The sequence below is a fragment of the Nocardia asteroides genome, from assembly GCF_900637185.1.
GTDB lineage: Bacteria > Actinomycetota > Actinomycetes > Mycobacteriales > Mycobacteriaceae > Nocardia > Nocardia asteroides.
In genome coordinates this window covers 1,835,854-1,948,413 of sequence record NZ_LR134352.1, presented here as the reverse complement: position 1 = coordinate 1,948,413, position 112,560 = coordinate 1,835,854, and the positions used below count along the sequence as shown (strand labels likewise).

Genomic DNA, 112,560 nt, shown 5'->3' with positions numbered 1-112,560 from the left:
GCTAGCTCAGCGCGGGGGTCGCGCGGGGAAAACTTCTTTCTGTTCCCCCACCGAATTCCACCGAACTTTTCCGTGAGCCGTACCAATGAGCAGAAGGTGAGCAGCGATGACCGACACGGTGACCGAGCACTTCTCCGAGCAGCTGACGCTGCGGGCCACGGCCCTGCTGCGCGGCCTGGGCGCCGCCGTGCCCGAGCCCGGTGACCTGCTCGCCCGCACCCCCATCTCGGGCAGCGTGCTGCTGCCCCTGGCCGCCGACACCCCCGCCGAGGTCGACGCCGCGATCGGCCGGGCCGCCGCCGCGTTCCGATCCTGGCGCGCGGTGCCGGCCCCGGTCCGGGCCGCGGTCGTGCGCAAGCTCGCCGAACTGCTGGTCGCGCATCAGGCCGAGCTGGCCGAGCTGGTCACGCTGGAGGCGGGCAAGATCGGCGCGGAGGCACTGGGCGAGGTCCAGGAGATGATCGACGTCTGCGAGTTCGCGATCGGCCTGTCGCGCCAGCTCTACGGCGCCACCATGCCTTCCGAGCGGCCCGGCCATCGGTTGATGGAGACCTGGCACCCGCTCGGCGTGGTCGGGGTGATCTCGGCGTTCAACTTCCCGGTGGCGGTGTGGGCGTGGAACACCGCCATCGCGCTCGTCTGCGGCGACACCGTGGTGTGGAAGCCCTCGGAAACCACTCCGCTGACGGCTCTGGCCTGTCACACCCTGCTGCGGCGCGCGGCCGTCGAGGTCGGCGCCGATCCCGAAGTGCACCAGCTGATCCAGGGTGGCGCCACGATCGGCGAGACGCTCGTCGAAGACCCCCGCGTCGCCCTGCTCAGCGCGACCGGCTCGGTGCGCATGGGCGCCATCGTCGCCCCGCGGGTGGCGGCCAGGTTCGGCCGCTGCCTGCTGGAGCTGGGCGGCAACAATGCCGCGATCGTGGCGCCGAGCGCGGATCTGGAGCTGGCGGTGCGCGGCATCGTGTTCGCGGCGGCGGGTACCGCGGGTCAGCGCTGCACCTCGCTGCGCAGGCTCATCGCGCACCGCTCGATCGCCGATCAGCTGGTCGAGCGGCTGGCGGCGGCGTACGGCCAACTGCGCGTGGGCAATCCACTCGACGACGGGGTCCTCGTCGGACCGCTGATCGACGAGCGCGCCTACACCTCGATGCAGAAGGCGCTCCAGCAGGCGCAGGCCGCGGGCGGCGAGATCGTCTGCGGCGGTGAGCGCGTCGAGCTGGTCGGGCCCGACGCCTACTACGTGCGGCCCGCGATCGTGCGGATGCCCGCGCAGACCGACCTGGTGCGGGAGGAGACCTTCGCGCCGATCCTCTACGTGCTCACCTACGACGAGATCGGTACCGCCGTCGACCTCAACAACGCTGTGCCGCAAGGCCTCTCCTCGGCGATCTTCACCCTCGACCAGCGCGAGGCCGAGCTGTTCCTGGCCGGCTCGGACTGCGGTATCGCCAATGTGAACATCGGCACCTCGGGCGCGGAGATCGGCGGCGCGTTCGGCGGCGAGAAGCAGACCGGCGGCGGCCGCGAATCCGGCTCCGACTCCTGGAAGGCCTACATGCGCCGGGCCACCAACACGGTCAACTACTCGACCGAGCTGCCGCTGGCTCAGGGGATACATTTCGGCTGATCGGAAACCGATTTCGTCATTCGCACCGCGCCGTGTACAGTGGTATTTACGACGCGGGATGGAGCAGCTCGGTAGCTCGCTGGGCTCATAACCCAGAGGTCGCAGGTTCAAATCCTGTTCCCGCTACTAGGCGAAAGCCCCGGAGTTTCGACTCCGGGGCTTTCGTCGTTCCTAGGGTCGCCCGAGGCGCAGCGTCCAGTTCCCGCGATAGTGCAGCCGGGTGACACTCGCCGGGGGAACATCGATGCGCCAGAACGACTTCGGCGGCGCGTCGAGCACCACCAGCAGCACCGCGCGGATCACCGCCGGATGCGTCACGGCCACCGTGTCGCGGCCCGCCGAGGCGATCTCGGCCAGCCAGAACCGCACCCGGGCCACCAGGTCGGTCACCGATTCGCCACCGTGCCCCCGGAATTCGGGATCGGTGAGCCAGGCCAGGAGCTGATCCTGGGCCAGGCCGCTCATTTCGGTGCCCCGCCATGCGCCCGCGTCGAGGTCGCGTAGCCGGGCATCGCGCTCGCCGACCAGTCCGAGTGTGTCGGCGGTCTCCCTGGCCCGGCGTTCCGGCCCGGTCAATACCTGCGCGTCGAGCAGCGTCGAGCATGCCCGCACCGCGGGCAGGCCCGACTCGTCCAACGCCTCGTCGACCGGGAACCGCGCCTTACGTACCGCCTCCGTCAAGCCATGGCCGACGAGGTCGACTCTGAGCACCGTTTGCACGAGTGCCCAGAGTAGCGCCGGTCACAATCGCGCCGTCACCACCCCGGCGACCAGCGGCGTCGCGCACCGTCCTTGTCGGAGGGCCGGTGCACACTGAAGGGCATGGATCGGTTCTCCCCCGCCACCGCGCAGTGGTTCGACGGCGCCTTCCCCGGCCCCACGTCGGCCCAGCTCGGCGCGTGGGACGCCATCTCCGCCGGGCAGCACACGCTGGTGGTGGCACCGACCGGGTCCGGCAAGACGCTGTCGGCGTTCCTGTGGGCGATCGACCAGCTGGCCACCAGGCCGCCCGCCGAGCCGGACGAGCAGCGCGGTACCTCGGTGCTCTACGTCTCGCCGCTCAAGGCGCTGGCCGTGGACGTGGAGCGCAATCTGCGGGCGCCGCTGGTGGGCGTCACGCAGACGGCCAAGCGGCTGGGGCTGGACCCGCCCGCGATCACGGTGGGGGTGCGGTCCGGTGACACCACGCCCGCGCAGCGCCGGGCGATGCAGCGCACGCCGCCCGACATCCTGATCACCACCCCGGAGTCGCTGTTCCTGGTACTCACCTCCGCGGCCAGGGAGACCCTGGCGCAGGTCGGGACGGTCATCGTCGACGAGGTGCACGCCATCGCCGGTGGCAAGCGCGGCGCGCATCTGGCGCTGTCGCTGGCCCGGCTGGACCAGCTCACCGAGCGGCCTGCGCAGCGGATCGGCCTGTCGGCCACGGTGCGCCCGCCCGAGGAGGTCGGCCGGTTCCTGGTGGGGTCGGCGCCGATCACCATCGTGCGCCCGCCCGCGCCCAAGACCTTCGACCTGTCGGTCCGCGTCCCGGTCGCCGACATGACCGATCCCGGCGACTCCGACCAGCCGGGTTCCATCTGGCCGCACGTCGACGAGGCCATCGTCGACCTGGTCCTCGAACACCGGTCCTCCATCGTGTTCGCCAATTCGCGCCGCCTCGCCGAACGGCTCACCGCCCGGCTCAACGAGGCCTACGCCGCCCGCCTGGGCGAACCGGTGGACACCGAGCACGCGCCACCCGCCCAGCTCGGGCCGTCCACCGAGGTGATCCACGGCGCCGATCAGCTGCTGGCGCGGGCCCATCACGGCTCGGTCAGCAAGGAGCAGCGCGCGCTCATCGAGGACGACCTCAAGAGCGGGCGGTTGCGCTGCGTGGTGGCCACCAGCAGTCTCGAGCTCGGCATCGACATGGGCGCGGTGGACCTGGTGGTGCAGGTGGAGGCGCCGCCGTCGGTGGCGGGCGGGTTGCAGCGGGTGGGCCGGGCCGGGCATCAGGTCGGTGAGGTGTCGCGGGGCGTGCTGTTCCCCAAGCACCGCACCGATGTGGTGCACTGCACCGTCGCCGCCCAGCGCATGCTGGCGGGCGAGATCGAAGCGCTGCAGATCCCCGCGCATCCGCTCGACATCCTGGCCCAGCAGACCGTGGCCGCCTGCGCGCTGGAACCGATCGATGTGGACACCTGGTTCGACATCGTCCGCGCCACCGGCAGTTACGCCAACCTGCCGCGCTCGGCCTACGAGTCCGTGCTCGACCTGCTGGCCGGCCGCTACCCCTCCGACGAGTTCGCGGAGCTGCGCCCGCGGGTGGTGTGGGACCGCGACGCGGGCACCCTCACCGGCCGTCCCGGCGCGCAACGGCTGGCCGTCACCTCCGGCGGCGCCATCCCCGACCGCGGCATGTTCGCGGTGTTCATGGTGGGCGAGAAGGCGTCCCGGGTGGGCGAACTCGACGAGGAGATGGTCTACGAGTCCCGCGTCGGCGATGTGTTCGCCCTCGGCGCCACCAGCTGGCGGATCGAGGAGATCACCTTCGACCGGGTCCTGGTCTCCCCCGCGTTCGGCCTGCCGGGCCGGCTCCCGTTCTGGCACGGCGACAGCCTGGGCCGCCCCGCCGAATTGGGTGCCGCGCTGGGCGAATTCGTGCGCGACGCGGGCCAGGTGAGCGCCGACGAACTCGGCCGCATCGTCGCCGGAATGGGCACGGTGCCCGACGCGGACACCCCGGCGACCGGCACCGCGGCCGAGGGTGGGTCCCGGCCCGGCCACGCCGGTTCGGCTGCCCGCGCGACGTCACGCCGGGCCGAGGCGAGTCCCGAATTGAGCAAGCCGGGGGCCCGCCTCGACCACCTGGTACGCACGGCCGGGCTGGATCAGAACGCCGCGGCGAATCTGGTCGGCCTGCTGGAGGAACAGCGTGGCGCCACCGGGCAGCTGCCGACCGATCGCACGATGATCGTCGAACGGTTCCGCGACGAGCTCGGCGACTGGCGGCTGGTCCTGCACTCCCCCTACGGCACCCCCGTGCACGCGCCGTGGGCACTCGCCGTCGGCGCCCGCCTCCAGGAGCGGTTCGGGATCGACGCCGCGCCCACCGCCTCCGACGACGGCATAGTGGTGCGCCTGCCCGACACCACCGACGACCCGCCCGGCGCCGAACTGTTCGTCTTCGAACCCGACGAGATCGACGACATCGTCACCGAACAGGTCGGCGGGTCGGCGCTGTTCGCGTCCCGGTTCCGGGAGTGCGCGGCCAGGGCACTGCTGCTGCCGCGCCGCGACCCCGGCAAGCGGGCCCCGCTGTGGCAGCAGCGGCAGCGCTCGGCCCAATTGCTCGATGTGGCACGCAAGTTCCCGGATTTCCCGATCCTGCTGGAGACGGTCCGCGAGTGCCTGCGCGACGTCTACGACCTGCCCTCGCTGCGCGATCTGCTCACCCGGGTCGCCCGGCGCGAGGTGCGGCTGGTCGACGTGGAGACCGCGAGCCCGTCCCCGTTCGCCAATGCCCTGCTGTTCTCCTACATCGGCCAGTTCCTCTACGACGGCGACAGCCCCCTCGCCGAACGCCGGGCCGCCGCCCTGGCACTGGATTCGAGCCTGCTCGCCGAACTGCTCGGCCGCGTCGAACTGCGCGAACTCCTCGACCCCGCGGTCATCGCGCTCACCGAACGCGAACTCCAGCGCCTCACTCCCGAACGCTGGGCCCGCGACGCCGAGGGCTTGGCCGACCTGCTGCGCCTGCTCGGCCCCCTCACCCCGGCCGAGGCCGCCGCCCGCTGTGTGCGACGCGACGGCACCGGTCCTCACGAGGCCGGGCAGCCGCATCAGAGCACAGCGGGCGGCGCGCACCCGCCGGCGGCCGACAGCGCGGCGCACACCACCGACGAGGCGACCGACTCCCCGCACGAATCCGGCGGTGATCAACCGGCCGGCGAAGCGTCCGTCCCGGACGACGACCTCCTCGCGGTCTCCGATGCCCCCGTGTGGTTCACGCAACTACGCGATTCCCATCGCGCACTGGAGGTTTCGTTCGCGGGCCGGACCTGGTGGGTGGCGGTCGAGGATGCCGCCCGCCTGCGGGACGCGCTCGGGGTCCCGCTGCCGATCGGTGTGCCCGCGGCCTTCATCGAGCCCGTACCGGATCCGCTCGGTGATCTCGTCGGCCGCTATGCCCGCACCCACGCACCGTTCAGCACCGCCGACGTCGCCGCGCGCTTCGGCCTCGGCCCGGCCGTGGCCGCCACCGCCCTGCACCGGTTGCTCGCCGAGAAGCGGGTGGTGGAAGGCGAATTCACGCCCGCGACGGCGGGGACGGAGTGGTGCGACGCCCAGGTGCTGCGCCGGCTGCGGCGTCGCTCGCTGGCGGCCGCCCGGCACGAGGTGGAGCCGGTGTCCACCGCCGCGCTGGGCCGTTTCCTGCCCGCCTGGCAGCACGTCGGCTCCGGCGAACTGCGCGGCATCGACGGCGTCGCCACCGTGGTGGAACAGCTGGCGGGCGTTCCGATTCCGGCCTCGGCCTGGGAATCGCTGATCCTGCCGATGCGCGTGCGCGACTATTCCCCGGCCATGCTCGACGAGCTGATGGCCACCGGCGAGGTGATCTGGTCCGGCCACGGCGCCATCACCGCCCGCGACGGCTGGATCGCCCTGCACCTGGCCGACCAGGCCCCCTTCACCCTGCCGCCGCCCGACGAGATCGATACCACCGAAGTCCAGCTCGGCTTGCTTGCCGCCCTCGGCGCCGACCTCGAACCGTGGCCTCCGGCTCGCGCCCCTGGGGCCCGGCCGGTCGAGCTCGACACCGAGTCAGCGCCGACCGGGAACGGCGCCGATCCGGCTGACGTGCGCCGCGACCTGGCTCCTCGCGCGTCCGCTCCATCATCAGACGACGGCGACCCGAGCCCCGGCGACAACGCTCCGGCGATCCGGCTGCCGGCTTCCCTGCACGGCGGCGGCGCGTTCTTCTTCCGCCAGCTCTCCGATGCCACCGGCCTGCTGGACGACAAGGCCGTCGGCGACGCGCTCTGGCAGCTGGTCTGGGCGGGCTACGTCTCCGGCGACACCTTCGCCCCCGTCCGCGCGCTGCTGTCCGGCACCGCCCGCAGCACCACCGCGCACCGCACACCCCGCCGGGCACCGCGTGGTCGCGCCTACCTGCCGCGCCCGTCCATGCCCACCCGCAGCGGCCCGCCCACGCTGGCCGGGCGCTGGTCCATCCTGCCGGAACGGGTGCAGGACAACACCTTGCGCGCGCACGCCACCGCCGATCAGCTGCTCGAACGCTACGGCGTGCTGACCCGCGGCGCGGTGCAGAACGAGGGGGTGCCGGGCGGTTTCGCGCTGATGTACCGGGTGCTCACCGAGTTCGAGGATCGTGGCCGGTGCCGGCGCGGCTACTTCGTCGACACGCTCGGCGGCGCCCAGTTCTCCACCACCGACACCGTCGACCGGCTGCGCTCCTTCGACACCGAACGCGGCACCGACAAGCCCGGTGTCGCGCTGGCCCTGGCCGCCTGTGACCCGGCCAATCCGTACGGCGCGGCACTGCCATGGCCCAAGGGTGACGCCGAGGGCGGGCACCGGCCCGGCCGCAAGGCGGGCGCGCTGGTGGTATTGGTCGGCGGCGACCTGGTGCTCTATGTCGAACGCGGCGGCAAGACCCTGCTCAGCTTCACCGAGGACCCGGGGCTGCGCAGGCTGGCCGCGAGCGCCCTGGCCGGCCTGGTCACCGACCGCAGGGTCGACGGCCTGGTGGTCGACAAGATCAACGGGGAGACCGTGCACGGCAACACCTTCGCCGACCTGCTGGTCGAGGCGGGTTTCTCGATGACGCCGCGCGGGTTGCGGCTGCGCAGGCAGGTGTAGCCGGATGCCCGAGGGCGACACCGTCTTCCGCGCGGCCGAACGGCTGCGCACCGCGCTGGTCGGCAAGACGCTGACCCGCAGCGACTTCCGGGTGCCCCGCTTCGCCACGGTCGATCTGGTCGGCGAGCTGGTCACCGAGGTCGGCAGCTACGGCAAGCACCTGTTCATCCGCACCGACCGGGTGAGCATCCACACCCATCTCAAGATGGAAGGCGTGTGGCGGGTCTATCACTGCGGTCAGCGCTGGACGAAGCCGCGGGTCACCGCCCGGCTGGTGCTGGCCAACGACGAGGTGGAAGCCGTCGGATTCTCCCTGGGCAAGGTCCAGGTGCTGCCGCGCGCCGAGGAGCACACCGTCATCGACCATCTCGGCCCCGACCTGCTCGGCCCGAACTGGGACGCCGCCGAGGCATTGCGCAGGCTCCGGCAGTATCCACGCCGGGCCATCGGCCCCGCCCTGCTCGACCAGCGCAACCTGGCGGGCATCGGCAACATCTACCGCAGCGAGATCTGTTTCCTGCGCCGGGTCCACCCGGCCACGCCGGTCGGCGAGATCACCGATCTGCCTGCCCTGGTCGACGAATCCCACCGGGTCCTCGGCAAGGCCGCGCATCAGCCGCCGTGGCGTGCGCTGGTGTACGGCCGGACCCGGCAGCCCTGTCAGCGCTGCGGTACGGCGATCGTCTCGCGCCTGCTCGGCGAGGACGACCCCGCCGATCGGGTCACCCAGCGCGAACGCGGCATCTACTTCTGTCCCCGATGCCAACCCGCACCGAATAACTAGACCGGTCGTCATACTCGAGCTACGCTGAGTTCGTGACCCCACGCACGGACTCCCGGCAGCGGTTCCTCGACGCGGCCGCCGACCTGTTCCACACCCAGGGCTATCACGCCACCGGCGTCAACCAACTGGTCAGCGCGGGCGGCGCGCCCAAGGGCTCGTTCTACTTCCACTTCCCCGGCGGCAAGGAACAACTCGCCGCCGAGGCCGTCGTCCAGTCGGCCGAGGCGTTGCGCGCGCTGCTCACGGCCGCGCTCACGGCGGGCGACATCGACGGCGTGTTCGCCGCGCTTTCGGCGATGCTCACCGACTCCGATTTCCAGCGCGGCTGCCCCCTGGCCACCATCGCGCTCGACGCGGGCGACAGTGAACCGATCCGCGCCGCCTGCGTCACCGGCTTCGACTCCTGGCACGACGCCATCGCGGAGTTCCTGCGCGCCAAGGGCATCGCCGACGACCGCGCCGACCAGCTCGCCACCGTCGCCCTGGCCATGCTCGAGGGCGGGCTGCTGCTCGCTCGCACCCACCGCGACCTCACCCCCTTGCGCACGGTCGCCGACCATCTGCGCGCCACCCTCGAACAGGAGTTGTCCTGATGCGTATCCACCACCTCGACGGCGGCACCATGCGCCCCTTCGGCGGCCGTCTCATGGACGGCATCGGCGGCATCACCCGCCGTGCCGAAATGGTCTGCCACTGTGTGCTGATCGAACTCGACGACCGCCTCGTCCTGATCGAGACCGGGATCGGTGAGGGCGCCGTCAGGCAGCCCGAGGTCTGGCTCGGCCGCCGCTTCATCCGGATGACCCGGCCCGTGCTCGACCTGGCGCACACCATCGCCCCCCGGATCGAGGCGCTGGGCTACCGCCGCGACGACGTCACCGACATCGTCCTCACCCACCTGGATCTCGACCACGCCGGCGGCCTCGCCGATTTCCCGCGCGCCACCGTGCACGTCTACGGCGAGGAACTGCGCGCCCTCGACGGCGATTTCGGGCTGCGCGAGAAGTTCCGTTACCGCGCGGCGCAATTCGCGCACGGGCCGCGCTGGGAGAGCTACGACGAATTCGGCGAGCCATGGTTCGGATTCGACGCGGTGCGCCAATTGCGCGGTCTCCCACCGGAACTGTTGCTCGTTCCGCTGGCCGGGCACACCCGGGGCCACGCCGGAATCGCGATCGACACTGGCGCGGGCTGGAAGTTCGCGGTGGGTGACGCCTACTTCCACCCCGGCCAGCTCGACCTGGAGCACCCGCACCAGCCGCCCGGCGCCGCCCTGTTCGAACGGCTCGTGCAGACCGTCGGCCCGGCCCGGATCGACAACCAGGAGCGGCTGCGCGAGCTGCTGCGCGGCCACGGCGCCGAGGTCGAGGTGTTCAGTGCGCACAGTGCCGTGGAACTGCGCGCACTGCAGGGCACGACGGTCTGACTCAGCGGTCCTGCGGCACCGGTTCCAGCAGCTGCGGGCGCGGTTCCGGCGCCGCGGCCCGCAGCGCGTCGGCCGAGATGTCGTCGGGCTGGGTCTGCGACTCGATCTCGGCGCGCACCCGCGCCTGATAGGTGGTGACCTCCCGGTCGATCTCGTCGGCGTCCCAGCCGAGCACCGGCGCGACGAGATGGGCGACCTGTTCGGCGCAGTGCGCGCCGCGATCGGGGTATTCGATCGAGATGCGGGTGCGCCGGGCCAGGATGTCGTCCAGGTGCAGCGCGCCTTCCACCGCCGCCGCGTACACCGCCTCCACCTGCAGATAGGCGGGCGCGTCGGTGATCGGTTGCAGCAGTTCGGGTTTGCCCAGCGCCAGCGACAGCACCTCGTCGACCACCGAGCCGTAGCGGTCGAGCAGGTGGGTCATCCGGTACGGGTGCACACCGTGGTGTTCGGCCAGCTGCACGGTCTGGTTCACCAGCGCGAAGTAGCCGTCGGCGCCGAGCAGGGCCACCTTCTCGGTGATCGACGGCGACACCCGGGCCGGAATATCCTGTGCCGCTTCGTCCATCGCGTCCGCGGCCATCACCCGGTAGGTGGTGTACTTGCCGCCCGCGATGCTCACCAGGCCCGGCGCCACCCTGGCCACCGCGTGCTCGCGGGACAGCTTGGAGGTCTCGTCGCTCTCCCCGGCCAGCAGCGGGCGCAGGCCCGCGTAGACGCCGTCGATGTCGGCGTGGGTCAGCGGGGTGACCAGCACGTCGTTCACCCGGTCGAGCAGATAGTCGATATCGGCCTTGGTGGCGGCGGGATGGGCCAGGTCGAGGTTCCAGTCGGTGTCGGTGGTGCCGATGATCCAGTGCGCGCCCCACGGGATGACGAACAGCACCGAGGTGGCGGTGCGCAGGATGATCGCCGCGTCGCTCACGATGCGGTCGCGCGGCACCACGATGTGCACACCCTTGGACGCGCGCACGTGGAACCGGCCGCGCTGCCGCGACAGGCCCTGCACCTCGTCGGTCCACACCCCGGTCGCGTTGATCACCACGTTCGCCCGCGCCTCGGCGGTACGGCCGTCCTCGGTGTCGCGCAGTTTCACCCCCACCACCCGGTCGGCCTCGCGCAGGAAGCCGACGACCTGGGTGGAGGTGCGGATGACCGCGCCGTAGTGGGCGGCGGTGCGGGCCACCGTCATGGTGTGGCGGGCGTCGTCGACGACGGTGTCGTAATAGGTGACACCGCCGATCAGCGAATCCCGGCGTAGACCGGGCGCTAGCCGCATCGCCCCGTGGCGGGTCAGATGATGCTGTCCCGGAACGGATTTCGCGCCGCCCATGGTGTCGTAGAGGGTCAGCCCGGCCGCCACGTACGGCCGCTCCCACACCCGATGGGTCAGCGGGTACAGGAAGCGCAGCGGCTTCACCAGGTGCGGCGCCAGCGTCGACAGCGCCAGCTCGCGTTCCCGCAGCGCCTCCCGGACCAGGCCGAACTCGAGTTGTTCGAGATAGCGCAGCCCGCCGTGGAACATCTTCGACGACCGGCTCGACGTGCCGGAGGCCAGATCGCGGGCCTCGACCAGCGCCACCGACAGACCCCGGGTGGCCGCGTCGAGCGCGATCCCCGCTCCCACCACGCCACCGCCGACGACCAGTACGTCGAACTGGTCCTTGCCGAGCCGCTCCCAGGCGGTGCGCCGCTGGTCGGGCCCGAGCCGGCCGGGACCGAGCCGATTGCCCGCGACCAGCTCGCCGGGGTGCAGGAACGGAGATTCGGGTGTCTGCGACATGCTCGACTCCTCGCCGCCGACCACGGAGGCCGGTCCTCACCGACAGTGGGTCGGCACCGGTGGCGGTTCCGGCGCCGCTGCGTACCTCCCCAACGTAGTGCCCCCACGCCTCGCGTGCGGTATTCGGCGGGGCGCGCCTCCCGGCTTTCGGTAGCCTGCACCAATGCGTCGCTATGTGGCCGCCATCGACCAGGGCACGACTTCGAGTCGGTGCATCGTCTTCGACCGGCAGGGCCGGATCGTCGGGACCGCGCAGCGGGAGCACCGCCAGATCTTCCCGAAACCGGGCTGGGTCGAGCACGATCCGGCGGAGGTCTGGCGCAATACCGAGTGGGTGCTCGGCGCGGCGCTGGGCAACAGCGGCTGCTCGGCGGGCGAGCTCGCCGCCATCGGCATCACCAACCAACGCGAGACCACCGTCGTCTGGGATCGGCACACCGGGCAGCCGGTGTACAACGCCATCGTCTGGCAGGACACCCGCACCGACCGGCTGTGCGCCGAACTGGCGGGCGAGGCCGGTCCGCAGCGCTATGCCGAGCGCACCGGGCTGCCGCTGTCGACCTACTTCGCCGGGCCGAAGCTGCGCTGGATCCTCGACAATGTCGAGGGGGTGCGCGCCCGTGCCGAGGCGGGCGACCTGTGTTTCGGCACCATGGACAGCTGGGTGCTGTGGAAGCTCACCGGCGAGCACCTCACCGACGTCACCAATGCGTCGCGCACGATGCTGATGGATCTGCGCACGCTGCAATGGGATTCGCAGATCTGCGCGGAGTTCGGCATTCCGGTGTCGCTGCTGCCGCGCATCCGCAGCTCCTCGGAGGTGTACGCGGAGATCACCTCGGGCCCGTTCGCGGGCGCGCCGGTGGCCGGCATCCTCGGCGACCAGCAGGCCGCCACCTTCGGGCAGGCTTGCCTGTCGCCGGGCGAGGCCAAGAACACCTATGGCACCGGCAATTTCATGCTTCTCAACACCGGCACGACGCCGGTGATCAGCAAGCACGGGCTGCTCACCACCGCCTGCTACCAGCTGGGTGATCAGCCCGCGGTCTACGCGCTGGAAGGGTCGATCGCCGTCACCGGCTCGCTGGTGCAGTGGCTGCGCGACAATCTCGGCATCATCTCCTCGGCCGAGGAGGTGGAGCCGCTGGCCCGCAGCGTCGAGGACAACGGCGGCGCGTACTTCGTGCCCGCCTTCTCCGGCCTGTTCGCGCCGCGCTGGCGGCCCGACGCGCGCGGCGTCATCGCGGGCCTGACCCGCTTCGTCACCAAGGCCCACCTGGCCAGGGCCGCACTGGAATCCACCGCCTTCCAGACCCGCGAGGTGGTCGACGCCATGCGCGCCGACGCGGCCGCCCAGCAGCTCGACCTGGAACTGACCACCCTCAAGGTCGACGGCGGCATGACCGGCAACGACCTGCTCATGCAGTTCCAGTCCGACATCCTCGACGTCCCCGTTGTCCGCCCGGTCGTCCGCGAGACCACCGCCCTCGGCGCCGCCTACGCGGCGGGCCTGGCCGTCGGCTACTGGTCCGGCCTCGACGACCTCCGCGCCAACTGGACCGCCGACCACACCTGGACCCCCACCATGCCCGACGACGAACGCACCCTCCGCTACGCCGAATGGAACAAGGCCGTCGAACGCACCTACAACTGGGCCTGACGCGCTACCTCAGCCGAGGGCTGCCGCCCTTGCCAGGCGGGTGACGGCTTCGGTGAGGGTGGGTTCGTCGGAGGTGGTGAAGCACAGGCGCAGGGAGTTGCGGTAGGCGTCGGAGACGGCGAAGGCGGCGCCGGGGACGTAGGCGACGCCGGCTTCCAGGGCCGCGGGGAGCAGGGTGGTGGTGTCGGTGCCGTCGGTGAAGTCGGCCCAGACGAACATGCCGCCGGTGGCGTCGGTGCAGTGGACGCGGTCGCCGAAGGTGGCGCGGACGGCGCCGACCAGGGCGCGGGCCCTGGCACCGTAGGCGGCGCGAACCGAATCCACATGGGCGGCAAGCCAGTCCGTGTCGGTGAGCAGTTCGGTGGCGATCTGGTGGGTGAGCGCGGAACCGCACAGATCGGCGCCCTGCTTGAGCAGTTCGACCGCGCGACAGACCCGGTCGGGCGCGACCATCCAGCCCACCCGCAGGGCCGGGGCCAGGATCTTGGAGACACTGGAGAGCCGGATCACCTGGGCGGAGTAGGCCGCGACGGGCGCCGGGGCGGGCTGATCGAACCAGAGCTCGCCGTACGGGTCGTCCTCGATGACCCAGAACCCGTACGCCTCGGCCAGTTCCGCGAGCCGCCTGCGCCGTTCGGGCACGAGCGTCACGCCGCCCGGGTTGTGAAAATTCGACACGGTGTGCACGACGGCAGGCCGCTCACCGGCGGCCAGCAGCTCCTCCAGCACGTCCAGCCGCAGACCGTCGCGATCCAGCGGCACGGCCACGATTCGCGCGCCCGCGGCCCGGAACACTTGCAGCGCACCGACATACGCGGGATCCTCCACGATCACCAGCGCACCGGGATCGAGCAGCACCTCGGCCAGCAACGACAGCGCCTGCTGCGAACCGTGCGTGACGAACACCTCGTCCACCGGCACGGTCCGGCCGATCCGCGCGGACTCCCTGGCGGCGACGACCTCACGCAGCGCGGGCCACCCCGGCGACTCGGTGTACTGGAGCACCCCGGAGCTCGCCAGCGCGGTCGCCGAGGCGGCGGCGATCCGCTCGCGCGGCATGAGCGCCGCGTCGGGCAGGCCGCCGGCGAGGCTGATCACCTCGGCGCGCGCGGTGAGCTTGAGCAGGTCCCGGATCGCCGAGCTCTGCAGACCGGCGAGCTTGCCCGCGAGGGCGGGCGTGATCAGCGACATGGGAACCTCCGGGGGACGCCAAGGGAAGCAATCATCCTACGATTGCATACGTCCCGCCAGAATGTGAAATTCCAGTCTCAGATAATGAGACCCTTATCGTGCCGTGATCGACTTGACCTGCCACTTCCCATCGGTGTTGGTGGTGACGATCTCCTGCTTGTAGACAATCGCCGAACCGTCCGGGTGCCACTGACGCAGCTCGACGTCGTACCGGCCGGTGGCGGTCTCGCGCATCTTCACGCAGTGCGTGGCGCCGACCGGGATCTGGTCGTCGATCGCCTTCTGGATGATGTCGGCCGGGGAGATGTTCTCCGCGTCCGGCGCCACGTAGTCGCGCACCTTCACCCCGGAACGCTGCACGTAGAAGGCGTACTGGAAGCCCAGGATCGCCCTGGCGCCGGTGGTGGTGTCACCGGGGCCGTTGCCGACGGTGACCGCCTGCTCAGCCACCGGCTTGCAGTCGGTGGCCGACACGACCGAGGGCGTCGGCGGCGCCGTCGCCGTCCGATCGTCCCCGCCACCGCGCTTGACCAGCGCGATCGTCAGCACCAGCGCCACCACCAGCAGGACCGCGGCCGCGACGCCGCCGATGATCCAGGGCAGGCGCTTGTCCGGCTCCTTCGGCGCGCCCGCGGGCGCGACGGGAGTCTTGGGCGCGAGCCTGCGGGCGATCGGGTCGTCGGCCCAGGACAGGCTCTCGTCGGTGGGCGGCTTCGGCACGGCGCCGCCCTCGTCGGGGCTGTTCCACCAGGCCTTGTCGTCGGGTTCCTCACCGATCGAGGCGCGCACGGTCTCGGGCGCGGGCATCCGGACGGTCGGCGGGGCGGGCGGGGCGGGCACGTCGGCCGGGGCTTCGGCGCGCGGTGCGGGCTTGCCGCGCCGGATCACCTCGGTGCGCTCGCTGCCGGAGTTCACCGGCACCGAATCGCCGAACGGCGAGCCCTCCCGGCGCGGCGGCTGACCGCCGGTGAACCGGACGGTCTGATCCTCGGCGGGCGGCGGCGTGGTCACGGCGTCACCGAAGACCGAGGTGGGTGCGGACCGGCCGGACACCGGCGGACGCGGCGGCATGGTGGGCGGACCCGGCGGTGGCGGGACGGGCGGCTGACCCGCGACCGGCGCACCGAACGGACTGGGCGCGGGCGCCGCCGACGGCGGACCGGCGGGCCGCCAGCCGACCTCGGGTAGCGAACCCGGCGGGGCGGGCGGCGGCGTCGCATCGAGCGGCGCACCGAAACCGGCGGCCGCGTCGTCGACGGGCGGCCCGAAATCGCCTACGGGAGGACCGAATTCGGCGGCGGGTCGCTGCCTGCCGCGTTCGTTCTCGTCACCGTCGGTGGCCAAATCCCATCCTTTCCCCAGGACACACGTGTGGGGCGGTCGTCATCCGACCGCCCCACACGACGTACTGCGTGTCAGTACTGGAGCGAGCCACCCCACTGAGTGGTGACACCTGCGACGTTCACCGTCTGAAGCAGCTCCCCCGGCACCGGCAGTGTAGCCTTCGCCGCCGCTTCGAGCGCGGCGGTACCGCCCGGCTGCGCCTTGATCCAGTTCTCGACCGCCGCCTTGGCCAGGTTGGCCTGGGTGGTGTCGAGCACGGTCACGGTGGTGTTGTCGGCCCGGCCGTCGCCACCGTTGTAGGTGGTGACCTTCACCGAGTTCTCGCCGATGTACTCGACCGAGACGCCCGCGTCACCGTAGCCGGTGGGCGTGCGGTAGCCGACGGTGCCGACGTAGCCGGAAGCGTTGTTGTAGTGGTGGGTGTTCACGACACCCGGCAGCACGCCGCCGCCGTCGACCGAGACACCGATCTCCTGGTGCGGGCCTTCCATCTCGACGACCGGCGCCGCGGGCGCGTCGTCGAAGTGCGGCGCCTGCCAGGTCGGGGTCTCGACGAGCTTGTCGGAACCCTCTTCCTCGGTGCCCGCGCCCTGCTCGGACGGCACGGCCGGCTGGGTCTGCGCGGGCTGGCCCTGCGACTGCTGACCCGGCTGACCCGGCGTGGTGCCCTGCTGACCGGGGGAGGTGCCCTCCTGGCCCGGCGTGGTCTCCTGCCGCGGAGTGGTGCCCTGCTGCCCCGGGTGCACGGCGGGCTGCGCCTGGCTGCCCTGACCGGGCACCGGCAGCGGCGCCACACGCGGGGTGGTGACACCCGGCTGGCTCGGCGTCGGCTTGACCGGAGTGCTCTGGCCCGGCTGACCCGGCGCGGGCGTGGTGACGCCCGGCTGGGCCGGGGTGGTCTCACCGGACTTGTTCTCGCCCGGCTTCACGTTCTCCGGCGTCTCCGGCTGCGTCTGCTCGGGGGTGCCGGTCTCCGGCGTCTCGCCCGAGGGCTGCTCGGTGCCCGGCTGCGCAGGCGCCGGGGTGGCGGGCGTGGTCGGCTGGTCGCTGGGGACCGCGCCGGCCGGCGCCGCGAGGAGAGTCGCCACGGCTGCCGCAGCGGCCAGGGGCAACGACGTGCTGGCCATCGCTCGCTGCGCCCGACTCGGCTTACGATGCTTCACTTTTCGCCAATCCCTTTCCCGGAGGGAATCCCCCACTGCTCCACCACGCGATAACAGATTGATCGCGCCTCGGCCGTGAGTCAACCACATGAGCGCGGGACAGGCAACGCAGCAGTAGGTTTCGCGACACCGCCGTCCGGCCTGGCAAAACACCCATCGGGAAACGACGACGATCGTTGCCGAACAAGACAATTCAAACCCGGATCGGCAGTGATCCGTCTCACACGCACTCAGTCCAGGTCGTCGTGGCGCATCAGCAAACGCCCGGCTTCGGTGACCGAACCGGTCAGCGACGGGTACACCGAGAACGTCTGCGCGAGATCGGTGACGGTGAGGTTGTTCTGCACCGCCAGCGCGATCGGCAGGATCAGCTCCGAGGCGATCGGCGCCACCACCACCCCACCGATCACCACACCGGTGGCCGGGCGGCAGAAGATCTTGACGAAGCCACGCCGCAGCCCCGACATCTTCGCGCGCGGGTTGGTGTTCAGCGGCAGCATCACCGTGCGCGCGGGCACCTCGCCGTTGTCGATGGCGGTCTGGCTGACGCCCACGGTCGCGATCTCGGGGCGGGTGAACACCGCCGAGGCCACCGTCTTGAGCCGGATCGGGCTCACGCCCTCGCCCAGCGCGTGATACATCGCGATGCGGCCCTGCATCGCGGCCACCGAGGCCAGCGGCAGCAGCCCGGTGCAGTCGCCCGCGGCGTAGATGCCGGGCACCGAGGTGCGCGAAACCCGGTCGACGCGAAGGTAACCGCCGCGATCGAGCTCGATACCGACCTTGTCCAGGCCCAGGTGCTGGGTGTTCGGGGTGGAACCGACGGTCATCAGGGCATGCGAGCCGGTGACGGTGCGGCCGTCGGACAGCTTCACCACGATGCCGTCGGCGGTGCGCTCCACCGCGTCGGCGCGCGCGTGCTTGACCAGCTCGACGCCGCGCTCGGCCAGCGCCTCCTCCAGCACCAGCGCCGCGTCGGCGTCCTCGCCCGGCAGCACCCGGTCGCGGCTGGAAACCAGCTTCACCCGCACACCCATCTCGGTGTAGGCGGAGACGAACTCGGCACCGGTCACACCGGAACCGACCACCACCAGCGTCTCGGGCAGTTCCTGCAGGTCGTAGAGCTGACGCCAGTTCAGGACGCGCTCACCGTCGGGCTCGGCGCCGGGCAGCACCCGCGGGCTGGCGCCGGTCGCGATCAGCACGACCTCGGCCTCGAACTCCTCGGTGCTGCCGTCGTCCAGGCTCGCCGACACCCGGTGTGCCAAACCGGCGGCGGGACCGACCAATTCACCCCGGCCCGACAGCAGCCGCACCCCGGCGGCCTGCAGCTTCGCCCGGATGTCGGAGGACTGCGCCAGCGCCAGCGCCTTGACGCGGCCGTTCACCTCGGGCAGATGCACCTGCGCCTGACTGGCGTCGAGGGTGATCCCCAGGTCGCGGGCGCGGCGCAGGTCGGTGCGCAGCCCGGTGGAGGCGATGAAGGTCTTCGACGGCACGCAATCCCACAGCACGCACGCGCCACCGATGCCGTCGGCATCGACCAGGGTCACCGAGGCCCCGTGCTGGGCGGCCACCAGCGCCGCCTCGTATCCCGCCGGTCCGCCACCGATGATCGCAATCCGTGCCACAGCCACGCTCCCTGTATTCGCCTGGTCGGGCGCGTCCCTTGTGAGGACTCGCCCGTACTGTGCCCCCATCCTTTCAGGTCTTCCGTGACGGTCCCGGGTCGGATCGGTGAACATGTTCGCGCGTGTCGGACCACGCCACGACTGTGACCGTGAGCCGATCTGGGTGGGAGACAGGAATTCCGCTGCTGTTATTGGCTACAGTTCCTCAGGTGCCGATCTATGCCGCTTACGGGTCCAACATGGACTCGACGCAGATGCTGGAACGCTGCCCGCATTCGCCCATGTCCGGGACCGGGTGGCTGGAAGGTTGGCGCCTGACCTTCGCCGGTGACGACATCGGCTGGGAAGGGCCGTTGGCCACGGTCGTCGAGGATCCGGGTTCCCGGGTGTTCGTCGTCCTCTACGACGTCTCCCCCGAGGACGAGGACCGCCTCGACCGCTGGGAGGGCTCGGACTTCGGCATCCACAAGAAGATCAGGATCCGGGTCACCGGCACCCAGGGCGAGTCCCGGCTGGCGTGGCTGTACGTACTCGACGCCTACGAGGGCGGGCTGCCCTCGGCGCGGTACATCGGAGTCATCGCGGACGCGGCCGAGAAGGCCGGGGCGCCTGAGGATTACGTCCACGCCCTGCGCACCCGCAACAGCAAGAACGTAGGCCCCGGCGCTTGACCGCCTCTCCGCGAATTCTGGCCGGACTCGCCGGCCGCTGACTTCTCGTCGGCGGCCGGCGGTCGTGGAGGGGGTGGAGTCAGCCCGTGCCCGGTGAGTTACCCATGTGCTTCCGTGCTGCTCAGGCCTGGAGGACGATGTTCGTGAGGGTTCGCACGCCTACCGCCAGGGCTCGTTCGTCGATGTCGAACGTGGGCTGGTGCAGGTCCAATTGGTCGCCGGTGCCGGACCAGACGCCGAGGCGGGCCATGGCGCCGGGGACCTCCTCCAGGTACCAGGAGAAGTCCTCGCCGCCGCCGGACTGCGGGGTGTCGGCCAGGGCGTCGGGACCCATCGCCAGGATCGCGTTCTCGAACATCAGGGCCGAGGTCGCGTCGTTGACCACCGGGGGCACGCCGCGCTTGTAGTTGAGCTGGTAGCGCACGCCGGTGGGGGCGAGCAGGCTGTCGACGATCTCGCGGACCAGCGGCTCCAGCAGCAGCCAGGTGGCGTGGTCGCCGGTGCGGACGGTGCCGGTGAGCATGCCGGTCTGCGGGATCGCGTTGGGCGCTTTGCCCGCGCTGACCGCGCCCCACACCATCACGGTGCTGGTACGCGGGTCGACCCGGCGGCTCAGCAGACCGGGCAGGCCGGTGATCACGGTGCCGATCGCGTAGACCAGATCGCTGGTCAGGTGCGGCCGGGAGGTGTGCCCGCCGGGCGAGTCGAGCACCAGCTCGACGGTGTCGGCCGCCGAGGTGATCGCGCCGGTCCGCAGCCCGACCTTGCCCACCTCTAGCCGCGGATCGCAGTGCAGCGCGAAGATCCGGTCCACCCCCTGCATCGCACCCGCGGCGACGACGTCGAGCGCACCGCCCGGCATCACCTCCTCGGCGGGCTGGAACACCAGCCGCACGCCGACCGGCAGCGCGTCCTGCGCCTCGGCCAGCGCCAGCGCGGTGCCCAGCAGCACGGTGGTGTGCGCGTCGTGCCCGCACGCGTGCGACACGCCGGGCACGGTGGAGGCGAAGCTCAGGCCGGTGAACTCCTGCATCGGCAGGGCGTCCATGTCGGCCCGCAGCGCGATCCGCTGGGTGTCGGTGGGGCCGAGGTCGCAGATCAGGCCGGTGCCGCCGGGCAGCACCTCCCAGCTCAGTCCCGCCTTGGTGAGCCAGCCCGACACGAACTCGGTGGTCGCGAACTCCGCGCGCGACAATTCGGGGTTGGCGTGGATGTGCCTGCGCCATTGCACGAGGTCGGCGGTGTGTTCGGCCAGCCACGCGTCGACGATTTCCGGTCCTGGCATCGTGGTTCGTCCGGTGTCCGGCATGGTCGGACACACCGCGTTCTCACGCATCATCGAGTGGGAATCCACACCCACCGATAGCGCCTCGGCGCCTGCGCGCGCGGTGCCCGAATAGCCGGAAATGCTCACCGAATGTCCTCCTGTCGTTCGACCAGCCGTTGCAACAACCTGTCTCTGTGTACTTCATCGCGTGCCGTCGCGACAGCGGTACGCGCCAGTGCGCGGGCGCCGTCGAGTACCGCACGATCGGCCGAGGCGTTCACCGCGGCGGCGGCGAAGTCCGGCTGATGGGTCACCGCGCCACCGGCGTCGATGCCGATCACCGGGTGGATACCGGGGATCACGTTGGTGACGTTGCCCATGTCGGTGCTCCCGAGCGGACGCAGCACCTCGAGCTCGGGTGCGATCGGCACCCGGCCCAATCCGGTGATCTGCGCGCGGTAGACGGCCGAGAGAACCGGATCGGGAGTGAGCTCGGTATAGGTGGGCGCGAGCGTCCGTATGTCGTGAGTGCAGCCGGTTGCCAGGGCGCCCGCCTCGAAACACGCCTTCGCTCGTCGCATCAGGTCGTCGAGTGACGCGGAATCAGCCGCGCGGAGGTAGTACAGCAACTCCGCTCGTCCGGGCACGATGTTGGGGGCTACGCCACCGTCAGCGACTATACCGTGCAGCTGCTGGCCAGGACGCAGATGCTGACGCAGCAAGCCGACGGCAACCTGGGTGACGGTCACCGCGTCGCCCGCGTTGCGGCCCAGCTCCGGCGCCGCGCTGGCGTGCGCCTCGCGGCCGTGGAAGACGACGGACAGGTCGGCCAGCGCCAGCGAGCGCGCGCCGACGATGTCGGCCGGGCCGGGGTGGACCATCATCGCCATCGCGATGTCGTCGAAGGCGCCCGCCTCGAGCATCAGCACCTTGCCGCCGCCGCTCTCCTCGGCGGGCGTGCCGAGCACGACGACCGTCAGCCCCAGCTGATCGGCCACCTCGGCCAGCCCGATCGCGGCGCCGACCGCGGACGCGGCGATGATGTTGTGCCCGCAGGCGTGGCCGATCTCGGGCAGCGCGTCGTATTCGGCGCAGATCCCGACCGTGAGCGGGCCGCTGCCGTAGACGGCGCGAAACGCCGTCGGCAGGCCGGCGACTCCGGTGGTGACGGCGAATCCGCGCGCGCCGAGCGAGGCCAGGATCTTCGCGACGCTGCGCGTCTCGGCGAAGGCGAGTTCGGGTTCGGCGTGGATCGCGTGCGAGAGCCCGATCAGTTCATCCGCCGCCGCGGCGATCGCGGCATCGGATGCGGTGGCCGAGAGTTCGCCGGTGCGCGCGGGTGCCATACCCCCAGTCTCGCATCAGGGGACGTCAGCGGCGCACCGGCGAGCGGCTCAGTTGCCGAACGGCAGGTTCTCGGGGGTGACCGGAGTGGCCAGCGCGGCGAGGGTCTCGGCGTGCAGCGCGGTCTTGATGATGGGGGTGATCGGCTTGCGCAGGCTGGTCAGCGCGGCGGCGCGCTCGATCGCGGCGGCCAGCACCTGCTCGGCGTCGGCCTTGGCGTCGACGATGCCCGCGGCGATCGCCTCGTCGGCGGCGAAGCGGTGGCCGGTGGTCATGGCCCGCACGCACACCTGGTTGCTCAGCCTGCCCTTCAGCAGGCCGTTCATGCCCACGGTGAACGGCATGCCCAGGTGCACCTCGGGCAGCGACCAGAAGCCGCGGTCGCCACGCATCACCCGGAAGTCGTGCGAGGTGGCCAGCATCGCGCCCGCGCCGAAGGCGTGGCCGTTGATCGCGGCGACGGTCGGCATCGGGAAGGTCAGCAGCCGGGTGTAGAGGCTGTGCACGCGGTCGAGGTAGCCGTGGATCTTGTCCAGGTTGCCGAACACCCAGTCGGTGTCGAGGCCGTTGCTGTAGTACTTGCCGGTCGCCACGGTGACCAGCGCGGCAGCGCCCTCGGACGCCTCGACCTCGTCGAGGGCGGCGTGGAAGGCGTCGATCCAGCCCGGCGAGAAACGGTTCTCGTTGTCGGTCTCGCCCTCGTTTCCGAGGTAGAGGACGAACACATCACCGGAGCGCTCCAAATACGGCATGACGGGAAGCATAAAACGCAGCTCGGCAGGCACCTACTGGCGGGTAGGCGGCATCGGCGCCACCCCGGGCCGCGCGGAGGGGCGGTCGGCGCCCGCGCCGCCTAGAATCACCGCATGCTTGCCGAACAGGCCGCTCTGGCGATCGCCGAACGTACGGGAGTGCCGCGTCATCGCGTGGCCGTGGTGCTGGGATCGGGGTGGCAGCAGGCAGCAGCCGAGATCGGCGCGCCGCACGCCTCCATCGCCATGCCGGAGTTACCCGGTTTCGGCATGCCCAGCGCGCAGGGCCACGGCGGCATGGTGCACTCGGTGTCGGTGAACGACACCGACGTGCTGCTGCTGATGGGCCGCCAGCACCTGTACGAGGGCTACACCCCGCAGCAGGTGGTGCACCCGGTGACCGCGGCCGTCGCGGCGGGCGCCGAGATCGTGCTGCTCACCAACGCCGCGGGCGGTATCCGGCCGGGGCTGCGGGTGGGCGAGCCGGTGCTCATCGCCGACCACCTCAATCTCACCGCGCGCACCCCGCTGGAAGGTGCCCGGTTCGTCGACCTGGTCGACGCCTGGGATCCCGAACTGCGCACCCTGGCCAGGGAGATCGACCCCAGCCTGACCGAGGGCGTGTACGCGGGCCTCACCGGTCCGCAATACGAGACGCCCGCCGAGATCCGCATGCTGGCCACCGTCGGCGCCGACCTGGTCGGCATGTCGACGGTGCTCGAGGCGATCGAGGCGCGCTCGCGCGGCGCCAGGGTGCTCGGCATCTCGCTGGTCACCAATCTGGCGGCCGGTGTCACCGGGCAGCATCTGTCGCACGCCGAGGTGCTGGCCGAGGGCCAGGCCGCGGCGCCCCGGCTGGGCAAGCTGCTGCGCGGGATCCTGGAGCGCGTGTAGATGCTGCGCTTCGGGACCGCGGGTCTGCGTGGGCCGCTGCGCGACGGCCCCGACGGGATGAATGTGACCACGGTGTCGCGGGCGAGCGCGGGTGTCGCGGCCTGGCTGCGGGAACGCTGCCTGGGCGGTGGCGCCGTGGTGGTCGGGCGCGACGCCAGGCACGGGTCGGCGGATTTCGCGACCGCCACCGCCGAGATCTTCACGGCGGCCGGCTTTCCGGTGACGCTGCTGCCCGAACCGGTCCCGACGCCGGTGGTGGCGTTCGCGGTCCGTCAGCTGGGCGCGGTGGCCGGTGTGCAGATCACCGCCTCGCACAATCCGCCCGCCGACAACGGCTACAAGGTCTATCTCGACGGCGGCTCCCAGCTCATCGCGCCCGCCGACACCGAGATCGAGCGGTGCATCGACGCGGTCGCCGAACCGGTCGCGCGCGAACCTGTGTCCCCCTCCGGCGCGGACCTGGTCGACCGCTATCTCGCCCGGGTCGCCGAACTGCCCGGTCTGCTGGGCGGGCCGGGCGAGCGGGCCGCGGTGCGGATCGCGCTGACGCCCCTGCACGGCGTCGGCGGCGACCTCGCCGTGCGCGCGCTGGCCGCGGCCGGATTCACCGATGTACACGTGGTCGCCGAGCAGTTCGCGCCCGACCCCGACTTCCCCACCGTCGCCTTCCCCAACCCCGAGGAGCCGGGCGCGGCCGACCTGCTGCTGGCGCTGGCCGACCGGGTGGACGCCGACCTGGCGATCGCGCTCGACCCCGATGCCGACCGCTGCGCTCTCGGCGTCCCCAGCCCCGACGGCTGGCGGATGCTGCGCGGCGACGAGACCGGCGTCCTGCTGGCCGACTACGTCCTGCGCACGGCCGCCGCGGATCCGCTGGTGGCGACCACCATCGTCTCCTCCCGGCTGTTGTCGAAGCTGGCGCCCGCGCGCTCGGCCCGCTACGCCGAAACCCTCACCGGCTTCAAGTGGCTGGCCAGGGCGGGCGAGGGCCTGGTGTACGCCTACGAGGAGGCCATCGGCCACTGCGTCGACCCGGCCACGGTGCGCGACAAGGACGGCATCTCCGCCGCTGTCTCGGCCGCCGATCTCGTCGCCCTGCTGAAGGCGGGTGGCCGCACCCTTCAGGACGAATTGGACTCCTACGCGGTCGAATTCGGCCTGCACGCGGGCGGCCAGGTCTCCCTGCGCCTGCCCGACCAAGCTGCCGCGGGCGCGCTCTCCGCCGCCCTGCGCGCTCACCCGCCCAGCGAGATCGCGGGCACACCGGTGAAATTCACCGACCAGGCCCAGGTCCGCGGCCGGATGCGCACCGATGCCCTGATCTTCGACGCCGACGATTTCCGCATCGTCGTCCGGCCGTCGGGCACCGAGCCGAAACTCAAGTGCTACCTGGAGGTGTTCGCCCCGGCCCCCGACACCGACGCGCTGCCCCGGGCGCGGGCAGCCGCCACCGGCCGCCTCGGCGAACTGGCCACCTGGTGCCGCTCGATCGCCACGGCGACCAGCTGACCGCACAGCGCGGCCCCCACGTCCACGTCGACGGCTGATCGCCGGCGATCAGCGCGGAGGCGGCGCCCCGTACCGGGTGGCGTCTCCCGTATCGAAAACCCCACGGTCGGCGGACCGCAACTCCGCGATCGGCAACGGCGACGTCTCGCGATGACCACCCTCGATCGAACAGAGCCCGAACGGTCCCGACGCCGAGAGCAGAACGTGGACATGCGGATCCGCGTGATCGAGGAACCACACGCTGATCCCGGCACCCCCGCTGAGCCGCAGGTCCTCCCATGCCCGCCACAGGGCGTCGAGCCGGACCACCGCGCCGGGATGGCGCCACCATTCCCGGCACCAGTACACCTGTTCGCCCGGCCGGTATCCCACGGCGTCGCCGACCAGCCGGACGAAGTAGCCGGCGACCCATTCCGACACATCGGTGTACGTCGGTCTGTCCCCGCCGCTGTCCACACTCCCCATCTCGGCAGGATGACACAGATCCGCCTGTCGGCGGGCGGATTCAGCGTGGGCCGAACTGCCGGTCGCCCGCGTCGCCGAGACCCGGGACGATGTAGGCGTTCTCGTTGAGTTTCTCGTCGACGGCCGCGGTCACCAGGCGGACGGGGTAGCCCGTGGCGGCCAGCGCGGCAACGCCTTCGGGGGCGGCGACCACACACACGGCGGTGATGTCGGTGGCGCCACGGGCCACCAGCAGGTCGAGGGTGTGGCGCATGGAGCCGCCGGTGGCCAGCATCGGGTCGAGCACGAAGACGGGCAGGTCGGTCAGGTCGGCGGGCAGCGATTCCAGGTAGGGCACGGGCTGGTGGGTCTGCTCGTCGCGGGCGATGCCGACGAAGCCGACCCTGGCCTGCGGGACGAGATCGGCGGCGGCGTAGACCATGCCGAGCCCGGCGCGCAGCACCGGAACCAGCAGCGGCGGCGCGGCCAGGCGCACGCCCTGGGTCGCCGCGACCGGCGTGTCGATCGGCTCCCGCACGACGGGCGCGTCGCGCAGCGCCTCGTACATGAGAATGCCGGTGAGGTCGCGTAATGCGGTGCGGAAGGCGGCGTTGTCGGTACGGGCGTCCCGCATCGTGCTCAGCAGGGTCGCCGCCAGCGGATGGTCGACGGTGTCGGTGCGCATGAAAAAACGATAGGGTCGCCACACGCTCCGGGTACGGCCGCCGGGGAAATTCGCGGTCGAGGGGAACCGATCGGCGGCCCGATGCGTCGAAGCAAGTGAGTGACGTACTCTGCCCGGGAACTCGAGGATTGGGGGAAGTTCGATGACGAAGATGTCGGCGAATGCCGAAGGCATCCTGGCGTACAGCGCCACCGCCGAGGTCATGGCCACCGACCTGGCGACGGCGGCCGCCGGATCGATAGCGTCCGACCCCACCCTCCTCGGCCCGATCATGGGCCTCATCGGCGGCGATTTCGTCACCGCCTACGCGGCGGCGCACGCGGGCCACGTGGCCGCGATCGGCCAGCTCTCCGCGGTCATGGCCAGCATGGGCGTGGCCACCGCGGGCGCGGCCACCACCCTCGTCGACACCGACGAGGCCATCGCGGCCCCGCTGCGGTCGACCGAGAACGACCTCGGAGCCCAGGCATGATCGACCTCAGTGGCCTGGCCCAGCCGCTGCTCGACCTGCTGTCCAGCTTCGGCAGCGGCGTGCTCGGCACCGACGGCGCGTCCGACGGCCTGCGCTCCACCTCGCTCAACCTGGACCAGATCTACGAGCTGGGCCGCACCGGCATCAACAACGTCAACACCGCGTGGGACGGCATGGCGGTCGACGCCGCCACCGCCAAGGCGCTGCGTGTGCAGAACTCCTCGGCCACGCTGTCCGACACCGGCAACGAGATGGCGACGGTCCTGGACCAGGCCGCGGCCTACGTCGAGACCGGGCAGAAGGACCTCGACACCATCGTCAACTCCTTCCTCACCGACGTCTCGGCACTCAGCCCCACCCTGGCCACCCCGGTCGGGCTCGCGGCCGTGGTGAGTTCGGCGATCGAGCACATCGGGCAGGGCCTCGGCGTGGTCAGCCGGGTGCAGGACGAGCTCGGCACCCAGACCGCGGCGATCCAGGAACTCACCCCGGCGCCGTCGAGCACCTCGCTGGCCAACACCACCTCGGGCGTCAGCACCCTGGCCTCGTCGGCCTCCAGCCTGCTGTCCACCGCGTCGGGCACCGGCGGCACCCTGCTCAGCGCGGTGTCGTCCGGGCTGTCGAGCGCGCTGAGCAACTCGTCGAGCAGCTCCAAGTCCACCACCACGGGTACGACCAACAACGGCAGCAAGACCTCGACGGGGTCGTCGTCCGGGTCGTCCACCGGGTCGGACGGCACCGGCGTCAAGATCACCCTGCCCGACGGCAGCACCGTCGAGGCGCCCAACGAGGAAGCGGCCACGGCGGTCCGGTCGGCGATCAGCGCGGTCGGCACCCCGTACGTGTGGGGCGGCAACTCCCCCGGCTCCGGCATCGACTGCAGTGGTCTCACCCAGTACGCCTACCGTGAGGCCGGGGTCGAGCTGCCCCGGCTCGCGCAGGAACAGCACATCGGACACCCCCAGGTGTCCCCCGGTGACCTGAAGCCGGGCGATCTGGCGGTGTGGGACGGCCACGTCGCCATGGTCGTCGGCAACGGGCAGCTCGTCGAGGCGGGCGATCCGGTCTCGATCAGTTCCATCCGAACGGAGAACAGTGGCATGGAGTTCTACGGCTTCTACAGGCCTACCGCATGACCGGCACGCCGATCCCCGAGGTTCCCAATGTGGAGTCCGCGGTCAGCACCAACCGGTCCGGCACCATCTCGGTCCGCGCGACCAGCATGGGCCTGCCGATCGCGATCAAGTTCGAACGCAGCGAATACCAGTACGGCGCGCAGGCGCTCGCCGATGAGATCCTGCGCCTGACCAGGCGCTCGACCATCGCCGCCGCGGCCCGCCTGCGCGAGATCTACAGCGAGCAGGCCAATATCCCCGATCAGCTGCTCGACAAGATGAACCTGCCGACCCGGCGTCAGGCGGTCGACGAGCTCGACCGGATCGACGACGCCGACACCGGCCAGACGAGTTGGATGAGGCCACTGTGAGCGCGGAAATGGACGCCCTGGTCGCCGGGGTCACCGGCAAGCTCGAGGCGCTGGAGGCGGCGCTGTACGGGTTGAAGCAGGTCAACGGACGTTTCACCACCGAGGACGGCCTGGTCACCGCCGAGGTGAACAGCGACGGCGCCCTGGTCGCGCTGTCGCTGGACGAGGGCATCACCGCGCTGGCGCCCACCGAGGCCGCCCAGCTGATCCTGACCGCCTGCAAACAGGCCACCGAGACCGCGGGCGCGGCACGTTCCAACATCATTGCGACACTGAACGAATCGCTCACCGGGTCGGCACCGGGGTCCCCGGAGCAATTAGCACCCGGGCCGGATAGTGCCCGGCGCTGAAGCTCGATAGGCTTCGCGTCATGGCTTCTGGAGACATCGTCCCGATCGAGCTCGGTCTGACCGATGGCGATCTCGTCACCCTGTGGGCACCGCGCTGGCGCGACGGTGACGACGAGTGGGAGGCGTTCCTCGGTCACGAGGACGACCTCTACGGATTCGAGTCCGTCGCGGAGCTGGCAGCGTTCATCCGCACCAACTCCGACAACGATCTCGTCGACCACCCGGCCTGGCAGATCATCGCCGGGCTCTCGGCCGCCGAGCTGGAGCCGGAGGAGAACTTCACCTTCGATCTGGTCGCGGTGCCCGAACTGGCCGCGGGCGATCCGGACGTGGACGTCGTCGGCGAGCTCGAGGACACCCTGGCGATGGTGCGCAACATCGGCGAGGTGTGCGAGCTCGACGTCGTGACCAAGTTCTTCGGGAACAACCCGATCCTCGGCGCGCTGGCCAGCGGGGCGAACACCTTCGTCGGCCGCGACGGCGAGGAGCTGTGGGATCAGGTCGGCGCGGCCATCGTCAAGGGCTGGGACGACGTGCTCGACGCGATCGACAGCGTGGTCAGCACGCCCGAGGTGGACGCGGCCGCGGTCGCCGTCGCCGAGGCCGAGCTGCTGGCCGCCGAGGAGAACGAGGTCGACGCCGACGACGCCGCGGACGAGGACGAGGAGTTCGAGGCCGTCGATCTCGACGCCGAGGACGAGGAAGAAGACGAGGACGAGTCGTTCTGGCACGAGGTCGGCATCGACCCGGTCAAGATCGTCACCTCCGACGGCGAGCACTACACGCTGCGCTGCTACCTCGACGACGAGCCGATCTTCCTCGGCAACGGCCGCACCATCACCGTGTTCGGTTCCGAGCGCGCGCTGGCCCGCTACCTGGCCGACGATCACGAGCACGAGCTGGCCCGCGTCTCCACCTTCGCCGAGGTGCAGACCGCCGCGGTGGACGGTTCGCTCGAGGTCGAGGTGACCGACGAGAACGTCTACGTGCTCACCGGCCTGGTCGACGATCTGGCCGAGGGCCCGGAGGCGATCGACATCGAACAGCTCGACCTGGCCGTCGAACTGTTCAGCGACGCGGCCGACTACGCCGACGACGACAGCGTGGAACAGGCACTGGCGCCGTCGAATCCGCTCGGCTGGTACGTCTCCTATCTGCTTAACCCGGACCCGAACCGGATGGCGCCCAACCCGCCGTTCACTGCGGAGGCCCAGCAGTTCCGCGAGCTGCAGCGCGCCTTCGAGGCGCGGCTCACCCAGGAATAACGCGAACCGAACAGGGGCGGTGCCGATCCGGCGCCGCCCCTGTTCGCGTCTCAACCCAGCAGTACCGCGTAACCCGGCTTGATCACCTCGTCGATGATGCGCAGACGATCGGGGAACGGGATGAACGCCGATTTCATGGCGTTGATCGTGAAGCGTTCCAGGTCGCTCCAGCCGTAGCCGAAGGTATCGACCAGCTTGAGCATCTCCTCGCTCATGCTGGTGTCGCTCATCAGCCGGTTGTCGGTGTTCACCGTGACCCGGAAGCGCAGGCGGGCGAGCAGGTCGAAGGGATGCTTGTCGAGCGAGGGCACCGCGCCGGTCTGCACGTTCGAGGAGGGACACAGTTCCAGCGGCACCCGCATGTCGCGCACATAGTTGGCGACCAGTCCGAGCTGGGCGTCCTCGATGTCGCCGGGCACCGTGATGTCGTCGGTGATGCGCACGCCGTGGCCGAGCCGGTCGCAGCCGCAGAACGCCAGCGCCTCGTGGATCGAGGGCAGGCCGAAGGCCTCGCCTGCGTGAATCGTGAAGTGCGCGTGGTTGGCTCGCAGATATTCGAAGGCGTCGAGGTGGCGGGTGGGCGGGAAGCCGGCCTCGGCGCCGGCGATGTCGAATCCGCCGACTCCGCGATCACGGAACCGCACGGTCAGTTCCGCGATCTCGCGCGATCTGGCCGCGTGCCGCATGGCGGTGAGCAGGCAGGTCACCCGGATGGGGTTGCCCTGTTCGGCCGCGACGGCCTCGCCCTCACGGAACCCGGCGATGGTGTGCTCGACCACCTCGTCGAGGGTCAGGCCCTTCTCCAGGTGCTGTTCGGGCGCGAACCGCACCTCGGCGTAGACCACGCCGTCGGCGGCGAGGTCGATCGCGCATTCGCGGGCGACGCGGCGCAGCCCCTCCGGGGTCTGCATCACCGCGACCGTGTGGGCGAAGGTTTCCAGGTACCGCTCCAGCGATCCGCTGTCGGCGGCGTCACGGAACCACGCGCCCAGCGTCTCGGCATCGTGGGCGGGTAGTTCGTCGTAGCCGCAGTCGGCGGCGAGTTCCAGCACCGTCGCGGGCCGCAGACCACCGTCGAGGTGATCGTGCAGCAATGCCTTCGGTGCGCGTCGGATCGAAGCGAGGTCTAGGGGCGCCGGTCCAGTCATGTTTAGACGGTAGCGGTGCGCGCCGGTCCCGGCAGCGAACTCGCCCCGTGGCAACCGTCTCGTTGATTATCCGACCGTCGACGGACTATTGCGGGCCACCCGCCGTGCACCCACCGCCACGAACAGCTCAGGCGGCCGGCTGTTGCGGCTCGGCGGGCCATGCGGGCTCGGGCACCGGCGGCTTCGCGAGCAGCCAGCGTTTCGTCCCCGGCAGGGCGACCGCGATCAGCGTGGCGGTGAACAGCGCGACCAGCGCCAGCCCGACCAGCAGGGCCTCCCCGCTGAACAGGAAGGCCGCCACCATGCCCATCGGCGCGGCGAGGATCACCAGGCCGCGCCCGCGCCGGTTCCGCGCGCGCAGCAAGGCCAGACCGACGAGGTGCAGTCCGCCGATCACCCCGGAAATCGTGGCCATGATCAGCAGGAATGCGGCAGTGACCACGCGGAAGTCGACTTTGTCCGGATCCGGCTCCGCGGTCAGCTGGACGACGGCCTCGTAGACCATGAGTCCGACGATCGCGACGACGACCAGACCACTGACGCCCGCGAGTACCTGAGCGACGGCAGCCGTCCGCCGATCGCGCGCACTGCATTCGGCCATGAACTCCCCCACGGAACTGTCGACGGATCTTTCGCAGGGTAACCGGAAACGGCGTACTCAGCCGATCCGGTCGAGGAACAGTTCGCCGGGTTTGTATTCGGAGGTCGATTCGATGGTGACCGCGGCGGTGAGGGCGGACGCGGCGGCGGCGAAGGCATTCGGGGTGTCGGTGTGCAGGGTGAACAGCGGTTGACCCGCGGTCACCGAATCACCCGGTTTGGCGTGCATCTCGACGCCGGCGCCCGGCTGGACCCGTTCGCCCTGCCGGGCCCGGCCCGCGCCGAGCCGCCAGGCGGCCATGCCGACGTCCATGGCGTCGAGCCGGGTGAGGATGCCGGTGGCTTCGGCGCGGACGGTTTCGGTGTGCCGGGCCGTCGGCAGCGGGGCGTCGGGGTCACCGCCCTGGGCCTGGATCATCGCGCGCCAGTGGTCCATGGCGCGGCCGTCGGCCAGGGCGTCGGCGGGGTCCACGTCCAGCCCCGCCTGGGCGACCATCTCGCGGGCCAGGGTCAGGGTCAGTTCGATGACGTCGGCCGGGCCGCCGCCCGCCAGGACCTCGACCGACTCGGCGACCTCGAGCGCGTTGCCCGCGGTGCGGCCCAGCGGGGTGTCCATGGCGGTGAGCAGCGCGACCGTGCGCACCCCGGCGTCGCGGCCGAGTTCGACCATCGCGGTCGCCAGTTCCCGCGCCCCGTCGAGGGTCTTGAGGAAGGCGCCCGACCCGACCTTCACATCCAGGACCAGCGCCGCGGTGCCCTCGGCGATCTTCTTGCTCATGATCGAGCTGGCGATGAGCGGGATCGATTCGACCGTGCCGGTGACATCGCGCAGCGCGTAGAGCCGCTTGTCGGCCGGGGCCAGGTCGGCGCCGGCCGCGCACACCACCGCGCCGATGGCCGGGTCGGCCAGGATCTCGCGCATCCGGGGCACGGTGACGTCGGCCTGCCAGCCCGGGATCGATTCGAGTTTGTCCAGCGTGCCGCCGGTGTGACCGAGCCCGCGGCCCGACAGCTGCGGCACCGCGGCACCGCAGGCGGCGACCAGCGGCGCGAGCGGAAGGGTGATCTTGTCCCCGACGCCGCCGGTGGAGTGCTTGTCGACGGTGGGGCGGGGCAGGTCGGTGAAGTCCATCCGGCTACCGGAGCCGATCATCGCCGCGGTCCAGCGCGCGGTCTCGCGCCGGGTCATCCCCCGCCACAGAATGGCCATGGCCAGCGCCGACATCTGCTCGTCGGCGACGATCCCCCGGGTGAACGCGTCCACCACCCAGTCGATCTGCGCGTCGGACAGTTCCCCGCCGTCGCGCTTGACCCTGATGACCGATACCGCGCTGTGGCTGTCACCGCCGCTCCGCGACTTCGAGCCGGACTTCAGCGCGGACGGACTCCCGTCGGCGGCCGGCGGCAGGTGGGTGGAGAGTTCGTTCGTCCCCGACGAGTTACCCATGTGCCCACTAAATCAGTGGTTACCGGCCTTTGCCAGTCCGACCGGCCGCCAGGTCGTCCGGACCGAACGCGTCCGGAAGCAGCTCGCGCAACGGCTTGGGCCCCGCCGCGTGGTCGACGAGCAGCGCGCCCCCACCGTGCTCGAACAGCAGCTGTCGGCAGCGCCCGCACGGCATCAGGATTTCGCCCCGGGAATCGGTCACCGAAACGGCGACGAGACGACCCCCACCCGTCACAAATAAGTTACCGACGAGTACACATTCGGCACACAGGGTTAGTCCATATGAGACATTTTCCACATTGCAACCGCTCACAATTCGGCCGTCCGCCGTGAGAGCAGCCGCGCCCACCGGGAAACCCGAGTACGGGGCATACGCCTCACCCATAGCGTGAATTGCCTTGTCATGCAAGGTATTCCAGTCGATTTCGGGCACCGTGAACCTCCAGCCGATCCCGCCGAACGCGTCGGCGAACGGGCCTTCGCACCAGTATCCGGCAAGGAGAAAGGTAAACCTAACTCGGCCGATTCGCACGCAACGCACGGCACGCCGAATTAGTTCCGCGAAACAGAGAGGATTAGAGTCAGCCGAAGATCGGTTCAGGTTCCCGGCGGCGGGCCAGCGCTCGAGAACACAGCGCAGCCACCTGGGCATTTGCCTCTCCACGCAGCCGGCGTCGGATCTGTGACCGGGTCCATCAACGACGTTGGAGGCACCGCACTCTATGACCACGATAGAAGCTCCGGCTCCGGCCCAGCCGAAGCGGAAGACGCTGTACCGCGGCGACCCTGGCATGTGGTCCTGGGCGCTGCACCGGATCACCGGTGTCACGCTCTTCTTCTTCCTCTTCGTCCACGTGCTGGACACGGCACTGGTCCGGGTGAACCCGGATACCTATGACCGGATCATCGAGACGTACAAGAACCCGCTGGTCGCGCTCATGGAGATGGGCCTGGTCGTCGCGGTGCTGTACCACGCGCTCAACGGCGTCCGCGTGATCCTGGTCGACTTCTGGTCGCAGGGTCCGCGCTTCCAGAAGCAGATGCTGTGGATCGTGCTGACCATCTGGGTCCTGGTCTCGGCCGCCGGCATCGGCCGCCAGTTCTTCTACCTGCTGACGGAGCACTGATATGTCTGCACCTGTCCTCGGCAAGTCCTACGATCGCCCGGCCAGCCTCGACGCGCCCCGCTCGCCGCGGGCCCGCTCGAACAACAACTTCGAGAAGTACGCGTGGCTGTTCATGCGCTTCTCCGGCCTGCTGCTGATCGTCCTCGTGCTCGGCCACATGTTCATCATGCTGATGATCGACGGCGGCGTGAAGCGCCTGAACTTCGGCTTCGTGGCCGGTCGCTGGGCCAGCCCGTTCTGGCAGATCTGGGACCTGACCATGCTGTGGCTGGCTCAGCTGCACGGCGGCAACGGTCTGCGCACCGTCATCGATGACTACTCCCGCAAGGACTCCACCCGGTTCTGGCTCAAGACCATTCTCGCGGTCTCGATGATCCTGGTCGTGGGCGTCGGCACGTACGTCATCTTCACCTTCGACCCCACCATCACAGGTTAGGAACAGGCCACCTCGCATGAGTGAATCCCGTCCGATTCAGGAGCATCGCTACGACGTCGTCATCGTCGGCGCCGGTGGCGCGGGTATGCGCGCGGCGATCGAGGCCGGCCCCCGCGCCCGTACCGCGGTCCTGACCAAGCTGTACCCGACCCGTAGCCACACCGGCGCGGCCCAGGGCGGCATGTGCGCCGCGCTGGCCAACGTCGAAGAAGACAACTGGGAATGGCACACCTTCGACACCGTCAAGGGTGGTGACTACCTGGTCGACCAGGACGCCGCGGAGATCATGGCCAAGGAGGCCATCGACGCGGTGATGGACCTGGAGAAGATGGGCCTGCCGTTCAACCGCACGCCCGAGGGCAAGATCGACCAGCGTCGTTTCGGTGGCCACACCCGTGACCACGGCAAGGCGCCCGTGCGTCGCGCGTGTTATGCCGCCGACCGCACCGGTCACATGATCCTGCAGACGCTGTACCAGAACTGCGTCAAGCACGACGTGGAGTTCTACAACGAGTTCTACGTGCTCGACCTGGTGATGACCGACACCGAGCGCGGCCCCGTCGCCACCGGCGTCGTCGCCTACGAGCTGTCCACCGGTGAGATCCACGTCTTCCACGCGAAGTCGATCGTGTTCGCCACCGGCGGCTCGGGCCGCATGTACAAGACCACCTCGAACGCGCACACGCTGACCGGTGACGGCATGGCGATCGTGTTCCGCAAGGGCCTGCCGCTCGAGGACATGGAGTTCCACCAGTTCCACCCGACAGGCCTCGCGGGCCTGGGCATCCTCATCTCCGAGGCGGTCCGTGGTGAGGGTGGCATCCTGCGCAACGCCTCCGGCGAGCGCTTCATGGAGCGCTACGCCCCCACCATCAAGGACCTCGCGCCGCGCGACATCGTCGCCCGCTCGATGGTGCTCGAGGTGGCCGAGGGCCGCGGCGCCGGTCCGAACAAGGACTACGTCTACATCGACGTGACCCACCTCGGCGAGGACGTCCTGGAGGAGAAGCTCCCCGACATCACCGAGTTCGCGCGCACCTACCTGGGCGTCGACCCGGTCAAGGAGCTCGTGCCGGTCATGCCGACCTGCCACTACGTGATGGGCGGTATCCCCACCCGCATCCGTGGCGAGGTGCTGCGCAACAACACCGACGTGGTCCCCGGCCTGTACGCCGCCGGTGAGTGCGCCTGCGTGTCCGTGCACGGCGCGAACCGCCTCGGCACCAACTCGCTGCTCGACATCAACGTCTTCGGCCGGCGCGCCGGTATCGCCGCCGCGGAGTACGCCCAGCGCACCGAGTTCGTCGAGATGCCGGAGGACCCGGCCAAGATGGTGCAGGACTGGCTGGCGCTGATCCTGTCCGACCACGGCGACGAGCGCGTGGCCGACATCCGCACCGAGCTGCAGGCCACGATGGATGCCAACGCGGGCGTGTTCCGCACCGAGGAGACCCTCAAGAAGGTCCTCACCGACATCCACACGCTCAAGGAGCGCTACACCCGGATCACGGTGCAGGACAAGGGCAAGCGCTACAACAGCGACCTGCTCGAGGCCGTCGAGCTGGGCTTCCTGCTGGAGCTGGCCGAGGTCACCGTCGTCGGCGCGCTCAACCGCAAGGAATCGCGCGGCGGCCACGCGCGCGAGGACTACCCGGACCGCGACGACGTCAACTTCATGCGGCACACGATGGCCTACAAGGAGGGTCCGGAGCTCATCTCCGAGATCCGCCTCGACTTCAAGCCGGTGGTGCAGACCCGCTACGAGCCGATGGAGCGTAAGTACTGATGACTGCTGTAGCCGAACCCACCACGCAGAAGCCGGCGCCCGTTCCCGAGGGCTCGGTCATGGTCACCGTCAAGGTGGCCCGGTTCAGCACCGAGAACGACAAGGGCGCGCACTGGGATTCGTTCCAGGTGCCGGTCCTGCCGACCGACCGTTTCCTCAACGTGCTGATCTACATCAAGTCCTACCTGGACGGCACCCTCACTTTCCGGCGCTCCTGCGCCCACGGGGTGTGCGGTTCGGACGCGATGCGGATCAACGGCGTGAACCGGCTGGCCTGCAAGGTGCTGATGAAGGACCTGCTGCCCAAGGGCGACAAGACCCTCACCATGACCGTCGAGCCCATCCGCGGCCTGCCCGTGGAGAAGGACCTCGTGGTCGACATGGAGCCGTTCTTCGACGCGTTCCGTGCCGTCAAGCCGTACCTGATGACCTCGGGTAACGAGCCCACCCGCGAGCGCATCCAGAGCCAGCACGACCGTGCCCGGTTCGACGACACCACCAAGTGCATCCTGTGCGCCTGCTGCACCACCTCCTGCCCCGTGTACTGGAGCGACGGCAGCTACTTCGGCCCGGCCGCGATCGTGAACGCCCACCGCTTCATCTTCGACAGCCGTGACGAAGGCGCCCGCGAGCGCCTCGACATCCTCAACGACGTCGAGGGCGTGTGGCGCTGCCGCACCACCTTCAACTGCACCGACGCGTGCCCCCGTGGCATCGAGGTCACCAAGGCCATCCAGGAAGTCAAGCGGGCCCTGCTCTTCACCCGCTGACCTCCCCCGGTCTCCGAAGGCCGCCGCCATCGACAGATGGCGGCGGCCTTCGCCGTTCGCGACCATCGACAGGACCGATCCGATCGCGATGCGGTCTCGAATACTCCACGAGTATTGCTGCTGATATTGCGGGGGAAATATCGTGAGACATATGAAGACCATGATCGACCTGGACGACGAAGCCCTGGCCTTGGCCGCCAAGGAACTGGGGACGACCACCAAGAAGGACACGGTCAACGCGGCGTTGAAGTTCGTCGCCGAGCGCCGTCGCCGCATCGAACAGGTCCTCGACGACCCGTACGGCTTCGGTGTCGGCCCCGATATCGACGACCCCGAGGTGATGCGCCGGGCCCGGCGTTGATCGAGGCCACTCCGCTGCGACTGCATCTGGTCGACACCTCAGCAGCCGCCAGGATCCGGCACGAGTCCGTCCGTACCGTCCTCGCCGGACTCATCGCGGACCGCGCGGCCGCCACGTGTGTCACCATCGACCTCGAAGCGGGCTACTCGGGCCGCAACCTGGCCGATGTCCAGAACATCGCACAGCGCCGCCGCGCCCTGTACCACGACCTGCCGATGAACGACTCGATCGCCCAACGCGCCAGGGAAGTTCAGCTCCTCATGGCCAAGAAGGGACTGCACCGCAGTGCCGGTCTCGTCGACCTGCTCACCGCGGCGGTCGCCGAGTACCACGACGCGGTCGTCGTCCACTACGACCGCGATTTCGAACACATCGCCGCCGTCACCCGCCAGCCGCACGTCTGGGTCGTCCCGGCAGGCAGCATCAGCTGATCGTGTCCGCTAGCGGTAGGGGGCTGCCGCGGACAGGACGGCGGAGCGGTAGGAGGGGCCGAAGAGGATGGCGTGGATCAGGAGGATGGGGAGGGTGTGCAGGGGGATGCGGGTCTCCCAGTCCGGGGACAGAGGGTGAATTTCGTTGTAGGCGGCGATGATTCGGGGGTAGTGGGGGGCGGCGCCGAAGAGGGTGAGGGTGGCGAGGTCGGTTTCGGGATGGCCGCCGTGGGCGGCGGGGTCGATGAGGTAGGGGGTGTCGGCGGGGCCCCAGAGGATGTTGCCGGGCCAGAGGTCGCCGTGGATGCGAGCCGGAGGTTCGGTGGGGGCTTCGATGTGGATGGACTCGACGACGGTGGCGTCGGCGGGCTCGAGGGCGCCCGCGTCGACGGCGAGTTTCAGGAAGGGCAGGATGCGGCGTTCCCGGAACCAGGCCGGCCAGTCGTCGCCGGGGGTGTTGTCCATCGGGATGCTGCCGAAATAGCCGTCGGCGGGGCCGCCGAAGGAGGGGGCGCCCGCCTGGTGGGTGCGGGCCAGGTCACGGCCGAAGCGTTCGGCGGCGGCCAGGGTGGGGGTGGCGTGCTCGACCCATTCCAGCAGCACCAGGTCGTCGGTCGCGGCGTACACCTCGGGCACCGCGACCCCGCCCGCCTCGCGTAACCAGCGCAGCCCGGCGGCCTCCGCGGCGAAGAAGCCGGGCGGGGCAGCGACGGGACCGTCCGTGGGCGCCGCCGCGACACCACCCGGCCAGGTCTTCAGGAACAGCTGCGCGCCGTCGTCGAGCCCGATCCGTTCGGTCACCGCGATGGACCCGCCACCGACGGGGGTGGTGCGCAGGCGCTGATGCGCCAGGAAGGTCGGCAGCAGGTGCGGGTTGTCCCGCAGAAACGGCAGGTCCACGGCCGCCATTGTGCCCAGCCGCACCCGTCGACGCGGGGAATCGGTCGACCTCGTTTATAAACAGGTATTACTAAACACTGTTCATAAAGGGTCGAAACGTGGTTTCATCGTCACGGACGTGTTCCACATCACGTCTACCGGACCGGAGGAGACAGCCGTGACCAGCACCAACATCCCCGCGGGATTCGATTTCACCGATCCCGACCTGCTCGCAGCCCGCTTGCCGATCGAGGAGTTCGCCGAGCTGCGGCGCACCGCCCCGGTCTGGTGGTGCGCGCAGCCGGACCGCGCCAGCGGGTTCGACGACGGCGGCTACTGGGTGGTGTCCAAGCTGGCCGACATCAAGGAGATCTCCAAGAACCCCGACGACTTCTCCTCGCACGAGAACACCGCGATCATCCGGTTCAACGAGGAGACCACCCGCGAACAGATCGACATGCTCGGCAACATGCTGATGCTGAATCTGGATCCGCCGCAGCACACCAAGATCCGCCGCATCGTGTCCAAGGGCTTCACCCCGCGCGCGGTGGAGAACCTGCGGGCCGCGCTGACCGAGCGCGCCGAGCGCATCGTGCACGAGGCCAAGAAGTCCGGGCGCGGTGACTTCGTCGAACAGGTGGCCGTGGAACTGCCGCTGCAGGCGATCGCCGAACTGCTCGGCGTCCCGCAGGAGGACCGCCGCAAGATCTTCGACTGGACCAACCAGATGATCTCCTACGACGACCCGGAGTTCGAGGGCAACCATCACGTGGCCACCGCCGAGGTGATGGGCTACGCCTGGAACATGGCCGAGCAGCGGCGGGGTTGTCCGGCCGCCGACATCGTCACCCAGCTGGTCAACGCCGACGTCGACGGTGAGCATCTCGGCTCGGACGAATTCGCGTTCTTCGTCATCCTGCTCGCCGTCGCGGGCAACGAGACCACCCGCAACTCGATCACCCACGGCATGAAGGCCTTCGTCGACAACCCGGAGCAGTGGGAGCTGTACAAGGAGCAGCGCCCGCGCACCGCGCCCGACGAGATCGTGCGCTGGGCGACCCCGGTGACCGCCTTCCAGCGCACCGCCACCCGCGACCTGGAACTCGGCGGGCAGCAGATCAAGCGGGGGCAGCGCATCGGCCTGTTCTACAGCTCGGCCAACTTCGACGAGGAGGCCTTCACCAACCCGTTCGAGTTCGACGTGCTGCGCAACCCCAACCCGCACGTCGGCTTCGGCGGCACCGGCACGCACTACTGTGTCGGCGCCAATCTGGCCCGCCTGGAGATCGACCTGATGTTCAATGCCATTGCCGACGCGATGCCGAATCTGCGCCAGGTCGCCGACCCGGTGCGGCTGCGCAGTGGCTGGCTCAACGGCATCAAGCGCTGGGAGGTCGAATACGCTTGAACCGAACCATGATCGAGGGGGTGGCCGGGTGACGGGCAAGGCACGTGGCCGGGCGCCGGTGGTGACCGACACCGACATCCGGCGGGTCGCCAGGGCACTGCTGGCGGCGCAGGGGCCCGACGCGGTGACCCTGCGCGCCATCGCCAGGGAGCTCGGCGTCACCGCGCCCGCGCTGTACCGGCACTACGCCTCCCGCGACGAGCTGATCGAGCGGCTGCGCACGCAGTTCTGCACCGATCTGGCCGGGTTCCTCTCGGCCGAGATCGCGGTGCTGCCCGACGACGGCGCCGTCCAGTTCCTCGCCATCTGCCGTGGCTTTCGGCGGTGGGCGCTGGCCAATCCCCGGGAATACACCCTGGTGTTCGCCTCGCCCACCTCCGGTCCGGAGATGATGCGCCGCTTCGGCGAACCGTTCGGGCGGATCTTCCTGGCCGCGGCGGGCAGGCTGCTGGCCAATTTCGAGATCGCCACCCCGCCCGGCGAGACCATCCCGGCGGCGCTGCGCGACGACCTGATCGGCTTCCAGACCGAGCTGCTGGCCATGCTGTCCGAGTCCGGGCAGAAGTTCCCCGCCGAGAAGCTCGACCTGGGCGTCACGTATCTGATGGTGCAGATCTGGGCGCGGCTGTTCGGCCATGTCACCCTCGAGGTCTTCGGCAACTACCCGATCCCGCTGGCCGATCCCGAGGTGATGTTCGACGCCATGCTCGCGGATCTGGCCCGCACCACCGGGTTCGCCCGCTGAGTCACCGCTGCGCCGCGAACGCGGTGATCGCCGTGGCCAGCGCGGCGGCATGGGTGAGCGCCAGCCCGTGGTCGGCCCCGTCGACCAGCACCGATTCGGCGCGCGGGAACCATTGGGTGATCCGTGCGTGCACCTCGGCAAACCACGGACCACTCGCCGTCCCGCCGAGGTAGAGCACCGGCGCCCGGACCCGGGCCGCCTCAGCGGCGGTGAAGGTCCAGTTCAGCAGCGCGGGCAGATCGGTGGCGAAGAAGGTGCCAGCGTCGGCCGTCGCCTGCGCCCTGGCTCCCGGCAGCTGCCGGTCGAGGATGTCGCGCCAGTCGGGCCCGCTGACGATCCCCATCAGGTGCGCGAGGGCGACCGCGCCGCCCGCCACCCGGTACTCCCGCTGGAGTTCGCCAGTGACGGCGCGGAATTCGGCGACGTGCACCGGCGGCGGCTCGATCAGGATCAGCGAGCGGACCAGCTCCGGCGCGTCGGCGGCGAGCTGTACGGCGACGGCCCCGCTGTAGGAGAGCCCGAGCACGTGCGCGGAGTCGACCGCGAGCGCGCCGAGCAACGCCGCGCAGTCGCGCGCGTCCCGGACGATCGAGCCGGGCCCGGTGACCGGGTCGCTGCCCGCGTAGCCGCGCCGGTGGTAACGGACAGTGGTGAAGTCGCGGCTCAACGCGGTCGCCAGTGGCGCACATTCCTCGGCGAGCAGCCCGGTCTGGATCAGGACGAGCGGCGCCCCGGCCCCCTCGACGATCACTTCCAGGCTGGTATCGCCCGCGACCACCCGGCGGGCTCCGCCGGAACGACCGGACCTGACAGCCACCCCACGCAGTCTATCCCTCGACTCTGTCGGTGCGGTGGGCCAAGATCGAGGCCGTAACCGATCGGGATGGGGAGTGGGTATGGAGCGCGAGCAGTTCGTGCAGACCGTGATGACGAGTGTGCGGGCGCACGGGGTCGACGACGCCGAATACTCCGCCGACGAGTTCAGCGTGCATCACAGTGACGGCCGGGTCATGTACCTGGACAACATCTTTCGCGAGTGCCAACAGCTGGACGCGGAGGCCCGCGCGGAACGCATCAGCGATTTCGTCCTCGCGATGACCAGTTCGGACGAGGTGCCCGCGGACTGGGACTCGGTCCGTCCGCTGCTGCGCTCGGTGCTGCGGCCGGTGACGCTGGGCCAGGACGGCCCGCGCCCGCTGCGCCGGGCCGCGTTCCCGTTCGTCGACGAGGTGGTGGTCGTCGACCTGCCGCGCACGCGGACGTTCGTCTCGGCCACGGCGGCCGCCGACTGGGGGGTGAGCACCGAGCAGGTGTTCGCCGCCGCCCGCGCGAACCTGACCGCGCTGGCCCGGCCCGGCTCCCCCGACGACCTGCAGATCGTGCGCTTCGTCGACAGCGGCGACTCCTACTGCGCCTCCTGGCTGCTGGTCCCCGGCTGGCTGGCGGGCTACGCGGGCGGGGCGTTCCGGCCGGTCGCCTTCATCGCCGAGAACGATTCGCTGCTCGTCGTCCCGGACGATCCGGAACTGCTGGTCGGCGTGTTCGAGATGGTCGAACAGCAGTACCGCGACGCCGCCCGCCCGGTGTCGCCGCAGGGCTACACCGTCGACGAGAACGGCTCCGTCGTCCCGTTCGACGAGGCGGGCGCGCACCCGTCGCTACCGCTCGCGCTGCGCGCCCGCGCCGGCCTGGCGGCCACCGAGTACAGCCTCCAGACCGATTACCTGAACACCACTTTCGAGGATTTCCTCGAGCTGCCCGAGCTCGACATCGAGCCCGCCTACGCGGCCACGGTCAACTACGAGGAGTCCACCGACGGCGCGTTCACCTCGGTGGTGTGGGGCGAGGGCGTCGAATACCTGCTCCCCGAGACCGATGTCGTGCGGTTCCTGCGCCGCGACGCGAACGACGAGGTCGAACTGGTCTGCACGGTCCCGTTCCCCACCGTCGTCGAGATCCTCGGCCTGACCCCGCTGCCCACGATCGAGCCCACCCGCTTCGAGGCGCGGCGCTGGCCCGACGACGCGGCCATGGCCCGGCTGCGCGCGGCCGACATCGAGGGCTAGCCGAGCAGATGCGCGAGCACGCGATGCGCTCGCTCGCGCATCTGCTCGGCCGTCTGATCGGGATTGTCCAGCCACCACGACACGACCGCGCTGACGCTGTTCATCCAGACCCGGGTCAGCACCTCGAGGTCGCGCGGATCGGTCGGCGAGCCGCCGGCGAACGCCGAGGACACCCCGGCGGCGGCCTGCTCGGCGATGAGCCTGCGATACCGGCGGGCGACGGTGGCGGCCGCCGTGCCCGCGGGCACGCTGCGGTCGTAGAGCACGTTCCAGTCGTGCGGGCGAGGTTCGAGCGCGGTGAACACGGCGTCGAGCACCGCGCCCGCCGCGGTGCGGACACTCGGGCCCGGTGTGGTCATCGCCGCGGCGATGCCGCTGGTCAAGGCGGCGCCCGCGCGCTCGACGCACGCCGCGCACAGTCCGTCTTTCGTGGCGAAGTATTGATGGACAAGCGGTTTGGACACTCCGGCGCGCCTGGCGACATCGACGACAAGGACCGAGGCGTAGCCACGGGTGCCGAACTCGACCGCCGCGGCGTCGAGAATCTGCGCTTCCCGCTCACCCCGCGGCATTCCCTTGCTGCCCGACCTGCCCGCCATCGCCTCACCTCACTCGCGGCGGGCCGTCCGCCCGCCTGATCCGGATCGACGGTAGCGGTCGGCCCCTGCGGCGTCGCCGACACCCTGCCGGGGTGATCCAGCACACACTTGCGGATATGACCTCAGAGTCATATCTTTCTGATACTTCTAGTTACGCATACATCGGTGTTTGCGAAAGGAATCTCGATGAGTGTCACAGACGTCCTGCTGCATGCCGCCCAGCGCGGCGCTTCCGGCTCCTACGCCCTGCGCGGAACACCCTTCGATCCGGCGACGCCCTTCCATCCACCGCGCGGCCGCTACGCCACGGTGCACTACGGCCTGATGCTGCCGAACCTGCCCGCGCCACTGAACTTCATCGACGTGATCACCGTCATCGGACAGCCCCGGATCGCTCTGTGGCGCAACGATCACCTCATCGAGACGACCGCCGCCGACACCGCCAATCTGCTCGTCGGCGCCGGTGTGCAGTTCCCCGGCCAGTTCCGCGGTTACCAGGTGAGCCGCGATCTGGAGCTGGCCCCCGACGGCAGCGTCGTCCGCTTCGGCGACGAGTTCCAGCTCGAAGGCCACTACCCGCACTTCACCGTCGCCTACCGCAACCCCGAGTTCGAGCTCGACCTGCGGGTGCGCGCCACCGACAAGGTCTCCCACTTCGCCAAGCTGCGCGGCGGGCTCTACGACCACTGGTCGCTGCTGTGCCGGTACGAGGGCACCGTCACCTACTACGGCAAGACGACCGAGATCGCCGGGCTCAACACCCTCGAGTACGCGCGCGGCGCCGACGTGGCACTGCCGTTCAGCTACTTCACGTACCACATCCTCAATATCGACGAGGTGACCCAGGTACTGATGACCGAGGTGCTCGGCCCACTCGGCGTCCCGGTGCAGCGCTCGGTGTACGTCCGCTCGCTCGACGACCACGGCGGGACCTACGAGAACGACTTCCGGTACGAGGTCCACCGGGTGGAGCCCACCCCGCGGCGCACCCCCAACGACCTGTCGATGAGCCTGGCCACGGACTTCTCCTGGCGCGTCGACGACGAGCACGGCGCCGAGCTCATCCACATCGACGGCACGACCAACGACGACTACGTGTACGGCATGGCAGGCGGTTACGTCGGCAGCTACCGCTACACCGGCCGGTTCCGCGGCAGGCCGGTGGACGGCACCGGCTACATCGAGTGCATCGGCGATCGCTGACCCGCGTCAGGTGAGCGGCGGTGCGGTCGCCCAGGTCTCGCCGGCGACCACGATGTGGTCGAGGTAGCGCAGGCCGACCGTGTCCGCCGCGCCCGCGAGCAGCGAGCTGGCCCTGCGGTCGTCGTCGCTCGGCGCGGGATCACCGGAGGGATGGTTGTGGACCACGGCGAACGCGCGGCCGTCGTGGCGCAGCACGGTATTGAGAATCTCCCGGACCGGGACGGCGACGCGGTCGATGGCGCCCTCGGCGACGAAGGCGCGATGACGCAGGCGATGCCTGGCGTCGCAGATCAACACGAGCAGGCGCTCGACCCTGGCGCCCGCGAACAGCGGGACCGCCACACTCGCGATGTCGGCGGGCGCGGTGAGCTGCGGCGCCGCCGCCGTCGTCCGTGTTCTGCTGCCCAGGTGAAAGGCGGCGATCACCGTCGCCGCCTTGGCGGGCCCGATCCCCGCCCTGCGCGCGAGTTCCTCCGGCCGCGCGCCCGCCAGCTCGGCCAATCCGGTGTATTCGCCGAGCAATTCGGCCGCGAGCTCGAGCGCGGACCGGCCCCTGGTGCCCTGCCCGAGCAGCAGCGCGAGCAGCTCGACATCGCTGAGCGCCTGCGGCCCGTGCAGCAGCAACCGCTCGCGTGGCCGCTGGGCGACGGGCAGATTCGTGATCGGTACCGACATCGTTCCCCCTGCTGATCGGTGACGGCACCGATCATCCCAGCGGGCACCGACAGCTTCGGCGGGCCGAGCTAACCTTCGGCCACCGGCGTCGCACTGAAGATCGAATCGGCCATCAGCCGTTCGAGATTACGGAGCTGGCGCTCGTGCACCACGATGCGGCGCAGCGCCTCGTTGACGGTCGCGTTGCTGTCGGCCGTGCCCATGATGTCGGCGGCGGCGTCGAGCAGGTGCTGATCGAGATCTATCCGCAGGGATCGCAATCGTCCTCCTTCGTCTGATCGCAATCTTGCGTTACCGGGTCGGCGCGCGTCCGCCGATTCACCGCGTCGTTACCGAATGCCCGCGTTCGCAAGTCCGCACAGCTACCCGGCGGAGCCGCGAGGATCGGTATTCAGCAAGCACACAGAAAACGCTGATGATGGCCGGAATGGGACCGCGCGCACACCGAGTACTAGACAGTTTGCACAGTTGTGCGCGTCGTGGTTGTCGGCCCGCGGGCGCGGTGCTTGCCTTGAGGCATGTTCGACGAGGCACAGCTGTACTCGCCGGTGACGCGCGAGCGCGACGGCGACGTCACCGTGCATCTGAGCGCCGAACACCCCGGTGTCGACGACGCCGACTACAGGACGCGGCGCAACGCCATCGCCGCGCTCGCCCTCGACTACCGGCCCGGCGGCGCGGTACCTCGGATCGACTACACCGACGACGAGCAACGGGTGTGGCGGATCGCCTCGGCCGAACTGGCCCGCAAGCACGAGATCTACGCGTGCACGGAGGTCAGGGCGGCCGCGGAGGCACTCGCCCTCCCCCGCGATCACATCCCCCAGCTCGACGAGGTGTCGCGACTGCTCGGCCCGCTCACCGGATTCAGCTATGTACCTGCGGCGGGACTGGTCCCGCTGCGTGAGTTCTTCGGCTCGTTCGCCGACCGGATCTTCCACTCCACCCAGTACATCCGGCATCACTCGGCGCCGCTGTACACCCCGGAGCCCGACGCCATCCACGAGATCATCGGCCACGCCAATCAGATCGCGAGTCCGCGCTTCGCCGCCCTCTACGAGACCGTCGGCCAAGCGGTCACCAGGTTGCAGACCGACACCGCGCTGAAATTCCTCGCCGATGTGTTCTGGTTCTCGCTCGAATTCGGCGTCGTCCGCGAGGACGGCGAGATCCGCTGTTACGGAGCCGGACTGCTGTCCTCCTACGGCGAGATCGACGAATTCCGCCACGCCCGGCTACGCCCGCTCGACGTGGCGGCGATGGGCACCATCTCCTACGACATCACCCATTACCAGCCGGAATTGTTCTGCGCGGATTCGGTGGATCAGCTCGTGGACGTGCTCGGCGAATTCTTCGCGACCATGGACGACGAGACACCGGCCAGGCTTGGGCATCACCACAACGCGGTGCCGTAGCGACATCCGAAATCGTTGTCACAGAACACAGTTCGATCAATCACCATTTCTCACCTGGTGAGACGCGACAGGCGTGCGCGTATCCGAACTGTTACTTTCGACCGGTTCTACGAGCTTTTCGAAAGGGTCGGGTAGACCGAAAATGACTGTCGACGTTACGGATACGCAAGCCGATCAGAACCCCGAACCGGAGACCCCGCTGTGGCTGCAGGGTCGTGAGGCGGTGATCGCCGCCGCGGCACCGACCGAATGGCGCGGCAACGTCCCCGATTACGAGTTGAGTCACGAGGTGATCCCGCGCGAGCGCTCCACCGAGCACGCCCCAGGTTCGCTCGAGGCGATCGTCGAGGATCTGGTGAAGGTCTTCGAGATGGAGGTATCGCACAAGGGCGACCCGGCCACCTGGCTGTCGGTGGTCGCCGAGCAGTACCGCGGCCGGGTCAACGGCGGCGAGTGGCAGGACGCCGAGGAATTCGCCCGGATCGGCAGTTACAACATCCTGATCGGCGACAACCCCTACTACGAGGCGGCGAACGAGACCTTCGAGTCCTCACACAAGGTCTTCCACACCGCGTTTCCCGGCGGCTTCTTCTGGGAGGTCATCGAGGTGCTGTCGGGCCCGCCGACGGTGAGTTTCCGCTGGCGGCACTGGGGCCGCTACGAGGGCGAATACAAGGGCCACCAGCCCACCGGCGAGCAGATCGAGATGTTCGGCGTGACCATCGCCCGGGTCAGCGAGGATCTGCGCATCCTCGAGCTCGAGCACTTCTACGACAACAACAAGCTGCTCGGCCCGCTCGCGCACGGCTGCCCCGTGCAGCACGGCGCCGCGGAATAGGTCAGCTCCGGTCGCTGCCGTCCGGCGCGTCCTGCGCGCCGAACGGCAGCCCGGCCTGCAGGAATCGCAGGGCGTGACCGACATTGTCGGCATTGATCGGGGTGGCGGTGACGATGGCGAGCATGGTGCCGATCATGGCGCCCGCCGCCACCCGCACCTCGAAGTCGTCGGCGGGCCTGCCGGTGTACTCGGCCAGCAGTTGCGCCGCCAGTTCGATGCTGCGCTGGAATTCCAGGCCGATCGCCGGGCGCAGTTCGGGCACGTGATAGAGCAGGGCGTGCCGCTCCTGCTCGAAGGCCATGTCGGCGGGCGACATGGTCGCGAACACGGCCTCGGTGGCCTTGCGGAAGGCGGTCAGCGGATGCTGGCCGCGTGGCTGCGCCGCCAGCGCCTCGATCATCGGCGCGTCCTGGTCGTCGGCGACGACCAGCTGTTCCTTGGTGGGGAAATAGCGGAAGAAGGTGCTGGGCGAGACCTCGGCGGCCGCCGCGATCTGTTCCACGGTGGTCTCGGTGTAGCCCTGTTCCCGGAACAGCCGGAACGCCTCGACCCTGATGGTCCGGCGGGTCCGCTCCTTCTTCCGCTCGCGCAGCGACATCTCAACCGACATGTATCGATTCTGCCGTATCCGCCGCCGCCCGCGGTGCCGCCGCGGGCCCGCGCAGCCACAGCGCGGCCACCACGCCCGCGAGCAGGCACAGTGCGGCACAGACCGCGAGCATGGTGTCCATGCCGGTGACGAAGGCCTGCTGTACCTGCGCCAGCATGGCCGCGTCGCCGGTCTCGCGCGCGACGGCGACACCCGCGTTGACCCCGTCGGAGATCGGCTCGCGGTTCAGCTCGCCGAGGTCGGCCCGGTACGCGGTGGCCAGGACGGTGCCGAGCACCGCCACGCCGATGGTGCCGCCCGCCTGCCGGAGTGCCTGCAGCAGTGCCGAACCCGAGCCGGACCTGGCCGCGGTGAGTTCGCCCATCGCCAGTCCCATCGCCGCGGGCATGACCAGTCCCATCCCGGCGCCGAGCACCGTCGTCCACAGGGCGGTGAGGCCGTAACCGCTGTCGACCCTGGTCAGCGCGCCCAGCCCGATCCCGCCCGCCAGGACGAGGAAGCCGGCGGCGAGCACCACCCGCACGCCGAGCCGGGGCAGCAGCGGGTCGACCAGCCTGCTGCCGACGACCAGCCCGCCGATCATCGGCAGCAACCGGACCCCGCTGCCGAGCGCGTCGACCCCGAGTACGGCCTGGAAGTACTGCGGCACCGTGAAGAACATGCCGAACATGGCGAAGATCACCAGGATGGAAAACGCCGTGCCCCAGCGGAATCCGGGCGTGGCGAACAGGCCGAGGTCGATCAGCGGCGACGCGGCGCGACGCTGCCACCACAGGAATCCGGCCAGCAGCGCCACGCCGCCCGCCACCGCGAGCCAGCCGATGACATCGGCCCAGTCGTGTTCGCCGATCCGGATGAATCCGTAGGTCAGCCCGAGCATGCCCGCGGCCGAGAGCACCGCGCCGGGCAGGTCGATCCGGAAGCCGGTGTCGCCGCGTGATTCCGGGACCAGCGTGGCCACCGCCAGCGCGCCGACGACCACCAGCGGCACATTGATCAGGAACACCGAACCCCACCAGAAGTGCTGGAGCAGCCACCCGCCGAGGATGGGGCCCAGCGGCAGGCCGACGGCGGTGGAGGTGACCCAGATCGTCAGCGCGCGCTGTCGTTGGGCCGGCTCGGGGAACAGCACCGGCAGCACCGCCATGGACAGCGGCATCAGCGCGGCGGCGGCCACGCCGAGTGCCACCCGCGCCGCGATGAGCTGACCGGCCGACCCGGCGAAGGCGCAGGCCAGCGAGGCCAGCCCGAACAGCACGAGCGCGCCGAGCAGCATCTTCTTACGCCCGTAGCGGTCGCCGAGCGCGCCCGCGGGCAGCATCAGCGCCGCGAGGGCCAGCGTGTAGGCGCTGCTGAACCATTGCAGCGCAGCGGTATTCGCGTCGAGGTCGACGGCGAGGGTGGGAATGGCCACCGTCAGCACGGTGACGTCGAGCCCGATGGTGAGCATCGCCAGGGCCAGTGCGCCGAGCGCGAGCCAAGGGCGGGTGGCTTCGGTCCGCATATCTCCTCCACTATGAGAGTTTGTACTTTTTGATAGTAACTCTCATTTGATAGATTATGTCAATATAGGCACCTGGCCGGTGCGCCGACGGTCCGCGGGCTCGCTAGGCTCGGGGGCGATGAAGACCCGTGAACTCGGCGTGCGCGCCGCCGCCACCCTCGGCGCCGCCGCGCTCGCCGCCGCCGTGGCCTACGCCCCCACCGCCACCGCGGCGCCGACCGACACCTCGAGCGGATCGAGCACCACCACCACACCCCCGTTCACCACGCCGAACACCGACGGCTGCCCGCAGCGCACCCAGCCGCCCGCCCCGATCGACACCTCCGAGGTGCCCGCCCCGGGCGAGCCGACTCCGAGCGCGATCCCGGTGCCGGATCCGCCGATCGGCGGCGACCGGATGAGCGAATGCGGCGTCGTCCTGCCCAAGGGCGCGCCGCCGCTGCCCGCCGACATCTCGGCCACCGCGTGGATGGTCTCCGACCTCGACACCGGCCGCGTCCTGGCCGCCAAGGACCCGCACGGGCGCTACCGGCCCGCCAGCACCATCAAGGTCGCGCTCGCGATCGTCGCGCTGCGCACCCTCGACCTGGACGCGGTCGTCACCGGCACCCAGGCCGACGCCGACGTCGACGGCACCAGGGTCGGGATCGGACCGGGCGGCCGCTACACCAATCGCCAGCTCATGCAGGCCCTGATCATGTGCTCGGGCAACGACGCCGCGCACGCGATCGCGGCCCAGCTCGGCGGCGACAAGGCCACCGTGGCCAAGATGAACGACGTGGCGAAGTCGTTGCGCGCGTTGGACACTCGCGCCGCCACCCCGTCCGGCCTGGACGGGCCCGGCATGAGCACCTCGGCCTACGACCTGTCGGTGCTGTTCCGCGAGGCGATGAACATCCCACTGTTCGCCGAACTGATCCACACCGAACAGGTGGACTTCCCCGGCTACCCCGCCGATCCGAAGATCCCCGACGACAAGGACCACCCCGGCTTCCCGATCGCCAACGACAACCAGCTGCTCTACAACTACGACGGCGCGATCGGCGGCAAGACCGGCTTCACCGACGACGCGCGGCAGACCTTCGTCGCGGCCGCCGAACGCGACGGGCACCGGCTCGTCGTCACCCTGCTCAAGGCCGACGTGCGCCCGATCCGGCCGTGGGAGCAGGCGGCTCGGCTGCTCGACTACGGATTCGCCCTCGACAACGACGCCAGGATCGGCAAACTGCCCGAATCCGGTAGCGAGGCAGTGCATCCCACGGTGCCGCTGGCCACGCCACCGCCGCGCGCCGACGGCACCCAGGCCCAGCCGCAACAGCAGCCGCACCACGCGGCGCGGGTGGCCACTCTGATCGGCGCGCCACTGGCCGTGATGGCGCTGGTGCTGTGGATCCGGCGGGCCTACCGGCGCGGGCGCTGAGTCAGCGTCGCCTGCCGAACAGCACCAGGGCCAGCGCGGCCACCGCGCCCGCGCCGAAGTAGGCGGCGCCCGCGCCGGTGGTCATGCCGTGCTCGACCACCCGCGGCTGGATGACCACCGCGCCCGGCGGCGCGATCTCGGCGCCCCGGTCGTTCTCCGGCGCGGTCGCCGCCCAGGCGGTGGCGAACAGCAGGATCCGGTAGGTCATGTAGGTGAATACCATCAGACCGATGATCGAGCCGAAGGTGGCCCCCGCCGGGCTGCGCAGCACCATCTGCAGGTAGATCGCGCCGATGAACTTGAAGATCTCGAAGGCGATCGCCGCCAGCGCCGCCGCCCGCGCCGCGCTGCGCAGCGACACCTTCTCGCGCGGCAGCCGGGCGATCATCCACGCGAACACCGCCCACGACGCGAGCAGACCGAGCGCGATCGACAGCACCGCGAGCACCACCGTCGCACCGGGCAGATGATCGGCGCCGATCGCCTCGAGCAGCCCGCTGCCGATCCCGCTCGACGCCACCGCCGACAGGCCCAGTGACACCACGAAGGCGAGACCGAGGCCGACCAGCGCGCCCACATCCGACAGTTTGCTTCGCCACCAGGGACTTTCGGGACTCTGGCTCTCCCACTGCTCGGTCAGCGCCGCCCGCAGGTTCGCGATCCAGCCGAGCCCGGTGTAGAGACCGACCAGCAGACCGAGCACACCGACCGTGCCGCGCGAGCGGATCGCCTGGTCGATCAGATCGTTGATCTGCGTGCCGAACTCGCCGGGAATGTTCTTCACGACGCTTTCCTGGAGCTCGGTCAGCAGCTCCGGGTGGCCGGCCAGGATGAAGCCCGCCACCGAGAACGCCACCATCAGCAGCGGAAACAGCGACAGCACGGTGAAATACGTGATGCCTGCTGCGAAATAGTCACCGCGCTGGCGCTGGAACCGCATGCCCGCCCGGATCAGGTGATCCAGCCAGGGCCTGCGGTCGACCTCGTTCTCCAGCTTGGCCTTGATGTCGTCGACGAGCTGCATGGACCCTCCGTCAGCGGGCCAGGAAGCCCACCCGGTCGTATACCTGCGCCAGTGTGTTGCCTGCGATCTCGCGCGCCCGTTCGGCACCCGAGGCCAGAATTCGGTCCAGTTCGGCCTGATCCGACAGGTACTCCTGAACCTTCTGCTGCACCGGGGTGACGAATTCGACCAGCGCGTCGGCCACGTCGGCTTTCAGATCACCGTAACCCTTACCCGCGAAATTCTCCTCGAGGGTGACGATCGGAGTTTCGGTGAGCGCGCTCAGGATCACCAGCAGATTGCTCACGCCCGCCTTGTGCTCCGGGTCGTAGCGGATCTCGCGCTCGGTGTCGGTGACGGCCGAGCGGACCTTCTTCGCGGTGACCTTCGGGTCGTCGAGCAGGTTGATCAGGCCCGCGTCGGTGGCCGCCGACTTGCTCATCTTGGCGGTCGGATCCTGCAGGTCGAAGATCTTCGCGGTGCCCTTGACGATGTGCGGCTCCGGCACGACGAAGGTCTTCTTGAAGCGGGTGTTGAAGCGCTGGGCCAGGTTTCGGGTCAGCTCCAGGTGCTGGCGCTGATCCTCGCCCACCGGCACCTGGTGCGGGCGGTAGAGCAGGATGTCGGCGGCCATCAGGACCGGGTAGGTGAACAGGCCGACGGTCGCGTTCTCCGCGCCCTGCTTGACCGACTTGTCCTTGAACTGGGTCATCCGGCTGGCCTCGCCGAAACCGGTGATGCAGCTGAGAACCCAGGACAGCTCGGCGTGCTCGGGGACCTGGCTCTGCACGAACAGGGTCGACTTCTTCGGGTCGATGCCGAGCGCGAGCAGCTGCGCCGCCGCGGCCTTGGTGCGCGCCCGCAGCGCCTTGGGGTCCTGGCTGACGGTGATCGCGTGCATGTCCGGGATGAAGTACAGCGCGTCGTAGTCGTCCTGCATGGTCACCCAGTACTGCAGCGCACCCAGGTAGTTGCCGAGGTGGAAGGAGTCGCTGGTGGGCTGGATGCCCGACAGCACCCGCTGCTTACGTTCGGCCGTCGCGGCCGGGGCAGGACTGGACATACCCCGATCTTTCCATGACGCTCAAGCGGAATTTCGCTGCACCCAGTTGCGCGGATCGACGCCGGGCATGCTCGGCTTGCCCGCCCGCACCATCTGCTGTTCGCGGCGGGCGAGCAGCTGGTAGGAGGGGGTGCTCGGCCCGGCGAGCGCGCCGGCCAGCACCCGGGGCGCCAGCGGCGGAGCGACGTGCGCGGTGCGCAGGCTGCGGCACAGCGTGCCATAGGCCAGCTGATCGGCGATCCCCCACTCGATGCCGTACATGTCCCGGATCCGGGGCGGCAGACTGCCCTGCACCAGCAGGTACAACGCTGACCCGACCTGCTCGGCGGGCGGGCGCAGGCGATAGGCCTTGCGGTGCCCGGCCAGGTACGAACCGACCAGGTCGGCTTCCTCGGTGAGGAACAGCTCGGCCGAGCGCAGATAGTCGTCGAAGTACCGGCGGAAGGCCGGGTAGTCGGCGGGCGCGGCCGCGCGCGGCATGCCGAACAGCTCGCCCCAGCGCACGTAGTCCTGGTAGAGGTCCTCGCGTTCGGTGGCGGTGAGTTCGCGTACCAGCCGGTCGTACATCGCCTCGGCGGAGTCGAAGGTGAAAGCCATCGTCATGAACATCAGATGCGGATCGTGCGCCGCGTAGGCGGTGCCCGCCGGGTAGTGCTCGCCCGCGTCCTCGGGCAGGGTGCCGACCACTTGCTCGTGCTTGCGCCGGGTGAAGGACAGGGCACGATCGGCCTCGGCCTTGCTCCCGAGGAAGACCGCCTCGAACAGGGCGCCGGTGATGGCCAGCCGGGTGTAGGGCGTGGCGCGGTGCGCGGTGTGCTCGCTGGTGCCGACGAACAGCAGGGGGTGCACCGCGCCGATGACCAGTGCCCGCACGCCGTAGGTCAGCCCTACCGCTCGCTTGCTCATCACCCGTCGGATCATCGAATCGTCGGCGAAATATCCGGGTTCGCCCTGCCGTGCGGCCATGCTGCGCCTCCTCGTCGAGTGCATCTGGCAATAGAATCCACCAGAATTGGTAATCTGGCAAGAGCTTCTACCAGAAAGCCTCCCCCCGACGGCAGGACGCAGAATGGGAGCCGTGGCAGCACAACGCACCTATGGTGGCGTCTCGGCCGAACAACGACAGGCCCAACGCCGGACCGCCCTCCTCGACGCGGCGCTCGACATCGTCGCCGAAGAGGGCCAGGCCAAGCTCACCGTCGCAGGCCTCTGCGCCCGCGCCGGACTCAACGAGCGCTACTACTACGAGAATTTCGAGCACCGCGACGGGGTACTGGAGGCGCTGCTCGACCGGATCGCCGAGGAGCTGACCGGCGCGATCGTCTCGGCGCTGACCACCGCCGATCCCGACAGCCGGTCACAGTCACGCGCCGCGATCGACGCGGGCATCTCGGTGCTCATCGACGATCCGCGCAAGGCCAAGGCCGCGCTGATCGCGGGGATGGCGACCCCGGAACTCCGCGCCCGCACGGCCCGCACGGTCCGGGCGTTCTCCCGGCTGGTGGCCGCGGAGGGCAGCGGTTTCTACGGGGTCGAGGTGCCGCAGAAACTCGTCGACTTCCGCGCGATCTATCTCATCGGCGGGCTCACCCAGACCCTCACGACCTGGCTCGCCGGCGACCTCGACCTCACCCGCGCGGAACTGATCGACCAGGTCACCGACGTGTTCGTCCTCCTCGGCGACGACCTGGCCGAACGACACCGCTGACAGCCCCGCCCGCCGGCGGTTCAGCCGATGAGCGGCACCGCGTCGAAAGCGTCCGGCTCCCCCTGGAGCACGACGCGGAAGACGACGTCGCGGCGCGACCAGTAGGCGGCGCAGTCGCGCATGGCGCTGTCGAACCAGGCGCGCTCGGCGGGGTCCTCGGCGAGCAGGTCGCCGGCGGTGCGCACCACCACGACGTAGCCGGGCGCGTCACCGACGAAATCGTCGAGGTCGCGCAGGCATTCGTCGAAGGCGTCCTTGTTGGCGCCGAAGTAGTACGGGAACTGGAAGGCGGCGGCGAACTCGTCGAACAGTTCGGCGACCGTGCGCATCTTGGCGCCGCGCAGTTCCCGCACCTGGTAGTCGGCGGGCGCGTCGTAGCGAACGCCGCTGAACGCCGAAGCGTCGACCGCCAGCGCGCCGAGCACCGGGCGCGGTCCGGCCGGCGCCGCGGCGGCGGGACGAGCAAGGAACTGCGACAGCGTCATCCGCGGGGTCATCAGCGCATCCTCGTGAAGGTCTCGTAGTGGTCGCCGGTGTACCAGGCGGTGCCGTCACTCCCGGTGACGATGCGTTCGGCATCGCGACCCCGGTTGCGCTGCTTGGGATTGACGTCCCACTCCTGGTAGGTCACCGCCTTGCCCGCCGAATCCTTCGGCGGCAGTTTGGTCCCCCGGTTCATCCACTGCTCACCCCCCTTGGTCCCCGGCGCGTTCGCCGAATCCGGCCACCGCCCCGCATCGATCTCGACGAGCGTGACATACGCCCGATCCGGCACCCCGGCGGCCTTGGTGACCGGCGACGCACTGGAGTTCCCGGCCGGCGGCCCCGGTTTCGGCGCGGTTTTACCGGTGGTGACCCCCGCGACCGGCGCCGTGGTCGTGGTCGCGGTGGTGTTGTCGGAACCGCGCCCACCGAGCAGGGTGAACCCCACCGCCAGCACGATGAGAACGAGACCACCGAGCAGGCCGAGCGTCTTAGCTGACAGTTTCATCGGGATGCGGCGCCGCTACCACGTCATCGATCCGCAACAGCGCCATCTCCTTTCACTAGCGATCCATGCACGGCGGGTCAGCCGGAGTTCGGCTGCCACGCCCCCTGACCTGCGGCAATGGAATGCCACTCCGCCATAAGCTACGGCAACGACGCATCAGGGTAGTCGACCTGGGCATCCGATCCGCGGCTACGGAGAGGTCGATCCTGTCCATCGGCGGGCCACACGACCACCGCCACCAGGACGACAGTCGGCACCGCGAAAGCGAGCAGAATCCCGGCGGACATCAGCAGTCCGCCCTCGAACCGACCACCGGAGGTGCGACTCTTTCGCTCGCTTCGGCAGCGGTCAACCAATCGGCGAGTTGATCCAAGCTCCCGCAACAGACCACTCGCCAGGCCGACGCGAGCGCATATCCCTCAGGTGCCGGACGCACAGTCATCGACCGGAGGGCGGCGCGCGCCGTGAGCGCTGTCAACCGTTGCCGGATCACGTCGTTCACCACCTCCGCCTCCGCCCCGTCGCTGTCTGGTTCCAGGTGTCCAGTGCGGCCAACAGCCGCCGAATGACCTCCGGCGGCGCGTACTCGATCGGTTCGTCGGGAGGCTCTACCGCCTCCGGTATCCGTCGTGACAGTTGCACGGTTCCCCTCCAGTGCTGGCCGGGCTCCACCCGACCGGCCGTGACCGGGCGGGCGGCCCGTTAGGTGTCGCGCTCTCTGCGCTCCGCTGTCAATCGTTCAACTCGGCGGGGTTTTCAGGCAGTGGCACACCCAGTGCCATGGGGTGGCATTCGTAGTGGCACACAAGCGAACCTGTACGTACCGGGGCATCATGGCTACATGCACACGGGCAAGCTCATCCGCGATCTGCGGCAGGCGCGCGGGTGGTCGCAAGGTCGCCTTGCACACGAGCTCGGGAACCACTCGGGGCAGCCGATCACGCGGGAATACATCTCGCGGCGGTGGGAGTCGTGTAAGTCGGTGCCGTCGCCGTTCTGGCTCAGGCACCTGGCCGCCGTCTTAGATGTGCCTCTCGCTGTGATGGAGTCCGATACCGTGCAACGCCGCCAATTTCTATCCACGATGGCCGCTACCGCGGTTGCCCCCGTGGTTGCGTCCGATCTACTTGCTCAGGGGTTTTCAGCACGACTGAGGGGTAAAGGGCCGTCCGTGGAACAGTGGGCACACACGCTCACTGGATACGGGTCCGACTACATGACATCCGGAGCCGCTGAGATTCAGAAACGGATAGCGATCGACCTGGCAGTGATCCAACAACAATGCGATACCCCGCAGATGTGGACTCATGCCGCCCGATTGATGACCTTGTACGCCAAAACCTTCCCGGGTTCGGACGGTTCGAAAGCTGTTACTTGGTACCGGATGGCGGCTGAGTCCGCCGACCGTTCCGGCGACGTGCAGATCCGGGTCTGGGTGCGTGGCCGGGCCGCCATCGCACTCGGTTACGAAGGCGCCTCGCTGCCGGTGGCAACGATGTTCGCCGACCAGGCACTGGCCATCGACGACCGGCCGTCACTCGGCCGCCTGAACGCCATGTACGGCAAAGCGCATGCCGCTGCGATCACCGGAGACACGGACACGGCACGGGCCCTCGACACTGAGGGCCGCAGAGTCTTCGACCAGGCCGGGTCGGCGGACAACGAAGCGTCCGACTATGCGGTGCCGTACTGGCGTCTGGGGGTGTTTCGGTCCCTGCTCCGGGCCCGGCTCGGTGACGAGTCCGAAGCAATCAACGCTCAGGACGAAGCACGCCGGTACCTACCGCCGACACTGCCCAGATTCGCCACCCATCTCGAGATGCATCGGGGACTGATGCTGGTCCGCGCCGGAGACCGTGAAGGCGGTACGGCCTATGCCCGTGCAGCACTCGACGCACTACCGCCGGAGAAGCACTCTCTGACTCTGCGGATGCTCATGGATGAGATAGAGCGCTAGCTAGTCGACCGACCGAGGGTTGAGCCGCGCCGTGTCCTATCGGTATTGGACCGTCACCGGGGCGTGGTCGGACCAGCGCTGGTCGTAGGCGGGGGCGCGTTCGACGACGGCTTGTTTGGCGCGGGTGGGGAGGTCGCCGAGGGCGAGCTGGTAGTCGATGCGCCAGCCGGAGTCGTTGTCGAAGGCGCGGCCGCGGTAGGACCACCAGCTGTAGGGGCCCGCGATGTCGGGGTGCAGGGCGCGGACCACGTCGACGTAGCCCGCGGCCAGCAGGTCGGCGATCCAGGCGCGTTCCTCGGGCAGGAAGCCGGCCGACTTCTGATTGCCCTTCCAGTTCTTGAGATCCACCTCGGCCGGGGCGATGTTCCAGTCGCCGCTGACCACGAAATCGCCGGTGCGTGATTTCAGGTAGGCGCCGAACTCGGCCATGAACCGGTACTTCTCGTCCTGCTTGGGCGTGTTCTCCTCGCCGGAGTGCACATACACGCTGGCCACGGTCACGTCGCCGAAGTCGGCCTCGATGTAGCGGCCGGACTCGGCGAACTCGGTGCTGCCGAACCCGATCCGCACCGCGTCGGGCGCGCGCCGCGACAGGATGCCGACCCCGGCCCTGCCCTTGGACTCCGGTTCGGCGTGCGAGAGCACCCACCCGGCGTCGAGCGCGGGCGCCAGCGCGGCGGCGACCTGGGCGTCGGTCGCCCTGGTCTCCTGCAGGCACACGATGTCGGCCTCGGTGGCGGCCAACCAGGGCACCATGCCCTTGGTCGCCGCGGCACGCACGCCGTTGACGTTCACTGTTGAGAGGATGAGAGCCACGGTACGACCGTACAATGGCTGGTCAGGAATGCTCCCCCGGACACCGTCGTCCAGGAAGGGGTGATTGACGATGACGTCACGCACCGCCAAGTCCACTGCCCGGCCCGCGCCCGTCGCGGCCCTGCATCTCGGGTCCGGCGACCCGGTGTTGCTCTTGCACGGGTTCATGTTGTCGCCGCACTGCTGGGAGCAGGTGGCCCGGCGCATGTCGGCGCACTGCGAGGTGTACGCGCCCGCCTTCGCGGGTCACTGGGGTGGGCCGAAGGTCGAGGGCTGGCTGCTGGATGTGTACGCGCTGGCCGACCAGATCGAGGATCAGCTCGACGAGCTGGGCTGGCGCACCTGCCATATCGCGGGCAACTCCCTCGGCGGCTGGGTAGGGCTGGAACTGGCCCGGCGCGGACGCGCGCGCACGCTCACCACGGTGGCCGCGGCGGGCGGCTGGGCCTCGCCCTCGCTGAGCCAGTTCCGGATCGGGCTGAAGTTCGCGTCGATGATCCCGTTCGTCGAGATCGGCAAGGCCCTGGGCGGGCTGGCGATCAACAACCCGGTGGTCCAGCAGTTGATCGCGTTCCTGCTGTGCAAGCACACCGGCTCCGTCGCGCGCCGCGATCTGGCGACCGTCATCACGGCGGCGCTGCACTGCGACGCGATGATCCCGCTGCTGCTCGGCAGTCTGCGCTCGCCGGGCATGGACGATCTGCACGAACTGTCCACCCCGGTGCGGATGCTGCTGGCCGAATACGACCGGATCATCCCCAACCACGTCTACGCCACCCGCTACCTCCGGGAGTTACCCGAATCCGCGGACCGGATCCTGGTCCACGGCGTCGGGCACGTGCCGATGCTGGAGGCGCCGGACCGGGTCGCGACCCTCATCGCCGAGCACATCTACGCCAGTCGCGACCATCTGCGCGCGGTCTGACATACGAAAACCCGGCCGCGCGAACAGTATTCGCGCGACCGGGTACCGCGAGTGGCTACTTGCCGAGTAGTCCCTTGGCGATGTGGGTCACCTGGATCTCGTTGCTGCCCGCGTAGATCATCAGCGACTTCGCGTCGCGCGCGAGCTGTTCCACCCGGTATTCGCTCATGTAGCCGTTGCCGCCGAACAGCTGCACCGCCTCCATCGCCACCTCGGTGGCCGCCTCCGAGCAGTACAGTTTCATCGCCGAGGCTTCGGCCAGGCTCGGCGGTTTACCCGCCTTGGCGCGTTCGAGCACGTTGAACACCATGTTCTGCACGTTGATCCGGGCGATCTCCATCTTGGCCAGCTTCAGCTGGATCAGCTGGAACCGCCCGATCTCCTGACCCCACAGCGTGCGGTTGCGCGCGTAGTCGACGCAGAGCCGATGGCATTCCTCGATGATGCCCAGCGCCATGAAACCGACGCCGATCCGTTCGGCGGTGAAACTGGCTCTGGCGCTTTCGCGTCCGTCACCGCCCTTGTGCTCCTCGGTCTCGCCGAGCAGCCGGTCGCGGCTCAGCCGCACATTGTCGAAGAACAGTTCGCCGGTGGGTGAGGAGTGCAGGCCCATCTTCTTGAACGGCTTGCCCTGGGTGAGCCCTTCCATACCCTTGTCGAGCACGAAGGTGAGCACCTTGCGGTCGCGCTTGTCGCCACCGTCGCCCTCGTCGAGCTTGGCGTAGACGATCATCACGTCGGCGCACGGGCCGTTGGTGATGAAGGTCTTCTGGCCGTTGAGGATGTAGTCCTCGCCGTCGCGTTCCACGCGGGTCTTCATGCCGCCGAACGCGTCCGAGCCCGAGTCGGGTTCGGTGATCGCCCAGGACGCCACCTTGCGCAGGGTGACGATGTCGGCCAGCCAGCGCTGCTTCTGGGCGAGCGTGCCCCGCGACATGATGGTGGTGGCGCCCAGCCCGATGCTGACGCCCAGCGCCGACACCAGACCCATACAGACCCCGGACAATTCGCTGATCAGCACCGCCATCATCGACTGCTGACCGCCGAACGGCGAACCACCACCGCCGGACTTCTCGCCGCCCGCGGCCTCCTTGGCGAGCATCTTCGTGACGGCGTCCTCGCCCATCGCGTCGATCCCGAACTGGCTGAACAGTTTCCGCAGGATCGGGTAGGGCAGCATCTCGCCGCTGTCGAGGGCGTCCAGGTGGGGGCGCACCTCCTTGTCGATGAATGTCCGCACGGCGTCGCGGATCATCAGATCGGTCTCGGACCATTCGATCATCGTCGTCTCCCCCGCTCAGGGCAGCCGCGCGGCGATGTCGTCGATCGCCCACGGCCCTTCGGTCTCGATGGTCTTCACATCGTGCCAGCCGGCCAGCTCGGAGATGGCCCCGCCTTGCACGGCGAACACCTTGCCGGTGATCGGGCACTTGTCCGAGGACAGGTAGGCCACCAGCGGGGAGATGTTGGCCGGGCTGAACGCGTCGAACGCGCCGGATTCCGCAGCCGCGGCGGCCTCGGCGGCGAACATCTCGCCCATGCCCGGGGTGGCCAGGGTGAGCCGGGTCCGCGCGATCGGCGCGATGGCGTTGACCCGCACGCCGTAGCGGCCCAGTTCCTCGGCGGCGACCTGGGTGAGCGCGGCGATGCCCGCCTTGGCGGCGCCGTAGTTGGCCTGGCCCGCGTTGGGCAGGGTGACGCCCGAGGCCGACGCGGTGTTCACGACCGCCGCGTTGGGCTGGTTGCCCGCCTTGCTCTGCGCCTTCCAGTAGGCGGCGGCGTGATGCAAGACCGCCGCGTGCCCCTTGAGATGCACCGCGATGACGGCGTCCCACTGGGCTTCGTCCATCGCGGCGACGAACACGTCACGCAGGATGCCCGCGTTGTTGACCACGATGTCGAGGCCGCCGAGCTCGCCGACGGCCTGGGCGATCAGGTTCTGCGCGCCGTCCCAGGTCGCGATGTTGTCGGTGTTGGCGACCGCGACGCCGCCCGCCGCGACGATCTCGTCGACGACCTGCTGCGCGGGCCCGGTGTCGGCGCCCTCGCCGGCATTGCTGCCGCCCAGGTCGTTGACCACGACCTTCGCGCCTTCACGGGCGAACAGCAGCGCGTGCTCGCGGCCGATGCCGCGTCCGGCGCCGGTGATCACGGCGACCTTGCCTGCCAGGGAACTCATGGATGACTCCTGTGGGTGATGAGGGGTTCAGTCGGCGATCTCGGCCAGGCCGTCGCTGAGCACGACGTCGGCGCCGCGCACCGTCTCGAAGGCGTAGGTGGTGACGCCGTCGGCACTGCCGACGGTCCAGATCCGGGTCCGCAGGTCGTCGCCGGGGAACACGAGCTTGGCGAAGCGCACCGCGAAACGGCGCAGCCGGTGCACATCCGAGCCCGCGGTCGCGGTGAGCACACCCCAGGAGGCCATCGCCATGGTGCACAGCCCGTGCGCGATGATCCCGGGCAGGCCCGCGTCCTTGGCCACCTGTTCGTCGAGGTGCAGTGGCACCGGATCGCCGGAGGCAGGCGAGTACCGGAAGGTCTGGTCGTCGTCGACGTGATGGTCGACCACCGCGAACGGGGCACCGGCCCGCAGACTCTCGTCGAACCGGTGCGCGGGCGCCTGCTCGCCCACCGACTTGCCCGCGTCGATATTGCGGAAGAAGGCAGTCAGGTACTGCTCGTTCACGAGTTCGCCTGCCGCGTCGCGGCATTCGACCAGGATGGTGATGGTGGTCCCGGTGGACTTGCTGGTGTAGCCCACGGCCTTGGCCCGCGAGACCAGCTCCTCACCGGGCCGGATCGGCCGATGGAAGTGGAAGTCCTGCTCGCCGTGGACCACCCGGCCGAAGATGTCCATCGGGGCCACCTCGATGACGGGCATCATCATGGCCTCGAACACCGGGACGATGGCGAACACCGGCGGCGCGACCAGCCCGTCGCGATGGGCCGCGATCGGATCGTTGGTCGCGGCGGCGTATTCGGCGATCCGCTCCGCGGTGACCGCGAATTCCTCGGCGTCGCTCCACTTCTCCAGGCCGGTGTCGTCGAAGTCGACGGCCCGGCCCGCTGCCTGTGCGGTCATCGCCCCGTCCTAGGCCGAGGCCAGCGCGTCGAGCTGGTCGAGGGACTTGTCCAGCTGGGTGCGGCCGTCCTTCTCCACCGCCTTGCCCAGCGCGCCCTTGATCAGCGCGCCCTCGAAGTCGCCGGAGACCACGACGGTGCTGCCGGTGCCCGCGGGCTGGATGTCGAAGGTGAATTCGGTGCGCACACCGGCCATTCCGGCACCGGTGAGGGTGAGCCGATGCGGCACCTCGACTGCCTTCACCGTCCATTCCATCTTGTTGGCCATGCCGAGCATGACGATCTTGGCGACCAGCTGCGCGCCCTCGGCGAGCACGGCGGGCGGCTCCTCCATGAACCGCTCGTGGATGGTGAACCACTTGTCCCAGGTCTGCGGATCCGACACCACCGCCCACAGCGCTTCCGGCGTGGCGGTGACGGTCTTGGTGGCTTCGATGTGTCCCATGGCGATACTCCTCGTGCTGGTCAGCGCACCGCGCGCTGGTAGGCGGTGACCACGGCGGCGCCGCCGAGGCCGATGTTGTGCTGGAGCGCGGCGGTGACGCCGTCGACCTGGCGCTTGTCCGCGGTGCCGCGCAGCTGCCAGGTGAGCTCGGAGCACTGGGCCAGGCCGGTCGCGCCCAGCGGATGCCCCTTGGAGATGAGACCGCCGGACGGATTGACCACCCACTTGCCGCCGTAGGTGGTCTGGCCCGCGTCGATCAGCTTCCCTGCCTCGCCCTCGCCGCACAGGCCCAGCGCCTCGTAGAGCAGCAGTTCGTTGGCGGAGAAGCAGTCGTGCAGCTCGATCACCTGGAAGTCCTCGGCGCCCAGCCCGGCCTGCTCGTAGACCTGTTGCGCGGCACGGACATTCATGTCGTAGCCGATGAGGTTCTTGGCGGTGCCGTCGAAGGTGGAGGCGAAATCGGTGGTCATCGCCTGGCCGACGATCTCGACCGCCCGCTCGGACAGATCGTGCCGGTCGACGAAGGCCTCGCTCGCCAGGATCGCCGCGCCCGAACCGTCGGAGGTCGGCGAGCACTGCAGCTTGGTGAGCGGGTCGTAGATCATCCGCGCGCCCAGGATGTCGTCGAGCGAATACTCGTCCTGGAACTGCGAATACGGGTTGTTCACCGAGTGCTTGTGGTTCTTGTACCCGATCTTGGCGAAGTGCTCGGCGGTGGTGCCGTACTGCTTCATGTGCTCGCGCCCGGCCGCGCCGAACATCCACGGCGCCACCGGGAACAGCACCTCGGAGATCTCGGCCAGTGCCAGCACGTGTTTGGCCATCGGCTGCTCGCGGTCGTCCCAGGTGGACCCGAGCGAGCCGGGCTGCATCTTCTCGAAACCGAGCGCCAGCGTGCACTCGGCCAGGCCGCCGCGGATCGCCTGCGCCGCGAGGTAGAGCGCGGTGGATCCGGTGGAGCAGTTGTTGTTCACGTTGACCACGGGGATGCCGGTCATGCCGAGCTCGTAGACCGCCCGCTGACCCGAGGTCGACTCGCCGTAGACGTAACCGACGTAGGCCTGTTCGACCTCGCGGTAGTCGATGCCGGCATCGGCCAGCGCCTTGGTACCCGACTCGCGGGCCATGTCCGGATAGTCCCAGGCCCGGGTGGTCCCGTCGGCCTCGTCGACCTGCCTGCGGCCCGGTTTCTCGAACTTCGTCATCCCGACGCCGACCACGTAGACCTTGTTCGCCATCGAACTCCCTCTCTCCCGCGTGGCACAAACATACAGCGCTGCATGTATCTCTACAAGCGTTTTCGTGAGCCCGGTCACCTTCGCGGCGCGTAACAGCGGCGTAACGGTTCGGCAAATTGCCGTCTACATCCGTCGACGACGGTCGGTGAGCCGCCCGATTCCGGACGGTGTGCGGATGAGGAGGCAGGAATGGCCGGAGCAGAGACCGCCGCCAAAGAAACACTCGAGGACTACACGCTGCGTTTCGCCCCGCGGAGCTATCGAAAATGGAGCCCCGCGGTAGTCGGCATCTCCGCTCTGGGCGGTATCGCCTACCTCGCCGACTTCGCCATCGGCGCGAATATCGGCATCGCGCACGGCACCGGAAACGCCCTGATCGGGATCGGTATCTTCGCCGTCGTCGTGATGCTCACCGGATTCCCGCTGGCCTATTACGCGGCCCGCTACAACATCGATCTGGATTTGATCACGCGCGGTAGCGGATTCGGTTACTACGGCTCGGTGATCACCAATATCGTGTTCGCGTCGTTCACCTTCATCTTCTTCGCGCTGGAAGGTTCGATCATGGCGCAGGGCCTGCAATTGGGCCTCGGAATTCCGCTGTGGCTGGGTTATCTCGCCTCGACGGTGATCATCTTCCCGCTGGTCATCTACGGCATGAGCACCCTGGCCAAGCTGCAGGTGTGGACCACGCCGCTGTGGCTGCTGCTGATGGTCGCGCCGTTCGGGTTCCTGCTGCTGCGCCACCCCGACTCGGTGGGCTCGTTCTTCGCCTACGGCGGCGAGAACGGCGGCGGCGTGAGCCTGTCGGGCGCGCTGCTGGCCGCCGGTGTGTGCCTGTCGCTGATCGCCCAGATCGCCGAGCAGATCGACTACCTGCGCTTCATGCCGCCGCGCACGCCGGAGAACCGGGCCAAGTGGTGGGGCTGGATGCTGCTGGCCGGGCCCGGCTGGGTGCTCTTCGGCGCCGCCAAGCAGGTCGTCGGCCTGTTCCTCGCGGTCTACCTGATCGCCAATCTGCCTGCCGCCCAGGGCATCGCGAATCAGCCGGTGCACCAGTTCCTGGAGATCTACCGCGACATGGTGCCGGGCTGGCTGGCCATGACCCTGGCCGTGGTGCTGGTGGTCATCAGCCAGATCAAGATCAATGTCACCAACGCGTACTCCGGCTCGCTGGCCTGGACCAACTCCTACACCCGGGTCACCAAGACCTACCCCGGCCGGCTGGTGTTCCTGGTGGTGAATCTGGGGGTGGCGCTGGTGCTGATGGAAGCGAACATGTTCGACTTCCTCAACAACATCCTGGGCTTCTACGCCAACTGCGGTATCGCCTGGATCGTCACCGTGGCCACCGACATCGCGGTGAACAAGTACCTGCTGAAGATCTCGCCGAAGGTGCCGGAGTTCCGGCGCGGCATGCTCTACGACTTCAATCCGGTGGGCCTGGTCGGCTTCGGGCTGTCGGCGGTGCTGTCGATCATGACCTTCTTCGGCCTCTTCGGCGACCTGCTGAAGCCGTACTCACCGCTGGTCGCGGTCCTGGTCGCCTTCGTCGCCACCCCGCTCACCGCGATCGCCACCAAGGGCAGGTACTACCTGCGCCGCGCCGACGACGGCATCGAACTGCCGATGTTCGACGAGCACGGCAACCCGTCGGGCGACCTGCTCCCCTGCCACGTGACCGGCCTGGAGTTCGAGCGCCCGGACATGATCGCCTCGGCGATCCCCGGCCCCGAGGGCGAAATCCAGTACATCAGCTCCCTGGCCCTGTCCACCGACAAGGACGGCAGGCACCTCCTCCCCCGCCAGCACTGACTCCGAGATACCGAAAGGCCGTGCCGGGTGAAGTTGCCCGGCACGGCCTTTCGGGTGGTCAGAGGAGTTTGCGGACCACAGGTAGGGGGAGGGTGCGCAGGGCGTAGGCGAGGGGGATCCAGGGCCAGTCGGGAACGTAGGCCTTGGCGCGGCGCTTCTCGATGGCGGCGACCATGGCGCGGACGCCGGTTTCGGTGTCGACCATGAATTTGGGCTCGTGTTTGATGCGGTCGTTCATCTCCGAGCGGATGTAGCCGGGATAGATCACCGAGACGTCGACACCGGGGACGGCTTCGGCGCGCAGGCCCTCGGCGAGCGCGGCGACGCCTGCCTTGGTGGCGGCGTAGGTGGTGAGGGTCTTGGGCATGCCGCGCAGGCCGGAGATCGAGGAGATCATCACCAGGTGGCCGCGGCCCTGCGCACGGAAGATCCGCATGGCGGCCTCGGTCTGGGCCAGGGCGGCCAGGAAGTTCACCACCGCGGTCTCACGGTTGGCGGCGTGCTTGCCGGTGCCCAGCGGCGCGCCCTTGCCCAGGCCGGCGTTCACCACGACGCGGTCGAGCCCGCCGAACTCGGCGGCGAATTCGTCGAAGACGGTGAACACGGCGTCGTCGTCGGTGACGTCGAGCTGCTTCACCGAGACGACCCGGTCGGGATGAGCGGCGAGGATCTCGGCGCGCACCTCGTCGAGCCGTTCGGTGCGCCGGGCGCACAGGCCGAGGTCGTAGCCGAGAGCGGCGAACTGGCGGGCCATCTCGGCGCCGAGGCCGGAGCTGGCGCCGGTGATCACGATGGTGCCCCGGCTCATGACGCTGCCGCCGGGCGGGACTCGATGTGCGTTTCCATGGGCTCACGCTAGCGATCCGGCCCCCGCGACGGAACCGGTCGACGCGATGCCGGCCTCGGGGTCAGCGCGGACCGGTCACCATCACCGCGGCCGCCGCCGCGCGCAGGTCCACCATGGCCCGCCGCCAACGCCGATGGGCCCGCTCGGCGTCGGGGACGACGAAGTTGGCGACGAGGATGCCGCGCAGCGCGTCCATCGCGGTGTAGGTGAAGTCGCGGGCGCCTTTGCGGTGCAGATCGTCCGGGATCAGGTCGGCCACCGCCCGCAGCACCGCCGTATTGACCAGCGGTTCCACCTCTTCCATGGCCGCGGCCAGCACCGGATCGGTCCGGCCCGCCACCCACAGTTCCACCGTCGCGACGAACAGCGGGCCCTGGTGCAGGTCCCAGAGGAACTCGAGCGCGGTGCCGACCGGGTCGCCGCCGACCCGGACCTGGGTCATCTCGCTCATCGCCGCCGCGACCCGGCGCTCGGCCAGATGGTTGATGGCGGCGACGACCAGGTCGTGCTTCGAGCCGAAATGGTGCACCTGGGCGCCGCGGGTCACGCCGGCGCGTTCGGCGACCCGCGGTGTGGTGGTGCCGGTGTAGCCGTATTCGACGAGGCAGTCGATGGTCGCGTCGAGCAGGCGGGTGCGCATCTCGCTGCTGCGCTGTTCCTGCGTCCGCCGCGGCGGCTTGTCGGCTGCGGTGCTGGTCATCGACCGATCCTACCGCTTACATACAGGTCTGTTTGTAAGCGGTAGGCCGGGCGTCAGCGCGCGGCGACCAGGCGGGCGGTGTTGGCCGACTCGTCGTCGCCCGCCTCGTTGGCCGCCAGTTCGGCGTGCACACGGTCGTAGTAGCGGTTGATCTCGGCCTCGGTGGTCTCGGCGTCCCAGCCGAGCAGCGGCGCGATCAGGCGGGCGATCTCCGGCGCCGCGGCGAGGCCGCGATCGGGTACCTCGATGGAGATCCGCGTGCGCCGGGTGAGCAGGTCGTCCAGGTGCAGCGCGCCCTCGTGGGTGACCGCGTAGACGGCCTCGGCGGCGAGGTAGTCGGGGGCGCCCGGCAGCGGCGCGCGCAGCGCGGGGTCGGCCGCGACGAGGTCGAAGATGTCGGCGGCCAGGGCGCCGTAGCGACCGAGCAGGTGCTCGACGACCTCCACCGGCAGCCCGGCCGTGGCCGCCAGTTCGGCTGTCCCGGCGAGCATCTCGCGGTAGCCCTCCGCGCCGGCTATGGGCAGTGTCGCGGTCGCCGAGGCGGGGATGTCGCCCCCGAGCCGGGTGGTGACGGCGTCGACCACGTCGGCGGCCATCACCCGGTAGGTGGTGTACTTGCCGCCCGCGATGACGAACAGCCCGGGCACCGGTTCGGCCACGGCGTGCTCGCGGGAGAGCTTGGCGGTCTCCTTGGTCGCCCCGGTCATCAGCGGACGCAGGCCCGCGTAGGTGCCGACGATGTCGGCCCTGGTCAGCGGCTCGCGCAGCAGCCCGTTGACGTGGTCGAGGATGTACCGCACGTCGGCGGCGGTGGCGGTGGGGTGGTTCTTGTCCAGCGACCAGGCGGTGTCGGTGGTGCCGATGATCCAGTGCTCGGCCCACGGGATCACGAACAGCACCGACTTCTCGGTGCGCATGATCAGGCCGGTGTGCAGGTCGAGCCGGTCGCGCGGCACGAGAATGTGCACGCCCTTGGACATCTGCACGTGGAACGGGAAGTCGACGCCGGTCATCTTGATCATGTCGTCGGTCCACACGCCGGTGGCGCTGATCACGCTGCGGGCCCGGATGGTGTGCGTCGCACCGGTTTCCAGGTCGACCACGTGCGCGCCGACGACCCGCTCGCCGTCGCGGACCAGGCCGGTGACCTTGGTCCGGGTCAGCACGGTGGCGCCCTGATCGGCGGCGGTCCTGGCGATCATCATGGTGTGCCTGGCGTCGTCGACCTGGGCGTCGTAGTAGCGGATGGCGCCGGTCATCGCGTCCTCGCGCAGCGCGGGCGCGAGTTCCAGTGCGCCGGAACGGGTCAGGTGCTTGTGCATCGGAACCGCGCGGGCGCCGCCCAGGGTGTCGTAGAGCGCCACCCCGGCGCCGATGTAGGCGCGCTCCCAGACCCGGTGCTGCAACGGGAACAGGAACGGCACCGGATGCACCAGGTGCGGGGCCAGCGTGTTCAGCAGCAGCCCACGCTCTTTCAGCGCCTCGCGGACCAGCGCGAAGTCCAGCTGCTCCAGGTAGCGCAGGCCACCGTGGATGAGCTTGGACGACCGGCTCGACGTGCCCGCCGCGAAATCGCGGGCCTCGACGAGGGTCACCGACAGCCCACGCGACGCGGCGTCGAGCGCGGCGCCCGCGCCGGTGACACCGCCGCCGATCACCAGCACATCGATCTCGCGGTCGTCGAGCGCCGCGATCGCCGCGGCGCGGTAGGTGGAGTCCAGGGGTACGGACACGGCTTACTCCTTGGTGGGGTGATCGGTCATCAGTCGAGGTCGGCCCAGTCGAGGGTGCGTTCGACGGCCTTGAGCCAGCGGCCGTAACCGCGGGCGCGCTGCTCGTCGGACCAGGTGGGGAACCAGCGGACGTCTTCGTGCCAGTTCGCGAGCAGTTCGTCGGTGGAGGTCCAGACGCCGACCGCGAGACCGGCGGCGTAGGCGGCGCCCAGCGCGGTGGTCTCGGCGACGACCGGGCGCGAGACCGGGACGCCGAGCAGGTCGGCCTGGATCTGCATGGCCAGCTTGTTCATGGTGACGCCGCCGTCGACCCGCAGCGTCGCCAGCCGCACACCGGAGTCGCGCTGCATGGCCTCGACCACGTCGCGGGTCTGGTAGGCGATGGATTCCAGCGTGGCCCTGGCCAGGTGGGCGTTGGTGCTGTAGCGCGACAGGCCGACCACCGCACCGCGCGCGTCGGGTCGCCAGTACGGCGCGAACAGCCCGGAGAACGCCGGCACGAAATACACGCCGCCGGAATCGGCGACCTGCTCGGCCAGATCCTCGACCTGCGCGGCGCCCGCGATGATGCCGAGCTGATCGCGCAGCCACTGCACCGCCGAGCCGGTGACCGCGATCGAACCCTCCAGCGCGTACACCGGTTTCGCGTCGCCGAACTGGTAGGCCACGGTGGTGATCAGGCCGTGCGCCGAGCGCACGATGTCGGTGCCGGTGTTGAGCATCAGGAAATTGCCGGTGCCGTAGGTGTTCTTGGCCTCGCCCGGCTGGAAGCAGACCTGCCCGACGCTCGCGGCCTGCTGGTCGCCGAGCACGCCGGCGATCGGGACCGCGCCCTTGAACGGACCGGTGGGGTCGGTGGTGCCGAAGCCCGCCGGGTTCGACGACGCGGCGATGGCGGGGAGCATGGCGCGCGGGATGTCGAACAGGCGCAGCAGCTCGTCGTCCCAGCTCAGCGTCGCCAGGTCCATGAGCATGGTGCGCGAGGCATTGGTGGGGTCGGTGACGTGCACGCCGCCGCGGCTGCCGCCGGTGAGGTTCCAGATCAGCCAGGTGTCGAGCGTGCCGAACAGGGCGTCGCCGCGTTCGGCGTCGGCGCGCACGCCCTCGACATTGTCGAGGATCCAGCGCAGTTTGCCGCCCGAGAAGTACGGCGCGGGCGGCAGACCCGTGCGCTCGCGGACCAGCTCGCTGTGCCCGGCGGCGTCGAGGGCGGCGATGATGCGGTCGGTGCGGGTGTCCTGCCAGACGATCGCGTTGTAGTACGGGCGGCCGGTGCGGCGGTTCCAGACCACGGTGGTCTCGCGCTGGTTGGTGACGCCGATGGCGGCCAGGTCGGCGGCGGTGAGATCGGCGGTGCCGAGCGCGGTCTTGACCACGGTGCGGGTGCGTTCCCAGATCTCGTCCGGATTGTGTTCCACCCAGCCCGGCCGCGGCATGATCTGCTCGTGTTCGAGCTGATGCCGGGCGACGACGGCGCCGTTCCGGTCGAAGACCATGAAGCGCGTCGAGGTCGTGCCCTGATCGATCGCGCCCACATACCGCGTCATCGCGTTGTCCTTCCCGGACTCGGCGTCGAATCCGTCTGCCCGGCCACCTCGGCCGCTGTCCACGCTAGGAATCGCGGGGGCCGGCGACCACGGGTGCCGTTCGACAATGTCGAACGGTCGGCCTGATAGGTTGCGACTGTGCCAGGGCCGATCCAGTCGATCGAACGTGCCGCGGCGGTGCTGCGGCTGCTCGCGCGCGGGTCGGGGCGGATGGGTGTCGGCGAGATCGCGGCGGCCCTCGACCTCGCCAAACCCACCGCGCACGGGATCCTGCGCACCCTGCAGGGCGTCGGCTTCGTCGACCAGGACGCGGCGGGCAGATACCTGCTCGGTCCGGCGCTCGGCGAACTCGGCGCCGACCATCTCGACGTCAACGAACTGCGCTCCCGCGCGATCCACCGGGCCGACGCGCTGGCCGCCCGCACCGGGGAATCGGTGCGGATCGCGGTCGCGCGGGAGGGCGGAGTCACGGTGATCCACCACGTCTTCCGGCCCGACAACAGCGAGCAGGCGCTGGCCGTCGGCGAGCTGCTGCCCGCGCACGCCACCGCGCTGGGCAAGGTGCTGCTGGCCTACGACGCGGCCACCGAAACCGCCGCGCCGCAGGCGTTCACGCGACGCACGGTCGTCGACCCGGCGGCGCTGCGCCGGATGGTCACGGAGGTGCGCCGGGCCGGCTGGGCGGGCGAGGTCGAGGAATTCCGGTCCGGCGAGGCGGGAATCGCCGCGCCGATCCGGGCGCGCGGTGGACTGGTGGTCGCCGCCCTCGGCATCACCGGCCGGACCGACCGGCTCTGCGACGCGCACGGCAGGCCGCGGTCGGCGATGATCGAGCAGGTGCAGGCGGCCGCGCTGGCGATCCATCGCGATCTCGGCGCACCGCGATGACCGGGACCTGGAGGCGACGTTGACCCCGCGCTATGTGCTCGCCCTCGACCAGGGCACCACCTCGACCCGCTGCATCGTCTTCGACCGGCACGCCCGGCTGGCCGGCCTCGCCCAGCGCGCCCACCGGCAGCGCTATCCCCGGTCGGGATGGGTGGAGCAGGACGCGGCCGAGATCTGGCGCACGGTCGAACGGCTCGTGCCCGCCGCGCTGCGCGACGCGGGCATCACCGTCGAGCAGGTGGCCGCGATCGGGATCGCCAATCAGCGCGAGACCACCGTGGTGTGGGATCGCGACACCGGGGTGCCGGTGCGGCCCGCCATCGTCTGGCAGGACATCCGCACCGAGGAGCTGGTCGAGCGGTTGCGGAAACTGCCCGGCGCGCACCGCATCACGGAACTGAGCGGCTTGCCGCTGGCCACCTACTTCGCCGCGCCCCGGCTGCGCTGGCTGCTCGACCACGTCGACGGGCTGCGCGCGCGGGCCGAGCGCGGTGAGGTGCTGTTCGGGACGATGGAGTCCTGGCTGATCTGGAATCTCACCGGCGCGCACGTCACCGACGTCACCAACGCGGGCCGCACGCTGCTGATGAACCTGGCGACCCGGCAGTGGGACGAGGAACTGCTGCGGTTCTTCGACATCCCGCGCGCGATGCTGCCCCGGATCGAGCCGTCGACCGGCGATTTCGGCACCGCCCGCACCGTCGCGCCCGGCGTGCGGATCGGCGCGGCACTGGGCGATCAGCACGCGGCGCTGTTCGGCCAGACCTGCTTCGCGCCCGGCGAGACCGAATGCACCTACGGCACCGGCGGATTCCTGATGATGAACACCGGCGCCGAACTGATCCGCTCCCGGCACGGACTGCTCACCACCATCGGCTACCAGGTCGGTCCCGATCCGGTGTACGCGCTGGAGGGGCCGATCGCGGTGACCGGCTCACTGGTGCAGTGGCTGCGCGACATCGTCGGCCTGATCGCCACCGCGCCCGAGATCGAAACCCTCGCGAGCACCGTCGACGACAACGGCGGCTGCTACCTGGTCCCCGCCTTCTCCGGGCTGTACGCGCCGCACTGGCGCAGCGACGCGCGCGGGCTGCTGATCGGCCTGACCTCCTATGTCACCAAGGGGCATCTGGCGCGCGCGGTCCTGGAAGCGACCGCCTGGCAGACCAGGGACGTGGTCGAGGCGATGAACGCCGACGCCGGACTGCACGCCCGCTCGCTGCGGGTGGCGGGTGGGATGGCGGCCAACAATCTGCTCATGCAGGTCATCGCCGATGTGCTGGGCATTCCGGTCATGCGGCCGCTGGTCACCGAGACCGTGTCGCTCGGCGCGGCCTACGCGGCCGGGCTCTCGGTCGGGTACTGGCCCGATCTGCAAGGGCTGCGGCGTAATTGGCGCGTCGCCGCTCAGTGGGTGCCGCGGGCCGATCGAGCGGTGCGCGACGAGGAGTACGAGCAGTGGCAGCGCGCGGTACAGCTCAGCATCGGGTGGGCGCGGCCCGAACGCTAGGCCGCTATCCGAACCGATCGTTCACGAATGACGAACGCTCAGCCCAGGATCGAGGTGGCCACCCGGGCGGCGTCCCGCAGGCGGGTGGCGGAATTGGGCGCGCGTTCGAGGACCCAGACACCCTGGAGGAAGACCAGCAGGAAGCGGGCCATGGCGCGGGTGTCCGCGTCGGCGGCCAGCTCGCCCTGTGCGCGGGCACGCGACAGCGCGGAGAACAGGGCGGTTTCCGTTCTTGCCCAACTGGATTCGACCAAGCGCGCGACATCGGGATCGCGGGCGGCGAGCTCGACCGCGGCGGTCGTCACCAGGCAGCCGAGGAAGCGATCTTCGAGGCAGGAATCGTGCACGAACCGGTCGATCAGCCCTTTGATCGCGGGCAACGCCGGCCCCGGACGGGCCAGTTGCGTGGTGACGCGCTCGTCGACGATCTCCAGGTGACGTTGCAGGGCCTTGAGGAAGAGTTCGTGCTTGCTGCCGAACGTCGCGTAGATGCAGCCCCTGGCTATTCCGAGATGCTCGATCAGATCCGCGATCGAGGTGGTCTCGTAACCGCGCTGCCAGAACAGCTCCAGGGCGCGGTCGAGCACGACATCGGGATCGAATTCCTTGGTGCGCGCCACTTTCCGAGCATACCAAGGCTATTGCGACCGATCGGTCAAGTATGGAACACTGCGACGCGCCATCCCCAAATCACTGAATTGAACAGAGGATTCATCATGGCGTTCACCAAACTGCTCGCCGCGGGCATCACCGCACTGGCCATCGGCGCCCTCACCGCGGGCCCCGCGGCCGCCACCCCCACCCCCGCCCCGTCGGTCTCCCCCACCGCGGACGCGCCGTCCACCGGCAGCTCCCTGATCGACGGCGTCGGCTCCCTCCTGCGCCAGCTCCAGTGCGGCTCCGCCTACTCCTGCAACCCACCCGCCTGATCCGAACCCAGCCCCGAGCTGATCAGTGAGCGGGATCGCGCGCCTCGATAGGCCACAGCGATCCCGCCACCCCCTCGGCGGCGTCAGACGAAAAGCTCGCCCGCCGAGTTGGCGGTCACCGCCTGCACCAACCAGGCGTTGAGCTGATCGAGATCGGCGCACTCGGCAAGGGTGGCGCGCTGCGCTACGGACAGTTCGAGGCCACGGGCGGTCAGCACGGTGAGAACGGCATGCGCGGCTTCCTCCGCACGCCCTTCCTCCCGCCCTTCTTCGCGGCCTTCTTCCCGCCCCTTCGCCACGTACTTGGTGGCGATGCGGCCACGGTATTCGGGAGTGCTCTTCACAAGTTCCTCCAGACGTCGGCTCGCCGCGAGGGTCAACTCGTCGTCGACCAGATCCAGGTACATTTTCACACGCTCATCGTCGATTTTCATCAGCCCGGCGAGGAAGGCCGAGAGAACCGCGTCCATGTGCGGGCCCGCGCCGTGGGCGATCGCCGACAGGGTGGCGCGTTCCGGGCTACGCCGAGCCTCGTCGGGGTCGGTCACGAGGGGGAATCGGTCCGGGCCGAGGACACGGGGATGGATCACGGAACCGTCGGGGTCGAGTTCGATCGGGTCCGACGCCCACTTCGCGACGTGGCGACTCGGTGTCACCACCAGCAGCACGGCCGGGCAGCGCAGACGCGATCGCAGGGTGGTCACGTAGACGGGCCATTTCCATCGGCGATCATCCTTGCAGCTCAGTTGTACCTCGACGCATACACCGAGGACCGGCCGGTTTCGGTCGTCGCTGGTGCTGAGCGCGAAGTCACCGCGGTATTCCTTGGGCCCTATGTCGGTGAAATCGCAGGGTTCGGCGCGCATCTCGGCATGATCGGGTAGCACGATTCCGAACTGTTCGGCCAGTAGCGACAGAGCGAGGGTGGGGTCGGTTCGGAAGAGATCAAGCAAACCTTCGTGTAGGTAGCTCGGCATGCCGGGGAACGTATTGCGAGGGCCTAGCGGGCCCCCAATTTGTGCCGGTGTGTCCGATGAAACGCGGGGCGTGGGCGGCGTGCCGTGCGCACTCGCCGGGGTGGCGAGTGCGCACGGGCGTCACGGTAGGGCGGCTAGGGCTTCTACCTCGAAGAGCATGTCGGGGAGGGCTAGGGCGGATACGCCGAGGAGGGTTTGGGTGGGTGGGGTGGGGCCCCAGATTTCGGTGATCTTGGCGCCGAGGATGGCGAGTTTTTCCAGGTCGTGGGCGACGATGAAGGTGCGGAGCTGGGCTACGTCGCGGTAGTCGGCGCCGGCGGAGCGCAGGGCGATGCCGAGGTTGGTGAAGGCGCGGTCCACCTGGGTGGCGAAGTCGGGGGTGGTGGTGTGGCCTTCGGCGTCGGAGTCGTATTGGCCCGCGATGAGGACGAGCTCGCCGGTGACGCGGGCGACGTGGCTGTAGCCGAAACCGGTGGGGTCGTGCAGCTCGGGCGGGTTGCTGATCACTACTGACATGGAATCTCTCCTGGTGCCGGAATGCGTGCACTGAGGAGACGACGCGGGGACGCGGGGTGTGACATCGCGATGCGGCTCGACGCCCGGTGGATGTCATCGGGAACTCTCATCGAAACGCCGAGCGGCCCGAGGTCCACGAGTCGGTCAACTGGTGGTGGCGACGGCTTCACCGCGACGCGCCACCCACACCGTGACGGCGAAAAGCAGCAGCCCGAGCACGGCCAGGAGTGCGCCGACCGCGGCGGGCGCGGTGTAGCCGAAGCCCGCGGCGATGACGAGTCCTCCGAGCCAGGCACCCGCCGCGTTGGCGATATTGAGCGCGGCGTGGTTGAGGGCGGCGGCCAGAGTCTGGGCGTCGGCGGCCACGTCCATCAGGCGGGTCTGCAGGCCGGGTGCCAGCGCCGCGCCGGACGCGCCGACCAGGAAGGCGCCGATCGCCGCGGTGATCGGATTGTGGGCGGCCAGGACGAAACCGGCCAGGATGACCACCATCGCGATCATCCCGGCGAAGATCGACCGGTCGACCCCGCGATCGGCCATGATCCCGCCGAGGATATTGCCCGCGATCATGCCCAGGCCGAACAGCGCGAGCACGATCGGGACCGCGCCGATCGACATGCCAGCCACATCGGTCATGGTGGTGGTGATGTAGGTGTACACCGCGAACATGCCGCCGAAGCCGATCGCGCCGACGGCCAGCGTGAGCAGCACCTGCGGGCGCCGCAGGGCACCCAGTTCGGTCATCGGGTTGGTGATCTTCATCCCGGTCAGGCCGGGCACGAACCGCCACAGCGCGGCCACCGTCGCCACCCCGATCACGGCGACCACCACGTAGGCGTCCCGCCAGCCCAGATGCTGGCCGAGCCAGGTGGCGCCGGGCACCCCGATCACATTCGCCACGCTCAGCCCCAGCATCACGGCGGCCACGGCTTTGGCGCGCTGCCCGACGGGCGCGAGGGTGGCCGCGGCCAGCGACGCGACACCGAAGTAGGCGCCGTGCGGCAGGCCGGAGACGAACCGGGCCAGCACCAACGTGCCGAACGTGGGCGCGAGCACGGTCGCGGCATTGCCGACGGTGAACGCGGCCATCAGCGCGATGAGCAGCTTCTTGCGCGGCACCCGCGCGCACAGCGCGGCGATCAGCGGCGCGCCGACGACGACACCCAGCGCGTACGCCGACACCGCGTGCCCGGCGGTCGGCTCGGAGATGCCGAAGGCCGCCGCGATGTCGGGCAGCAGACCCATGGTCACGAACTCGGTGGTGCCGATGCCGAACCCGCCCAGCGCCAGCGCCAGCATCGCGGGGACGTGCCAGCCGGTGCGTGGCGTCTCGACGCGGTCGGTGCTGGGGAGGGCAGAAGTCACGTCTCCATGCAACGGCCCGGCGCACCGGTTCGCTACCGGAGACGGGGGTGAAGTACCCCACGTCACATCCCGGACCACCCGGTCCGTATGTGACCAGGTTCGCGCCTGGTCGCGCGAAAACTAGAACACGTTCTAGTAGTGTTCGGCTATGGAAACGGAACAACTCACCGGATTGGATGCCAGCTTCCTCTATCTCGAGACCGGAACCCAGCATTTGCACGTGTGTGCCCTGCTGATCCTGGACCCGGGAGACGGGGACTATTCGTTCGACGGGCTCAAGGCCGAACTCGGCCGCCGCCTGCCCCTCATCCCGCACATGCGCCGCCGGGTGCACGAGGTGCCGTTCAACCTCGACCACCCCGTCTGGGTCGACGACCCGGACTTCGACCTCGACTACCACATCCGCCGGGTCGGCCTGCCCGAGCCGGGCGGGCAGACCGCGCTGGCCGAGCTCATCGGCGAGATCGCGAGCCGCCCGATGGACAGGGCCAGACCGCTGTGGGAGATGTCGGTGGTGGAGGGCTACGAGGGCGGGAAAGTGGCGGTGATCTGCAAGTATCACCACGCCGCCGTGGACGGCATCACCGGCACGAACATGATGATGCACCTGTGCGATCTGGAACCGGGCCGGACCAGGCCCGAGCCCGAGCCCTGGCAGCCCGCGCCCCAGCCGGGCGACCTCGAACTGGCCGCGCGCGCACTGCTGCGCCTGCCGGTCAAGGTGGGCTTCGTCGGGATGGTGCCCAAGACGCTCGGCATGGTCGCGGGGTTCGCGCAGCGCAGGCGGCAGCAGCAGGCGGGCATGGCCCTGCCGTTCTCGGCGCCGCGCACGCCGTTCAACCGCGCCATCAGCGGGCATCGCGCCGTCGCCTTCACCAAGGCCGATCTGGGCGCGATCAAGGAGATCAAGGCGGCCTTCGGGGTGAAGGTCAACGACGTGGTGCTCACCGTGGTGGGCGGCGTGCTGCGCCGGTACCTGGAGACCCACGACGACCTGCCCGAACGCACCCTGATCGCCTCGGTTCCGGTCTCGGTGCACGAGTCCACCCGGCACACCGCGGGCATCAACAAGGTCTCGACGCTGTTCTGCCGGCTCGGCACCGACGTCGCCGATCCGGTGCGGCGGCTGCGCCAGCTGGCCGAGGCGAACCGGGAGGCCAAGGCCGAGCACGATCTGATCGGCGCCGACTTCCTGCAGGACTGGTCGCAGTACGCGCCGCCGAACACCTTCCGGCTGGCCTCGCGGGTCTACTCGTCGCTGAAGCTGGCCGAGCGGCATCCGGTGGTGCACAACCTGGTGGTCTCGAATGTGCCGGGACCGCCGATGCCGCTGTACTTCCTCGGGGTGCGGGTGGACGGGATGTATCCGTTCGGGCCGGTGTTCCACGGCGCGGGGCTCACCGCAACCGTGCTGTCCAATTGCGGCGACCTGGACTTCGGGTTCATCGCCTGCCGGGAACTGGTGCCCGATATCGGTGAGCTGGCCGCCGCGGTGCCCGCCGTCGTCGACGATCTGCTGAACGCGGCCCGCGCCCTGGGCTGAGTTCGGTCTCGAATGCCCTGTTCGCCACCGTCGCCGAACGGGGTCTGTCCCTCACAGCCGCCGCGCCACCGCCGCGCACGCCGCGTCGAGTACCGGAACGAACCGGTCGGCCGCGAACGCGCAGGCCGCATGGCCAGCGGCGACGGGATGAATGCTCGCCTCCGGGATCGCGGCCGCCAATTCGATCTGGCGGTGCACCGGGATGGCCTTGTCCTTCGTGGTGACGACCACCGCGGTGGGCATCCGCAGCCGCGGCAGCCACGCGGTCGCGTCGAACTTCCCGAGTGCCACCAGCACCTGCGTCAGCGCCCAGCCGCTGGTACTGCGGAACTCGCTCATCGCCCACTTGCGCAGCTGCCCGGGAACCAGCGCCGCGGGCAGTTCCGGCCTGCGATCGGCCCAGCGGCCCGCCCGCTCGTACGGGTAGGTGCCCAGCGTGCCCGTCAGCGCCGCGAACCCGCGATGGAACGCGCGTTCGCGCCATTTCTCCTGGAACTTGTACGGCGTCGCGCACAGCACGAGGCCGGCCACCCGGTCCGGATGCCGATGGGCCGCGAGCAGCGCGACCACCCCGCCCAGCGAATAGCCGACGCAGACGAAGCGGTCCAGGTCCAGCGCGTCGGCCACCGCCACCACGTCGTCGGCGCAGTCGTCGAGCCGGAAGCGTGACGAGCGGATCCCCCGCCCGTGCCAGCGCTGATCGAACAGCACCACCCGGTAGTGCTCGGCGAGCGTGGCCAGCGCCGGGAACCAGTTGAGCATCGCCGTGGTGGCGGTGCCGTGCAGCAGGATCAGCGTCGGCGCGTCCGGCGGGCCGGGAATGTCGACGACATAGGTGCGGCCCCGCCCCGGCAGCTCCAGCAGCCTGCCCTCGGGCAGCTCGTCGATCGCGGGGACCACGAACGGACCGGTCCGCACGGATCGCGGCGTTCCCATCACGGACCTCCATCGGCACCTCGCGAGCCCATTTCTAGAACTCGTTCTAGTCCGATGATGCCACACGGCCCAGGACGCGAAACGGCCCGGCGGGTTACCCACGTTCTCGTGCGAACAGGGGCGACCGACCGGGCCGGACGAACTCTCCGCCATTCCGCCGGCCGGCGACGCGGGTCGCGCGTCGCCCTGGCCCGGCCGGAATCACGGAGCGGGAACTGCTACCTCAGGGCACGGGACAGGTTGACGTCCAGCGCGCCGAGGAACTCCTCGGTGCTCAGGTAGCCCTGGTCGCCGCCGACGAGCAGCGCCAGGTCCTTGGTCATCTGACCGCCTTCGACGGTCTTGATGACGACATCCTCGAGCGCCTGCGCGAAGCCGATCACCTCGGGGGTGTTGTCCAGCTTGCCGCGGTGCTCGAGACCACGGGTCCAGGCGAAGATCGACGCGATCGGGTTGGTCGAGGTCGGCTTGCCCTGCTGGTGCTGGCGGTAGTGCCGGGTGACGGTGCCGTGCGCGGCCTCGGCCTCACAGGTCTTGCCGTCCGGGGTGAGCAGCACCGAGGTCATCAGGCCCAGCGAGCCGAAGCCCTGCGCCACGGTGTCGGACTGCACGTCGCCGTCGTAGTTCTTGCACGCCCAGACGTAGCCGCCCTCCCACTTCATGGAGGAGGCGACCATGTCGTCGATCAGGCGGTGCTCGTAGGTCAGGCCCGCCGCGTCGAACTCGGCCTTGAACTCGGCGTCGAAGACTTCCTGGAAGGTGTCCTTGAACATGCCGTCGTAGGCCTTGAGGATGGTGTTCTTCGTGGAGAGGTACACCGGGTAGTTCTGCTGCAGGCCGTAGTTGAACGAGGCCCGCGCGAAGTCCTCGATGGACTTCTTGAAGTTGTACATGCCCATGACGACGCCGCCGTCTTCCGGCATCTTCACGACCTCGTGCACGATCGGCTCGCTGCCGTCCTCCGGCGTGAAGGTCAGCGTGACGGTGCCCGCCTCGTAGACCTTGAAGTCGGTGGCGCGGTACTGGTCGCCGAACGCGTGACGGCCGATGATGATCGGCTTGGTCCAGCCGGGCACCAGGCGGGGCACGTTGGAGATGATGATCGGCGCGCGGAAGATGGTGCCACCCAGGATGTTCCGGATGGTGCCGTTGGGCGAGCGCCACATCTTCTTGAGCCCGAACTCCTTCACCCGCGCTTCGTCCGGGGTGATGGTGGCGCACTTGACGCCGACGCCGTGCTTCTTGATGGCATTGGCCGCGTCGACGGTGACCTGGTCGTCTGTCTTGTCGCGGTACTCGATGCCGAGGTCGTAGTACTCGAGGTTCACGTCGAGATACGGGTGGATCAGCTTGTCCTTGATGAACTGCCAGATGATCCGGGTCATCTCGTCGCCGTCGAGTTCTACGACGGTACCTTCAACCTTGATCTTGGACATGGATCTTCGTGTCCTCCTAGGATGGTGCCCTCATTGCACGGCCAGGCGAACACGCTTGTGAGCGGACCCCAGCTGTTCCAACAGACAACGTATATGCCCCGCGTTGTCTGCGGGACGTGTGGTGCAAACAAGACGAGCGTACTGCTGCCCCCTACCTCACCGCGATGGGAGGGCCCGCTGTGCGGGACTTCACCCACCAGCGGACGGCAAACGGGTCGCAAGTGACGGGGCGCACTGTCGGGTCATGACCGACATACGCTCGACTCCCAACCTACTAGGGATGCGCCTCGCCCATCGCGCAATGCTGGCCGATACCGCCAGGTTGGGCGTGGTCGCCGGCGAGCTCGCCGCCGCCGGGGCAGCGTGCCCGCCCCGCCGGGCCCGTGCGCTCACCGAGTACCTGGGCCTGCTGTGCGACTCCATCCACCATCACCACCGCGTCGAGGACGAGGTGCTCTGGCCCACGCTGACCGCCGCGGCGGGCGACGCGGTCGAGCTCAGGGAGCTCACCGACGACCACGCCCAGCTCGACCCGGCGCTGGCCGAGATCCGGACCCTCTGCGCCGACCTGGTCGCCCGGCGCCCGGGGGCCGCCGCCACTCTGGCCGAGCGGTTGACCCGGCTGCACACCGTGCTCGACGAGCACATCGCCGACGAGGAGCGGACGGTCTTCCCGATCGTGACCGAGTACCTGACCATCGAGCAGTGGGAGACGGTCGAGGCGGCGGCCCGAGGCGGCGCGGTGCTGAGTTTCGAGCTGCCACGCATGCTCGCGGTCGGCACCCAGACCGAACTCGCCGAGCTCATGGCCGAGGGCGGACTGCCGTTGCGGGTGATGCGGACGGTGTTCGGTTTCGGATACCGCCGTCGGGAGCGGGTGCTGGCGGGGCGGTGAGCCGGTGGTCGGCGGCCGGGCTAAGCGGTCGGCGACGGCCCGCCGGTAGCGGTCGGCGACGGGCCGCCCATGGCAGTTGGTGACGGGCCGCCGATGGCGTCGAGCGCGGCCAGTTCGGTCGCGATGGCGGCGAGGACGTCCTCGGCCGCGGCGCGGTGCGCGGTCGCGGCGGCGTGGTCGCCCAGCCGGTCGGCCAGTTCGGCGAGGACGGTGTCGACCGGGCCGAAGGCGACCGACCCGGAGTCCATCCCCGCGATCGTGCCCGCTCTCGGCAGCAGGTCCCGATAGAGCCGCCGGGCCGCCTCGTCCGTGCCGATCCGGGCGACCACCCTGGCCTCGAACGCCGACATCGCGCACCAGTAGTAGTCGCGCGGGACCGGGGTGCCCGCGCCGAGCAGCGCGGCGGCCCGCTCGGTGTCTCCGGCGTCGAGCAGGGCCAGCATGTACGCGGGCCTGAGCGCGTGCGGTGCGGCCGCGTTCAGCGCGGCGTAACCGTCGAGGCCGGGCGCGAGGTCGCCGAGCGCCCACCCGGTCATCATCTCGGCCAGCAGGACCAGTTCGGCGCCGTTGGCGTGACCCGCCGCGACCATCTTCGCGCTGAGGTCGGCATCGATGGCCCGCGCGGTCGCGAAGTCACCGCGCAGGACGGCGAGCACCGCCAGATGCGCGGTGGAGACGACCAGCAGCGGGCCGAGCTGGCCGCCCTCGGCGCAGTCGAGCGCCTTGGCGATCTCGGCCCGCGCGGCGACGAGCCGGCCCGCACCCGAGGCAACCAGGAAGCGCAGGAAATGCGCGACGGCCTGGTACTCCGGCAGGCCCGCCGCGGTCGACACGCGCAGCAGTTCGTCGGCCAGCTCGCCGCGCTCCGGCCACAGGTCGGGACCGAGCGCGACGAACGCTCTGGCATTGAGTGCGGCGCACAGCAATTCGGGGTCACCTAGCTCGCGCGCCGCACGCAAGGCCTCGGCGGAGCAGGCGAAGGCGTGCGGATTGTCGAAGCCGACGACCTCGAAGGCGGTGGCGACGAGCAGCCGGATCCGCGGGTCCGGCGCTGTCGTGCGCGTCGACGCGGCGGCCAGCTCGGCCCACAGGCCGGGGTCGGGAAGGCCGCGTTCGCGGCTGGTCCAGATCGTCGGGGCGCGCCAGCAGGTGAGGACCTCGACGACAGGATCGGTGGTGATGGTCTGGGCATCGTCACCGCGCGCGGTGGCGGCGCGCTGGTCGGTGCCTGGCATGAGGGTGCGGGCTGTCGCCAGGGCTTCGGCGCGCAGGATGCGGGCCTGTTCGTCGTTGCCGCCGTAGGCGAGGGCATTGACCAGCGCGCAGGTCGTCGACAGGGCAGCCAGGCGGTCCGCACGCGGCGCCGTGGCGTCGAGGTGTCCCGCGCGCGTGTGCAATTCGAGGGCCGAGCGCCACAGCGGCTCGGCGTCCTGGTGAGCGCGGCGGGCGGTGCGCCTGCGGGCGGCGGCGAGGACGTAGCGCAGCGCGCGGGTGGCGTTCGCGGCGCCCGCGCCGGCGATGGCGTGGTGGGCCATGGCGTCGAGGTCGACCGTGGCGGTGTCGGATTCGAGGTCGGCCTGGCTGACGCCGGTGCGGCGTTCGAGCAGTTCCAGGGCCGACCAGTGCAGGCGGGCGCGGCGCAGCGCGGGGATGTCGCCGTAGACGGCGTCGCGGATCAGGGCGTGGGCGAAGGTGACGCGGTCGGTGCCCGCGATGCGGACGAGTCCGGCGACGGTGACCGTGTCGACCAAGTCGATCAGGGTGTCCTCCGGCTCAGCGGTCAGCTCGAGCAGGGTGTCGAAGTCGATGTCGTCGCCCCAGACGGCGGCCAGGCGCAGGGCGCGGGCTGCGCCGGCGGGCAGCCGGGCGATCCGCCGGCTGAGCACGTCGCGGACGCCGTCCGGCACGGCGTGTAGATCGCCCACCGCCGCGGCGAGTTTGGCGACCTCGCGGACGAACAGAGGATTACCGCCGGTCCGCGCGCGCAGCCGTTCGGCGGTGTCGTCGTCGACGGTCCGCAGGCCGGCCGCGGCCGCGACGGCACGCACCGCGGCGGTATCGAGGCCGCCCAGTTCCAGGCGACGACCCGTCACCGCCGCCAGCGCCGCCGCCGAGGCGCGCACGCCCGCGTCGGCCTCGGACCCGCGCGCGGTGACCAGGACCAGGACCGGGCGACTCGCCAGCCACGCCACCAGCTGCCGCAGGATCTGCAAGGTCGCGCTGTCGGCGCGGTGCACGTCCTCGAGGATCACCAGCACCGGGCCGTCGGCGAGCCGCCGCTCACACGCCAGCGCCACAGCCCGCGCGATCCCGAACGGACCCGCGTCCCGCTCCCCCGGCGGCACCTCCGCGCCGAGCCCGTCGAGCAGATGCATCCAGGCCCACGCCGCGGGCGCGCCGTCGACCTCCGGGCACGCGGCCCCGACGACGGTCCACCCGTCCCCGGCCAGCGCCCGGGCCAGCGCGTCGCCCTGGGTCGTCTTTCCCGCGCCCGCTTCCCCCTCCAGCCACACGACCCTGGCCTGCCCGCGCGCCACCACCTCGGCCGCCTCGGCGAGCAACGCCCGCCGTTCGGCGTCGTAGCCGACCGCCCCCGTGCTGAACCGCGTCCGTGCGCCGGGACGATCCGAACCGCCACCGGCCGGCGCCGGATCCGCCCGCTCGCCCCCAGCCGCGTCCGCACTCGCGCCACCGGCGCCCGCAACGCCTGCGCCCGCCGGCGTCTTCGGTGCCGCCTCCCCCAGACCCCACGTCGGCCGTCCTCCACGGGCATCAGTGATCGGCCCGGCCGACGCCGAGATATCGGCCGACGGCATCGCACCCACGCCGGCGGTCGGCCGTGGATCAGCGTCGGCACCTCGCGCGGATTCCGCCGAACCGGCCGACGAGCTACCCCCGCCACCGGCAGGCCGCGCGGCTTCCGCACCTCGCGCGGATTCTGCCGAACCGGCCGCCGAACTACCCCCGCCACCGGCAGGCCGCGCGGCTTCCGCACCTCGCGCGGATTCTGCCGAACCGGCCGCCGAACTACCCCCGCCACCGGCAGGCCGCGCGGCTTCCGCACCTCGCGCGGATTCCGCCGAACCGGCCGCCGAACTACCCCCGCCACCGGCAGGGCGCGCGGCTTCCGCACCTCGCGCGGATTCCGCCGAACCGGCCGCCGAGCTACGCCCGCCACCGGCAGGCCACGCGGCTTCCGTCGGACGGTCGTCGGCGCGCCGACCGGGATCTTCCGTTCCGTCGGCCGACCGGGAGACGGTGGCGAACCGATGCGCTTGCGGGGCAAGGTCACTCGATCGTGCGGTAGCGGTTCCGGATCCGGGGACGTCGGCATCGCGCGTCGGGGGCCGAGGGTGAACGGGCTGTGCGAGTTCGGCGGACGGATTCGCCGGGGCGGGGCCGCCCGGTCGGGACGGGCCGGGCAGGGGCTGATGGTCCAGTTCCGGGGCGTGGGTCAGGATCGCGGTTTCCAGCGTGGCGAGGGCAGGTCCTGGCAGGACGCCGAATTCGGTGTCGAGATAGGTGCGGACCCGGCGCAGGGTGGCGAGCGCGTCGAGTTGGCGGCCGAGGCGATAGAGGGTGAGCGCCAGCAGGCGGGCGGCGTTCTCGCGGTCGGGATGATCGGTGACGTGCGGCTGCAGCAGCGCCATGGCCTCGTCGGGGTGGCCGAGAACCAGCGCTGCCTCGGCCCGGCGTTCGACGGCGACGCGGCGGAGTTCGTGCAGGCGGGCGGCTTCCGGGGTGACCCAGTGCGCGGTCGCGAACGGCGCGTACGGCTCGCCGTGCCAGCACGACAGCGCGTCGCCCAGCACGCCGTAGCGCTCGGCCGGATCGGTGCGATCCGCGTCGGCGAGCAGGCGTTCGAAATGCCAGGCGTCGACGGCGGATCGGTCGAGGCGCAGGGCGTACCCCGGCGCCTCGGAGATCAGCACGGTGGCGGGGGCGCGGGGCGGGCGATCGGGTTCGAGGGCGCGGCGCAGGTAGGAGATGTGGGCCTGGAGGGCGCCGAGGGCCTTCGGCGGCGGGTCGCCCGCCCACAGGTCGTCGATCAGGCGATCGGTCGACACCACCTCGCCGCCCGCGAGGACCAGGCGGGCCAGCAGCGCGCGCTGACGCGGTCCACCCAGATCGGCGGGCCGCTCACCCACCTCGACCCGCAACGGGCCGAGTACCTCGATGCGTACGGCGGGCGTGCCGCCGTACGGTCCTTCGTGTTCGATGCGGTCAATTTACCTGGCGATACGCACCCCCGCGATGCCGATCGCCACACCCTGGGCGACGGTTCCCGGGATGATCCACCACCCCTCGGCGCCCGGCAGCACCCCGGGCGCCATCGCCGCGACCGTCATCGACAGCGTCCCGAGGATGATCAGCACGCCCGACCAGCGGCCGAACACCGCGGCGGGCCGGATCAGCGCGTACACCGCGAGCAGCACGAACCCGAGCAGCAATGCCAGCGACAGCGGAGCGAGCACGGCGGCCGAGGCGTCGGAGATCTCGGCGGCGGCGTGGTGGTCGAGATGGGTGCTCACGAACACCTCGTGATAGGCCCCGATCGGGATCACCACCGCCAGCCCGGCGAACAGCAACCCGTGCGCGAGGGTGAGCATCCTGCCCGCCCCCGCGTCGCCCGGCCTGCGGATCGCCCGGACCAGCGCGGGTAGCCCGACGGCCATCAGCACCGCGCCGACGGCGAAGGTGAGATGCGCGGCCGCCCAGGTCGGCGCCTGCTCGGCGGACTCGACGTGTTCCAGCGGATGCATCAGGTTGCCCGCCGCCCACAGGGCCGCGCCCACGGCGAGGACCACCGCGCGGCCCCGGTCCCGACTCCCCGGCGGGACGGGGCTCGACGCCCGGTCGACAGGATGCGGCGCGGCCGCGGTGTTGTTCGCCTCGTCGGCGGTCTCGATAGTCATGAACAGAGCGTGACCGCGGCCGATTGGCGCCCACTTGCGAACGATTTGCGATCGCCCGGGCCCCGCCTGCCGAAACCGGCATGCGGGGCCCGGTGATCGAACTCAGACCGCGATCGGCACCCGGGTGGCGTGTTCGTCGCCTTCGATCAAGTTCTCCGGCTTGTCCCTGATCATCACCGCGATCACCACGGCGGCGACCAGGAAGAACCCGGCGCCGACATAGAACGCGACGTCGTAGCTGTGGATCGAGGCCCGCTCGAGCAGGTGGTCGACGGCCGGGTTCTCGGCCGCGTAGTCCTTGGCCGCCTGCACCGACAGCGTCGTCAGCAGCGCGGTGCCGACCGCCCCGCCGACCTGCTGGGCGGCGTTGAGCAGGGCGCTCGCCACGCCGGAATCCTCGGCGTCGACCTGGTGCAATGCCACCGCCTGCATGCCGACGAACAGCGGCCCCATGCCGAGCGCGATGAGCAGCTGCGCGGGCAGCACGCTCAGCGCGTATCCGTCGCCGTAGCCGAGCTGAGCAAGCCACAGCAGGCCGACGGTGCCGAGCAGCGCGCCGACGACCATGAGCGGGCGCGGCCCGAGCTTGGGCATCAGCGCGCTGGTGACACCGGCCGAGACCGCGATGCCCACCGGGAACGGCAGGAACGCGATGCCCGCCTTCAGTGGCGAATAGCCCAGCGTGTTCTGGTAGTAGAAGCTCAGGAACAGGAACATCGCGAACATGGCGATCGGGATCAGCAGCGCGGCCAGCAAGGCGCCGCCCCGGTTGATCTCGCCCGGAATGCGCAGCGGCAGGAGCGGATTCGCCGTGCGCGCCTCGATGACGACGAACGCGATCAGCAGCGCGAAACCCACGCCCAGCAGGCCCAGCGTGCTGCCCGCGAGCCAGCCGTCCTCGGCGGCCCGGCTGAATCCGTACACGATCGACACCAGACCCAGCGTCACGGTGACGGCCCCCGGCAGGTCGTACCCGCCGACCCGCGGGACCGGCACGTCGCGCACGATCACCGCCAGCGCGCCGAGCAGCGCGACGATCGCCACCGGAGTGTTCATCAGCAGCGTCCAGCGCCACGACACGTACTCGGTGAGCGCGCCGCCCACGATCAATCCGAACGCGACACCGCCCGCCGAGATGCCGGCGAAGACCGCGAACGCGCGGGCCCGCTCCTTCACGTCGGTGAACGTCACCGACAGCAGCGACAGCGCCGAGGGTGCCAGCAGCGCGGCGAACGCGCCCTGCAGACCGCGGCCGAGGAACAGCTGCAACCCGTCCTGGGCCAGTCCGGCCAGTGCCGACGCGGCGGCGAAGCCGACCAGGCCGATCAAGAAGATCCGCCTGCGCCCGAGGTAGTCGGCCATCCGGCCGCCGAGCAGCAGCAGACCGCCGAAGATCAGCGTGTAGGCGGTGAGCGCCCACTGTTTGTCACCCTCGCTGATGCCGAGGTCTTTCTGGGCGAACGGCAGCGCGATCGTCACGACGGTGGCGTCGAGGATCACCATCAGCTGCGCGGAGGCGAGCACGGCCAGCGCCCACCATCGTCTCGAATCCTGTTGTTTCTCAGTTGTTTTCGCGTCTGTCTCGGTGCCGGTCACCGCGGACTCCTAGTCACTCGAAGGCTCGGCACAATCCTGGCACCGTGAGACAATTGGCGTCAAGAGCAAAATGTCTGACTGCGCCATTTGACGTAAGTGGACAGACTGGACGGTAAGCTGGACAGATGCTGGACTCGACCCCTCCGATCAGCGCGGACCGGACGACCGACCCGGCCGCGCCTCCCGCCCGCCAGACCCCTGGCCTGCGGGAACGCAAGAAGCAGCAGACCAGGGCCGCGATCGTCGACATCGGGCTGAGCCTGTGCGACACCCAGGGATTCGACGCGACGACGGTCGAGCAGATCGCCGCCGGCGCCGACGTCTCCCCCCGCACGGTCAACCGGTACTTCCCGATGAAGGAGGACATCGTCCTCGCGCCCATCGACGACTTCGGTATCTCCGTGGCGAGCGCGCTGGCCCGGCAGCCGCGCACCGGCAACGAACTGCGGGCGCTGTGCGGCGCCTATCTGCACGTGGTCGACGCCGAGGCCGACGCGGACGGCGTGCGCTTCCTGCGCCAGTTCCTGCAGATGCAGCGGATCATGCGAACCAGCCAGGCCGTGAACGCCCGCGCGCTCGAGTACGCGGAGAAGAAGAACGTCGCGGTGTGCGCCGAGCTGGCCGAGCGGATGGGGACCGGCGCGGAGGACTTCTCGGTGCGGCTGGTGGCGGGCACCTGGCAGATGCTGTGCCATCTGTCGCTGGTCGGCGTCGAGGACGCGCTGCTGAGCTCGACACCGCAGGCCGCCGCGCAGGTCACCAGGACCGCCATCCTGCGGGCGTATCACGAGCTCCGCCGCATCTGCGGTGCGCCGCCGGACACCGACACGCCGACGCCCGGCACACCGACGGGACAGTGATCCAGGCGACGAAACCGGGGGAAGTTTCCGCGCGGACACGACGGCCGGTTAACATGACGGCAAGGTCATGAGTACCAGCGCCAAGCCCCGGCTCGCTGGTCGGCAACCCTCCAGCTGCGGTGGGGTGCTCCGGGTGATGACCGGGCTCTCGAAGGTCGAGGGCAAGCGCGCACCGCAGGAGGCCCCCATGTGTTGTTGTCCGTCGATCCAACCCATCTGACGCGATTCCCCGGCGAACAACCCTGGAGCACAAACATGTCCGACTCTGCCCTGCCCGAGAACTGGTCGTTCGAGACCAAGCAGATCCACGCGGGCCAGGCTCCCGACGCGACCACCAACGCGCGGGCACTGCCGATCTACCAGACCACCTCCTACACCTTCCGCGACACCGATCACGCCGCCGCGCTGTTCGGTCTGGCAGAGCCGGGCAACATCTACACCCGGATCATGAACCCCACCCAGGACGCGGTCGAGCAGCGCGTCGCCGCGCTCGAGGGTGGCGTCGCGGCGCTGCTGCTGGCCTCCGGCCAGGCCGCCGAGACCTACGCGATCCTGAACCTGGCGAGCGCCGGTGACCACATCGTGTCCAGCCCGCACCTCTACGGCGGCACGTACAACCTGTTCCACTACTCGCTGCCCAAGCTCGGCATCGAGGTGTCCTTCGTCGAGGATCCCGACGACCTGGCGCAGTGGCAGGCCGCGATCCGGCCCAACACCAAGGCCTTCTACGGCGAGACCATCGCCAACCCGAGCAGCGCGGTGTTCGACATCCCCGGCATCGCCGAGGTGGCGCACAACGCGGGCATCCCGCTGATCGTCGACAACACCGTCGCGACCCCGTACCTGATCCAGCCGCTGGCCCACGGCGCCGACATCGTCGTGCACTCGGCGACGAAGTACCTCGGCGGCCACGGCGCGGCGGTCGCGGGTGTGATCGTCGACGGTGGCACCTTCGACTGGACCGTGCGCGACGCCGACGGCAACGCCCGCTTCCCCGGTTTCACCGAGCCCGACCCGAGCTACCACGGCGCGGTCTTCGCCGACCTCGGCGCGCCCGCGTTCGCGCTCAAGGCCCGCGTGCAGCTGCTGCGCGACCTGGGCGCGGCGGTCTCGCCGTTCAACGCCTTCCTCATCGCGCAGGGCATCGAGACGCTGAGCCTGCGGGTCGAGCGGCACGTGGCCAACGCCGAGGCGGTGGCGAAGTTCGTGGCCGAGCAGCCGGGCGTCGACGCGGTGCACTACGCCGGGCTGGAGACCTCGCCGTGGCACGCGCGGATCAAGCAGCTGGCGCCCAAGGGCGCGGGCGCGATCGTCTCGTTCGAACTGGCGGGCGGTGTCGATGCGGGCAAGAAGTTCGTGGACGCTCTCAGCCTCCACAGCCATGTCGCTAACATCGGTGATGTGCGTTCTCTCGTGATTCACCCGGCGTCCACCACGCACTCGCAGTTGACGCCCGAGGAGCAGCTGGCCTCCGGCGTCACCCCGGGGCTGGTCCGGCTCGCCGTCGGCATCGAGGGAATCGACGACATCCTGGCGGATCTGCGCGCCGGATTCGCGGCGGCGAACACGTGACTGTGAGCACCGAATCGCCGATCACCCGTCCCGCGACCGGAGTGGCCCTGCTGCCACCGCCGGACGGGCGACTCGGCGTGGTCGCCATCGGGGATGTGGCGCTGGAGAACGGCGCCGTCGTCCCCGATGTGCGGCTGGCGGTGCAGCGCTGGGGCGAGCTCTCGCCCACCCTCGACAACGTGGTGCTGGTCGAGCACGCGCTCACCGGTGACTCCCATGTCATCGCGAGCGCGGACAACGCCCAGCCCGGCTGGTGGGAGGGCATGGTCGGGCCCGGCGCGCCGATCGACACCGACGAATGGTGTGTCGTCGCGACCAATGTGCTCGGCGGCTGTAAGGGCAGCACCGGGCCGTCCACGCCCGCGCCCGACGGCGCGCCGTGGGGTTCGCGCTTTCCCGACCTGACCATCCGCGACCAGGTGAACGCCGAGGCGCAGCTGCTCGACCTGATCGGGGTCGAGCGGCTGGCCGCCGTCGTCGGCGGGTCGATGGGTGGCATGCGGGTGCTGGAGTGGATCGTCGGGCAGCCGCAGCGGGTGTCCGCCGCGCTGGTGCTCGCCGTCGGCGCGCGCGCCACCGCCGACCAGATCGGCACCCAGACCACCCAGATGGCCGTCATCACGGCCGACCCCGACTGGCAGGGCGGCGACTATCACGGCACCGGCCGCGCGCCGATGACCGGCATGGGCCTGGCCCGCCGGATCGCGCACCTGACCTACCGCACCGAGGGCGAGCTGGACCACCGCTTCACCAATCAGCCCCAGGGCGACGAGGATCCGTGGACCGGCGGCCGCTACGCGGTGCAGAGCTACCTCGAGCACCAGGCCGAGAAGCTGGTGCAGCGCTTCGACCCGGCCACCTATGTGCTGCTCAGCGAGACCATGAACCGGCACGACATCGGCCGCGGCCGCGGCGGCATCGCGGCGGCCCTGGCCTCCACGCCGGTGCCCGTGGTGGTGGGCGGTGTCGACTCCGACCGGCTCTACCCCCTGCACACCCAGGCCGAGCTGGCCGAGCATCTGCCCGGCTGCGCCGGACTCGAGATCGTGCACTCCCGCGACGGCCACGACGGCTTCCTCACCGAGGCCGCCGCGGTGTCCAAGCTGCTCACCGAGACCATGCGGCTGGCCCGCGAGAACCGCTGAACCTCAGTCTCCGCCGGTACCCGCCAGCAGCGTGACGATCGAGCGCACGTAGTCCTGTAGCCGTTCGCGCGGATATTCCGCGGGCTCGCTGACGGCCAGCCTGCCGAGCATCTCGGCGACGGTGAGGGTGGAGTTCGCCAGCAGTCCCGCGTCCATCGACGCCCAGCGCGGTGACATCGCGATCCCGACGCGGACCAGCGATTCGGCGCGGGCGAGGATATCGGCCCTGGCCGCGCGCAGGGCCGCGCGGTATTCGTCGGGCGCGCTCGACGGCGTCGCCAGGATCAGCCGCCAGCGGGTGGGGTTCGCCAGCGCCACTCCGACGAACGCCTCGACCGTGGCCGAGGCCGCCGCGATCGGGTCGGTGTCGAGCAGGTCCGCGGGCAGGGTTTCCGCGATCTGGTCGAGCCCGCGTTCGCGTTCCCGTTCCAGCAGCGCCTCGACGAGTTCGGCGCGGGTCTTGAACACCGTGTACAGCACCGGTTTTCCGACGCCGGCCTCCTGGGCGACGGCCTCCATGCTCAGCTCGTGCAGTTCCATCCGGCCGAGCACGGTGAACGCGGCGTCGAGCAGCTGGGCGCGCCGCTCCCGCGGCGGCAGGCGCGGGGCGTAGCGGCGCCGCGGCCGTTGCTCCTGCGTCGCGGTCACGCCCGCACCTCCTGTCGTCACCTGGACGATACCCCGCCGGTGGATTCCCGGCATCAATCCTACGCAACCGTTGTATTCGATTCGCGTAATTGCTACGGTGGCGTTGTATTCACCTTCGAGGTTCGCCTCGGCACTGCAAAGGAGCACGTGCATGGCTTTCGACCCGTCCACCCTGCGCCGCGACGACTACGGCTTCTTCGGGCCGGACTCGCCCAGCTGGAAGGTGTGGGGCTCGCCCACCGCGCTGATCGGCTTCCAGCGCGCGGTCACCCTCGAACACTTCGATCCGTTCCTGACCGCCGCCGTCGCGGACTCCCAGGGGATCTACGACAACCCGGCCACCCGCCTCGACCACACGCTGTCCTACTTCGTGCTGGTCGCCCTCGGTGACGGCCGCACCGCCATCCAGGCCGCCGAGCACCTGATGAAGGTGCACGCGCCGATGACCGGCATCGAACCGATCAGCGGCAAGCGCTACAGCGCCAACAATCCCGACTCCCAGCTGTGGATCCACCTCACCGGCTGGCATTCGGTCCTCAAGGCCTACGAGATGTACGGGCCGGGGCCGCTGAGCGCCGCCGAGGAGGACCGCTACTGGGCCGAGTGCGCGATCGCGGCGGAGCTGCAGACCTGCAAACCGTCGGACATCCCGCGCGACCGCGCCGGGGTGCACGCCTATTTCGACCGGGTCCGGCCGACCCTGTGCGTCTCCGAGCGCGCGATCGAGGGCATGCACTACCTGCTGTGGACCCCGCCGAGCAAGGGCTGGCATTTCGCGGTCGGCAGCAGGCTGCTGTCCCTGGCCACCATCCCCACGCTGCCGCTGTGGATGCGCGAGCTGGGCCGCTTCGCGGTGCCGCGCGTCGTCGACCCGCTCGTCCGGATTCCCGCGCGGCTCGTCTCGTGGACCGCCGCCCGCCGCGACAACACCCTCCTGATCGCCGCGGCCCGCTACATCGCCCCGATGACCGGCGCCATCTTCGCCGCGCACGCCGACCCGACCCCACCGGCCGACCCGTCGACGATCACCCCCGCTCGCGCCCGCGAGCTGTACGGCAGCCAGGGCAGCCGCAGCCTGTGGGAGCACCGCGACCGCATCGCCGAATCAGCCTGACCCACACCGATCGCCGCGCACGACCCCGTGCGCGGCGTCAGGACGACTGCGCGGCCCGCGCCCGCTCGATGCGATTGATGTTGACCTCCACCCATTCCCGCAGCGCCGTGATCGGCTCGCGCAGGCTGTGCCCGAGATCGGTGAGGGCGTAGTCGACCCGCGGCGGAACCGTGGGATAGACCGTGCGCGTGACGAATCCGTCGCGCTCGAGCCCGCGCAGGGTCTGGGTGAGCATCTTCTGGGAGATGCCGTCGATGCGCCGGCGCAGGTCGGTGTAGCGCAGGGTGCCGTCGGCCAGCGCGTCCACGATCAGCACCGTCCACTTGCCCGCGATGTGGTCGAGGACCTCGCGGGTGGGGCATCTGGCCGAGTAGACGTCGGCGGGTAGTCCGGTGGCTTCGTGAATCGTGCGCACCCGGCCGAGTCTAACGCACAAAAAGGTGCCTACTTCCCGAAAGAGAGCGACTCTCCGATAGTAGGAATCATGACAACGCAGACACTCTCGGTCACCGAAGCCATCCGCACGCGCCGCACCGTGCGTCACTACCGGCCCGAACCCATCGCGCCCGAACTCCTCGCCGAACTGCTCGATCTGACGGTCCAGGCGCCCAGCGCGTGGAACATGCAGGACCGGTCGATCGTGGTGGTCACCAGCATGGAAGGGCGTAAAGCGCTGTCGGAGGCGGCCTTCGGGCAGCCGCAGCCGCTGGAGGCGCCCGCGGTTCTGGTGTTCGTGGCCGATCCGGCGGCCTGGACCGCGGCCAATACCGACATCGCCGAGCAGGCGGTGAACAGCGGGGCGTGGAACGAGCAGTTCCTGGCGCAGTTCGACGCCCGCGCCGAGTACCACTCGCTGCGGGAACGCGGGCTGCTACGGGAGAACGCGGTGAAGAACGCGATGATCGCGGCCACCTACGTGATGCTCGCCGCCACGGGACTCGGCCTGGCCTCGGCGCCGATGAACGGCTGGGACGCGCAGCGCGTGAAGCAGGCGATCGGCATCGACGCGGACACCGACCTGGCGATCGCGGTCATGGTCACCGTCGGCCACGCCGCGGACACCCCGCCGCACCCCGGCCGCAGGCCGCGAGAGCTGACCGTCTTCGCCGAGCGCTACCCGGCGCTCAGCTGACCCCGAGGGTGTTGATGGTGGCGGCGAGGAAGACGATGGCGCTGCCGAGGGCGGTCAGGGTGGCCACGTCGAACGGCCGGCTGCGGACCGCGAGCAGGCCCACCTGCACCGTCGGAAGGCACAGCCGGAACGCGGCGGCGACCAGCGCCGCGCTGCCGAAGATGATCGCGCCACGCCGCCACCGATCCCAGGCCACGAACACGACAGCGACCAGGATCAGGGCGCTCACCACGGTCATCGGCAGGTGACTGCGCAGGTACTGCTCCCCCGCGCTCAACCGCACCACCCGGTGCTTGCCGGTCGTCTCCGCCTTGTTCACGGCCCCGATTGTTCCAGACGCGGCCCCGGCGCGGGCGGGCCGCGCCCGATCGGGGCCGGACCGGGGTGACATGACAGAGTGGTCGGCTGTGCTGCATCTGATCTTTCACGAGCCGGTGATTCCGCCCAACACCGGCAACGCGATCCGGTTGGCCGCGGGGACGGGGTGCGCGCTGCATCTGATCGAGCCGCTCGGCTTCGACCTGTCGGAGTCGAAGCTGCGGCGGGCGGGGCTGGACTATCACGACCTCGCGGTGGTCACCGTGCATCCCGATCTGGCGACGGCGCTGACGGCGATCGACCCGGGCCGGGTCTTCGCGTTCACCACCCAGGCGAGCACCCGGTTCACCGACATCGCCTACCGCGACAACGACGCCCTGCTGTTCGGCACCGAACCCACCGGCCTGCCCGAGCACGTGCTGGCCGACCCCGCGATCACCGACCAGGTCCGCATCCCGATGCTGCCCGGCCGCCGCTCGATGAACCTGTCCAACGCCGCCGCCGTCGCGGTCTACGAGGCCTGGCGCCAACTCGGCTTCCCCGGCGCGGTCTAGATAGCGGCGCTATTTCAGCGCTAAAATAGCGCTATGGCTACCATCCAGATCCGGGACATCCCCGACGAGGACGCCGAGGTGTTCCGCCGACGCGCCGAAGCCGAGGGCATGTCGTTGCAGGCGTACATGCGACGGGAGTTGATCGCCGCCGCTCGTCGACGGTCGAAGACAGAGGCGTTGGCGGCTGTTCGCGAAGCACTGGAACGTGATTCGAGCGCAGGCGCCGACCGCGAGTCGATCCTGAGCGCGTTGGACGACGCCCGTGGCGAGTGACGAGTACGTACTCGACGGGTCGGCCGCCTCGACAGCGCTGCTGCGCAAGGACGCCGTCGGCATCGCCGTCGGGCGGTTGATCGAGACCAGCACCTGCCACGCGCCGCATCTCATCGATGCGGAGGTCGGCAATGTGCTGCGTCGCCATGAGCGCAAGGGCCTGGTCGACCCCGAGACCGCGACGATCGGCCTGCGGATGCTGGCGACGATGGTCGATCGGCGATATGCCCACCAGGGCTGGCTCAGCGAGCAGGCGTGGCTGCTCCGCCACACGATCACGTTCTACGACGGCCTTTATGCCGCGCTCGCGGCGCGACTCGATGTGCCGCTGCTCACCAGCGACGCGCGACTGAGTAAGGCACCGGGATTGCCGTGCCGGGTCGAAGTGATCGACTGAGTCAATCGTCGATGTCGAAGCGCTTGAAGCGGGAGGTGGCGCCTGCGGTCAGGCGCACCGCAGACTTGGCGACGCCGAAGTGGTCGGCGAGCAGTGCGATGGCGGCCTTGTTGGCTTTGCCCTCGACGGCGGGGGCGCGGACGTAGAGGGTGAGCGTGCCGTCCTCGGCGGTCTCGACCAGCGGGCCCTTACGGCTGTTGGGTTTGATCGTCGCCCGGACCGTCGGCATCGGCGGGTTCCTCCTTCGCGGGACGCGCGGTCGACGAGCCGGTCGCGGCCGCAACGGTTTTCGGCGAGGTCCGGCGACCGCGCAGCGCGGTCCGCAGCACCAACCAGATCACCCCGCCGAGCACGGCGGCGAAGCCCAGCCACGGCAGCGCCTTGCCGGTGAACACGATCGCGTCCTGCAGCCAGTCGATCAGCGAGTTCCAGCCGGCGACGATGCCGTCCCAGAAATTGTCCGGGTCGCCCGGGGCGTGCTTGTCGGCGGCGGTCAGGGTGATGGTGAGGGTGGACAGCGCCACCTGGTCGTCGAGCGAGCGCTTCTGCGCGGTGAGGCTGTCGAGTTCGCCCTGCCTGCTCGACAGCGCTTCCTCGGCGGCGATCAGGTCGGCGGTGTTGGTGGCGCCCGCGATGAGCGCGCGCAAGCGGTCGACCGAGGCCTGCAGGGCGCGGATGCGGGCGTCGAGGTCCTCCCACTGCATGGTGACGTCGTCGCGGTTGGTGCTGACCTCGGTGACGGTGCCGATCCCGCCGAGCCCGGTGATGAAGGCGTCGGTCTTGTCCGCGGGCACCCGCACGGTGAGCACCGCGCGCGGCGTGCGGTCCTCGGAGCCGGGTTGTTCGGTGCGGCTGTCGATCCGGCCGTTCATGGCCCGCACCTGCTCGGCGACGCTCGCCGCGCCCCCGATCGGATCGTCGGAGGTGATGTCCACCGAGCCGGTGATCACCTCTTTCCGATTCGCCGAATCCGCGGGCGCCGGACCCTCTTTCGACGGCGCCCCCTCCCGGAACCCGGGTGCGATCGCCGGGGCCGGCCCCGACATCATCGGCGTGGACGCACGGTCGGCCGCGCTCTCCCCGTCGTCCCCACACCCGGCCACGAACACCAGCCCGAGCACCCCGATCATCACCACGGCAAGCTTGCGCATGCTCGCAGCGTAATCCGCCGACCCGCCCCACGGGGCCACCTGCGCGCCATGACCCCGGGTCAGCGGGTGCGGGCGTACTGTTCGGCGGCGCTCAGGCGGGAATGAGGGGCAGGGTGGGTGGCGAGGAGGGTCGGGGGTTCGGTGGGGCCGGGGGCTTCGGCGCGGTGGTGGAGGACGCGCAGGACGACGCGGAAGTCGTCGAGGTAGCCGAGGTCGACGACGACACGGTCGGCGAGGTATTCGCCGTGCTGCCACAGCTGGGGGCGCAGCAGTAACTGGGCGGCGGCCAGGGTGGTGGCCAGCGCCGCGGGCCAGGGGCCGAGCAGGAGGGCGAGCGCGGCGAAGCCGAGGCAGGCGGCGGTGCCGTAGGCCAGGACGGCCGGACCCGCGAGCAGGGCGGTCGCGACCACCAGGCCGAGGTAGGAGTAGCGCAGCGCCGCGAGCACCCGGTCGGCGAACGCGGACAGCCGGGGCACGGCCCACCCCATGAGCAGGTCGGCCGGGGCGAACACCAGGCGGACCAGGCATTCGAACGGCCGCGCGTACCAGCGGACCAGCGAGCGCCAGGTCGCGGTGCCCTGCAACCGGTGCCCGAGTTCGTGCGCGAGCAGCGCTTCGAGCTGGCGGCGGGTGAACACCTCGACCGCGTGCCGGGTGACGGTGACGTGCCCACCGGTGTGCACCGCGCCGTTGACGGTCGCGGATTCGATCACCCACACCGAGACGCCGTCGGCGGGCAGTCCGGCGCTCGCGAGCACGGAAGCCCATGCCGCCGTGACCCGTTCGTTCTCGTCGGGCAGATGACCGGCCGACCACTGCGCCATCGCACCCAGCGCGATCCGCCGCCAGGCCAGCAGCGCCGGACCCGAGCCCGCCCACAGCACGAGGACCACCACCGCGAACCAATTCGCGAGCAGCGCGGCGACTTCCGCCAGCAGGACCGCGCTCAGCACGATCGACGGTAGTGAGGCCACCAGTTCCGCCAGCGCCCATCGCGCACCGCGCCGGTAGGTCACGGCGAGCCGGTTCGGCTCGGAGTTCGTCATGGTGGCCCCCACGATCCAGGTCCCACTTCCTTGATACCGCAGCGGTTCCCGGAAGTCCGGCAACGATTTCGCGGCGGTCAGCGGAAGTCGCGGGAGCGGGCGACGATGGTGAGGTCGAGGTGTTCGAGGTGGTCGGCGAGCACGCTGGCCGCGCCCTCGGCGTTCTGGACGCGCCCCCGGATCAGCAGGGCGGTCGCGCTCTGCGCCAGGCGGCGGTAGCGCGTCCAGAGCCCGACCGAGCAGACGACATTGACCATGCCGGTCTCGTCCTCCAGGTTCAGGAAGGTGACGCCCGCCGCGGTGGCGGGACGCTGCCGGTGGGTGACGGCGCCGGCGACCAGGATCCGGGTGCCGTCCTCGACCAGCAGCAGGTCGGCGGCCGGGACCACGCCGAGCGAATCCAGGTGCGCGCGCAGGAATTCGGTGGGGTAGCTGCCGGGTGAGATACCGCTGGCCCACACATCGGCGGCGGCGAGTTCGAGCGCGCTCATCCCGGGCAGCGACGGAGCGAGCGTCGCCGGACCGGTGCCGGGCAGCAGATGCGGACGCTCGCCCGCCGCGGCACCAGCCGCCCACAGCGCGGCCCGGCGCACACTGCTGCCACGGCCGACGTCGGGCACCCCCGCCCTCGCCCCGGCGGCACGGCGAACATCGCTCCCGCGACCGGCCTCACCCGCCGCGTCGGCATGGCCCGAGCCGGGGCCGGTATCGACCAGCGCGTCCAGCGCACCCGCCGTGGCCAGCGATTCCGCTTGCGCGACAGTCAGTTCCACGCGACCGGTCAGGTCGAGCATCGAGGTGTACGCCCCCGCGGCGGCCCGCTCGGCGACGATCCGGTCGGCGAGATCGTCGCCGATGTGGCGGACACCGGCCAGCCCGAGCCGGATCTCGGTACCCACGTTCTCCAGGGTCGCCTCGGCCAGGCTCGCGTTGATGTCGGGGCCGTGGACGCGCACACCGTGCCTGCGCGCGTCGGCGACCAGCGACTGCGGCGAGTAGAAGCCCATCGGCTGGGCGCGCAGCAGTCCGGCGCAGAACGCGGCCGGATGGTGCAGCTTGAACCAGGCCGAATAGAACACGATCGAGGCGAAGCTCTGCGAATGACTCTCCGGGAAACCGAAATTGGCGAAGGCGTAGAGCTTCTCGTAGATGCGGTCGGCGACCTCGCCGGTGATGCCGTGCAGGTCACGCATGCCCTGGTAGAGGCGATCCTTGAGCCGTTCCATCTTCTCCGGTGAGCGTTTGGAGCCCATCGCGCGGCGCAGCTGGTCGGCCTCGGCGGGGGTGAATCCGGCGACGTCAACGGCCATCTGCATCAGCTGTTCCTGGAACAGCGGCACCCCGAGGGTGCGTTCGAGCGAACTCTCCAGTGCCGGATGGTCGTAGGTGACCGGCTCCAGCTTGTTGCGCCTGCGGATGAACGGGTGCACCGATCCGCCCTGGATGGGCCCGGGCCGGATCAGCGCCACCTCCACCACCAGGTCGTAGAAGTTGCGTGGCTTCAGCCGGGGCAGGGTGGCCATCTGCGCGCGCGATTCCACCTGGAACACCCCGATCGAATCGGCCCGCGAGAGCATCTCGTAGACACCGGGTTCGGCGAGGTCGAGGGCGTGCAACCGGACCGTCTCGCCCTTGTGCTCGCGCACCAGATCGATCATGTAGTGCAGCGCCGAGAGCATGCCGAGGCCGAGCAGGTCGAACTTCACCAGGCCGACCGCGGCGCAGTCGTCCTTGTCCCATTGCAGGACACTGCGCCCGGCCATGCGCGCCCATTCCACCGGGCACACGTCGGCGATCGGCCGGTCGCAGATCACCATGCCGCCGGAGTGGATGCCCAGGTGCCGGGGCAGGCCGTCGAGTTCGCCCGCGAGCTCGAGCACCGGGGCCGGGATGTCGGTGCCGGTCTCGGCCGCCACCCCCGACCAGCGGCTCACCTGCTTGCTCCAGGCGTCCTGCTGACCCGGCGAGAAGCCCAGCGCCCGGGCGGCGTCGCGCACCGAGGACTTGCCGCGATAGGTGATCACGTTCGCCACCTGCGCGGCGTAGTCGCGGCCGTACTTGGCGTAGACGTGCTGGATGGCCTCCTCGCGCCGGTCCGACTCGATGTCGACGTCGATGTCGGGCGGGCCGTCGCGTTCCGGTGAGAGGAACCGTTCGAACAGCAGCTTGTTGCCCACCGGGTCGACATTGGTGATGCCGATGGCGTAGCAGACCGCGGAGTTGGCCGCCGAACCCCGGCCCTGGCACAGGATGTCGTTGTCCTGGCAGAACCGGACGATGTCGTGCACCACCAGGAAGTAGCCGGGGAAGGTCATCTTCTCGATCACCGCGAGCTCGTGCTCGATCTGCCGGTACGCCCGCGGGTTGCGCTCGCGCGGACCGTAGCGCTCGGCCGCGCCGCGATAGGCGAGTTCGCGCAGCCACGAGTTCTCGTCGTGGCCGCGCGGCACCTCGAACGGCGGCAGCTTCGGGGCGATCAAACGCAGGTCGAAGGCGCATTCCCGGGCCAGCTCGACCGCGTTGGACACCGCGTGCGGGCTGTCGGCGAACAGCCGCGACATCTCCGCGCCGGAGCGCAGGTGCGCGCCACCGGTCGGCGCGAGCCAGCCGGCCAGCTCGTCGAGACTGCTCCTGGCGCGGATCGCGGCCAGCGCCATCGCCCGGCGGCGCTGGGCGGGTCCGGCGAAATGCGCGCCGGTGGTGGCCACCACCGGCAGGCCGAGCCGGTCGGCGAGCGCGCGCAGATACCCGTTGCGTTCGTCGTCGGTGGCGATGCCGTGGTGGGTGAGTTCCACGCTCACCCGGTCGGCGCCGAAGCGCTCGATCAGATCACGCAGCGCCGCTTCGGCTTTCGGCAGCCGGGTGGCTCCCTCGCGCAGGTCGTGTTCCAGCGCGGAGCGCAGATGTCCCTTCCGGCAGCCGGTGAGAATGTGCCAGTGCCCGCCCGCCGACGCGGTGAGCGTGTCGAGGTCGTAGCGCAGTACGCCCTTCTCCCCCGCCGCCATGTGCGCGGCGGCCATCTCCCTGGAGAGCCGCCGATAGCCTTCCTGACCGCGCGCCAGCACCAGCAGGTGCGGGCCGTCCGGATCGGGAGAGCCGGTGCGCGGCACCGAATCCGGGGCACCGGCATGACCGACGGCGTCGCTGTCGGCCGCGATCCCGCGATGTCGTGGCGCAGGCCACCGCGGGGAACAGAACGGCGCCGGACCGCAACCCCTCGGCCCGGCGCCGCCTCCGCATCGGTTCCCAGTGACAGTTCGGCACCGAAAACCGTTGGCATTCCCCATTCCCTGGCCGCCTCGGCGAACCGGACGGTCCCGTAGAACCCGTTGTGATCGGTGAGCGCGAGCGCCTCCAGCCCCAGGCGTACCGCCTCCTCCACCAGTTCCTCCGGCTGACTGGCACCGTCGAGGAAGCTGTAGGCCGAGTGCGCGTGCAGCTCGGCAAAGGGCACCGTCGGCCCGATCGGCGACGCGCTCGAATCCGCTTCGTAGGCACCGCGTTTGCGCGACCACGCCGGGCTGTCGCCGCCGTCGCCCGGATGCATCTCCTCGGCGGGACGGCGGCTCGGCTTGCCCGAGAGCACCCGCTCCAGTTCCGACCAGGTCGGCGGACCGTTGCTCCAGCCCACGGGCCCACTCCTCTCACGACCCCCGCATCACGTCCACCTCCCGCTCGACCACGTTTGCCCGACCCCTCAACTCACGGGCAACCGCTCCACCGACCGCGATTCCAGCGCGGACTCCACATGCCCCATACCGGAGCGGATCACCGCGCCGTAGGCGTCGTTGGCGAGCACGTCCAGGTGCCCGCGCGCGATGGCGAGCTGCATCCGCGCCATGTCGAAATCGCCGACGCGGCGGTGACTGTCGGCCAGATTCAGATACAGCGAGGGCAGGAATCCGCGCAGCCCCTCGTCGAGCGGGACACCCGGCCCGAACACCGCGGCCAGCGCCCGCTGATCCCAGAGCAGCGCGCCCTCCGCGAGCTCCTGCACATCCGCCAGGTGATGCGCGATCACGCAGCGATGCAACGGGTCGCCGCCTTCCCCTATCTCGTCCCAGAGCCTGGTCAGCGCCGTGCGCGCCGCCTCCGGGTCGCCACCGCCGAGCCGCACCGCGGCATAGATATCCGCCATCCGATCGTCCGCCATGGGTCCCAGTATCGCACATACGTTCGAACATTGGCGAGAGGTGTTCGAACATATTTTCGAGTTTTTCCCGGGGTCTGGTCCCGAAACTTACTTTGGAGTAAGTTCGAGGGAACGAGCTGCAAAGGAGCAGTGATGGCACAGGTTTCTCCCGGTGAACAGGGTCGTCGCGGTCGGCGGCGGCGCGAGCTGACCGGCAGTCATGTCGTGATCACGGGCGCGTCGTCCGGGATCGGCCGCGCCGCCGCGCTGGCGGTCGCCGACAAGGGCGCGGTCGTCTTCCTCCTCGCCCGCCGCGGCGACGAACTGGCGGGCGTGGTCGCCGAGATCGTCGACGCGGGCGGCCGGGCGCACGGATATCAGTGCGACGTGACCGACGCCGAATCCGTCGACGCGACGGTGAAGGCGATCCTCGATCAACACGGCCACGTCGACATGCTGGTGAACAACGCGGGCCGCTCCATCCGGCGCGCCATCCACCGGTCCACCGACCGCATGCACGACTTCGAACGCACCATGGCGGTCAACTACTTCGGCGCGCTGCGGATGACGCTGGCGCTGCTGCCGCAGATGCGCGAGCGCGGCTTCGGCCACATCGTCAACATCTCCAGCGCCGGCGTACAGGTCGCCACCCCGCGCTTTTCCGCCTATCTCGCCAGCAAGGCGGCGCTGGACAAGTTCACCGAGGTCGCCGCCGTCGAAACCCTCGCCGACGGCGTCACTTTCACCACCATCCACATGCCGCTGGTGCGCACCCCGATGATCGCCCCGAGCGGCGACCAGGGCCCGTCGGAGTCACCGGAGTGGGCCGCGGCCACCATCGTGCGCGCGCTCACCGAGCGCCCCAAGCGCATCGACGTCCCGCTCGGCACCTTCGCCGAATACGGCGCCCTGCTCACCCCCAAACTCCGCGACCGCATCCTGCACCGCTACTACCGCGCCCTCCCCGACTCCCCCGCCGCCAAGGGCGAAGCGGTCGAGGTGGCCGAAACCGCGGAAGTCCTGGTCCCCCAACCGGATCCGAAGCCGAAGTCCGCGGCCCGCAAGGCCACCGGCAGCGCCCTGCGCCGCGCCGCCCGCTGGGTCCCCGGCACCCACTGGTGAGCCGGACGAACCGCGGCATTACGACTGACAGGTGGTAGTGCCTGGGGGATAATGGATTCGGCCGTTTCGTGCGTCGACCCGACCACCGCGTGGGATCGGGTGCCTGGAGGTAGCCGAGGTATGCAGCGCTATCGGATCTTCATCAGCTACCGCAGGGACGACACCCGGCATTTCGTCAGCAGGCTACGCGCGACCTTCGACAAGGATCTCCCGGACGACCTGGCGTTCTTCGATCGCGACTCGATCGACGGCGGCGCCGGCTTCCAGCAGGCGATCGACCAGGCGATCGCCGAGTCGGCTGTGGTCGTCGTCGTCATCGCCACGGAGTGGCTCAACCCGCACAACCGGAACCGACTGCACGCCCCTTACGACCCGGTGCGCACCGAGATCGAGACCGCGCTGCGCCTCGGCAAGACCGTCCTGCCGCTGCTGGTGGACGACACCGCGATGCCACGGCCACAGGAATTGCCACCGAGCATTCGCGGGCTGCACGAAAAGCACGCGGCCCGAATACGATCCGAGGTCTACGACGATGATGCCGACCGGCTGGTGCGCGTCATCGACGGACTCATCACCCAATCGGTACCCGATCGCCGGGTCAGCAGCGGCGTCACCTTCCCCGACACCGGTGAGAGCGCGAGCACCTATCTGAATCTGATGATCGCCGGCATCGCCATCCCGCTGTTCGTCTGGTTCGCGTTCCGGGTCCACGGTGAACTACGCGAACTGCTTTCGGTATTGTTCGGCGGATCGGTGATCGCCGGGCATTTCTATTTCCGCAGCAGCAACGATCGGCTGGTCATCGACGTCGGCGGCATCGAAGTTCGCAAAGTCGGTATTGTTCATCGCTTTCCCTGGAGCGAAATCGACCGTATCGGCACCCATGCCACGAAAAAGAACGTGTTCCTGGTAGCCCGGCGGGCGGGCGAACAACTCCGCGAGGAGTACGCGCGGGCCGACAGCTGGCCGCGCTGGGACAATTCGTCCGGGTATTTGATCATGTGCGATCTCAAGGTCGAAGCGAGGCGCGGTGGGGGAAAAGACGGCGGCTCTTTCACTTTCACCACGGATAGATATTCCGGCGGTACCGATTCCCAGGTACTGGACGCGGCCAAGCGCTATCGACCGATCGGTGGATTCGGTGGCTTGCGTCCGCCACCGGCCATGTTCCCTGGACGGGACGCGCGGCAACATCCCTGGATCGGGGTGGTCGCGGCGGTCGTGCTGGCGATCGTGGTGACACTCATCGCCCTGTCGGTCGCTCGTTCAACGGATTCGCCGTCGTCCAACCGGAACTTCGGTTTTCCGGCTGTCCACATTTCCGGCGCGGCCTCGGCGATCACCGGCTAGTCTCGAAATCCGAGCATCGTTGTGCCGCAATACCGATGCTCGGTACACACCGTTGGTCGCCTGGAAAGACCGTGGATGTCGCGCTTCGACTGGATTCGACGAATGACCGGGACCGAAAACCGTTACCGGCACTCACTATCGACCGGGCAAGACCGCCGGCTCGACCTATTGTTCGACGATTCCGACGCGGCCGAGATCGAACCGCTACTCGCCGCGATCCGGGAAACCGGCGTACTACCCGGGCGTCCCGGCGCCGAACCGGCACCGGTGATCGCGGTACTGATCACCCCTGCGCTCCTCGAGCACTACGACGAAGCCGGGTTGACCGCGGCCACCGCGGGCTATCAGGACGTGGTCCCGGTGTCGTTCCTGCCCGGCGCGGCACCGGTTTTCGAGGACCTCAGCCAGACGCTGGTGCGCAAGATCGGCCCCGCCGAGGCCGCACGGCAGATCGAACTGACCGTCCAGCACGGCGGTGGCATCCTCGTCGGCTGGCAGCGCCTGGCCGATCAGGCGATCAAGTGGCGCGACGAGAGCGCTGGATTGCTGCGCGCACCGGATATCGCCGCGGCCCTGACAATCGCGCACAGCGACACCGCGCTGTCCTCACCGCATCGCCGCGTCGTCCTCGACTACGTGCGGACCAGCGAGGTTGCCGCCACCAAGCGCAGGCGGCTCTGGAGCGGTGTCGTCTCGACCGCCGCGCTGCTGCTGGCGGTCGTCCTGATCATCGCGGTGACGCAGGCATTCTCGGCCCGTCGCGCACAGCTGGCGGCCGATCTGGCCGCGAATCGCGCCGACGCCGACCGGCTGAGCCGGGCGGCGATCTCGCTCATCGACGCCGATCCCGATCTGCCTTCGATCCTGGCGGCCACCGCTTACGACCTCGCCGAGACCGATCTGGCGAACGAGGCGCGCGCCGGCGCCGCCGCCAAGACCTGGCCGCACACCTCCGTCCCGATCGACTACCAGCCGCAAACGATCACGGGGGCACGCGATGTCGAACGGTTCGCGGTCAGCGAGGCCGACCAGCCGGTGGTGCACGTGCAGCGAATCGACGGCGACGGCGGTGTCGCCGAGACCGCCCGGATCGAGGTCGAGACCACGAAAGGCCATCAGGTGAAAGGCTTTCTGAGCCCCGACGGGTCCCGGCTCGCCACCACCGAAGCGGCACCGGGCACCCTCCGGCTCTTCGACGCCGCCTCGGGCACTCCGGCGAAGTCCAGCTGGGTGACCGGCGACGACCAGCTGTTCGGCTGGCTCACCAACGATCGGCTGCTCGTCGGCCGGGGTGACCGGCTGCTGAGCATGGGGCTCGACGGTGGCGCCGAGATCGTGCTGACGGCGCCGTCCGGACAGGTCGTCGACGAGGCCGGTATCAGCCGGAACGGACGCTTCGTCGTCGCGGGCACCGCGGAGTCGCTGATCCGGGTCGACCTGCACCGCGAACTGCCCGACCGGACCGCCGCTGTCGCGGACGCCTGGGAGGTCGCGGTGAACGACTCCGGCACGCTGGCGGTCGCCGCCACCAACCCGCTGGCCACCACCGTCGACTTCGCCGCCGACCCGCCCGAGGTCAGCGAGCTGGGCTCGTTCTTCGGGTCCAGCGTGGCCTTTCTCGCCGACCAGCTCGTCGTGAGCGGACAGCGCGACGGTGTCTTCGCCTTCTTCGCCCGCGACGAGCATCGCGCGGAATGGCTGGAATCGGCGACGATGCGGGCCCATCTGGCGGGCAGTGTGCGGCCGGCCACGGCGGGTGGCACCCATCTCGTCACCCTCGGCAACGACCGGTACCTGCGGGTGTGGGACATCGCCGAGGATGCCGGCGCGCGCTCCTATCTGAGCAGGGCGAGCAAAGCCGGAATCAACGAGGTCAGCGCCCGGGAAACCGAGCCGCGCCTGTCCGCTCGCAACCAGATCCGGTTCGCCACCCCGCAGGACGTCGTGCTCGCGGGACGCGCCGGGTACGCGACCGTGCTCGCCGCCGACTCGCTCGCCGAGATCGAGCCACCGCAGCGCAGGCGGCAACGCGAGGCCGGGCGCTGCTCGGACTGCGCCGGCGTTCCCGGCTATTTCAGTAGTCTGGAGAGCGAGCTGCTGCTGTCCCGCAACGGGCGGTTCCTGGCCGCTGTCAGCTCCAAAGCCGTCTGGATCAGCGGGCATTCGCCGCAGTCGCACTACTTCGACGGCCCTGGACAGGCCAAGATCACCGCGACCCCGCCGCGGGTCACGGCCGGGGGCGGCGAGGGGGTCGGCGCGGTCGCCGACGACGGCAGCGTTGTACTCGTCGCCGACGACTCCGTCGTGGCGACCCTGCCCGCGGGCGGTTCGATGGTCGATCACGAATATCGCGAGCAGCGCAAACCGGTGGGATTGTTCGCGGGAGCCCCGGCCTCGCTGGTCGTGACCGCGGACGGCTACACCCGTGATTCCACGGGTACCGAGCAGCGATTGACGCTCCCGGCCGGGACCGAGCTGGCGGCCTGTGAACTGCCCGCGCTCACCGACTACCTGTGTGTGACCACCGCGGGTGCGCTCCTGCGTATCACCGGCACGGCGAGCACCGAGATCGGCGCGGTCGGCGACGGTTTGCGGCCCTTCGCCCTCCGGCTGTCGGCGGACCAGCGCCGGGTCGCGGTCCTCGGACGCACCGGATTGTCGATCGTCGACCTGGATTCCGGCACTCGGCAGCGGGTCGCCAACCGGCTGCCGGAACGGATGATCACCGACGTGGCCTTCAGCCCGGAGGACGACCGGATCCTCGCGGTGCGGACCGACGGGACAGCCATCGTGGTCGACCGGCCCGGAGCGGCGGCACCGCCCAGGGCCCTGACCGAGGCCGAGACGCGGCGGTTCGCCGTGCCGAGCGGAGGCCGCTGATGGCTGACGTCGCGATCTCGTACGCGCACGCGGACACCGCGTTCGCCGAACGGGTGCAGGCCGCCGTCGAGGCGGACGGGCTGACGGTATGGCGGGACGAGTCTGTCAATCTGCCTCCGGGACAGCGGCATTGGGAGGTAATCGCCGCCGAGTTCGCCGGCGCCGATGTGGTCCTGGTGATCGATACACCCCAGTGGCACGCGTCCGGCTACTGCAGGCAGGAATACGACTTCCTGCGCGAGCGGGGGAAATGGGTCGTGCATGTCGACCCCGCCGACGCGGCGACCTACACCGCCTTCGCCCCGGAACTGCGCGCGAACCGGGCGAGTATCCGGGTGCACACCCGGCTCGTGCAGGCCGCACTGGCGAGCGAGCGGGACACCAGGCACTCTTGGGCCGAACGGTGGCTGAACCGGTCGCACGCGCACGACGCGCGACAGGTACTGGAATTCACCGAGCCGCAGCAGGTCTCGGTGCCCGGTGAACTCGCCGAGTTCGCCAGGAAGGTGGTCGAACGAGATCAGACAGTGCGGCGCAACCTCGTTCGGGCTGGGGTTCTCGTCACCGCGGTGCTCGCGGTCTTCGCGGTAGCGGGCCTCGGAGCGTGGATTCTCGCCGAAATCGGTCGGAACGCCGCCGAGCACAACGCGGACAAGTCGATGGCACTGAATCTGGCTTCGGAGTCGTCTACCGAGCCGAACACCCTGCGCGCGGTGGAACTCGCGACCCGCGCGGACGCGCTGCAACCCTCGCAGGCGACCGCCGAGGCACTCGCCCAGGCGAGGGCCCGTGATGCGCGGATGCGCGTGGTCGACATCGAGAAACAGCCGTACAAGGGTGCCGCCTGGGCCCCGGGCGGCCGAACCCTCGTCGCCTACACCAATTCCGAGATCCACTGGCTCGACGGCGAAACCGGCCGAATTCAGGCCAAGCGCGACACCGCCGCCGGGATCGTCATCGGCACGGTTGTCGTCGCGGCGGACGGCGGAACCGTCGCGTTTGTGGCCGATGACGTGCTGTGGCTGATCAGCCGCGACGCCTCGCAGGAACCGCGGCTGATCACCCCCAACGTCATCAGTGTCGCGACCGGGGACGGGACCGATCTGTGGTTCGGCACGTCGTTGCACGGTATCGGCGGGATCACCCGCAGCAGTTTCAGCGCGGCCTCGCCGAAGGATCCCAGAGTTTTCGAGGGGACCCCCGCGCTGGCGATCACCGTCGACCACGCGCGCGGGCTGGTCGACATGGTCGGCTTGGACGGGAAGGCGCATCTGCTGCGCATCGATCAGGACCGTCTCAGCGAGTACGGGTCCTTCGACATCACCACCGTCGATCCGCACAGCGGCCGATTCGGCGCGGCCGTCACCCGGTGCGGTGACAACCTGTTCGGAATCCTCTACGGCGGACCCGGTATCCACTACACCATGGGCTTCCGCGCCAAGTCGTTCAGTTCGGTGCAGGGGGTGGTCGAGATCGGTGAGCGGAGCAACGGCAAGTCCGCGCCGGTGTGTCAGCCCGACGAGTCGGCGGTGCTCGGCAACTACATCGGCGGAGCGAAGCCCGATAGTGTCCGGCCCACCGGCTCACGCCCGCAGATCCCTGACGGCTCGGATGTCTACACGCTCGCGGCGGATCCCGGCGGCACCCGGCTCGCGGTCCTGACCTGGGTGGGAAGGCTCTATCTGCTCGGTGACGAGCACACCAGTTCCTGGCCGGTCGAGAACGCGGTGACGCTGCTGCCGCTGGCCCGCGACCTGGCGATCCGGCAGGACGGCGCGATCGTGGACGCCGGGACCGGCGCCGAGGTCGGCCGGGTGAGCTCGGCACAGGTTTTCTCGAGCACGTTGTCGGTACTGGACGGTGTGGCGTATGTGCTGACCGGCGACGGCATCACCGCGATCCGGGCCGACGGCGCGGCGGAGGTGGTACTGCCGGTCGACCCCGCCACCCTCACCGACCTGCGCGCAGGCGCGGACGGCAAGCATCTCGTCCTCGCCCACGAGCAGGCGGTCACCCTGTTCGAGGTCGGGACGCGGTCGGTCCGGCGGATCTCCCTCGACGGAGGGACCGATGCCGATCGTGTGCTCGACGCCGATGTCGTGCCGTCGGGGGACACGGTCGTGTTCGCCACGGAGCAGGGGCGGGTCGGTTCGGTCACGGTCGACGCCCCGGGCGCACCGCGATTTTACGAACACGCGCTGCCGGTCGGAACGCAGACCAGGATCGCGGTCGCGTCGGGGGGACGGATTCTGGTCGCCGGCCAGGACGGTGTGCTGCGGGTCCTGGATCCGGATCTGTCGCTGGTGGACGAAGCGTTCGTGCACGGCCCGGCCGGGCGGATGACCATGGCCGGAAACTACGCGCTGCTGGCGTTCGGGGACTCGGCGCAGGTGTACGACGTGGCGACGCTGCGGCTGATCGACACGATCGACGGTCCGCTCGATCCGGAGACCCTGCGGCTCGATCTCGGGCGCGGCGTGCTGCGCGGGCTGATGTCGAACGGCTTCGCGCTGGCCGAGATCGGTGATCTCGCGACGATGCGGCGCGTGGAGATCCCGGTACCCGGGGTGCGGTGAGCCGGGTTGCCGATCGCGATCAAGCGGTCGAGCTGTTGGACAGCACGGCGAGCGCCGGGAGTTGTTCCACCGTGGCCGGTTCCAGATAGGTCGCGGCCTTGGGGGCGGTTCCGCAGCTGGCCTGGCGGGGGGCGGCGGTGACGGTGCGGGCGGTGACGCGCCAGCGGCGGCCGTCGCGGTGGACGACGACGGCCGAGCCGGCGAGGGCCGGGTCGTGGGTGGGGGTCGCGTCGGGGTGCACGGTTAGGGCGTCGGCGGGGAGCGACGGGAGTTGTTCGCGGACGGCCACTTCGGCGAGCTGGGCGATCGGGTCGTAGCAGCTGCGGCCACGCAGGCCGGTCAGCGAGACCTCGCCCACGTCGGCGGCGGCGAGCAGGGTGGCCGCCGAGGCCGGGTCGACGCGGCCGTAGGTGAGGCCGGACGGCAGCAGGACCACGGCGGGGGCGAAGCGGTGCCCGCCGGTGTGCGAGGCCTCCCAGACCCGGCCGGGATGGTCGGCCGACAGCGCGGCGGCGATCGGGCGGCCGAGGCGAGCGCAGCACTGGTCGCGTTTACCGTGCGCGCACACCAGCACCAGCGGATCGTCCACGCGCACACCGATGCCCGGCGGCGGACCGTCGACCAGGCGCAGGTCGATATCGAAGAGCTGCCGCAGGTCGGTGATCTCGAACCGTTCGCACCAGGAACCCTCGGGGCGCGAGCTGACCAGCAGCACGGTGCGGGTGCCGGTGAACTCGTTGCGCCCGGGGCGGCGGATCAGTGTCGGCCGGACTCCGGCCGCGGTGGTGCGCGCGGCCAGTTCGGCGGTGATCTCCGGGCCGAGCACCTCGTCGCCGATCACATCGCGTCCCCAGGCGCCGGGATGTTCGATGCACAGCCAGCCGGTGACGTGCGCCGCGGTGCCGAGCAGCGAGAGCTCGGTCGCGGCGGCCGAGCACGACAGGCCCTCGAACGGGTGCACGACAGCTCCTTCCACGACCGTGCCCTCCGGCCGATCCGGAACAGGCGTCATTTCACTGTAGAACCGATTCCGGTCGCATAGGTAAGGGCACCCTGTGTTCTATGCCGCAGTGGTCATTCGTAGACGCCTTCGGCGTGCCAGGTCGCGGCGTCGTAGACGAGCAGGACGGCGCGGATCTCGGTGGGTTCGGCGTCGAGCTGGACCTGGGCGCGGGCGGCGAGGGCCGGGTGTTCGGCGGTGGCCCACCAGCGCTCGTCGACCGGCCAGGGGCCCGCCCAGCCGAGCAGGGCCCACTGGCGACTGCCCCAGCGCAGGCGGGCGGGATCGGCGGTGAACAGGCCACGGTCGGTGACCTCGACGGCGGTGCCGTCGGCGGCGGTCAGCTGCACGGTGGGGCGGTGCAGGAGCAGCAGCGTGGGGGCCGGTTCGGGGAGCTTGCCCGGCCAGGGCTGGGACGGGTCGGCGGCCGGGGTGAGCTCGTCGCCGAGGGCGATCATGGTGATGCGTTCGGCCGGGCCGCGCCCGCCGCTGAGCACCCCCACGCGCACCGCCTCGCCCCCGAGCAGACCCTGCACCCGGACCAGGGCGCGGCGGGCCCGTTCGGTCTGCTCGCCCTCCCCGCCCCACAGGCCGAGTTGCAGCGCGCCCGCGGCGACCACCTCGACCGGTTCCAGCCGCAGCGCGACGATCGGCGCGGTCGGGCGGTCGCGGTGGGTGAGCCAGCCGTCGAGCTGCCAGCGGATGCGGTCGGCGGTGTCGGGCGGGGTGAGCGGACGGGCGCAGCGCCAGATCCGGGACAGCTCTTCCCCCGCCTCGGTACGGGCGGTGATCGCCAGGCGGGTGCAGGCGGCGCCCGCGGCGGTGAGGGC

General features: G+C 70.1%; 103 protein-coding genes, 1 tRNA gene, 1 pseudogene and 1 riboswitch (1 of these 106 only partly in view). Of the genes and pseudogenes, 49 read left to right on the top strand and 56 right to left on the bottom strand.

Annotated elements, in window-relative coordinates:
• The first annotated feature begins 106 nt into the window (after positions 1-106).
• Together amaB and EL493_RS09075 are read left to right on the top strand one after the other, a co-directional pair.
• Positions 107-1,630, top strand: coding sequence for an L-piperidine-6-carboxylate dehydrogenase (amaB, locus tag EL493_RS09080; RefSeq protein ID WP_019045295.1), 1,524 nt, complete (start codon positions 107-109; stop codon positions 1,628-1,630).
• 52 nt (positions 1,631-1,682) lie between these two features.
• A tRNA-Met gene (locus tag EL493_RS09075) sits at positions 1,683-1,756 on the top strand.
• Between the two features lie 45 nt (positions 1,757-1,801).
• On the opposite strand, the gene EL493_RS09070 is transcribed toward EL493_RS09075, so the two are convergent.
• Entirely contained in the window at positions 1,802-2,350 is a 549-nt protein-coding gene (locus EL493_RS09070) for a histidine phosphatase family protein (RefSeq protein ID WP_022567366.1), read from the bottom strand.
• A gap of 102 nt (positions 2,351-2,452) precedes the next feature.
• Between EL493_RS09070 and EL493_RS09065 the strand changes: the two genes are divergently transcribed.
• Genes EL493_RS09065 through EL493_RS09050 form a run of 4 tightly spaced genes read left to right on the top strand, consistent with a single transcriptional unit; the run spans position 2,453 to position 9,705 of the window.
• Positions 2,453-7,495 (top strand): Lhr family ATP-dependent helicase, encoded by a 5,043-nt coding sequence (locus EL493_RS09065; protein WP_019045293.1) that lies wholly within the window; start codon positions 2,453-2,455, stop codon positions 7,493-7,495.
• Positions 7,496-7,499: 4 nt separating this feature from the next.
• The gene (locus tag EL493_RS09060; protein ID WP_019045292.1) at positions 7,500-8,279 is read left to right on the top strand and encodes an Fpg/Nei family DNA glycosylase; all 780 of its coding nucleotides are present in this window, start codon (positions 7,500-7,502) and stop codon (positions 8,277-8,279) included.
• A gap of 32 nt (positions 8,280-8,311) precedes the next feature.
• Entirely contained in the window at positions 8,312-8,872 is a 561-nt protein-coding gene (locus tag EL493_RS09055; protein WP_019045291.1) for a TetR/AcrR family transcriptional regulator, read from the top strand.
• Complete coding sequence (locus tag EL493_RS09050; RefSeq protein WP_019045290.1) at positions 8,872-9,705, top strand: MBL fold metallo-hydrolase; 834 nt, start codon at positions 8,872-8,874, stop codon at positions 9,703-9,705. Before EL493_RS09055 ends, EL493_RS09050 begins: the two co-directional genes overlap by 1 nt.
• A gap of 1 nt (position 9,706) precedes the next feature.
• On the opposite strand, the gene glpD is transcribed toward EL493_RS09050, so the two are convergent.
• Positions 9,707-11,488 carry a glycerol-3-phosphate dehydrogenase gene (gene glpD, locus EL493_RS09045; protein ID WP_022567364.1) on the bottom strand — a complete coding sequence of 594 codons (1,782 nt, stop codon included), beginning with the start codon at positions 11,486-11,488 and terminating at the stop codon, positions 9,707-9,709.
• 163 nt (positions 11,489-11,651) lie between these two features.
• Here glpD and glpK (EL493_RS09040) point away from each other — a divergent pair, with 163 nt between their 5' ends.
• Positions 11,652-13,148 (top strand): glycerol kinase GlpK, encoded by a 1,497-nt coding sequence (glpK, locus tag EL493_RS09040; protein ID WP_019045288.1) that lies wholly within the window; start codon positions 11,652-11,654, stop codon positions 13,146-13,148.
• A 9-nt stretch (positions 13,149-13,157) separates the two neighbouring features.
• Here the strand turns inward: glpK (EL493_RS09040) and EL493_RS09035 are convergent, their stop codons facing one another.
• From EL493_RS09035 to EL493_RS09020, 4 genes are all read right to left on the bottom strand, one after another.
• On the bottom strand, positions 13,158-14,339 hold the full coding sequence (locus tag EL493_RS09035; protein WP_019045287.1) for an aminotransferase-like domain-containing protein: 1,182 nt from the start codon (positions 14,337-14,339) through the stop codon (positions 13,158-13,160).
• Between the two features lie 93 nt (positions 14,340-14,432).
• Positions 14,433-15,683, bottom strand: a complete 1,251-nt coding sequence (locus EL493_RS09030; protein ID WP_019045286.1) for a hypothetical protein — start codon at positions 15,681-15,683, stop codon at positions 14,433-14,435.
• 71 nt (positions 15,684-15,754) lie between these two features.
• Positions 15,755-16,810, bottom strand: a complete 1,056-nt coding sequence (locus EL493_RS09025; protein WP_198040785.1) for a hypothetical protein — start codon at positions 16,808-16,810, stop codon at positions 15,755-15,757.
• A 266-nt stretch (positions 16,811-17,076) separates the two neighbouring features.
• A complete protein-coding gene (locus EL493_RS09020) occupies positions 17,077-18,477 on the bottom strand; it encodes an NAD(P)H-quinone dehydrogenase (protein WP_019045284.1) in 1,401 nt (466 codons plus the stop codon).
• Between the two features lie 209 nt (positions 18,478-18,686).
• On the opposite strand from EL493_RS09020, the gene EL493_RS09015 reads away from it, so the two are divergent.
• The gene (locus EL493_RS09015; protein WP_022567362.1) at positions 18,687-19,148 is read left to right on the top strand and encodes a gamma-glutamylcyclotransferase; all 462 of its coding nucleotides are present in this window, start codon (positions 18,687-18,689) and stop codon (positions 19,146-19,148) included.
• A 121-nt stretch (positions 19,149-19,269) separates the two neighbouring features.
• Here the strand turns inward: EL493_RS09015 and EL493_RS09010 are convergent, their stop codons facing one another.
• The 3 genes from EL493_RS09010 to EL493_RS09000 all read right to left on the bottom strand — a co-directional run bounded on the left by EL493_RS09010 (position 19,270) and on the right by EL493_RS09000 (position 22,511).
• Positions 19,270-20,433 (bottom strand): M20 family metallopeptidase, encoded by a 1,164-nt coding sequence (locus EL493_RS09010; RefSeq protein WP_030200339.1) that lies wholly within the window; start codon positions 20,431-20,433, stop codon positions 19,270-19,272.
• Between the two features lie 125 nt (positions 20,434-20,558).
• Positions 20,559-21,761 carry a M20 family metallopeptidase gene (locus EL493_RS09005; RefSeq protein WP_019045281.1) on the bottom strand — a complete coding sequence of 401 codons (1,203 nt, stop codon included), beginning with the start codon at positions 21,759-21,761 and terminating at the stop codon, positions 20,559-20,561.
• A 48-nt stretch (positions 21,762-21,809) separates the two neighbouring features.
• On the bottom strand, positions 21,810-22,511 hold the full coding sequence (locus EL493_RS09000; RefSeq protein ID WP_019045280.1) for an enoyl-CoA hydratase-related protein: 702 nt from the start codon (positions 22,509-22,511) through the stop codon (positions 21,810-21,812).
• Positions 22,512-22,625: 114 nt separating this feature from the next.
• Between EL493_RS09000 and EL493_RS08995 the strand changes: the two genes are divergently transcribed.
• On the top strand, positions 22,626-23,405 hold the full coding sequence (locus tag EL493_RS08995) for a purine-nucleoside phosphorylase (protein ID WP_022567360.1): 780 nt from the start codon (positions 22,626-22,628) through the stop codon (positions 23,403-23,405).
• Positions 23,406-24,914 (top strand): phospho-sugar mutase, encoded by a 1,509-nt coding sequence (locus EL493_RS08990; RefSeq protein ID WP_019045278.1) that lies wholly within the window; start codon positions 23,406-23,408, stop codon positions 24,912-24,914.
• A 48-nt stretch (positions 24,915-24,962) separates the two neighbouring features.
• Here the strand turns inward: EL493_RS08990 and EL493_RS08985 are convergent, their stop codons facing one another.
• Both EL493_RS08985 and upp read right to left on the bottom strand, forming a co-directional pair.
• The gene (locus tag EL493_RS08985; protein WP_022567359.1) at positions 24,963-25,379 is read right to left on the bottom strand and encodes a DUF4913 domain-containing protein; all 417 of its coding nucleotides are present in this window, start codon (positions 25,377-25,379) and stop codon (positions 24,963-24,965) included.
• Positions 25,380-25,419: 40 nt separating this feature from the next.
• On the bottom strand, positions 25,420-26,043 hold the full coding sequence (upp, locus tag EL493_RS08980; RefSeq protein ID WP_019045276.1) for a uracil phosphoribosyltransferase: 624 nt from the start codon (positions 26,041-26,043) through the stop codon (positions 25,420-25,422).
• A 142-nt stretch (positions 26,044-26,185) separates the two neighbouring features.
• Here upp and EL493_RS08975 point away from each other — a divergent pair, with 142 nt between their 5' ends.
• Genes EL493_RS08975 through EL493_RS08955 form a run of 5 tightly spaced genes read left to right on the top strand, consistent with a single transcriptional unit; the run spans position 26,186 to position 29,616 of the window.
• On the top strand, positions 26,186-26,515 hold the full coding sequence (locus tag EL493_RS08975; protein WP_022567358.1) for a hypothetical protein: 330 nt from the start codon (positions 26,186-26,188) through the stop codon (positions 26,513-26,515).
• Positions 26,512-27,651 (top strand): C40 family peptidase, encoded by a 1,140-nt coding sequence (locus tag EL493_RS08970; RefSeq protein ID WP_019045274.1) that lies wholly within the window; start codon positions 26,512-26,514, stop codon positions 27,649-27,651. The genes EL493_RS08975 and EL493_RS08970 overlap by 4 nt, the downstream gene beginning before the upstream one ends.
• Entirely contained in the window at positions 27,648-28,001 is a 354-nt protein-coding gene (locus EL493_RS08965; protein WP_019045273.1) for a hypothetical protein, read from the top strand. The genes EL493_RS08970 and EL493_RS08965 overlap by 4 nt, the downstream gene beginning before the upstream one ends.
• Positions 27,998-28,351: a YbaB/EbfC family nucleoid-associated protein gene (locus EL493_RS08960; protein WP_030200357.1), complete on the top strand. Its 354-nt coding sequence runs from the start codon at positions 27,998-28,000 to the stop codon at positions 28,349-28,351. Before EL493_RS08965 ends, EL493_RS08960 begins: the two co-directional genes overlap by 4 nt.
• A gap of 20 nt (positions 28,352-28,371) precedes the next feature.
• Positions 28,372-29,616 carry a hypothetical protein gene (locus EL493_RS08955; protein ID WP_019045271.1) on the top strand — a complete coding sequence of 415 codons (1,245 nt, stop codon included), beginning with the start codon at positions 28,372-28,374 and terminating at the stop codon, positions 29,614-29,616.
• A 50-nt stretch (positions 29,617-29,666) separates the two neighbouring features.
• On the opposite strand, the gene EL493_RS08950 is transcribed toward EL493_RS08955, so the two are convergent.
• The 4 genes from EL493_RS08950 to EL493_RS32965 form a co-directional block, all read right to left on the bottom strand.
• Positions 29,667-30,764, bottom strand: a complete 1,098-nt coding sequence (locus tag EL493_RS08950) for an adenosine deaminase (protein WP_030200358.1) — start codon at positions 30,762-30,764, stop codon at positions 29,667-29,669.
• A 127-nt stretch (positions 30,765-30,891) separates the two neighbouring features.
• Positions 30,892-31,365, bottom strand: a complete 474-nt coding sequence (locus EL493_RS08945) for a hypothetical protein (protein ID WP_019045269.1) — start codon at positions 31,363-31,365, stop codon at positions 30,892-30,894.
• A gap of 57 nt (positions 31,366-31,422) precedes the next feature.
• Entirely contained in the window at positions 31,423-32,811 is a 1,389-nt protein-coding gene (locus EL493_RS08940; RefSeq protein WP_019045268.1) for a thymidine phosphorylase, read from the bottom strand.
• Between the two features lie 19 nt (positions 32,812-32,830).
• A complete protein-coding gene (locus EL493_RS32965) occupies positions 32,831-33,244 on the bottom strand; it encodes a cytidine deaminase (protein WP_022567357.1) in 414 nt (137 codons plus the stop codon).
• 289 nt (positions 33,245-33,533) lie between these two features.
• Here EL493_RS32965 and sdhC point away from each other — a divergent pair, with 289 nt between their 5' ends.
• The 6 genes from sdhC to EL493_RS08905 all read left to right on the top strand — a co-directional run bounded on the left by sdhC (position 33,534) and on the right by EL493_RS08905 (position 37,722).
• Positions 33,534-33,938 (top strand): succinate dehydrogenase, cytochrome b556 subunit, encoded by a 405-nt coding sequence (gene sdhC / locus EL493_RS08930; RefSeq protein WP_022567356.1) that lies wholly within the window; start codon positions 33,534-33,536, stop codon positions 33,936-33,938.
• A 1-nt stretch (position 33,939) separates the two neighbouring features.
• The gene (locus EL493_RS08925) at positions 33,940-34,374 is read left to right on the top strand and encodes a succinate dehydrogenase hydrophobic membrane anchor subunit (RefSeq protein ID WP_019045265.1); all 435 of its coding nucleotides are present in this window, start codon (positions 33,940-33,942) and stop codon (positions 34,372-34,374) included.
• A gap of 16 nt (positions 34,375-34,390) precedes the next feature.
• Complete coding sequence (sdhA, locus tag EL493_RS08920) at positions 34,391-36,160, top strand: succinate dehydrogenase flavoprotein subunit (protein ID WP_019045264.1); 1,770 nt, start codon at positions 34,391-34,393, stop codon at positions 36,158-36,160.
• Positions 36,160-36,930, top strand: coding sequence for a succinate dehydrogenase iron-sulfur subunit (locus tag EL493_RS08915; RefSeq protein WP_019045263.1), 771 nt, complete (start codon positions 36,160-36,162; stop codon positions 36,928-36,930). Before sdhA ends, EL493_RS08915 begins: the two co-directional genes overlap by 1 nt.
• A 151-nt stretch (positions 36,931-37,081) precedes the next feature.
• Positions 37,082-37,291 (top strand): type II toxin-antitoxin system VapB family antitoxin, encoded by a 210-nt coding sequence (locus EL493_RS33855; RefSeq protein ID WP_019045262.1) that lies wholly within the window; start codon positions 37,082-37,084, stop codon positions 37,289-37,291.
• Complete coding sequence (locus EL493_RS08905; protein WP_019045261.1) at positions 37,288-37,722, top strand: PIN domain-containing protein; 435 nt, start codon at positions 37,288-37,290, stop codon at positions 37,720-37,722. Before EL493_RS33855 ends, EL493_RS08905 begins: the two co-directional genes overlap by 4 nt.
• A 9-nt stretch (positions 37,723-37,731) precedes the next feature.
• On the opposite strand, the gene EL493_RS08900 is transcribed toward EL493_RS08905, so the two are convergent.
• On the bottom strand, positions 37,732-38,631 hold the full coding sequence (locus tag EL493_RS08900; RefSeq protein WP_019045260.1) for a fructosamine kinase family protein: 900 nt from the start codon (positions 38,629-38,631) through the stop codon (positions 37,732-37,734).
• A 148-nt stretch (positions 38,632-38,779) separates the two neighbouring features.
• On the opposite strand from EL493_RS08900, the gene EL493_RS08895 reads away from it, so the two are divergent.
• Together EL493_RS08895 and EL493_RS08890 are read left to right on the top strand one after the other, a co-directional pair.
• Positions 38,780-40,009 carry a cytochrome P450 gene (locus EL493_RS08895; RefSeq protein WP_019045259.1) on the top strand — a complete coding sequence of 410 codons (1,230 nt, stop codon included), beginning with the start codon at positions 38,780-38,782 and terminating at the stop codon, positions 40,007-40,009.
• Positions 40,010-40,037: 28 nt separating this feature from the next.
• Positions 40,038-40,754 (top strand): TetR/AcrR family transcriptional regulator, encoded by a 717-nt coding sequence (locus EL493_RS08890; protein WP_019045258.1) that lies wholly within the window; start codon positions 40,038-40,040, stop codon positions 40,752-40,754.
• Position 40,755: 1 nt separating this feature from the next.
• Here the strand turns inward: EL493_RS08890 and EL493_RS08885 are convergent, their stop codons facing one another.
• Positions 40,756-41,571, bottom strand: coding sequence for an alpha/beta fold hydrolase (locus tag EL493_RS08885; RefSeq protein WP_022567354.1), 816 nt, complete (start codon positions 41,569-41,571; stop codon positions 40,756-40,758).
• A 79-nt stretch (positions 41,572-41,650) separates the two neighbouring features.
• On the opposite strand from EL493_RS08885, the gene EL493_RS08880 reads away from it, so the two are divergent.
• The gene (locus EL493_RS08880; RefSeq protein WP_019045256.1) at positions 41,651-42,820 is read left to right on the top strand and encodes a hypothetical protein; all 1,170 of its coding nucleotides are present in this window, start codon (positions 41,651-41,653) and stop codon (positions 42,818-42,820) included.
• On the opposite strand, the gene EL493_RS08875 is transcribed toward EL493_RS08880, so the two are convergent.
• A complete protein-coding gene (locus EL493_RS08875; protein ID WP_022567353.1) occupies positions 42,817-43,419 on the bottom strand; it encodes a TetR/AcrR family transcriptional regulator in 603 nt (200 codons plus the stop codon). The two genes, EL493_RS08880 and EL493_RS08875, sit on opposite strands and share 4 nt — an antisense overlap.
• A gap of 186 nt (positions 43,420-43,605) precedes the next feature.
• Between EL493_RS08875 and EL493_RS08870 the strand changes: the two genes are divergently transcribed.
• Positions 43,606-44,622: a DUF6670 family protein gene (locus EL493_RS08870; protein WP_019045254.1), complete on the top strand. Its 1,017-nt coding sequence runs from the start codon at positions 43,606-43,608 to the stop codon at positions 44,620-44,622.
• Positions 44,623-44,628: 6 nt separating this feature from the next.
• On the opposite strand, the gene EL493_RS08865 is transcribed toward EL493_RS08870, so the two are convergent.
• Positions 44,629-45,297: a JAB domain-containing protein gene (locus EL493_RS08865; RefSeq protein WP_019045253.1), complete on the bottom strand. Its 669-nt coding sequence runs from the start codon at positions 45,295-45,297 to the stop codon at positions 44,629-44,631.
• 68 nt (positions 45,298-45,365) lie between these two features.
• On the bottom strand, positions 45,366-45,557 hold the full coding sequence (locus EL493_RS08860; RefSeq protein ID WP_019045252.1) for a type II toxin-antitoxin system VapB family antitoxin: 192 nt from the start codon (positions 45,555-45,557) through the stop codon (positions 45,366-45,368).
• A 258-nt stretch (positions 45,558-45,815) separates the two neighbouring features.
• Between EL493_RS08860 and EL493_RS08855 the strand changes: the two genes are divergently transcribed.
• Both EL493_RS08855 and EL493_RS08850 read left to right on the top strand, forming a co-directional pair.
• Positions 45,816-46,712, top strand: coding sequence for a phenylalanine 4-monooxygenase (locus tag EL493_RS08855; protein WP_019045251.1), 897 nt, complete (start codon positions 45,816-45,818; stop codon positions 46,710-46,712).
• A 142-nt stretch (positions 46,713-46,854) separates the two neighbouring features.
• Entirely contained in the window at positions 46,855-47,550 is a 696-nt protein-coding gene (locus EL493_RS08850) for a nuclear transport factor 2 family protein (RefSeq protein WP_019045250.1), read from the top strand.
• A 1-nt stretch (position 47,551) separates the two neighbouring features.
• Here the strand turns inward: EL493_RS08850 and EL493_RS08845 are convergent, their stop codons facing one another.
• Both EL493_RS08845 and EL493_RS08840 read right to left on the bottom strand, forming a co-directional pair.
• Positions 47,552-48,160, bottom strand: a complete 609-nt coding sequence (locus EL493_RS08845) for a TetR family transcriptional regulator (RefSeq protein ID WP_036834707.1) — start codon at positions 48,158-48,160, stop codon at positions 47,552-47,554.
• Positions 48,150-49,664, bottom strand: coding sequence for an MFS transporter (locus EL493_RS08840; RefSeq protein WP_019045248.1), 1,515 nt, complete (start codon positions 49,662-49,664; stop codon positions 48,150-48,152). Before EL493_RS08840 ends, EL493_RS08845 begins: the two co-directional genes overlap by 11 nt.
• Positions 49,665-49,782: 118 nt before the next feature.
• On the opposite strand from EL493_RS08840, the gene EL493_RS08835 reads away from it, so the two are divergent.
• Positions 49,783-51,084, top strand: a complete 1,302-nt coding sequence (locus EL493_RS08835; protein WP_019045247.1) for a D-alanyl-D-alanine carboxypeptidase family protein — start codon at positions 49,783-49,785, stop codon at positions 51,082-51,084.
• 1 nt (position 51,085) lies between these two features.
• Here EL493_RS08835 and yhjD read toward each other — a convergent pair whose 3' ends face one another.
• The 3 genes from yhjD to EL493_RS08820 are packed head-to-tail and all read right to left on the bottom strand — an operon-like array spanning position 51,086 to position 54,116.
• On the bottom strand, positions 51,086-52,108 hold the full coding sequence (gene yhjD / locus EL493_RS08830; protein WP_019045246.1) for an inner membrane protein YhjD: 1,023 nt from the start codon (positions 52,106-52,108) through the stop codon (positions 51,086-51,088).
• Between the two features lie 10 nt (positions 52,109-52,118).
• On the bottom strand, positions 52,119-53,150 hold the full coding sequence (trpS, locus tag EL493_RS08825) for a tryptophan--tRNA ligase (protein ID WP_022567352.1): 1,032 nt from the start codon (positions 53,148-53,150) through the stop codon (positions 52,119-52,121).
• A 21-nt stretch (positions 53,151-53,171) separates the two neighbouring features.
• Complete coding sequence (locus EL493_RS08820) at positions 53,172-54,116, bottom strand: oxygenase MpaB family protein (protein WP_019045244.1); 945 nt, start codon at positions 54,114-54,116, stop codon at positions 53,172-53,174.
• Between the two features lie 103 nt (positions 54,117-54,219).
• Between EL493_RS08820 and EL493_RS08815 the strand changes: the two genes are divergently transcribed.
• The gene (locus tag EL493_RS08815) at positions 54,220-54,858 is read left to right on the top strand and encodes a TetR/AcrR family transcriptional regulator (protein WP_019045243.1); all 639 of its coding nucleotides are present in this window, start codon (positions 54,220-54,222) and stop codon (positions 54,856-54,858) included.
• A gap of 20 nt (positions 54,859-54,878) precedes the next feature.
• Here the strand turns inward: EL493_RS08815 and EL493_RS08810 are convergent, their stop codons facing one another.
• Together EL493_RS08810 and EL493_RS08805 are read right to left on the bottom strand one after the other, a co-directional pair.
• Positions 54,879-55,355: a barstar family protein gene (locus EL493_RS08810; RefSeq protein ID WP_019045242.1), complete on the bottom strand. Its 477-nt coding sequence runs from the start codon at positions 55,353-55,355 to the stop codon at positions 54,879-54,881.
• Positions 55,355-55,849 carry a ribonuclease domain-containing protein gene (locus tag EL493_RS08805; RefSeq protein ID WP_019045241.1) on the bottom strand — a complete coding sequence of 165 codons (495 nt, stop codon included), beginning with the start codon at positions 55,847-55,849 and terminating at the stop codon, positions 55,355-55,357. Before EL493_RS08805 ends, EL493_RS08810 begins: the two co-directional genes overlap by 1 nt.
• Before the next feature lie 841 nt (positions 55,850-56,690).
• On the opposite strand from EL493_RS08805, the gene EL493_RS08800 reads away from it, so the two are divergent.
• A complete protein-coding gene (locus EL493_RS08800) occupies positions 56,691-57,806 on the top strand; it encodes a helix-turn-helix domain-containing protein (RefSeq protein ID WP_022567351.1) in 1,116 nt (371 codons plus the stop codon).
• Positions 57,807-57,842: 36 nt separating this feature from the next.
• Here EL493_RS08800 and EL493_RS08795 read toward each other — a convergent pair whose 3' ends face one another.
• A complete protein-coding gene (locus EL493_RS08795) occupies positions 57,843-58,622 on the bottom strand; it encodes an exodeoxyribonuclease III (protein WP_030200374.1) in 780 nt (259 codons plus the stop codon).
• Between the two features lie 70 nt (positions 58,623-58,692).
• Between EL493_RS08795 and EL493_RS08790 the strand changes: the two genes are divergently transcribed.
• A complete protein-coding gene (locus EL493_RS08790; RefSeq protein WP_019045238.1) occupies positions 58,693-59,547 on the top strand; it encodes an alpha/beta fold hydrolase in 855 nt (284 codons plus the stop codon).
• Positions 59,548-59,602: 55 nt separating this feature from the next.
• Here EL493_RS08790 and EL493_RS08785 read toward each other — a convergent pair whose 3' ends face one another.
• Genes EL493_RS08785 through EL493_RS08765 form a run of 5 tightly spaced genes read right to left on the bottom strand, consistent with a single transcriptional unit; the run spans position 59,603 to position 64,311 of the window.
• Positions 59,603-60,829, bottom strand: a complete 1,227-nt coding sequence (locus EL493_RS08785; RefSeq protein ID WP_019045237.1) for an acyl-CoA dehydrogenase family protein — start codon at positions 60,827-60,829, stop codon at positions 59,603-59,605.
• Positions 60,830-60,844: 15 nt separating this feature from the next.
• On the bottom strand, positions 60,845-61,726 hold the full coding sequence (locus EL493_RS08780) for an SDR family oxidoreductase (protein ID WP_019045236.1): 882 nt from the start codon (positions 61,724-61,726) through the stop codon (positions 60,845-60,847).
• Positions 61,727-61,753: 27 nt separating this feature from the next.
• Complete coding sequence (locus EL493_RS08775) at positions 61,754-62,629, bottom strand: MaoC/PaaZ C-terminal domain-containing protein (RefSeq protein ID WP_019045235.1); 876 nt, start codon at positions 62,627-62,629, stop codon at positions 61,754-61,756.
• A 9-nt stretch (positions 62,630-62,638) separates the two neighbouring features.
• On the bottom strand, positions 62,639-63,073 hold the full coding sequence (locus EL493_RS08770) for a type II toxin-antitoxin system Rv0910 family toxin (protein WP_019045234.1): 435 nt from the start codon (positions 63,071-63,073) through the stop codon (positions 62,639-62,641).
• 20 nt (positions 63,074-63,093) lie between these two features.
• Positions 63,094-64,311, bottom strand: a complete 1,218-nt coding sequence (locus tag EL493_RS08765) for a lipid-transfer protein (RefSeq protein ID WP_019045233.1) — start codon at positions 64,309-64,311, stop codon at positions 63,094-63,096.
• 189 nt (positions 64,312-64,500) lie between these two features.
• On the opposite strand from EL493_RS08765, the gene EL493_RS08760 reads away from it, so the two are divergent.
• Positions 64,501-66,126 (top strand): purine-cytosine permease family protein, encoded by a 1,626-nt coding sequence (locus tag EL493_RS08760; RefSeq protein WP_019045232.1) that lies wholly within the window; start codon positions 64,501-64,503, stop codon positions 66,124-66,126.
• 58 nt (positions 66,127-66,184) lie between these two features.
• On the opposite strand, the gene EL493_RS08755 is transcribed toward EL493_RS08760, so the two are convergent.
• The 4 genes from EL493_RS08755 to glpK (EL493_RS08740) all read right to left on the bottom strand — a co-directional run bounded on the left by EL493_RS08755 (position 66,185) and on the right by glpK (EL493_RS08740) (position 70,953).
• On the bottom strand, positions 66,185-66,934 hold the full coding sequence (locus tag EL493_RS08755) for an SDR family oxidoreductase (protein ID WP_019045231.1): 750 nt from the start codon (positions 66,932-66,934) through the stop codon (positions 66,185-66,187).
• Positions 66,935-67,034: 100 nt separating this feature from the next.
• Positions 67,035-67,673 carry a TetR/AcrR family transcriptional regulator gene (locus EL493_RS08750; protein WP_019045230.1) on the bottom strand — a complete coding sequence of 213 codons (639 nt, stop codon included), beginning with the start codon at positions 67,671-67,673 and terminating at the stop codon, positions 67,035-67,037.
• A gap of 53 nt (positions 67,674-67,726) precedes the next feature.
• Positions 67,727-69,406, bottom strand: a complete 1,680-nt coding sequence (locus EL493_RS08745; RefSeq protein WP_019045229.1) for a glycerol-3-phosphate dehydrogenase/oxidase — start codon at positions 69,404-69,406, stop codon at positions 67,727-67,729.
• A 29-nt stretch (positions 69,407-69,435) separates the two neighbouring features.
• A complete protein-coding gene (gene glpK / locus EL493_RS08740) occupies positions 69,436-70,953 on the bottom strand; it encodes a glycerol kinase GlpK (RefSeq protein ID WP_019045228.1) in 1,518 nt (505 codons plus the stop codon).
• 138 nt (positions 70,954-71,091) lie between these two features.
• Between glpK (EL493_RS08740) and EL493_RS08735 the strand changes: the two genes are divergently transcribed.
• Together EL493_RS08735 and glpK (EL493_RS08730) are read left to right on the top strand one after the other, a co-directional pair.
• Positions 71,092-71,841, top strand: a complete 750-nt coding sequence (locus EL493_RS08735) for an IclR family transcriptional regulator (protein WP_019045227.1) — start codon at positions 71,092-71,094, stop codon at positions 71,839-71,841.
• Positions 71,842-71,860: 19 nt separating this feature from the next.
• A complete protein-coding gene (glpK, locus tag EL493_RS08730; RefSeq protein ID WP_019045226.1) occupies positions 71,861-73,351 on the top strand; it encodes a glycerol kinase GlpK in 1,491 nt (496 codons plus the stop codon).
• A gap of 38 nt (positions 73,352-73,389) precedes the next feature.
• Here glpK (EL493_RS08730) and EL493_RS08725 read toward each other — a convergent pair whose 3' ends face one another.
• Positions 73,390-73,971 carry a TetR/AcrR family transcriptional regulator gene (locus tag EL493_RS08725; protein WP_019045225.1) on the bottom strand — a complete coding sequence of 194 codons (582 nt, stop codon included), beginning with the start codon at positions 73,969-73,971 and terminating at the stop codon, positions 73,390-73,392.
• A gap of 96 nt (positions 73,972-74,067) precedes the next feature.
• Here EL493_RS08725 and EL493_RS08720 point away from each other — a divergent pair, with 96 nt between their 5' ends.
• Positions 74,068-74,280, top strand: a complete 213-nt coding sequence (locus tag EL493_RS08720; protein ID WP_019045224.1) for a hypothetical protein — start codon at positions 74,068-74,070, stop codon at positions 74,278-74,280.
• 83 nt (positions 74,281-74,363) lie between these two features.
• Here EL493_RS08720 and EL493_RS08715 read toward each other — a convergent pair whose 3' ends face one another.
• From EL493_RS08715 to EL493_RS08705, 3 genes are all read right to left on the bottom strand, one after another.
• Positions 74,364-75,257 carry a hypothetical protein gene (locus EL493_RS08715; protein WP_019045223.1) on the bottom strand — a complete coding sequence of 298 codons (894 nt, stop codon included), beginning with the start codon at positions 75,255-75,257 and terminating at the stop codon, positions 74,364-74,366.
• A 120-nt stretch (positions 75,258-75,377) separates the two neighbouring features.
• Complete coding sequence (locus EL493_RS08710; RefSeq protein WP_022567349.1) at positions 75,378-75,773, bottom strand: RidA family protein; 396 nt, start codon at positions 75,771-75,773, stop codon at positions 75,378-75,380.
• 144 nt (positions 75,774-75,917) lie between these two features.
• Positions 75,918-77,072 carry an MFS transporter gene (locus EL493_RS08705; RefSeq protein WP_019045221.1) on the bottom strand — a complete coding sequence of 385 codons (1,155 nt, stop codon included), beginning with the start codon at positions 77,070-77,072 and terminating at the stop codon, positions 75,918-75,920.
• Between the two features lie 214 nt (positions 77,073-77,286).
• On the opposite strand from EL493_RS08705, the gene EL493_RS08700 reads away from it, so the two are divergent.
• On the top strand, positions 77,287-78,681 hold the full coding sequence (locus EL493_RS08700) for a WS/DGAT/MGAT family O-acyltransferase (RefSeq protein ID WP_019045220.1): 1,395 nt from the start codon (positions 77,287-77,289) through the stop codon (positions 78,679-78,681).
• A gap of 51 nt (positions 78,682-78,732) precedes the next feature.
• Here EL493_RS08700 and EL493_RS08695 read toward each other — a convergent pair whose 3' ends face one another.
• Positions 78,733-79,617 (bottom strand): alpha/beta fold hydrolase, encoded by an 885-nt coding sequence (locus tag EL493_RS08695; protein WP_019045219.1) that lies wholly within the window; start codon positions 79,615-79,617, stop codon positions 78,733-78,735.
• 218 nt (positions 79,618-79,835) lie between these two features.
• Positions 79,836-81,053, bottom strand: coding sequence for an NADP-dependent isocitrate dehydrogenase (locus tag EL493_RS08690; RefSeq protein ID WP_019045218.1), 1,218 nt, complete (start codon positions 81,051-81,053; stop codon positions 79,836-79,838).
• A 244-nt stretch (positions 81,054-81,297) separates the two neighbouring features.
• On the opposite strand from EL493_RS08690, the gene EL493_RS08685 reads away from it, so the two are divergent.
• Positions 81,298-81,948, top strand: a complete 651-nt coding sequence (locus tag EL493_RS08685; RefSeq protein WP_030200382.1) for a hemerythrin domain-containing protein — start codon at positions 81,298-81,300, stop codon at positions 81,946-81,948.
• Positions 81,949-81,968: 20 nt separating this feature from the next.
• Here EL493_RS08685 and EL493_RS08680 read toward each other — a convergent pair whose 3' ends face one another.
• The 3 genes from EL493_RS08680 to EL493_RS08670 form a co-directional block, all read right to left on the bottom strand.
• Positions 81,969-86,108, bottom strand: coding sequence for an AfsR/SARP family transcriptional regulator (locus tag EL493_RS08680; RefSeq protein WP_074965504.1), 4,140 nt, complete (start codon positions 86,106-86,108; stop codon positions 81,969-81,971).
• Positions 86,109-86,177: 69 nt separating this feature from the next.
• Positions 86,178-86,864, bottom strand: a complete 687-nt coding sequence (locus EL493_RS08675; RefSeq protein WP_019045214.1) for a hypothetical protein — start codon at positions 86,862-86,864, stop codon at positions 86,178-86,180.
• Positions 86,865-86,966: 102 nt separating this feature from the next.
• Positions 86,967-88,460, bottom strand: a complete 1,494-nt coding sequence (locus EL493_RS08670; protein ID WP_022567280.1) for an MFS transporter — start codon at positions 88,458-88,460, stop codon at positions 86,967-86,969.
• Between the two features lie 125 nt (positions 88,461-88,585).
• On the opposite strand from EL493_RS08670, the gene EL493_RS32685 reads away from it, so the two are divergent.
• From EL493_RS32685 to metX, 3 genes are all read left to right on the top strand, one after another.
• A complete protein-coding gene (locus tag EL493_RS32685) occupies positions 88,586-89,320 on the top strand; it encodes a TetR family transcriptional regulator (protein WP_019045212.1) in 735 nt (244 codons plus the stop codon).
• A 63-nt stretch (positions 89,321-89,383) separates the two neighbouring features.
• A riboswitch (SAM riboswitch) is annotated at positions 89,384-89,494 on the top strand.
• An 81-nt stretch (positions 89,495-89,575) separates the two neighbouring features.
• The gene (locus EL493_RS08660) at positions 89,576-90,892 is read left to right on the top strand and encodes a bifunctional o-acetylhomoserine/o-acetylserine sulfhydrylase (RefSeq protein ID WP_019045211.1); all 1,317 of its coding nucleotides are present in this window, start codon (positions 89,576-89,578) and stop codon (positions 90,890-90,892) included.
• The gene (metX, locus tag EL493_RS08655) at positions 90,889-92,037 is read left to right on the top strand and encodes a homoserine O-acetyltransferase MetX (protein ID WP_019045210.1); all 1,149 of its coding nucleotides are present in this window, start codon (positions 90,889-90,891) and stop codon (positions 92,035-92,037) included. Before EL493_RS08660 ends, metX begins: the two co-directional genes overlap by 4 nt.
• Positions 92,038-92,040: 3 nt before the next feature.
• Here the strand turns inward: metX and EL493_RS08650 are convergent, their stop codons facing one another.
• The gene (locus tag EL493_RS08650) at positions 92,041-92,685 is read right to left on the bottom strand and encodes a TetR/AcrR family transcriptional regulator (RefSeq protein WP_019045209.1); all 645 of its coding nucleotides are present in this window, start codon (positions 92,683-92,685) and stop codon (positions 92,041-92,043) included.
• Between the two features lie 151 nt (positions 92,686-92,836).
• Between EL493_RS08650 and EL493_RS08645 the strand changes: the two genes are divergently transcribed.
• Positions 92,837-93,799, top strand: coding sequence for an oxygenase MpaB family protein (locus EL493_RS08645; RefSeq protein WP_019045208.1), 963 nt, complete (start codon positions 92,837-92,839; stop codon positions 93,797-93,799).
• 37 nt (positions 93,800-93,836) lie between these two features.
• On the opposite strand, the gene EL493_RS08640 is transcribed toward EL493_RS08645, so the two are convergent.
• Positions 93,837-94,214, bottom strand: a complete 378-nt coding sequence (locus EL493_RS08640; protein ID WP_019045207.1) for a winged helix-turn-helix transcriptional regulator — start codon at positions 94,212-94,214, stop codon at positions 93,837-93,839.
• A gap of 69 nt (positions 94,215-94,283) precedes the next feature.
• Here EL493_RS08640 and EL493_RS08635 point away from each other — a divergent pair, with 69 nt between their 5' ends.
• On the top strand, positions 94,284-94,931 hold the full coding sequence (locus EL493_RS08635) for a nitroreductase family protein (protein ID WP_019045206.1): 648 nt from the start codon (positions 94,284-94,286) through the stop codon (positions 94,929-94,931).
• On the opposite strand, the gene EL493_RS32955 is transcribed toward EL493_RS08635, so the two are convergent.
• Complete coding sequence (locus EL493_RS32955) at positions 94,924-95,250, bottom strand: DUF3017 domain-containing protein (protein ID WP_019045205.1); 327 nt, start codon at positions 95,248-95,250, stop codon at positions 94,924-94,926. The genes EL493_RS08635 and EL493_RS32955 overlap by 8 nt on opposite strands.
• A gap of 70 nt (positions 95,251-95,320) precedes the next feature.
• On the opposite strand from EL493_RS32955, the gene EL493_RS08625 reads away from it, so the two are divergent.
• The 3 genes from EL493_RS08625 to EL493_RS08615 are packed head-to-tail and all read left to right on the top strand — an operon-like array spanning position 95,321 to position 96,473.
• Positions 95,321-95,803, top strand: coding sequence for a tRNA (cytidine(34)-2'-O)-methyltransferase (locus tag EL493_RS08625; protein WP_022567284.1), 483 nt, complete (start codon positions 95,321-95,323; stop codon positions 95,801-95,803).
• A gap of 33 nt (positions 95,804-95,836) precedes the next feature.
• Positions 95,837-96,076, top strand: coding sequence for a FitA-like ribbon-helix-helix domain-containing protein (locus tag EL493_RS08620; protein WP_019045203.1), 240 nt, complete (start codon positions 95,837-95,839; stop codon positions 96,074-96,076).
• The gene (locus tag EL493_RS08615; protein ID WP_019045202.1) at positions 96,066-96,473 is read left to right on the top strand and encodes a type II toxin-antitoxin system VapC family toxin; all 408 of its coding nucleotides are present in this window, start codon (positions 96,066-96,068) and stop codon (positions 96,471-96,473) included. The genes EL493_RS08620 and EL493_RS08615 overlap by 11 nt, the downstream gene beginning before the upstream one ends.
• Before the next feature lies 1 nt (position 96,474).
• On the opposite strand, the gene EL493_RS08610 is transcribed toward EL493_RS08615, so the two are convergent.
• The 5 genes and pseudogenes from EL493_RS08610 to EL493_RS08590 form a co-directional block, all read right to left on the bottom strand.
• On the bottom strand, positions 96,475-96,702 hold the full coding sequence (locus EL493_RS08610) for a DUF167 domain-containing protein (protein ID WP_019045201.1): 228 nt from the start codon (positions 96,700-96,702) through the stop codon (positions 96,475-96,477).
• The gene (locus EL493_RS08605; RefSeq protein WP_022567285.1) at positions 96,662-97,624 is read right to left on the bottom strand and encodes a DUF4349 domain-containing protein; all 963 of its coding nucleotides are present in this window, start codon (positions 97,622-97,624) and stop codon (positions 96,662-96,664) included. Before EL493_RS08605 ends, EL493_RS08610 begins: the two co-directional genes overlap by 41 nt.
• 59 nt (positions 97,625-97,683) lie before the next feature.
• A complete protein-coding gene (locus tag EL493_RS08600; protein WP_019045199.1) occupies positions 97,684-98,670 on the bottom strand; it encodes a M48 family metalloprotease in 987 nt (328 codons plus the stop codon).
• 77 nt (positions 98,671-98,747) lie between these two features.
• Positions 98,748-102,124: pseudogene (locus tag EL493_RS08595) on the bottom strand (error-prone DNA polymerase); the annotation flags it as partial.
• A 243-nt stretch (positions 102,125-102,367) separates the two neighbouring features.
• Positions 102,368-102,823: a hypothetical protein gene (locus tag EL493_RS08590; RefSeq protein ID WP_019045197.1), complete on the bottom strand. Its 456-nt coding sequence runs from the start codon at positions 102,821-102,823 to the stop codon at positions 102,368-102,370.
• 132 nt (positions 102,824-102,955) lie between these two features.
• On the opposite strand from EL493_RS08590, the gene EL493_RS08585 reads away from it, so the two are divergent.
• The 4 genes from EL493_RS08585 (at position 102,956) to EL493_RS08570 (ending at position 110,730) form a co-directional block, all read left to right on the top strand.
• Complete coding sequence (locus tag EL493_RS08585; RefSeq protein ID WP_022567287.1) at positions 102,956-103,924, top strand: SDR family NAD(P)-dependent oxidoreductase; 969 nt, start codon at positions 102,956-102,958, stop codon at positions 103,922-103,924.
• Positions 103,925-103,975: 51 nt separating this feature from the next.
• A complete protein-coding gene (locus EL493_RS08580) occupies positions 103,976-105,274 on the top strand; it encodes a toll/interleukin-1 receptor domain-containing protein (RefSeq protein ID WP_081723257.1) in 1,299 nt (432 codons plus the stop codon).
• Positions 105,275-105,442: 168 nt separating this feature from the next.
• On the top strand, positions 105,443-108,154 hold the full coding sequence (locus EL493_RS08575; protein WP_019045194.1) for a WD40 repeat domain-containing protein: 2,712 nt from the start codon (positions 105,443-105,445) through the stop codon (positions 108,152-108,154).
• Positions 108,154-110,730 carry a toll/interleukin-1 receptor domain-containing protein gene (locus EL493_RS08570; RefSeq protein ID WP_019045193.1) on the top strand — a complete coding sequence of 859 codons (2,577 nt, stop codon included), beginning with the start codon at positions 108,154-108,156 and terminating at the stop codon, positions 110,728-110,730. Before EL493_RS08575 ends, EL493_RS08570 begins: the two co-directional genes overlap by 1 nt.
• Positions 110,731-110,749: 19 nt before the next feature.
• On the opposite strand, the gene EL493_RS08565 is transcribed toward EL493_RS08570, so the two are convergent.
• Together EL493_RS08565 and EL493_RS08560 are read right to left on the bottom strand one after the other, a co-directional pair.
• Entirely contained in the window at positions 110,750-111,691 is a 942-nt protein-coding gene (locus EL493_RS08565; protein ID WP_019045192.1) for a sucrase ferredoxin, read from the bottom strand.
• Between the two features lie 113 nt (positions 111,692-111,804).
• Positions 111,805-112,560, bottom strand: partial view of a DNA polymerase Y family protein gene (locus tag EL493_RS08560; RefSeq protein WP_019045191.1) — the end only. It continues 816 nt past the right edge of the window; only the last 756 of its 1,572 coding nucleotides appear in the window; its start codon lies beyond the right edge, outside the window; the stop codon is at positions 111,805-111,807.

What these genes read in the sequence shown, in the direction of transcription:
- EL493_RS08775 (WP_019045235.1), bottom strand. Translation starts at nt 62,629, where the DNA reads ATGACCGCACAGGCAGCGGGCCGGGCCGTCGACTTCGACGACACCGGC.
- EL493_RS08720 (WP_019045224.1), top strand. Translation starts at nt 74,068, where the DNA reads ATGGCGTTCACCAAACTGCTCGCCGCGGGCATCACCGCACTGGCCATC.
- EL493_RS08710 (WP_022567349.1), bottom strand. Translation starts at nt 75,773, where the DNA reads ATGTCAGTAGTGATCAGCAACCCGCCCGAGCTGCACGACCCCACCGGT.
- EL493_RS08915 (WP_019045263.1), top strand. Translation starts at nt 36,160, where the DNA reads ATGACTGCTGTAGCCGAACCCACCACGCAGAAGCCGGCGCCCGTTCCC.
- EL493_RS08580 (WP_081723257.1), top strand. Translation starts at nt 103,976, where the DNA reads ATGGATTCGGCCGTTTCGTGCGTCGACCCGACCACCGCGTGGGATCGG.
- EL493_RS08605 (WP_022567285.1), bottom strand. Translation starts at nt 97,624, where the DNA reads ATGCGCAAGCTTGCCGTGGTGATGATCGGGGTGCTCGGGCTGGTGTTC.
- EL493_RS08800 (WP_022567351.1), top strand. Translation starts at nt 56,691, where the DNA reads ATGCACACGGGCAAGCTCATCCGCGATCTGCGGCAGGCGCGCGGGTGG.
- EL493_RS08850 (WP_019045250.1), top strand. Translation starts at nt 46,855, where the DNA reads ATGACTGTCGACGTTACGGATACGCAAGCCGATCAGAACCCCGAACCG.
- EL493_RS08780 (WP_019045236.1), bottom strand. Translation starts at nt 61,726, where the DNA reads ATGAGTTCCCTGGCAGGCAAGGTCGCCGTGATCACCGGCGCCGGACGC.
- EL493_RS08760 (WP_019045232.1), top strand. Translation starts at nt 64,501, where the DNA reads ATGGCCGGAGCAGAGACCGCCGCCAAAGAAACACTCGAGGACTACACG.
- EL493_RS08700 (WP_019045220.1), top strand. Translation starts at nt 77,287, where the DNA reads ATGGAAACGGAACAACTCACCGGATTGGATGCCAGCTTCCTCTATCTC.
- EL493_RS08810 (WP_019045242.1), bottom strand. Translation starts at nt 55,355, where the DNA reads ATGACCCCGCGGATGACGCTGTCGCAGTTCCTTGCTCGTCCCGCCGCC.
- EL493_RS08785 (WP_019045237.1), bottom strand. Translation starts at nt 60,829, where the DNA reads ATGATCGAATGGTCCGAGACCGATCTGATGATCCGCGACGCCGTGCGG.
- EL493_RS08805 (WP_019045241.1), bottom strand. Translation starts at nt 55,849, where the DNA reads ATGAAACTGTCAGCTAAGACGCTCGGCCTGCTCGGTGGTCTCGTTCTC.
- EL493_RS08870 (WP_019045254.1), top strand. Translation starts at nt 43,606, where the DNA reads ATGAGTGTCACAGACGTCCTGCTGCATGCCGCCCAGCGCGGCGCTTCC.
- EL493_RS08965 (WP_019045273.1), top strand. Translation starts at nt 27,648, where the DNA reads ATGACCGGCACGCCGATCCCCGAGGTTCCCAATGTGGAGTCCGCGGTC.
- EL493_RS08925 (WP_019045265.1), top strand. Translation starts at nt 33,940, where the DNA reads ATGTCTGCACCTGTCCTCGGCAAGTCCTACGATCGCCCGGCCAGCCTC.
- EL493_RS32685 (WP_019045212.1), top strand. Translation starts at nt 88,586, where the DNA reads ATGCTGGACTCGACCCCTCCGATCAGCGCGGACCGGACGACCGACCCG.
- EL493_RS08705 (WP_019045221.1), bottom strand. Translation starts at nt 77,072, where the DNA reads ATGCTGGCGCTGGCGCTGGGCGGGTTCGGCATCGGCACCACCGAGTTC.
- EL493_RS08815 (WP_019045243.1), top strand. Translation starts at nt 54,220, where the DNA reads ATGGGAGCCGTGGCAGCACAACGCACCTATGGTGGCGTCTCGGCCGAA.
- EL493_RS08790 (WP_019045238.1), top strand. Translation starts at nt 58,693, where the DNA reads ATGACGTCACGCACCGCCAAGTCCACTGCCCGGCCCGCGCCCGTCGCG.
- EL493_RS08610 (WP_019045201.1), bottom strand. Translation starts at nt 96,702, where the DNA reads ATGCCGACGGTCCGGGCGACGATCAAACCCAACAGCCGTAAGGGCCCG.
- EL493_RS09000 (WP_019045280.1), bottom strand. Translation starts at nt 22,511, where the DNA reads ATGCCGTATTTGGAGCGCTCCGGTGATGTGTTCGTCCTCTACCTCGGA.
- EL493_RS08865 (WP_019045253.1), bottom strand. Translation starts at nt 45,297, where the DNA reads ATGTCGGTACCGATCACGAATCTGCCCGTCGCCCAGCGGCCACGCGAG.
- EL493_RS08900 (WP_019045260.1), bottom strand. Translation starts at nt 38,631, where the DNA reads ATGGCGGCCGTGGACCTGCCGTTTCTGCGGGACAACCCGCACCTGCTG.
- EL493_RS08695 (WP_019045219.1), bottom strand. Translation starts at nt 79,617, where the DNA reads ATGGGAACGCCGCGATCCGTGCGGACCGGTCCGTTCGTGGTCCCCGCG.
- EL493_RS08620 (WP_019045203.1), top strand. Translation starts at nt 95,837, where the DNA reads ATGGCTACCATCCAGATCCGGGACATCCCCGACGAGGACGCCGAGGTG.
- EL493_RS09035 (WP_019045287.1), bottom strand. Translation starts at nt 14,339, where the DNA reads ATGTCGCTGATCACGCCCGCCCTCGCGGGCAAGCTCGCCGGTCTGCAG.
- EL493_RS09010 (WP_030200339.1), bottom strand. Translation starts at nt 20,433, where the DNA reads ATGCCAGGACCGGAAATCGTCGACGCGTGGCTGGCCGAACACACCGCC.
- EL493_RS08765 (WP_019045233.1), bottom strand. Translation starts at nt 64,311, where the DNA reads ATGGCGAACAAGGTCTACGTGGTCGGCGTCGGGATGACGAAGTTCGAG.
- EL493_RS08975 (WP_022567358.1), top strand. Translation starts at nt 26,186, where the DNA reads ATGACGAAGATGTCGGCGAATGCCGAAGGCATCCTGGCGTACAGCGCC.
- EL493_RS08770 (WP_019045234.1), bottom strand. Translation starts at nt 63,073, where the DNA reads ATGGGACACATCGAAGCCACCAAGACCGTCACCGCCACGCCGGAAGCG.
- EL493_RS08645 (WP_019045208.1), top strand. Translation starts at nt 92,837, where the DNA reads ATGGCTTTCGACCCGTCCACCCTGCGCCGCGACGACTACGGCTTCTTC.
- EL493_RS08945 (WP_019045269.1), bottom strand. Translation starts at nt 31,365, where the DNA reads ATGGCCGAATGCAGTGCGCGCGATCGGCGGACGGCTGCCGTCGCTCAG.
- EL493_RS09005 (WP_019045281.1), bottom strand. Translation starts at nt 21,761, where the DNA reads ATGGCACCCGCGCGCACCGGCGAACTCTCGGCCACCGCATCCGATGCC.
- EL493_RS08880 (WP_019045256.1), top strand. Translation starts at nt 41,651, where the DNA reads ATGGAGCGCGAGCAGTTCGTGCAGACCGTGATGACGAGTGTGCGGGCG.
- upp (WP_019045276.1), bottom strand. Translation starts at nt 26,043, where the DNA reads ATGCGCACCGACACCGTCGACCATCCGCTGGCGGCGACCCTGCTGAGC.
- EL493_RS08820 (WP_019045244.1), bottom strand. Translation starts at nt 54,116, where the DNA reads ATGGCCGCACGGCAGGGCGAACCCGGATATTTCGCCGACGATTCGATG.
- yhjD (WP_019045246.1), bottom strand. Translation starts at nt 52,108, where the DNA reads ATGCAGCTCGTCGACGACATCAAGGCCAAGCTGGAGAACGAGGTCGAC.
- EL493_RS08990 (WP_019045278.1), top strand. Translation starts at nt 23,406, where the DNA reads ATGCTGCGCTTCGGGACCGCGGGTCTGCGTGGGCCGCTGCGCGACGGC.
- EL493_RS33855 (WP_019045262.1), top strand. Translation starts at nt 37,082, where the DNA reads ATGAAGACCATGATCGACCTGGACGACGAAGCCCTGGCCTTGGCCGCC.
- EL493_RS08585 (WP_022567287.1), top strand. Translation starts at nt 102,956, where the DNA reads ATGGCACAGGTTTCTCCCGGTGAACAGGGTCGTCGCGGTCGGCGGCGG.
- EL493_RS09065 (WP_019045293.1), top strand. Translation starts at nt 2,453, where the DNA reads ATGGATCGGTTCTCCCCCGCCACCGCGCAGTGGTTCGACGGCGCCTTC.
- EL493_RS08625 (WP_022567284.1), top strand. Translation starts at nt 95,321, where the DNA reads ATGACAGAGTGGTCGGCTGTGCTGCATCTGATCTTTCACGAGCCGGTG.
- EL493_RS08715 (WP_019045223.1), bottom strand. Translation starts at nt 75,257, where the DNA reads ATGCCGAGCTACCTACACGAAGGTTTGCTTGATCTCTTCCGAACCGAC.
- EL493_RS09050 (WP_019045290.1), top strand. Translation starts at nt 8,872, where the DNA reads ATGCGTATCCACCACCTCGACGGCGGCACCATGCGCCCCTTCGGCGGC.
- EL493_RS08570 (WP_019045193.1), top strand. Translation starts at nt 108,154, where the DNA reads ATGGCTGACGTCGCGATCTCGTACGCGCACGCGGACACCGCGTTCGCC.
- EL493_RS08690 (WP_019045218.1), bottom strand. Translation starts at nt 81,053, where the DNA reads ATGTCCAAGATCAAGGTTGAAGGTACCGTCGTAGAACTCGACGGCGAC.
- EL493_RS09025 (WP_198040785.1), bottom strand. Translation starts at nt 16,810, where the DNA reads ATGGCCAGCACGTCGTTGCCCCTGGCCGCTGCGGCAGCCGTGGCGACT.
- trpS (WP_022567352.1), bottom strand. Translation starts at nt 53,150, where the DNA reads ATGTCCAGTCCTGCCCCGGCCGCGACGGCCGAACGTAAGCAGCGGGTG.
- EL493_RS08675 (WP_019045214.1), bottom strand. Translation starts at nt 86,864, where the DNA reads ATGACTATCGAGACCGCCGACGAGGCGAACAACACCGCGGCCGCGCCG.
- EL493_RS08875 (WP_022567353.1), bottom strand. Translation starts at nt 43,419, where the DNA reads ATGGCGGGCAGGTCGGGCAGCAAGGGAATGCCGCGGGGTGAGCGGGAA.
- EL493_RS08590 (WP_019045197.1), bottom strand. Translation starts at nt 102,823, where the DNA reads ATGGCGGACGATCGGATGGCGGATATCTATGCCGCGGTGCGGCTCGGC.
- EL493_RS08985 (WP_022567359.1), bottom strand. Translation starts at nt 25,379, where the DNA reads ATGGGGAGTGTGGACAGCGGCGGGGACAGACCGACGTACACCGATGTG.
- EL493_RS08855 (WP_019045251.1), top strand. Translation starts at nt 45,816, where the DNA reads ATGTTCGACGAGGCACAGCTGTACTCGCCGGTGACGCGCGAGCGCGAC.
- glpD (WP_022567364.1), bottom strand. Translation starts at nt 11,488, where the DNA reads ATGTCGCAGACACCCGAATCTCCGTTCCTGCACCCCGGCGAGCTGGTC.
- glpK (WP_019045228.1), bottom strand. Translation starts at nt 70,953, where the DNA reads ATGACGCGGTATGTGGGCGCGATCGATCAGGGCACGACCTCGACGCGC.
- EL493_RS08750 (WP_019045230.1), bottom strand. Translation starts at nt 67,673, where the DNA reads ATGACCAGCACCGCAGCCGACAAGCCGCCGCGGCGGACGCAGGAACAG.
- EL493_RS08995 (WP_022567360.1), top strand. Translation starts at nt 22,626, where the DNA reads ATGCTTGCCGAACAGGCCGCTCTGGCGATCGCCGAACGTACGGGAGTG.
- glpK (WP_019045288.1), top strand. Translation starts at nt 11,652, where the DNA reads ATGCGTCGCTATGTGGCCGCCATCGACCAGGGCACGACTTCGAGTCGG.
- EL493_RS09060 (WP_019045292.1), top strand. Translation starts at nt 7,500, where the DNA reads ATGCCCGAGGGCGACACCGTCTTCCGCGCGGCCGAACGGCTGCGCACC.
- amaB (WP_019045295.1), top strand. Translation starts at nt 107, where the DNA reads ATGACCGACACGGTGACCGAGCACTTCTCCGAGCAGCTGACGCTGCGG.
- EL493_RS08755 (WP_019045231.1), bottom strand. Translation starts at nt 66,934, where the DNA reads ATGAGCCGGGGCACCATCGTGATCACCGGCGCCAGCTCCGGCCTCGGC.
- sdhA (WP_019045264.1), top strand. Translation starts at nt 34,391, where the DNA reads ATGAGTGAATCCCGTCCGATTCAGGAGCATCGCTACGACGTCGTCATC.
- EL493_RS08635 (WP_019045206.1), top strand. Translation starts at nt 94,284, where the DNA reads ATGACAACGCAGACACTCTCGGTCACCGAAGCCATCCGCACGCGCCGC.
- EL493_RS08950 (WP_030200358.1), bottom strand. Translation starts at nt 30,764, where the DNA reads ATGACTGGACCGGCGCCCCTAGACCTCGCTTCGATCCGACGCGCACCG.
- EL493_RS08940 (WP_019045268.1), bottom strand. Translation starts at nt 32,811, where the DNA reads ATGGGTAACTCGTCGGGGACGAACGAACTCTCCACCCACCTGCCGCCG.
- EL493_RS08685 (WP_030200382.1), top strand. Translation starts at nt 81,298, where the DNA reads ATGACCGACATACGCTCGACTCCCAACCTACTAGGGATGCGCCTCGCC.
- EL493_RS08970 (WP_019045274.1), top strand. Translation starts at nt 26,512, where the DNA reads ATGATCGACCTCAGTGGCCTGGCCCAGCCGCTGCTCGACCTGCTGTCC.
- EL493_RS08600 (WP_019045199.1), bottom strand. Translation starts at nt 98,670, where the DNA reads ATGACGAACTCCGAGCCGAACCGGCTCGCCGTGACCTACCGGCGCGGT.
- EL493_RS08835 (WP_019045247.1), top strand. Translation starts at nt 49,783, where the DNA reads ATGAAGACCCGTGAACTCGGCGTGCGCGCCGCCGCCACCCTCGGCGCC.
- EL493_RS08955 (WP_019045271.1), top strand. Translation starts at nt 28,372, where the DNA reads ATGGCTTCTGGAGACATCGTCCCGATCGAGCTCGGTCTGACCGATGGC.
- EL493_RS08845 (WP_036834707.1), bottom strand. Translation starts at nt 48,160, where the DNA reads ATGTCGGTTGAGATGTCGCTGCGCGAGCGGAAGAAGGAGCGGACCCGC.
- sdhC (WP_022567356.1), top strand. Translation starts at nt 33,534, where the DNA reads ATGACCACGATAGAAGCTCCGGCTCCGGCCCAGCCGAAGCGGAAGACG.
- EL493_RS08660 (WP_019045211.1), top strand. Translation starts at nt 89,576, where the DNA reads ATGTCCGACTCTGCCCTGCCCGAGAACTGGTCGTTCGAGACCAAGCAG.
- EL493_RS08840 (WP_019045248.1), bottom strand. Translation starts at nt 49,664, where the DNA reads ATGCGGACCGAAGCCACCCGCCCTTGGCTCGCGCTCGGCGCACTGGCC.